Genomic DNA, 115,343 nt, shown 5'->3' with positions numbered 1-115,343 from the left:
AACAATCGCACCGCGCTTTGCTGCTTCTGGCGCTAATTGTTTTGATACAGATCCACCAGCACTAAATAGTGCGATATCTACTCCTTCAAAACTTTCAGGAGTTGCCTCTTGAACTGTAAATTCTTCGCCTTTAAATACAAGTTTCTTACCTGCAGATCGTTTAGATGAAAGTAACGTTAACTTCCCGATTGGAAATTCTCGTTTCTCTAAAGTATTTAACATTTGTTCACCAACTGCGCCGGTTGCTCCAACTACAGCGACATGAAAAGTTTTTTGCTTTTCCATCACTATGCCCCTTTCTAGATACCAATCCTTCTATAACTTAGAATTAGAAGGAGTATAGAATACCCCTTCTAATCTTAATAACGTTAATTTTATCATATTCTACAGTAAGAATGATGGTTTCATCAAAAATTGTCCGTTTTTTTTCGTTTTTTAATTCATATATCTGAATTTTTCTACGACAACCGGTTGCAATTGCTTACCTTGCAGCGCTTCTAATACTGTATCTTCCAGTAACTCCATACGAGCTACCATCGAGTTTGGTTTTTTCTCTGGTGCATCTTGACCGAATGGGACGAAATAGATGTTTTTTGTCGCCATTAGGCGCATCAGATTTACTCCATTAAGTCCTAAAGCATCATTCGTCGAAACAGCCAATACGACAGGCTTGCCATTTCTTAGCGTCGCTTTCGCTGCCATTAATACCGGAGAGTCTGTCATTGCATTTGCAAATTTACTCATAGAATTTCCTGTTAATGGTGCAATTACCATACAATCTAGTGGGATTTTAGGTCCTAATGGTTCCGCACCAACGATTGAATTAATCGCTTTAAATCCTGTTACTTCTTCAATCTTTTTAATCCACTCTGCTCCCTCACCAAATCTCGTATTTGTTGATTGAACAGTGTAAGAAACAATGGGACGTACTTCTGCTCCCTCAGCAATTAATTTTTCTAAATGAGGCATTACTTCTTCGTACGTACAATGTGAACCCGTAAAACCAAATCCTATTCTTTTCCCTTTTAAATTCATTCCCCATTCTCCTTTCTTGCTATTACTTCTTCTGCCAGTAACTGAGAAAGAACGTTCGCTAAAATTTGTCCTGCTGTTTTTGGTGCAACAATACCGGGTAATCCTGGTGCTAATAGCGCTTTGACTCCTCTTTTTTCCGCATATCTAAAGTCGGTACCGCCTGGTTTAGAAGCTAAATCAATTACTAACGTATGAGCTGGCATTTTTGAAATGACATTCGCTGTCACAACGAGATGCGGAATTGTATTAATGACAATATCGATAGTCCCTACTTCTTTCTCAATGTCCTGCATATGAAAAGGAGAAAACATCATTTCTGTAATACGTGCAATATGTTCCGATCGTCTTGCTCCAACTTTGACATGGGCTCCTAATGATTGAAACGCTCTGGCAACACTCATCCCTGTTCTACCAAACCCTAAAACCATTACATTGGAACCATGAATTGTATAGTCGGTATGTTGAATTACCATCATTAATGTACCTTCTACAGTTGGAATAGAATTGTAGATTGCCACATCATCACGATCAAATAATTTAATAAGTTTGCGGTTTGTAGTAGATACGAGATTTTCCAAGTAAGGCGTACCAATACCTGAATATATAGTAAAATGTTCTGGTGTATTTTCAATTTGTTCTTTCGTTATAGAAACTTTTTCGTTTGAAAAAATAGTATCTACTTCTCCCTTGGCATTTGTACCTGCAACTGGCAAAATAATTGCATCTAAAGAAGTGAAATCTAAATTTTGTATACTTTCTTTTGCTGCCCCTGTGAAGCCATGATCTAACTGATCAAACCCTATCAATGAAAGTTTCGCATCCAATTCAACTAGCTTACGGATTACTTCTAGCTGTCTTGCATCTCCTCCTATGACAGCAATATGCATCTCAGTCAACATTCCCTAATTCACCTTCTTTTTCTTTCATTTATAAGAAAAGTGCCTACTTTTTCTTTTTCCTCCACATCATATGTAATGTACGAGTTTTAGGTGATTGAAAAACAAAAAGCACCCATCATTTATCCCGCTATTTGTATGCAGGAAGGCCCCCACCTCAAAATTCGATATATGAGAGAACTTTATGCTGGATTTTGATTTCCAGGAAAACATCGATTCATGCATGCTTTTACTCAGTGTAAAATGAACAAAAAAAGATGACCAAAATGGCCATCTTTCACTTCGAATTTAGACGATCTGTAATATCACAAAGGATCATATCATGCCCGACTTTCTTAATTTGGCTCCACGCTACTCTTACTTCTTGTGGTTCCTTTTTAAAACCTCCCCATTTCCCAGCAGGTATGATAAGAGCCTCTATTTGACCATCCTTCTCATCAATCTCTAAATCCACATAACCTAAAACTCCCATTTTTTCTGCTCTTTCTAGATTTACAATCTCTTTACCACTTAATTCACTTAATCGCATATACTCTCCCCCTACCGAAATTATTCATTTAAGTTATCCATAATTAGTACCTATTCTGTATATCCCCAAAAAATAACCGTATCTCATTTAAAAGAGATACGGTTATTTTTACATCATACAAAGCAATTATAGTTTTATTCCTTTTGGAAGTTTTCCATCTGGACTAATTAATGCTGCAGAGAATTCATCTGTAAACATGTTACGAATTAGCTCATCTACATTTTCTTTTGTTACAGTGTTTACACTTTCAATAATCTCATCAAGTGAACGATGCTTACGAAGTAGCAATTCATTTTTACCATTACGGCTCATGCGACTATTTGTACTTTCTAAACTTAACATTAAGTTTCCTTTTAATTGCTCTTTACTATTAACAAGCTCTTTTTCTGTAATACCTGTATTTTTCAATGTTTCTAGTGTTTCTTGCATTGTTTCATACAGTGTATCTAATTGTTGGCTACCTGTTCCACCATACAGTGTTAACATACCTGTATCTTCATAAGAAGAATGGTAAGAAAATACTGAGTAGGCTAACCCGCGTTGCTCACGTACTTCTTGGAATAAACGACTACTCATACTGCCGCCTAAAACGTTATTTAATACAATTAAGTTATAAATATCTTCGTGTCCCATTTGTAAGCCTTTATATCCTAAACATAAATGAGCTTGTTCTGTTTCCTTTTTACGTGCTACCTTATTAAAATGGAAAATTGGGCTATGTACTTGTTCACGGTTTGTTGTTCCTTCGTAACTACCGAAATATTGCTCTACCGTTTGTAAGAAGGCTTCATCAATATTTCCTGCAACTGAAACAACTACATTTTCAGGTGTGTAATGATCTTTTATATATTGGCGTAGCGTATCACCTGTAAACGTATTAAGCGTTTCTTCTGTTCCTAAAATAGGATATCCAAGCGGATGCGTTTCATATGTTGCTTTCGTTAACATATCATGCACAATATCATCTGGAGCATCTTCGTACATTTTAATTTCTTCACATACGACATTCTTTTCTTTTTTCAGTTCTTCCTCATCAAATGTTGAATTAAAGAACATATCTGCTAATACATCTAAAGCATATTTAGCATGCTCATCTAGCACTTTTGCATAGTAACAAGTATATTCTTTTGAAGTAAAAGCATTCACTTGCCCACCAATGCTATCAAATGATTCTGCAATTTCGCGTGCACTACGTGTTTCCGTCCCTTTAAAGAACATATGCTCTAAAAAGTGAGAAATCCCGTTATTTTTTTCATTTTCATTTCTTGATCCCGCATGGATCCAAATACCAATCGCAACCGATCTTACAGTTGGTATATTCTCCATAACTATTCTTACACCATTTTTACAAGTATATTTTTTAATCAAAAACTTTCCTCCTACTGCCAGTTTCTCTAAATAAATGCTATTATTTAATGATAACAAGTTTAAGGATGAATGTCATGCAAATGTATTTAATCCACACGTTTTTCATCCAGTAATTCTGTTATATTCCCTACTTTATATCCTTGTTCCTTCAATTTTGTAATCATTGTATCTAATGCTTCTGATGTAGATGACGTAGGATGCATTAATACGATAGCACCTGGATGTATTTTTCTCATTACTCTCTGCAATAGTACATCTGGCTCTGGTCGCTTCCAATCGATTGTATCGACAGTCCACATAATCGTTCCCATTTGGTAATCATCTGCAATTTTCACGACTTCATCCCGAAAACTTCCACTCGGCGGTGCAAACCATCTCACCTTTTGATTCGTAGCTGCTTCGATCATCCGATTTGTTTTTTGTAACTGATCTCGTATTTCATCAGACGATAGCGTTTTCATATTCGGATGTGTGTAAGAATGATTTCCGACTTCTTGCTTTGCATCGACAATCATTTTTGCGAATCGCAAATTTTCTTTCACCCAACGTCCTTCCAAAAAGAACGTCGCCTTCACATCATGTTTTTTCAATATCTCTAATATACGAGGCAAATACTCGTTTCCCCATGCCACATTGATTGTTAATCCTACCATTTTTTTATTTGGATGTCCCCTATAAATTGGTGCTGGTGCTAAATCTTCTAAGTGGACACTCGGTGATACTTCCTTGAATTCAAGATGTTTTTGATTAAATCCCTTTAGTTTCTTCATATTATTATAGGATGCTTCAATATCAACTTGTCTCCCATTATATCCCGGTGTTGCTTTCCATATCTTATCAATCATCGCATTTTGAGGTGCAATCTCATATTGTTTTGCATGCTTTTGAATTTCTTCATACAAGTTATCTTGTGCAAAAACGGAATAAGAGCCTACACTAATATATAAAAAGAATATACATATGTATGCCAATATACGAGCTTTCATATAAACCCTCCCATTAACTATATAAAAACATTTTTCTTCTTATCTTTGTTAATTTGAGCGTTATAATGAAAACTATACCTATACTGACATAAAAATATATATAAATCATATTTTTTACATAACAAAAAAGCCAGTTAAACTGGCTTTTACTTATTGCTGCTCTTGTTTGTTTTCTTCTTTAGCAGCTTCTTTTTCTTGCTCTTCTTTTAGCAATACTTTTCTAGATAGATTCACACGACCTTGCTTGTCAATCTCGATAACTTTAACTGTAATCACATCACCGATTTTCACAACGTCTTCTACTTTACCTACACGCTCTAGTGCAAGTTCAGAAATGTGAACTAATCCATCTTTACCGCTGAATAATTCAACGAAAGCACCGAATTTCTCAACACGTTTCACTTTTCCTTCGTAGATTTCACCTACTTGTACTTCGCGAACGATATCTTCGATAATTTTCTTAGCTTTGTCATTCATTTCTTGATTTATTGAAGAAATGAATACTGTACCATCTTGCTCGATGTCAATTTTAACGCCAGTTTCTTCAATAATTTTATTGATTTGTTTACCGCTCGGTCCGATAACGTCACGGATTTTATCTGGATTAATTGTCATTGTAATAATCTTTGGAGCGTACGCTGATAATTCAGTACGTGGCTCTCCAATAACAGATAACATATGATTTAGAATGTGCACACGACCAACTTTCGCTTGTTGTAATGCCTCTTCTAAAATTTCACGAGATAGACCATCGATTTTAATGTCCATTTGTAGTGCAGTTACACCTTGCGCTGTACCTGCTACTTTAAAGTCCATATCACCTAGATGATCTTCCATACCTTGAATATCAGATAAAATTGTGTAATGCTCACCAGTTTTAACTAGACCCATTGCAATACCTGCAACTGGAGCTTTAAGTGGAACACCAGCATCCATCATTGCTAAAGTACTACCACAAATACTTGCTTGTGAAGTAGAACCATTTGATTCTAAAACTTCAGATACAAGACGTACTGTATATGGGAAATCTTTTTCAGATGGAATTACAGGCTCAAGAGCACGTTCTCCTAGTGCACCGTGACCAATTTCACGACGACCTGGTCCACGCATCGGTCTTGTTTCACCAACACTAAATGATGGGAAATTGTAATGGTGCATAAAGCGTTTTGATTCTTCCACACCAAGACCATCTAAAATTTGCACATCGCCTAATGCACCTAATGTACAAATACTTAATGCTTGTGTTTGTCCACGAGTGAATAGACCAGAACCGTGAGTACGAGATAAAATGCCAACCTCTGATGCTAATGGACGAATTTCGTCACCTTTACGGCCATCTGGGCGGATTTTTTCAACTGTAATAAGACGACGTACTTCTTCTTTTACAATTTTATATAAAATCTCACTTACTTGTCCTAATGTATCAGCGTCAGCTTCCTGCGCTTCGTAATGCTCAATTACACGCTTTTTCACTTCATTAATTGCATTTTCACGTGCATGTTTCTCATGTACTTGAATTGCAGAATGCATATCCTTCTCAGCCATTTCACGTACAGCTTGGTTAAGATCAGCGTCAACTTCATAAAGTTTCACTTCTGATTTCTCTTTACCTACAGCTTGTACAATCTCTTCTTGGAATGCAATTAGACGTTTAATTTCGTCATGACCAAACATAATTGCTTCTAACATTGTTTCTTCAGGCACTTGATCTGCTCCTGCTTCAACCATGTTAATTGCATCTTTCGTACCAGCTACAACAAGGTGAATATCACTTTGTTCTTGCTGTTCTACCGTTGGGTTGATAACGAATTCGCCGTTAATACGACCAACTGTTGCACCCGCGATTGGACCTTCAAATGGAATATCTGAAATCGATAACGCTAATGAAGAACCAAGCATTGCTGCCATTTCAGAAGAACAATCTTGATCAACACTCATTACAATGCTGACAACTTGTACTTCGTTACGGAAACCATCTGCGAAAAGTGGACGAATTGGACGGTCGATTAAACGACTTGCCAAAATTGCTTTTTCACTTGGACGACCTTCACGTTTAATGAAACCGCCAGGAATTTTTCCGACTGCATATAAACGCTCTTCATAGTTTACTGTAAGTGGGAAGAAATCTACATTTTTTGCTTCTTTTGATGCAGTTGCTGTAGATAGAACCGCTGTATCGCCATATCTTACTAATACTGCTCCGTTTGCTTGCTTCGCAAGCTGACCTGTTTCAACTGTTAGCTGACGACCAGCTAAATCTATCGAGAAGACTTGCTTTTCTTGACTCATTTAAGTACCCCTCTCAATTTAAAGTATTCAATTCTTCTATGTAAATGGATAGTATATCACAATATTCTACCTCTAGTATTACCGAAAATGAAGTAAGCTATAAAGAGTAGAAGATATATTTTTACCTAACAAAAAAGCGGGAATATTCCCGCTTCTTTGACTATCGACGTAAGCCAAGCTTTGTGATTAATTCACGGTAACGTGTGATATCGCTATTACGAAGGTAAGTTAGTAAGTTACGACGTTTACCAACCATCTTTAATAGACCACGACGTGAATGATGATCTTTCTTGTGAGTACGTAAGTGCTCGTTTAGAGTGTTAATTTGCTCCGTTAGGACAGCAATTTGAACCTCTGGAGAACCAGTATCAGTCTCATGAGTTCTAAATTGTGCAATGATTTCATTTTTACGCTCTTGTGTTAAAGCCATCCTATTTCACCTCCTATTAATTAAACCCCCAATTACCTAGCAAGCGTCGGTGAGTCGCAATGCCAAGCAATGGTTGTCATAAAGTACATAACATAGAATACTACTTTTCATTTGAAAAAGCAAGTATATTCTTTTCGTTCGCAAAATATTCTTGTGCTGTTTTCTTATCTTTTGCGATTTGTTCAACTAACTCATCAATGCCATTGAATTTCTTCTCTTCTCTTATACGCATATGCCACTCTACCGTAACATTTTGATCATATATGTCGTTGTTAAATTCAAATAAATGCACCTCAATAGATAATTGACGCTCATCTTCTTTAAACGTTGGTTTATATCCAATATTACATACACCGTCGTACCATTCACCGTGAACTTTTAATCTCACTGCATAAACACCTACAGGTGGTAATAGATACTCATCACTTAAACCTACATTAGCTGTCGGAAAACCAATTTGACGTCCACGTTTATCACCGTGTACAACCGTTCCCCCTACTGTATATGCTCTACCTAAAATAGATGGAATTTGTTCCATTTCGCCATTTCGAATTAATTTTCGTAATGCTGTAGAACTTACTTTCTCTTCTTGAAATTCAACTTTTTCAATCACAGTCTGTGTAAACTCCCCTCTTGCATGAAATGGTAAAGTCTCCATCTTTCCTTTTCCTAAACGTCCATATGAATAATCAAATCCTGCTACTACATGCTTTACATTTAAACCAATAATATAATCATCTACAAATTGTTGTGGCAATAAGCCTGCAAATGATTCTTCAAATTTAACAACATATAATATATCGATACCTAGGTTTTCGACTATTTTTTCTTTATCACACATTGGTGTAATATACTCGGCATGCGCTTCTTTTTTACCTAAAACAACAGATGGATGCGGGTAAAATGTCATAACTGCACTTTTATATCCTCGTTCATCCGCTATTTTTTTCGCAGTTCGAATCACACATTGATGCCCTAAATGAATGCCATCAAAAAATCCCAATGCCATTACAGTAGGTGGCAATTCTAATTTATTTTGTTCATGTGGATGAGTTAAATGAATAAGTTTCACGCTTGAATTCACCTTTTTCTGTAATAATCCTTCCAATAATTCATTATAGCTTTAGTTCTTGATTATTCACAAGTACTTTCATCGGCTTTAGCATACCAGGGTGTTTTGGATGGTGCTCATAAATTGCAAGACAGCGATCATTTTTATCAAACACTGTTATAAATGGCGCTGTTATTTGCAATTCATTTTTTAAAAACATACCATTCTTTATTTTCTCTGCTTGCTTTTCATCTACAACCATTTTCGGGAACTTACTTAATGCTTCATCAATTGAAATGAAGATAGACTCTACTGTTCCATTTTGCACGTTTTCTTCAATTTCTTCAAATGATATGCAATCTTCTAATATAAATTCACCAGAAGCCGTTCTTACAAGGTGAGACATATGTGATGGAAAACCAAGTTTTTCACCAATCATTACTGCTAGCGTTCTTACATATGTTCCTTTACTACACGTTACACGGAAACGGAATGAAATATTTTCTCCTTCAAATACTTCTCTATCGTCTAATAATACAAATTCATGAATTGTAATTGTACGAACTGGACGTTCAACCTCTTGTCCTGCTCTTGCATATTCATATAATTTTTTTCCGTTAACTTTTACAGCCGAAAACATCGGAGGCATTTGCTCAATCGTACCTGTTAATGCCGCAAGAACCTCTTCCACTTCCTTACGAGTAATAACACGATCTATATGTTTCGTTTCCACAACTTCACCAGAAGCATCTTCAGTTGTTGTTGAAAAACCTAATGTCACTTCGCCTTCATATGTTTTCGTTTCACTTGTTAAAAATTGTGCAATTTTCGTTGCTCGTCCAACACAAATAGGTAATACTCCTGTTACATCTGGATCTAATGTTCCTGTATGACCAATTCGTTTCTCACGCAATATCTTTCTTAGTTTAAATACACAATCATGTGATGTCATGCCTTTTGGTTTATGTAATAATACTACACCTTCCATATATGTTCACCTCATCATATTTCTTTCATAATAAATATCCAAAACTTATTTTGCATTGAAAAAATGGATAGACAATTGTCTATCCATTATTCTTCACGTTTACCTTCTTTATTAATTTCATGTAAAAGTGTATCAATTCGATGACCGTACCCAATAGACTCATCAAATTCAAAGGAAATTTCTGGTGTTTTACGAAGACGAATACGTTGGCCAATTTCTGAACGAATGAAGCCTTTTGCCTTCGCTAAACCTTTTAATGTACTTTCTTTCTGTTCTTCGTCACCTAAAACAGAAATATATACTGTAGCAATTTGTAAATCTCCACTCACTTGTACATCTGTTACTGTAACAAATCCAACACGTGGATCTTTAATTTTACGACTGATAATGTCGCCTAATTCTTTTTTCATTTGCTCGCCTACACGGTTTGCACGTAATTTCATAACTCTTCACCTCATTCAGTACCATTCCAATTGTGTTATCGTACGTTCAATTTCAGGAAATGAATCGATGTACTCAAGTACACGATTCATTTCTTTTTCACAAATAACACGATTTGAGGATACGGAAACAATTGCAATTTCTGTACGTTGCCATACATCTTGATGCCCTACTTCTGAAACAGCAACGTTATAACGTTGCTTCACACGAGTTAGCACCCTTTGCAAAATTGCTCGTTTCTCTTTTAAAGAATGCACATCGTAAATCATACACTCGAATGAGAGTGAAGCGATAATCATCGCTTCACTTCTTCCATAATGTACGCTTCAATGATGTCCCCTTCTTTAAGATCATTATATCTCTCAATTGTAATACCACACTCATAGTTTTGTGCAACTTCTTTTACGTCGTCTTTGAAACGTTTTAACGTATCAAGTTGACCTTCGAAAATTACTATACCATCACGGATAATACGAACGCCACTATCACGTGTAATTTTACCGTCTATTACGTAACAACCTGCGATTGTTCCCACTTTTGTTACCTTGAATGTTTGACGAACTTCCGCTTGACCGATTACTTTTTCTTCGAATTCTGGATCAAGCATACCTTGCATTGCTAATTCAATTTCTTCGATTACTTTATAGATAATGCGGTGTAAGCGAACATCAACGTTCTCTAATTCAGCTGTACGCTTCGCGTTCACATCTGGACGTACGTTAAATCCAATTACAATTGCATTAGATGCAGAAGCTAAAATAATATCAGATTCTGTAATCGCACCTACACCAGTGTGAATGATTTTAACTTTTACGCCTTCAACATCAATTTTACGAAGTGATGCTGCCATCGCTTCAACAGAACCTTGTACATCTGCTTTTACAATTAAGTTGATTTCTTTTACATCGCTCTCTTGGATTTGTTGGAATAAATCTTCAAGGCTTAATTTAGATTTCTCACCACGTTGTGCAACTAACGCTTCTTGTGCACGTGATTCACCGATTTGACGAGCTTTCTTCTCATCAGCGAATGCCATGAAACGATCTCCAGCCTGTGGTACTTCATTTAAACCTGTAATTTCAACAGGAGTTGATGGACCAGCAACTTTTACACGACGACCAATATCACTTACCATTGCACGAACACGTCCGAATGAAGTTCCAACAACAATTGGATCTCCAACTCGAAGTGTACCGTTTTGAACAAGTAACGTCGCGATAGTTCCTTTACCTTTATCAAGTTGTGCTTCAATTACAGTACCAGTTGCATAGCGATTTGGATTTGCTTTATATTCTTCTACTTCACTTACAAGAAGAATCATTTCTAGTAAGTTGTCAATTCCTTCACCTTGAATTGCAGAAATTGGTACGAAGATTGTATCTCCACCCCATGCTTCTGGAACTAATTCATATTCTGTTAATTCTTGCATTACGCGATCAGGATTTGCCGCTGGTTTATCCATTTTATTCACAGCAACAATAATTGGTACTCCCGCTGCTTTCGCATGGCTAATCGCTTCAACTGTTTGTGGCATAACGCCGTCATCAGCTGCAACAACAAGGATTGTAATATCCGTTACTTGCGCACCACGAGCACGCATCGTTGTAAATGCCGCGTGACCAGGTGTATCTAAGAATGTAATCTTCTTATCATTTACTTCAACTTGGTATGCACCAATATGCTGAGTAATTCCACCTGCTTCGCCTGCAGTTACTTTTGAGTTACGGATAGAGTCAAGTAATGTTGTTTTACCATGGTCAACGTGTCCCATGATTGTAACTACAGCTGGACGTTCTTTTAAGTTCTCTTCATCATCTTGCTCATCGATGAATGTTTCAAATTCAGTTTCACTTACAACTACTTCTTCTTCTACTTCAATACCGTAATCAGTAGCAATTAACTCAATTGTATCTTTATCTAAATCTTGGTTAATTGTTGCCATAATTCCAAGCATGAAGAGCTTCTTAATAATTTCAGATGGCTCTTTGCTTAATTTTTTAGCAAGCTCGCCTACAGTAAGGCTTCCAGAGAAAGTAATTTTATCTGGTGTTTCTACTATTTGCGTTTGTTGTCTTCCAGCAAAGTTATCCTGACGTTTGTCTTCATTTCCTTTGCCTTTTTTCTTTTTCTTATTGCTGTTCTTTTTACTACGAACAACTTTTTCTTCTACTTCAAACTCATCTGCAACAGAAGGTTTTTCAGTTTGGTATTCATTATCTAATTTGTTTACTACTTCATCTTCTAACATTGTCATATGATTCGAAACCTCGATATTCATCTCTTTAAGTTTTGTCATAAGATCTTTACTTGAGATATTATTTTTTTTTGCATATTCATGTACTCGAATTTTACTCATACCTTCACCCCCGGTAATTTGTATCGAGCATGCTACGTAGCTTTTTCGCAAAGCCTTCATCTAACACAGCTACAACGACTCGCTCGTCTCTCCCAATCGCATGCCCTAATTGTTGTCGATTTTCGACTTTTTTCATTGGTACATTGTAGTACGTCGTTTTATCAGTGATACGTTTAGTAGTGTTCGCTGACGCATCTTCAGAAAGCAATACGAGCTTTGCTTTACCACTTCGTACTTCTTTTAAAACGAGTTCTTCACCCGAAATGATTTTTCGAGCGCGATTTGCTAGTCCTAAAAACGATTTCCAATCGGACACTTATTTCGACTCCTTCTCAACAAGCTCGAGAAGCTCTTCGTACAGAGAACTGTCGATTTTCGCTTTTAGATGATGTTCCAAAATGTTTTTCTTTTGGGCTTGCATAATGCATTCTTTATCTTTTGACAAATATGCACCTCGTCCTGATTTTTTTCCAGATAAATCAATAGACACTTCGCCTTCTTTGGAACGAACAATGCGAACGAGCTCTCGTTTTGATTTCATCTCTTGCGTCGCAATACATTTTCGTAACGGAACTTTTCGATTGCTCATACTCATCACCTCTATTCGATTTCGTCTTCAACTGAATCGAATCCGAATGCGATTACGCTATCTTCTTCTGTCACAATTCCAAGTTGTTTCGCATCAGACTCACTTTTAATATCAATTTTCCAACCTGTTAATTTAGCTGCAAGACGCGCATTTTGTCCACGCTTACCAATTGCTAATGACAGCTGGTGGTCTGGAACAACAACAGTTGTTGCTTTTTCATCTTCATCTACAAGTACTTTAACAACTTGTGATGGGCTTAAAGCATTTGCAACATATTCAACTGGATCATTTGACCAGCGAACGATGTCAATCTTTTCACCTTTTAGTTCATCTACAACGCGTTGTACACGTTGTCCTTTCGGTCCTACACAAGAACCCACTGGATCAACATCAATGTTTTCTGCATGCACAGAGATTTTAGAACGATCTCCTGCTTCGCGCGCTACAGAGCGGATTTCTACAGTTCCATCATAAATTTCTGGAACTTCCATTTCGAATAAACGTTTTAAAAGACCAGGATGTGTACGTGATACGTAAATTTGTGGTCCTTTTGTTGTCTTTTCTACTTTTGTAATAAATACGCGAATACGATCATGTGGCTTATATTGCTCATTCGGCATTTGCTCACTCACAGGTAATAAAGCTTCTACTTTGCCTAAGCTTACGTAGATGAAACGAGCATCTTGGCGTTGTACAATACCAACCATAATGTCTTCTTCACGATCACTAAATTCTGAGTAAATAACACCACGTTCTGCTTCACGAACTCGTTGTGTTACAACTTGTTTTGCAGTTTGCGCTGCAATACGACCAAAATCTTTTGGCGTTACTTCAATTTCTAGTACGTCGCCATCTTGGTAGTTTGGATTAATTTGTCTTGCCTCTTCTACAGAGATTTCAAGACGTGGATCAAACACATTATCAACAACGTCCTTACGTGCTAAAACTTGGATTGTTCCCACTTCTGGGTTAAAGCTCACACGAACGTTTTGTGCTTGGTTAAAATTGCGTTTATAAGCAGAGATTAATGCTGCTTCAATCGCATCAATAATAATATCTTTGCTAATTCCTTTTTCTGACTCTAATACGAGCAAGGCATCTAACAACTCAGTGCTCATGAAGATCCCCCTTCTAACTAAAACGTAACAGCAAGTCGCGCATTTGCAACTTTGTCCATTGAAATTTGGATTTCTTTTTTACGTGTTTTAATTGTTAATAATAGTGTAATTGTAGTACCATCGTAGGAAAGTAGCTTTCCTTCAAACATCTTTTCACCATCAATCGGCTCATATGTTTTAATTGCCACTTGTTTTCCTACCGCTTGCTGGAAGTCTTTCTCTTTCTTTAATGGGCGTTCCGCTCCAGGAGATGATACATCCAAAAAGTAAAGATGAGGAATTGGATCCTCTTTATCTAAAGCTTCGCTTAAACGTTCACTTACCGCACCGCATTCTTCAATGTCGACTCCCTTTTCAGAATCGATGAATACGCGTAAGAACCAGTCTTGTCCTTCTTTCACATACTCTACATCTACAAGTTCAAGATTTAACTCTTCAACGATTGGCTGTGCAAATGCTTCTACAACTTCTGTGACTTTCTTATCCATAAACAGCCTCCTTCCTGCCGCCATGTACCATTTACAAGAAAAGACCCCGTCCACAGAACGGTCTATCTTATTCTTTCTCGTTAGCTAACAAAAGCCCCTGCCGGTTAAGCAGGGAATATCTGTCTTAGTATTACCAAATTTAAGAAGTAAAACTTGTAACAAAATATGTATATACGACAGAAATTTCTTACCTCTCTACATCAATAAAATGTAGATAGTAACACGAAAGAGTGGGTTTCCCCACTCTTTTTTTCACACAATATACATGACATGGTTATCTCGGTTAATAGTATACCATAGCAAATATTGATTTGCAAAGACTTTTCCTACCTATTAGAACAGGGATAACTGGTTTTGATCCGGCAAATCTCCTAAACAACCTTGACTATCTAAATACTCAATAATTGTTTTCGAAACCTTACTGCGCTGCTGCAAGTCTTCTTTTGATAAGAAGTCTCCATTTTTGCGCGCTTCTACAATGCTTAAAGCTGCGTTTGTACCAAGACCAGGCACGGCATTAAATGGCGGTATTAATGAGTCTCCATCAATAATAAAGTCTGTTGCATGAGAGCGATACAAATCAACCTTTTGGAATGAGTATCCACGCTCACACATTTCAAGTGTCATTTCTAGTACCGTTAATAAACTCTTCTCTTTCGGCGCTGCATCCAAACCTTTTTGCACAATTTCATCAATTCTTACACGTATAGATGCTGAACCTTTCGCCATTGCCTCCACGTCAAAGTCATCTGCACGAACCGTAAAGTATGCCGCATAGAACAGAAGCGCGAAATGCACTTTAAAGTATGCGATACGTACGGCCATAAGTACGTAAGCAGCCGCATGGGCTTTAGGGAACATGTACTTGATTTTCTTACATGAATCAATATACCAACCTGGGACGTTATTACTTTTCATGTCCTCTTCCCATTCTTCTGGTACACCTTTACCTTTACGTACCGATTCCATGATTTTGAAGGCTAATGATGGATCTAAACCTTGATAGATTAAATAAACCATGATGTCATCACGACAACCGATAACTTCACTCAGCGTACATGTACCGTTATAAATTAACTCGTTTGCATTACCAAGCCATACGTCCGTACCATGTGATAATCCAGAAATTTGGACTAACTCTGAGAATGTCGTAGGTTTCGTCTCTTCTAACATCTGCCTTACGAATTTCGTACCAAACTCCGGTATACCAAGTGTACCTGTTTTACAGTTAATTTGTTCTTCCGTTACACCTAACGATTCTGGTCCGGAGAAAATTTTCATTACTTCTGGATCGTCCGTTGGGATTGTTTTCGGATCAATACCACTTAAATCTTGTAACATGCGAATAACAGTCGGATCATCGTGTCCTAGTATATCAAGTTTCAATAAATTATCATGAATCGAGTGGAAATCAAAGTGTGTTGTTCTCCACTCAGCTCCTATTGAATCTGCTGGAAACTGTATTGGTGAAAAATCAAAGATGTCCATGTAATCTGGCACAACGATAATACCACCTGGATGCTGTCCAGTTGTACGTTTTACACCTGTACATCCTGCTACTAAGCGGTCAATCTCTGCATTTCGAATCGTTAAATTATGATCATTTGCATAACCTTTTACATATCCATAAGCAGTTTTTTCCGCAACTGTACCAATCGTCCCAGCACGATATACATAATCTTCACCGAACAGTACTTTCGTATAGTTATGGGCACGTGGTTGGTATTCCCCGGAGAAGTTCAAATCGATATCGGGTACCTTATCTCCTTTAAATCCAAGGAACGTTTCGAACGGAATATCATGTCCGTCTTTCACATACGGAATATTACATGCCGGACATTCTTTGTCTGGTAAGTCGAAACCAGAACCTACCGAACCGTCATTAAAGAACTCGGATTGCTTACAATTCGGACATACATAATGTGGTGGTAATGGATTTACTTCTGTAATTTCCATCATCGTTGCAACGAATGATGAACCTACCGATCCACGCGAACCTACTAGATAACCGTCTACTAATGATTTTTTTACGAGTTTATGTGAAATTAAATAAATTACGGCAAATCCATGCCCAATAATACTTTTCAATTCTTTTTCTAAACGCGCTTCTACAATTTCAGGTAACTCTTCACCATAAATGCTACGGGCCATTTTATAACTCATATCACGTGTTTCATCATCCGCACCTTCAATTTTCGGTGTATATAGATCATCTTTTACTGGATGAACATCGCCAATTAATGATGCAACCTTTTGCGTATTCGTTACAACAATTTCTTTCGCTGTATCTTCACCTAAAAATGAGAAACACTCTAGCATTTCATCCGTTGTACGAAAATGTACAGGCGGTAATGAATGTCGGTTTAACGGGTTTGCTCCGCCCTGTGAACTAACTAAAATTTTACGATACATTGCATCTTCTGGATCTAAGTAATGCACGTTCCCTGTAGCGACAACTGGTTTATCTAACGTCTCACCTAATTTTACTAAGTTAGAGATAATTGTTTTTAATTGCCCCTCATCTCGAACAAGTTCACGCTCTACTAAATGACGCAACACCTCTGGAGGCATTACTTCAATGTAATCATAGAACTGTGCAATTTCTTCTACCTCTTCAGGAGCTTTTTGCATCATCGCCTCAAACACTTCACCTTTATCACAAGCCGTTCCTACTAAAATTCCTTCACGATATTTTTTTAATAGTGATCTCGGTACACGTGGTACACGGTAAAAGTAATTCAGGTGAGAATATGAAACAAGTTTATATAAATTTTTCAATCCAACATCTGATGTAGCAAGTAATGTCATATGACTTGGACGTCCGCGCTTATACGCATCTCCTTGTCCCATGCTATCGTTTAATTGATCATGGTATTCAAATCCTTTTTCAATTACATCTTTTAACATTTTCACTAGTAAATATCCCGTTGCTTCTGTATCATAAATCGCACGGTGATGCTGCGTTAATTCAATATCAAGCTTTTTACACATCGTATTTAATCGATGATTTTTCATTTCCGGGAATAAGAATCGTGCAAGTTCTAACGTATCAATAACTGGGTTATTCGTTTTTTCTAGTCCAGCCTTTTTAAAACCTACGTTAATAAAGCCCATATCAAAGCTCGCGTTATGGGCAACAAGTGTATGGTCGCCCATCCATTCTTCAAACTTTTTAAACACTTCGTCTACTTCTGGTGCATCCGTTAACATATCATCTGTAATACCCGTTAATTCAATAATCGTCGCTGATAATGGTTGATGTGGATTTGCGAAAGATTCAAAGCGATCAATGATTTCGCCACCCTTTACTTTTACGGCAGCCAACTCAATGACTGTATCGTATACAGCTGATAAACCTGTCGTCTCAACGTCGAAAACAACATACGTTTCCTCTGCAAGTAAACGATGCGCTTCGTTATACGCTATTGGTACACCGTCATTAACTAAATTCGCTTCTACACCGTATATAACTTTAACTCCAGCCTTTTTCCCCGCAGAATATGCTTCCGGGAACGACTGAGCCACAGCATGGTCTGTAATCGCAATAGCCTCATGTCCCCATTTACCTGCTTGGGCAACAAGTCTAGAAACAGGAGTAACAGCATCCATTTGGCTCATCGGAGTATGAAGATGAAGTTCTACTCGTTTTTCACCTTCTGGCGCTTTATCTTTACGAGACGGTCCTGTTATTTCATTAATATCATTTGCAATCATTACTAAATCTCGAACGAATGTATCATTTTGGACAGAACCACGAGCCTTCACCCACATTCCTTTTTTCAAGGATTGTAGCATTGGAATATCTTCTTTATCACGTGAGAACATTTTAATCATAATAGAATCTGTATAATCCGTTATTTTTAAAGTTAATAACGTACGCCCACTACGAAGCTCTTTTGTCTCCACATGGAAGACATATCCTTGAACCGTTTTTCTTCTTTCTTCATCTTGAATTTCTCGCATCGGTGTAATCTCTTCATCTGGCTTAATAAGATAGCCGAGTGTGATCGGTCCTTCATGCACAACGCTGCTTTCTTCAGCTTGCTTCTTCGCCATTTCTTCCATAGCTTGTATAACACGCTCACGGTCTTCTTGCTGCGTTTGCTCACGAAACTTTTGCATTTCTTCTGTATTTTGCTGTATATGTGTGTCTAACTGGAAACGCGGGAATCCAAAAGCTTCGTATTGATCCCCTACTGGTTTCGCAACGTTTTTCTTTAAAGCAGTAGATTCTAGATCATTATTCACATTTATTAGCAACTTCACTCCATTCACCTGTGGAAGCTGTTTCTTTAAGTAAGCAAACATAGGTGAAAATGTAATTCGTTCCGTACAAAGCGGCCAATACGCCCTCACTTCTTCTTCTGTAAATTGTTTATTCTCTGTTTCTAATGCAAATGTTGTGCTTGCAATATGAGAAAATGATTGCTTAATCTTTGTTTCTAGCAATTCATATAATTCTGTAGGCAAAATACGTGGCACTTGTAAATCAAAATGCCAACTTTTATTCGTTTTATCGATAACGAGCCTTTCAATACCACCGCCTTGTAAATATTGATTTATAAGGTCGTCTGGTATTTGCAACTGCTGGAGCAAAATTTGAAATCGCTCTTGTTGTTCATTTGTTAAAGACATAAGCACTCTCCTTCCATTTGCTATTATAAATTGAAACGTACTACAAAGAAAGATTTCTCCCTTCTTCTTTTACAAAATACGTTTACAAAGAAAGAGAAGGTACCTCATTACGAGGTACCTCTTCTTATTTTAAAATATTAGCAATATATGTTTGAAGTTCTTCTACTTTTACTTCTTCAGACTCGCCTGTAGCACGTACTTTCACTTCTACAATACCTTCGTCTGCTTTTTTACCAACTGTAACGCGAACTGGAAGGCCGAATAAATCTGCATCTGCAAATTTAACACCTGCACGTTCTGCACGATCATCTAGTAATACTTCATATCCTTGCTCTTGTAATGAGTTATAGATGTTTTCACCCATTTCACGTTGTGCATCAGATTTCATATTTACTGGAATTACATGCACATGGAACGGTGCAACAGCTTTCGGCCAAACTAAACCGTTCTCATCGTTAAACTGCTCTGCAATTGCTGCCACTGTACGAGATACACCAATGCCGTAACAACCCATAATAAGTGGTTGTGTTTTTCCATTTTCATCTAGGAATGTTGCGTTCATTGCTTCACTATAACGAGTTCCTAATTTGAATACATGACCAACTTCAATTCCACGTGCGAAAAGAATTGTTCCGTTTCCGTCTGGAGATTGGTCTCCTTCTTGAATGAAGCGTAAATCTGTATATTGACTTACTTTAAAGTCACGTTCTGGATTTACATTTACATAATGGAATCCTTCTTCGTTCGCTCCTGAACATCCGTTAACAATTGATGCTACAGCGTGATCAGCAATAATTTCGATATCATCTGCTACACCAATCGGTCCTAATGAACCAACTTCACAATTTAATAATTCTTTTACTTCTTCATGAGAAGCAAGCTCAACAACTGAAGCGCCGTATACATTTTTCACTTTCACATCGTTTACTTCGTGATCACCACGAACAAGTACAACTACTAATTTCTCATCTACTTTAAATACCATAGACTTAATGCACTTGTCAGCTGCAATGTTTAAGAATGTAGATACTTCTTCAATTGCTTTTTGGTCTGGTGTCGCTACTTTTTCAAGTGCTTTCTCTTCTTCGTCACTCTTCGTATACGTAGCTACAACAGGAGCCATTTCGATGTTCGCTGCATAATTAGATGTATCAGAGTATGCAATTGTATCTTCACCAACATCAGATAATACCATAAATTCATGTGTATCTTTTCCGCCCATTGCTCCAGAATCAGCAATAACCGCACGGAAATTCAAACCACAACGAGCAAAAATGTTAGAGTATGCTTTGTATAAGCGATCGTATACTTCATCTAAGCTCTCTTGTGTAGCATGGAAAGAGTATGCATCTTTCATTAGAAACTCTCTTCCACGTAATAAACCGAAACGAGGTCTTTGCTCATCACGGAATTTTGTTTGAATTTGGTATAATGTTAACGGCAATTTTTTATATGATTTCACTTCATCACGCACAAGATCCGTAATTACTTCCTCATGTGTCGCCCCTAATGCGAATTCACGAGCGTTACGATCTTTCATACGCATTAATTCAGATCCGTAAGAATACCAACGACCTGACTCTTGCCATAATTCTGCAGCTTGCATTGCTGGCATTAATAATTCTACCGCGCCTGCGCGTTCCATTTCTTCTCGCACGATTCGTTCTACTTTGTGTAGTACTTTTAATCCAAATGGTAGAAAACTATAAATACCAGAAGCATTTTGACGCATAAAACCTGCGCGAAGTAATAACTGATGACTCTTAATCTCCGCATCAGCTGGAACTTCACGTAATGTAGGACTGAATACCATACTTTGTTTCATTTATTCGCACCTCTTCATTTTACTCTTACACGCAGTAAAACCCCTCACCTCGAGTTAGGTGAGGGATTTTATTCTACGGGCTTTATTTCATTATAAGTTTCACTTTATTTTACAAGAAAAACTTACGAATGTCATTCCAAGTTACAACTAACATAAGTAACATTAATAATGCAAAACCAATAAAGTGAACCATTCCTTCTTTTTGACGGTCAATTGGTTTCCCGCGCAATGCTTCAATTAAGAAGAAGAACAAACGTCCACCGTCTAAAGCTGGAACTGGTAATAAATTAAATAAACCAAGGTTAATACTTAATACTGCTGCTAAACTTAATACACGCGTAAATCCATAATCTACAACTTGATCTGTTAGATTATAAATTCCTACTGGACCTGACAACTCATTAATAGAAAATTGACCAGTTACTAATTTCACAAGAGACTCAAAAATTAGTTTCGTCCATTGGTATGTTTGTTCAAAACCTGATTTAATAGAACCCATTACTGTTTTCTCTACTGGAGAGTAAACACCAATTCTACCAACTTCTTCTTTACCTTCTTTATCGAGCGTTGGCGTTACTTTCACATTAAATTGTTCACTATCACGCTTTACTTGTAATGTAATCTCTTTATTCGGGTTTTCACGTACAATGGTAACAACATCTTTCCATGTGCTTGTGTTTTTCCCATCAATTGCTTGAATTGTATCATTTTCTTTTAATCCAGCTTGCTCTGCAGCACTATTCTCCATTACTTTTCCGACCATTGGCTTGTCAATAGGAACCCCTTGTACAAATCCAAGAATCACAAAAATAACAAAAGCTAAAATGAAGTTCATTGCAGGACCCGCAAAGATCGTTAAAGCACGTTGACCCAATTTCTTAGAGCCAAACTGCCTATTATACGGAGCAATTTGAATTTCTTCACCAGCAGTAATGATACGAGCCTTTTCATTCACTCGGAATGTTTGCAACTCTTCCTCATACTCTTCATAGCCCGAAATTGTTAGATTATGTTCTAAATCAGCTTGTTCGACTTCAATGACACGAACATTTGGATACTTTTCATATCCATCAAAAACTAATTTTGCAACTTCGTCTTTTTCATTTAATACAAGGCCAACCTTTTTCCCTGGCTTTAACTCCACTGTGTCTGCATCCTCGCCAGCCATTCTTACATAGCCACCAAGAGGCAGTAATCGAATCGTATACACCGTTTCATTCTTTTCAAATGAGAATATTTTCGGACCAAAACCAATCGCAAACTCGCGGCATAAAATACCTGCTCTTTTTGCGAAATATAGATGCCCTAGCTCATGGAAAAATACGAGTGCACCGAAAATTAATATAAAGGCAATCGCTGTATTCAATTCCATAACCACCTTTGCTAAATTTGTTCCATCACAAACCGTCTTGTGGCTGCATCAATTTCCAGAATTTCCTCTAGGCTCGGACGTGCAATGACATTGTGATGGTTCATTGCTTTTTCAATGAGGTCTTCCACTGTTAAGAAACCAATTCTCTTTTGTAAAAAAGCTTCAACAGCTACTTCATTCGCTGCATTCATTACAGCCGGCATACTTCCACCTGCTTTTCCAGCTTCATACGCAAAACGCAGGCAGCGGAAACGTTCTTGGTTCATTTTCTCAAAATGCAATGTGCCGATTTCCCATAAATTTAACTGCTTTGTGTCAGAAAGCGGTAATCGATCAGGATATGTAAGCGCGTATTGAATTGGTACTCGCATATCAGGTGAGCCAAGCTGTGCCATCACACTACGATCTTCAAATTCAACCATAGAATGAATAATACTTTCTTTATGTAAAACAACATCGATTTGCTCATAAGGGATACCAAAAAGCCAATGTGCTTCAATTACTTCTAGTCCCTTATTCATCATTGTAGCAGAATCAATTGTAATTTTCGAACCCATTGACCAGTTTGGATGTCGAAGCGCATCTTCTACGGTCACATGATGCAATTCATCTCTCGTTTTATCACGAAAACTTCCACCAGAAGCCGTAATAATTAATCGAGAAATTCTTTTTTCATTTTCACCATTCAAGCATTGAAAAATAGCTGAATGTTCACTATCTACTGGAAGTAACGAAACATTATGTTTTCGCGCTGCTTCCATTACAAGATGCCCTGCAGTCACTAACGTTTCTTTGTTTGCAATTCCAATTGTTTTTTTCGCCTCAATTGCACGTAGTGTTGGTAACAACCCTACGCTACCTACAACAGCGTTTACTACAATCTCCGCATCTGGATGTAATGCTACTTCTAAAAGTCCTTCACTACCATATACAATTTTTGTATTACCAGAAACAGCTTGTAGTTTTAGAACATCTTCCTCTCTTTGCACAGAGACGATTTGCGGAGAAAATTCTTGAATTACCTTTACTGCGTAGTCAATATTTTTCCCTACAGAAAAAGCAACGAGACGGAATTGGTCTGGGTGCGAGCGTAATACATCTATAGTTTGTGTACCAATTGATCCGCTTGCACCTAATAAACTAATGTTTTTCATTACTCCAACCCCTCGTTCATTCATTAATTATATTGTAATAAGAAGTAGAGAATTGGTAAAACGAATAACCAACTATCTGTTCGATCTAATATACCACCATGGCCAGGTAAAATTGTACCTGAATCTTTTACACCATAATGACGTTTAAATGCGGATTGTACTAAATCACCAATTTGTCCAAAAATAGAAATGATAATTGTCAACACAATTAAAATTCCTACATTAGCCTCAACTGGGAAGAAAATATTGTAAACAAGTGCCACAACAATTCCACAAACGATGCCGCCTAATGAGCCTTCAATCGTTTTATTCGGACTAATTTCTGGCCATAATTTTCTTTTTCCTAATGCTTTTCCTATGAAATATGCGCCTGAATCAGTAGCCCATATAACAAATAATGCGCAAAACACATATTTAATTCCTAATATTCTCGTTTCATTCAAATATAGGAATCCCATTGCAACATATGTTGTTGCCATTAGTAAAAATGAAGCATTGTCAAAAGTAAATGTATTCTTAGAAAGGACTGTATATGATAAAAGTAATAAAACAATCACAAATGTGATTTCTAATTTACCTAATCCAATCCAAGTAAACAGTTCTGATGCACTACTTGGAATTAAAATAACCCATAATAATACTGCAGCTAAAACTGTTGGTACTGAAATAAGCGTAAGCTTATTCATACGAATTAATTCATATAAACCTATAGAAGCCAGTGCATACACTAAAACCGTAAAAGGCACGCCACCGTAAATTACGATGGGAATGAATAGCGCGGCAGCAACGACTCCAGTAATAATTCTCTGTTTCACTACCAAACCCTCTCTTTCTACACGCCTCCGAATCTGCGCCCTCTATGTTGAAAGTCTGTGATCGCATTTAGCAGATGTTCTTCCGTAAAGTCTGGCCAATACACATCTGTAAACCAAAATTCCGAATATGCAATTTGCCATAACATGAAATTACTAATACGTAACTCTCCACTTGTACGGATCAACAACTCAGGATCAGGTAACGAGCTCGTCATTAAGTAGGAAGAAAGCATTTCTTCACTTACATCTTCAATACGAACCTTTCCTTCCTCACTATCTTTCATCATATGTTGCACAGCAGAAACGATTTCATCTCGACTTCCATAGTTTAACGCGAAATTAAGAATTAATCCCGTATTCTCTTTCGTATCTTCCATGGCCTTCTCCATCGCTCTGCGTGTATGCGTAGGAAGACGATCTTGTTGCCCTATTACTCGGACTTGTACGTTCTCTTCAATCAATTCTGGTAAAAATGTACCTAGAAATTCTTCTGGAAGTCTCATTAAATAGTCAACTTCCTTTTTCGGTCTTTTCCAGTTCTCAGTTGAAAAAGCATAAAGAGTTAATACTTTCACATTAAGTTTGCTTGCAAATTTTGTGATTTTCTTTACAACTTGCATGCCTTCATGATGTCCCGCAATACGAGGCATCGCTCTCCTCTTTGCCCATCTTCCATTACCATCCATAATAATGGCAATATGTTCTGGGATATATCCTTTTTTCACTTCTTCAACGAGATGATCAAACGATGCGACCTTTTTACTTTTAAAAAAAGGAAAGTTTTTAAACATCATTCATACCCTCCAGCAAGCAGACATATGCCTAAAAGTGTAAAAAGACCCCCTTAAGAAGAGGGTCATATTTGCGAAAGTATCGCTATTACACTTCCATGATTTCTTTTTCTTTGTTTTTTGCGATTTCGTCAACTTTTGCAATATATTTATCTGTTTCTTTTTGGATATCTTCAGTATATCCTCTTAAATCATCTTCTGTAATATCGCCAGCTTTTTCAAGCTTCTTAAGATCATCATTACCGTCACGACGTACGTTACGAACAGCAACTTTTGCTTCTTCAGCATATTTTTTCACAACTTTTACAAGATCACGACGACGCTCTTCTGTTAATGCAGGGAATGCAATACGAATTACAGTTCCATCATTAGAAGGATTTAAGCCTAAATCTGCTTTTAAGATTGCTTTTTCAATATCACCGATAGAAGTTTTATCATAAGGTTGAATTACAAGTAAACGTGCTTCTGGAACTGTAATGTTCGCTAATTGCACAACAGGTGTTGGTGCACCATAGTAATCAACTTGTACCTTATCTAATACAGACGAGCTTGCACGACCTGCGCGAACTGTTGCTAATTCACGAGAGTAAGCAGCAACTGCTTTTTCCATTTTTTCATTTGAAGACTTCAATACTTGTTGTCCCATATTTATTTCCCCCTTACAACTGTTCCAATATTTTCGCCTAAAACGGCACGTTTAATGTTACCTTTTTCCATAACCGAGAATACAATTAATGGAATATCATTGTCCATACATAAAGAAGAAGCTGTTGAATCCATTACACCTAAACCTTCTTTTAATACATCTAAGTAAGTAAGTGTTTCGTATTTCGTAGCTGTTGGATCAAGAGATGGATCTGCATTATATACGCCATCTACATTGTTTTTCGCCATTAAGATAACGTCTGCTTCGATTTCCGCTGCACGTAATGCTGCCGTTGTATCTGTAGAGAAATATGGGTTACCTGTACCTGCTGCAAAGATAACAACACGTTTCTTCTCTAAGTGACGAACTGCTTTACGACGAATGTAAGGCTCTGCTACTTGACGCATTTCGATTGAAGTTTGAACGCGAGTTTGAATTCCAATGTTCTCTAAGCTATCTTGAAGAGCTAATGAGTTCATAACTGTTGCTAACATACCCATGTAATCTGCTCCAGCACGATCCATTCCCATTTCACTTCCGATTTTTCCACGCCAAATGTTTCCGCCACCAACAACAACAGCAACTTCTACATCAAGTTCTGCAATTTCTTTCACTTGTTCCGCAACTGATTTTATAACAGATGGGTTAATTCCAAATCCTTGTTCCCCAGCTAACGCTTCTCCGCTTAGCTTTAATACGACACGATTATATTTCGGTTTACTCATAATGAACCTCCAATTGCTTACATCTTTATTTTAAAAAAGGGAACACAATGTGTTCCCTAATCTTTATTAGTTGCTACCTTTTACTTGGTTCATTACTTCTTCAGCAAAGTTGTCTTCGCGTTTTTCGATACCTTCACCAACAGCGTAGCGAACGAATCCTTTTAATGTTCCGCCTTTAGACTCAACGAACTGACGAACTTTCATATCAGGGTTTTTAACGAATGCTTGGTCAAGTAAGCAAATCTCTTCGAAGAATTTACCTAGACGGCCTTCAACCATTTTTGCAACGATTTTTTCAGGCTTGCCTTCGTTTAAAGCTTGTTGTGTTAATACTTGACGCTCATGCTCAACTTCTTCAGCAGTTACAGCATCGCGGTCGATGTATTTAGGGTTAACTGCTGCGATGTGCATTGCTACATCTTTAGCAGCAGCTTCGTCAGTAGAACCTTCAAGAACTGTTAATACACCAATACGTCCACCCATGTGTAGGTAAGCGCCGAATGCATCAGCATCAGTTTTTGATACGATTTCGAAACGACGAAGTGTAAGTTTTTCACCAATTTTAGCGATTGCTTCATTGATGTGCTCTTCTACTGTTTTGCCGCCTTCGATTGTTTGAGCCATAGCTTCTTCAATGTTAGCTGGTTTGTTAGCTAATAAGTGAGCAGCTAATTCTTTAATTAACGCTTGGAAACCTTCGTTTTTCGCAACGAAATCAGTTTCAGAGTTTAATTCTAAGATTAAACCTTCGTTACCGTTTGTTTCGATGAAAGTTAAACCTTCAGCAGCGATGCGGTCTGCTTTTTTAGCAGCTTTTGCAATGCCTTTTTCACGTAAGAAGTCAATTGCTTTCTCCATGTCGCCATTAGTTTCAGTTAAAGCTTTTTTGCAGTCCATCATACCTGCGCCTGTTTTTTCACGAAGTTCTTTTACCATTTGTGCAGTGATTGCCATATTTTTCATCCTCCTAAAATATGTATTTATACCTTTTATAAAGGTGTTTATACCTTAAAAAAGGTGATAAAAGGCCGAACCCCTTATCACCTTTCCAAATTTGTTACGCAGTAACAGTTTCTTCACCTTGTTTTGCTTCAAGGATCGCGTCTGCCATTTTAGATGTAAGAAGTTTTACAGCACGAATTGCATCATCGTTTGCTGGGATAACGTGATCGATTTCGTCTGGATCACAGTTTGTATCAACGATACCGATGATTGGAATGTGTAATTTGCGTGCTTCAGCAACTGCAATACGCTCTTTACGAGGGTCTACTACGAATAATGCACTTGGAAGACCTTTCATATCTTTAATACCGCCTAAGAATTTCTCAAGACGCTCTAACTCTTTTTTAAGTTGAACAACTTCTTTCTTAGGAAGTACTTCGAAAGTACCATCTTCTTGCATTCTTTCGATGTCTTTAAGACGCTTGATACGCTTTTGGATTGTTTGGAAGTTTGTTAAAGTTCCACCTAACCAACGTTGGTTAACGAAGTACATACCAGCACGAGTTGCTTCTTCTTTAATAGCTTCTTGTGCTTGTTTTTTAGTACCTACGAATAAGATGTCTCCACCTTCAGCAGCGATGTCACGCATCGTTCTGTAAGCTTCCTCAACTTTTTTCACAGTTTTTTGTAAGTCGATGATGTAGATACCGTTACGCTCTGTGAAAATGTAACGCTTCATTTTTGGGTTCCAACGACGAGTTTGATGTCCGAAATGAACACCAGCTTCAAGCAATTGCTTCATAGAAATTACTGACATAATATAGTTCCTCCTAAATGGTTTTTGATATCCTCCGTTTACTTCATCTCTAAGCGAAACTACAAACGTAGCACCAACACTTAAATCAGTAAACGTGTGTACTTTGTACTGACACCACTGCTTACTATATCATACTGAAATATTACAATCAAGTCGAAAATGCGAACAATGTAAAACTTTCTTTATTCACACTCGAATTCTAGTATTACCAACCTGTATTTCTTTTAAGCAAAAAAGTGAAATTCAAATAATAGTTTCTAAAAAACATGATTATGGCGCTGTTCACAAACAACATCAACCTCTTATATACAAAAAACTCTCCTCAAGAGAGGAGAGTTTTTATAAATTAGTTTGTTTTTAATTTAGCAAGTTCTTGTAGAAACTTGTCGTTTAGCACTTTAATGTATGTTCCTTTCATACCTAAAGAGCGCGACTCAATAACACCAGCACTTTCTAATTTACGTAGTGCATTTACGATTACAGAACGAGTAATTCCTACGCGATCAGCAATTTTACTTGCAACAAGTAATCCTTCTGTTCCATTTAATTCTTCGAAGATATGCTCGATTGCTTCTAACTCACTGTAAGACAATGAACTAATCGCCATTTGAACAACAGCTTTACTACGTGCTTCCTCTTCAATTTCTTCTGCTTTTTCACGTAAGATTTCCATACCTACTACAGTTGAACTGTATTCAGCAAGGATTAAATCATCGTCTAAGAACTCTTGACCAAGACGAGCTAACACTAATGTGCCTAGACGCTCACCGCCACCAACGATTGGTACGATTGTAGTTAAACCTTGACCGAATAATTCTCTATTTTCTACCGGGAATGCTGTGTAAGCACTGTTTACATCTAAGTTAGAAGATGTTTCTGTAATGTTGAATAAGCTTTGTGTGTATTCTTCCGGGAATTGACGCTCTGCAAGCATTTGTTTCATACGCTCATTCTCAATTTGTTGGTGAATTGCATAACCTAGTAATTTACCACGACGGCTTACTACGAATACGTTCGCTTCGATTACTTCACACATTGTGTCAGACATTTCTCTAAAGTTTACAGGCTTTCCTGCTGCGCTCTGTAATAACGCATTTAATTTTCTTGTTTTTGCTAATAATTCCATTTCAAAAGTTCCTCCTACATGTTACTCACATATTTTTTCATCACTTGGAAACTAGGGCGAGTCACCTGATGACACAATTACAAAATAAACTGGCTCACATCTTTATTTTTAGCAATCGTTGCTAATTTCTCCTCAACGTATTGAGGTGTTATCGTTATTTTCTCTAACGTAATTTCAGATGCTTCAAACGATAAATCTTCAAGGAGCTTCTCCATAATCGTATGAAGTCTTCTTGCTCCAATATTATCTGTATCCTGATTAACTTGATAAGCAATCTCAGCAATCTTACGAATAGCTTCGTCTGAAAATTCAATTTCTATACCTTCAGTCGCTAATAAAGCCATATATTGTTTAATTAACGCATTGTCAGGCTCGATTAATATTTTAACAAAATCATCTGTAGATAATTTTGTTAATTCTACTCGAATCGGAAATCTCCCTTGCAGTTCCGGAATTAAATCCGACGGTTTAGACATATGAAACGCTCCAGCTGCAACGAATAAAATATAATCCGTTTTTACTGATCCGTATTTTGTCGCAACATTCGACCCTTCTACAATTGGTAAAATGTCACGTTGCACACCTTCACGTGATACATCTACGCTATTCGACTGCTTACCAGCAATTTTGTCAATTTCATCGATAAAAATAATCCCGAGCTGTTCAGCACGATAAACAGCCTCTTGTGTAACTTCATCCATATCAATTAAGCGCTGTGCTTCCTCATTTGTCAAGAGTTTTCTTGCTTCTTTCACAGAAAGTTTACGTTTTTTTGTTTTTTTCGGCATAAAACTTCCTAATGCATCTTGGAAATTCATTCCCATTTGTTCCATGCCAGTTCCTTGTAACATATCGAACATGGAAGACTGTTGCTCAGTCACTTCAATCGATACAATCTCATCTTCAAGAAGTCCTGCAGCAAGCTTTCTTTCTACATCTTGACGTTTCTTTTCAATTTCAACATCTTCCTGTTCATCAGATGTTTGATTCGAATTTTGAGCACCGCCAAATAGCATTTCTAATGGGTTTTTAAATCCAGATTGTTTCTCCTGACTCGGCACTAAAATTTCAACAAGACGTTGGTTCGCTTGCTCTTCTGCTTTGTCTTGTACTTTAATTACCATTTCTTCTTTCACGATACGAACTGACGTTTCTACAAGGTCACGTACCATCGATTCTACATCTCTACCTACATATCCAACTTCTGTAAACTTCGTAGCTTCAACCTTAATAAAAGGTGCTCCAACGAGTTTTGCCATTCGTCGTGCGACCTCCGTTTTACCAACACCTGTCGGTCCAATCATTAAAATATTTTTAGGTGCAATTTCATCACGTAGATTTTCAGCTAATTTACTTCGGCGGTAACGATTTCTTAAAGCTACAGCAACCGCTTTCTTCGCATCTTTTTGACCGATAATGTATTGATCTAATTTTTCCACAATTTGACGCGGAGTAAAATGTAAATGCATATAAAATGCCTCCCTTACGATTCTACAATTCTTCCACAATTATATTGTGGTTTGTATAAACACAAATATCGCCAGCAATGTCTAAACTCGCTTTCGCAATTTGCTTCGCTGTTAAATGTTCACTTGCATATTGCTTTAAAGCACGACCTGCAGAAAGCGCATAATTCCCGCCAGATCCAATTGCTAAAATACCATCATCTGGTTCAATCACTTCTCCTGTACCTGAAACAAGAAGCATAGTTGTTTTATCCATGACAATGAGCATCGCTTCTAGCTGACGTAACATTTTGTCGCCACGCCATTGTTTTGCCATCTCAACTGCAGCACGCTGCAAGTTCCCATTGTACTCTTCTAATTTCCCTTCAAACATTTCAAAAAGAGTAAATGCGTCAGCAACGGAACCTGCAAAACCAGCTAAAACTTTCCCTTGGAAAAGTTTACGGACTTTACGAGCTGTATGTTTCATTACAACCGCATTTCCCATTGTCACCTGGCCATCTCCAGCCATTGCACATTCTCCATTATGATGAACTGCAAATATCGTTGTAGCGTGGAAATTCCCCATAGAAAAAACTCCTTTATATGTTTTTATAGCTTTAAAAGCAATTTATGCCCGTGGGTGATGCTTCATGTAGACAGAACGCAATCTTTCTTTAGAGACATGCGTATAAATTTGTGTCGTCGACAAATTCTCATGACCGAGTAGCTCCTGTACAGTACGTAAATCTGCCCCTTCATCTAACATGTGTGTAGCAAATGTATGCCTTAACATATGGGGACTTATCCGCATTGTCAGTGAAGCCTTCTTAATGAGTTCATTTAATACATAACGTACCCCTCGACTTGTCAGCGGCGTGCCTTTCGCATTTAAAAATACCATATGAGAGTGTTCTTCAGTTTTTTGAGCTAACTGTTTTCTCCCGTTCTCTATATAAGTAATTAAAGCATCGTGTGCATAACTCCCGAACGGAATATATCTTTGTTTTTTTCCTTTTCCCATTACTAAAATTGTTCCCACCGCGAAGTCAATATCGGTAAGTTGTAAATTGACACATTCACTCACACGGATCCCAGTCGCATACATCAACTCTAATAAAGCTTGATTCCTTTGACCTAGCGGCGTTTCCGTGTCAGAAACTTCAAATAATTCCTCTAATTCTTCAGCATATAAAAACTTTGGGATTGACAATTCTTTTTTGGGGAGTGACGCAAGTGCAAACGGATTATCTTTCCGATAACCTTCACGCATCAAAAAACGATATAAACTTCGTAAGCTTGATACTTTTCTTGCGACAGATTTACGGGCTAACTTTTCATCATGCAACGTCGTTAAGTACAAACGAACATCCGCGTATGTAATATCTAAAAAAGAGGATATGCCTTCTCGCTCCATAAATTGCACAAAATGTTCTAAATCATTTTGATAACTTGCAATTGTATATTTTGAATAATTTCTTTCAATTTGTAAATATCCAACGAATAATTGTAACAATTTCTTCACATTCACACAATTCACCTCAATAAAGGCTACTAAATCGTATCACAACTTAGTAGCCTTTGCAAGAAATTTAACTAAATATTTACAAAATTTTGAATCGTTTCTAAAGCGCGTGTTGCATAGGCTTCATTACGTTCTGCTTTCCTTTTAATTTTCTTCTCTAACGGTGCAAACAGACCGAAGTTTGCATTCATTGGTTGGAAGTTTTTCGCGTTTGTCGCAGTAATATAATTCGCCATACTTCCCATTGCAGTTACAGGCGGTAATACAACTGGCTCTTCACCTTTCACAAGTCGAGCAGCATTAATACCTGCTAGTAATCCTGACGCCGCCGATTCAACATATCCCTCTACTCCAGTCATTTGACCAGCGAAGAATAAATCATCACGTTGTTTATATTGATATGTTGGACGAAGCAAGTTAGGTGAATTAATAAACGTATTGCGATGCATTACACCATAACGTACAATCTCTGCGTTTTCCAGCCCTGGAATCAACTGTAACACTTCTTTTTGTGGTCCCCACTTTAAATGCGTTTGGAAACCTACGATATTGTATAGCGTTCCCGCTGCATCATCTTGACGTAACTGAACGACAGCATATGGTGTTTTCCCTGTTTTCGGATCTTCTAGTCCAACAGGTTTCATCGGTCCAAATACTAGTGTCTGTCTTCCTCTACTTGCCATAACTTCTACCGGCATACAACCTTCAAAGAAAATTTCTTTTTCAAATTCTTTTAAAGGTACTGTTTCAGCAGCGATTAAAGCCTCGTAAAAACGGTCAAATTCCTCTTCTGTCATCGGGCAGTTTAAATATGCCGCTTCACCTTTATCATAACGAGATTTTAAATACACTTTATTCATATCAATGCTGTCTTTCTCAACAATCGGTGCTGCAGCATCATAGAAATAAAAATAGTCTTCACCTGTTAATTCTTTTAATTGCGCAGCAAGATCAGGAGATGTAAGTGGACCTGTCGCGATAACAGTAGGCCCTTCTGGAATTTCAGTGATTTCTTCATTCATCACAGTTACATTCGGATGGTTTTTCACATATTCCGTTACTTTTGCCGCAAATTCATGACGATCTACAGCTAAAGCCCCTCCTGCTGGTACAGAGCACTCATCAGCTGCACGAATAATAACAGAATCCATTAAGCGCATTTCTTCTTTAATAACACCAACAGCGTTAGTTAACGTGTTCGCTCGAAGCGAGTTACTACATACTAACTCTGCAAATTTATCTGTGTGATGAGCTGGTGTTTGCCTTACCGGTCTCATTTCGTATAATCTTACTTGGACACCACGTTTTGCAATTTGGTAAGCTGCTTCACTTCCTGCAAGACCTGCGCCAATGACGTTTACTACTTGTGTTGTCATATATATATCACCTTTCCTTTTCTTCCCGAAAAAAATGTGAGCAGTTACGCTCACATTTGTTGTTCTTCTTCATAATCACACGAAATACATTGTACTTGCACGCCTTTTTTCAACTTCTTCTCTACAAGCATACCTTCGCACTTCGGACATTTACGGCCAATCGGCTTATCCCAAGATACAAAGTCACATTCTGGATACGTACCGCACCCATAGAAAAGACGTTTCTTTTTATTACTACGACGTTCAATAATTTGACCTTTATCACATTTCGGACAAGTAACACCGATTTCTTTCACAATCGGTTTTGTATTACGACAATCCGGGAAATTCGAGCAAGCCATAAATTTCCCGTATTTACCCATTTTAAAGACCATTGGGTGATCACATAATTCACAGTCTTCCCCAGCTGGTTCATCTTTAATTTCCACTTCACGCATTTCTTTTTCCGCTTTTTCTAAACGCGGTTCAAAGCCTACGTAGAAATCATCAACAATTTTTACCCAATTCGCATTTCCTTCTTCTACTTCATCAAGACTTTGCTCCATGTTAGCAGTAAATTCAATGTTAATAATTTCTGGGAAAAACTCTAAAATAAGTTCAATTACTATTTCACCAAGTTCAGTTGGAACGAAGCGTTTATTATCCAAACCTACGTATCCACGTTTTTGAATCGTTTCAAGTGTCGGTACGTAAGTCGACGGTCTCCCAATTCCAAGCTCTTCAAGTGTTCTTACTAGACGAGCCTCTGTATAGCGCGGCGGAGGTTGTGTAAAGTGTTGTTTCGGTTCTAAATCCTTAGAAAATACTGTTTCCCCTACTTCTAAAGGTGGTAACATCTTATCCTTTTCTTCAGCCCCGTCATCTTTCGATTCTACATACACTTTCATAAACCCTGGGAACTTTACAACTGATCCACTTGCACGGAACTGAACATTATTATTAATGAGTCTCGCTGTCACAGTATCCATTATAGCAGACGCCATTTGACTTGCAACAAATCGCTCCCAAATCAATTTATACAACCTAAGTTGGTCACGACCTAAGAAACTCTTTAGTTCCTCTGGCTTTCTCATTACAGAAGTAGGACGAATCGCCTCATGCGCATCTTGTGCATTTGATTTTTTCGTTTCTTTCTTCTTTTCTGTTCCTGTTCCTATGTATTCCGTACCATACGCCTCAGTAATGTAAGTACGAGCCTCTGTTTGAGCCGTTTCTGAGATACGAGTTGAATCGGTTCTCATATACGTAATAAGACCTACAGTTCCTTGTTTTCCAAGATCAATTCCTTCATACAGTTGCTGCGCAAGCATCATTGTTTTCTTTGCTCGCATGTTTAACTTACGCGCTGCCTCTTGTTGCAAGGAAGATGTTGTAAATGGTAATGCAGGATTACGTTTTCGCTCTTTTCGCGTTACATTTTCAACTGAAAACGCATTTTCTTTCAACTGTTCAATTATTTCATTCACTTGCGTTTCATTCGTTAATTGAACTTTTTCTCCATCTACACCGTAAAAGCTTGCTTCAAATGTGTCTTTCCCTTTTACAAATTCTGTCTTAATTGTCCAGAATTCTTCAGGTTCAAAGCTTTGAATTTCTCTTTCACGTTCGATAATTAAACGAACTGCTACAGATTGTACGCGTCCTGCACTTAATCCTTTTTTTACTTTCTTCCATAATAAAGGACTAATATTGTAACCAACAAGACGATCTAGTATACGTCTTGCTTGTTGTGCATCTACTAAATCCATATTAATCGCACGAGGATGTTTAAATGATTCTTTTATTGCATCTTTTGTAATCTCATTAAACACAACTCGACAATCTGATTCAACGTCCACATTTAACGTATTTGCTAAATGCCAAGCAATTGCTTCCCCTTCGCGGTCTGGATCGGCCGCGAGATAGACTTTCTTTGCTTTTTTTGCCGCTGATTTTAAGTCTTTTAAGACGGGACCTTTACCACGAATGGTAATATATTTCGGGGTGAAGTTGTTCTTTACTTCTATCCCCATTTGGCTTTTAGGTAAATCGCGAACGTGTCCCATAGACGCGACAACTTTGTATTTTTTCCCTAAATATTTCTCAATGGTCTTCGCCTTAGAAGGCGACTCCACGATTACGAGGTAATCTGACATGCTAGTGCCTCCTTAAGAGGTGGATTCAAGTCTTCATTAATCTTATTGATTTCTCTTGTTTTTGTCAATCAAGAATGAATATACCATACAGCGCCTATCTACCATTTGTCAATAATTGTTTAATAAAAACATAAAAATATAAGGTTAATTTAACATCTCTTCTAGGATATCTTCTGCATTTCTTACTAGTTTCGCTCCTTGTTGAATTAGATGATTCGTTCCTGATGCACTCTCTATAAATATAGGTCCAGGAAGTGCAAATACCTCTCTATTTTGCTCTAAAGCAAGGTCCGCAGTAATAAGTGTTCCACTTCTTGATTTCGCTTCTACAACTAAAACCCCTTTACTTATACCACTAATAATTCGGTTCCTTTTTGGAAAATACCATTTTTTCGGTGCATAGTGTGGAGGATACTCTGTTAATAACAATATATATTCATTCCACGCCTCATATAAATATCGATTCTCTTTTGGATATATATACGATAATCCATGTCCTAGTATCGCAATAGTTGGGCAATGTAGTCTTACTGTAATCTCATGAGACATCGTATCTATCCCTCTTGCAAAACCACTTACAATAAGCCATCCTCTTTCTAATAATGGGTGTAAAATAAATTCTAAACTCTCCTGTCCATATAAAGTCGGTTCTCTCGTTCCAACAACCGCTAATTTATTCGATTTATTGAGAAAATCCTTCTTTCCTTTTCCATATAACACAAAGGGGGGATCTTGTATTTCACGTAAAAGTTGTGGATAATCTTCATCCCATATAGTCATATAAAAGATTCGATTTTTCTTTAAATAAGATATATATTGTGGGAGACTTGAACTTTGAAGAAAATTTACTAATTCTGAAGATTTTTGCGAGGATATTCCAGTATAATATTCAATTTGTTTTGCATTAAAAGCGTATATCCCTTTCAATTCTGGATCGACATATAATATTCTTTCCATCACCTTCCAATGATCTGCTAGCAAGTAATGAAGATGTAATAATCGTTCTCTTTTCATCTCAAATCTCCTTACCCATAATTTTTATTATGTAAACAATAATTGTGTAAAAAGACACCTTCAAGCAAGAAGGTGTCTTTCAAAAGATTAATAGTTTTTACAAGTCTCAAATAGACCTTTTTCTTTTAAGACAGAGATTAGTGTTTCACCCATAACCGCTGGAGTTTCCGCTACTTTAATACCACAAGCTTCCATTGTTTTAATCTTTTCTGCAGCAGTTCCTTTACCCCCAGAAATGATTGCCCCAGCATGACCCATACGTTTGCCTTCAGGCGCAGTTTGACCACCAATGAAGCCTACAACAGGTTTTGTCATATTAGCTTTTACCCATTCAGCTGCTTCTTCTTCCGCTGTACCACCGATTTCACCAATCATAATTACAGCATGTGTTTCTTCATCTTCATTAAATGCTTTTAACGCATCAATAAAGTCTGTACCGTTAACAGGGTCCCCGCCGATACCTACAGCAGTAGATTGGCCAATACCTTCTTGTGTTAACTGATGTACAGCCTCATACGTTAATGTACCAGAGCGAGATACGATACCTACATGGCCTTTTTTATGAATGTATCCTGGCATAATACCGATTTTACATTCATCAGGCGTAATAACACCCGGGCAGTTTGGTCCAAGTAAACGTGTATGTTTACCCGCCATATATCTCTTTACGTTTACCATATCTAATACAGGAATTCCTTCAGTAATACATACTACTAAATCAATTTCTGCATCAACTGCTTCCATAATTGCATCAGCCGCAAAAGCGGGTGGAACGTATACAACTGAAGCGTTTGCGCCTGTTGCCTTCACTGCATCTTCTACTGTATCAAATACTGGTACACCTTCAATATCAGTACCACCTTTACCTGGTGTTACACCACCGACAATTTTCGTACCGTATTCAATCATTTGCTTTGTGTGGAATAACCCTTGAGAACCTGTAATACCTTGAACAATAACTTTTGTATCTTTATTAACTAATACGCTCATTTTTCTCCCCCGCTTTCTATTAGCCCACTAGTGAAACAATTTTTTGTGCACCGTCTGCCATAGATTCTGCTGCAACAATATTTAAGCCAGACTCATTTAAAATTTTCTTACCTAACTCTACGTTTGTACCTTCAAGACGTACAACTAAAGGCAACTCAAGGCCAACTTGCTTTGTCGCTTCAATAACACCTTCTGCGATAACATCGCACTTCATGATGCCACCAAAAATGTTAACGAAGATACCTTTTACATTTTTGTCAGAAAGGATAATTTTGAATGCTTCTGTAACTTTTTCAGCTGTCGCACCGCCACCAACATCTAAGAAGTTAGCTGGATCACCATGGTAATGTTTAATGATATCCATTGTAGCCATCGCTAAACCTGCACCATTAACCATACAACCGATATTTCCATCTAAAGGAATGTAGTTTAAGTCATATTTAGAAGCTTCAATTTCTTTTGCATCTTCTTCTTCAAGATCGCGAAGTTCTAAAATGTCTTTATGGCGATATAATGCATTAGAATCAAAGTTTAATTTCGCATCTAATGCCATAACTTTACCGTCACCTGTTGTAACAAGTGGATTAATCTCAGCGATAGAGCAATCTTTTTCGATAAACGCACGGTATAAGCCCATCATAAACTTCACAGCTTGTCCTACAAGCTCTTTTGGAATATTGATGTTAAATGCGATTCGGCGCGCTTGGAAGCCTTGTAAGCCTACTGCTGGATCAATATATTCTTTAAAGATTTTTTCAGGTGTTTTTTCTGCTACTTCCTCAATTTCTGTTCCGCCTTCTTCAGACGCCATTAAAACAACTTGAGAAGTTGCACGATCTAACACAAGACCTACATAATATTCTTTTTTAATATCGCAACCTTCTTCGATAAGTAAGCGTTTTACTTCCTTACCTTCAGGACCTGTTTGATGTGTCACAAGTGTAGTTCCTAAAATGCTCTCTGCATATGTACGAACTTCATCTAAATTTTTTGCAACTTTTACTCCGCCAGCTTTGCCGCGTCCACCAGCGTGAATTTGTGCTTTTACTACACATACATCCGTTCCTAATTCTTTCGCTGCTTCTACAGCTTCTTCTACTGTAAATGCAACCTTCCCGTTCGGAACGCTAACCCCATAGCTTCTAAGGACTGCCTTACCTTGGTACTCATGGATATTCATGGTCCCATCCTCCCCTGTTTTCCTGTTTTACTCGAAAAGTTTTTTAATGTTTAAAAAACATTACATTGCCATTGTATAAGATGATTGGCACGCTGTCTACAATAAAGTGTCAGAAAACTGAAATCGCTTTATTCTTTTTTGAAAATAGTAATGTTTATATGTCAAAATAAAAAATAAGCTGCAAAAATACAGCTTATTTTTGAATCATATCTTTAATTGGTGCAAACGATTTCCGATGTTCTTCTAATACTCCATGCACTTCAATCGCTTCTAAATGTTGTTTCGTGCCATATCCCATATGTTGTTCAAATCCATATGCAGGATACTTTTCTCCAAGCTCTTTCATCATACGATCTCTCGTTACTTTCGCAATAATAGATGCAGCTGAAATAGAAATACTTTTCGCATCACCTTTAATGATGGATGTTTGCGGAATTTGTGTAGGAAGTTTCATCGCATCAATTAATAGATGTTCTGGTGTACAGGATAAATTCGCAACAGCATCTAACATCGCTTGTTTCGTCGCTTGATAAATATTTATTTCATCAATAACTTGTGGTGATACAATTCCAACTCCAATCGCAATTGCTTGTGCTTTGATTTCATCATAAAAACGCTCTCGCTTTACCTCACTTAGCTTTTTCGAATCATTTAACCCTGGAATATAAAAATCTTCCGGGAGGACAACAGCCGCCGTCACAACAGGCCCAGCTAGTGGTCCACGACCTACTTCATCTATACCTGCAATATATGCGAGGCCTTTTTCACGTAACGCATTTTCATACTTAGACATTTCTAGAAATTTTTCTTTTTCCTTTTGTGCTAACTCTTTTTGTTTATACCACCTCAAAATGAGTTTTTGTACCCCTTTTCGCTCATCCTTCATTAATACTTGAAAGCGGTCGTCCTCTTCACTCATAATTTCTTGCAGTAAATATTCCGCTTCTTGAATCGTCACTTTTTGCATTTATGCCACTCCCTGTATATACAAAAAAGAAAAGACGTACAAACGCACGTCTTATACTTCTTCTACTTTTTCTGCATCTTCTGTCTGCTCTGCAAACTCTTCTGGTGTTTCAAACGTCATTTTTCCAAGTTTGCCACCACGAAGCTCACGAAGTACAAGTTCAGATGTTTTATCATAATCAATCATTCCGCCGCCCATTAAGCAACCTCTGTTTTTTCCAATCGCATCAAATAACTCTACAATCTCTTCTGGAATGTCATTTAAATTATAGCGCTCTTTCAAACGTTCCGGATAATGTTTCTCCATAAAACGTAACGCATAAATAGCTACATCTTGCAGATTTAAAATAGAATCTTTAATTGCACCCGTTGTCGCTAAACGAAGACCCACTAATTGATCTTCAAATTTAGGCCATAAAATACCGGGTGTATCCAATAATTCCATTTCCTTCCCAACTTTAATCCATTGCTGAGCTGTTGTCACACCAGGACGATCTCCTGTTTTAGCAATATTTTTCTTCGCCAATTTATTAATCAACGTGGATTTACCAACATTCGGTATACCTACAATTAATGCACGAATCGCTCTTGGTCTAATACCTTTTGCAACCATTTTATCAAATTTTTCTTTCACCAACACTTTACAAGCTGCTGCAATTTCCTTCATACCTTGTCCAGCTTGTGCGTTAATTGAAATTGCCATATGGCCTTTTTCTTTAAAATATGCGATCCATTGCTTCGTTAAATGATCATCTGCCATATCCGCTTTATTTAAAACAACAAGCCTCGGTTTATGTGTAATAATCTCATCGATCATTGGATTTCGAGAAGATAAAGGTAATCGAGCATCTACAAGCTCAATTACAACATCAATTAACTTTAATTTTTCTGTTACTTGGCGTCTAGCCTTTGCCATATGTCCCGGGAACCATTGAATTACCATGCTGCCACCTTCTTTTTCTTTTATTTCACAATACGTGCATCTTTTAACGGCCAATATAGTATATTTGCTTTTCCAATTACTTGGTCCATTGAAATTGTACCAATTGAACGACTATCTTTACTAAAACGACGATTATCGCCTAAAACAAATAATTGACCTTCTGGAACAGTTTTCTTCCCTGTCATTTCTTCAAGAGTAAAATCATATGTAAGCGGTCCGTCAGCAATTTGTTTTTTCTGCTTGTCTAAATACGGCTCCTCATAAGGCTTTCCGTTAACATATAGTTTATCATTACGATACTCTATTTCATCGCCTGGCAGGCCGATAATGCGTTTAATATAATCTTTATCTTCCGTTGCCCGGAATACAATAATATCAAATCGTTTCGGATCTCCTATGTGATAACCAATTTTATTGACAATCATTCGATCGCGATCATGTAAAGTAGACGCCATCGATACCCCATCTACGAGAATTGGCGCAAAGAAAAACTGTCTAATAACACCCGCTAATACAACAGCAATTAAAATTGCCTTGATCCATTCCCAAAGTGAACTCTTTTCTTTCTTCATGCATTTCCCCTCCACGATTATGTAAGCTGCTCGTATTATATCAAAATTTTATATAGATTGGAAAAAGGGAGCTTGTGCATTTACAAGCTCCCATACATGTCTTATCGAATTTCTTTAATACGTGCTTTTTTACCGCGAAGGTTACGTAAGTAGTATAACTTAGCACGACGTACTTTACCACGGCGAAGTACTTCGATTTTCGCGATTCTTGGCGTGTGAACTGGGAATGTACGCTCAACACCTACACCGTAAGAAATCTTACGAACTGTGAATGTTTCACTGATTCCGCCACCACGACGTTTGATTACAACACCTTCGAAAAGCTGAATTCTTTCACGAGTTCCCTCAACTACTTTTACGTGTACACGTAAAGTGTCTCCAGGACGGAATGAAGGAAGGTCAGTTTTTAATTGGCCTTTTGTAATTTCTGCGATTAATTGTTGCATATTAAATTCTCTCCTTTAAACAGATGCTCTTATAAAGTCTAAATAAATTACAGCGGAACATCGTTAATACGGCTACTGATTTCAGCAGCACAAGTGTTATAATAGCATATTGCTAGAACTGTTGCAATAGCAAATATATCAAGTCCTTATTTGCCTTCTTTAATCTGTTCTAACCATTTCTCTTCTTGCTTAGACAACTCTCGTTCTTCCAATAAATCCGGTCTACGCGTGTACGTACGACGTAGTGATTCTTTATGTCGCCATTCATCAATATTTTTATGATTTCCCGACATTAATACATCCGGCACCTTCATACCACGAAAATCAGCTGGACGTGTATAATGAGGATGCTCTAATAAACCTGTACTAAACGAATCCTCGACTTGCGAAGCATGATTCCCTAGTACTCCTGGCAGGAGACGTACAACACTATCAGTAATAACCATAGAAGCTAACTCTCCACCGGTTAATACATAGTCACCAATAGAAATTTCATCTGTTACGAGATGTTCACGAATTCGTTCGTCATATCCTTCATAATGCCCACATACAAAGATTAAATGTTCTTCCTCTGCAAGCTCTTCCGCTTTCTTCTGAGTGAATCTTTCACCCTGCGGACACATTAAGACAACTCTCGGCTTACGCTCTGTCTCTTTTGTTAAATCTTCTACAGCATCAAAAATAGGCTGAGGGGTCAATACCATCCCAGCGCCACCGCCATACGGATAATCATCTACGCTATTATGCTTACTCGTTGTATAATCGCGGAAATTGACAACACGAAGCTCTACCGCTTCTTTTTCTTGTGCTTTCTTTAAAATTGAAGATCCAAACACACCTGTAAACATATCTGGAAACAATGTTAAAATGTCAATTTTCATTATAGCAACCCTTCCATTACATGAATGGTTACTAATTTATTCTCAATGTTAACTTGAAGTACAACATCATCAATATAGGGAATTAACAGATCTTGACCTTTTGGACGTTTAATTACCCAAACATCATTCGCACCAGGTGATAAGATTTCTTTGATCGTTCCTAATGCCTCTCCCTCTTCTGTTACAACGTTACAACCAATAATTTCATGATAGTAGTATTCACCTTCAGCTAGTTCACCTAACTGCTCTTCTGGTACTTTTATTAAAGAACCTTTAAATTTCTCTACTTCATCTACATTTTTGTATCCTTCAAATGTTAATAAATCAAATGTCTTATGTTGACGATGAGAAGTTACTTTCACCGGAAGGTAATCTGTACTTTTCTCATTCGATATGTATAAAGTGTTTCCTACTTTATATCGCTCTTCCGGAAAATCAGTACGAGAAATCACACGAATTTCTCCTCTTACGCCATGAGTATTTACAATTTTTCCTACATTAAACCATTTTGTCATAAATAGTATGTCACCCCTGGTTTCCATATAAATTAAGCATCTCCATTTCACATATGGAACATGCAATTTCTCTTTAAATGTTAAAAAAGGGAGAGGATATAACTCCTCGCCCTTTTTACGTTTATTGAATTTCCAGTGTTACTTTTTCATCATTATGATGTCCCACTGAATACAAGAGCATTCGAATTGCTTTCGCAACTGTCCCTTGCTTTCCAATGACTTTTCCAACATCCTCAGGATGTACAGTTAATCGATACTTTATCTCTCCGTTGTAAAGTTCCTGTGTAACTTTTACATCTTCAGGATGATCGACAAGAGGCTTGACAATCGTCTCGACTAACTTCTTCATAGTCATTGCCTCAATTACTTACCTTGTTTAGATAAGTGGAATTTCTCCATGATACCTTGGTTAGAGAATAAGTTACGAACTGTATCAGATGGTTTAGCACCATTTCCTAACCATTTTAATGCTGCTTCTTCGTTGATCTTAACTTCAGCTGGTTGAGCAACCGGATTGTAAGTACCGATTTCCTCAATGAAACGTCCGTCACGAGGAGAACGAGAATCTGCAACAACTACACGATAGAAAGGAGTTTTTTTAGCTCCCATACGTTTTAAACGAATTTTAACTGCCATTTATAAAGCACCTCCGAATTTATTTCACACAGATAATTATATTAGCAAAAAGACTATTGCTTTGTAAAGTATTTTTTCTTAACAGAGCCATCTTTTTTTCCTTACATGAATGGAAACTTCAATCCACCTAGTCCCTTTTTCTTACCTTTTTGCATTCCCGTCATCGTCTTCATCATTTTTTTCATATCATCAAATTGCTTGATTAGACGATTGATTTCTTGTACCGTTGTACCGCTACCTTTGGCAATGCGCTTTTTGCGACTAGCATTGATTATTTCCGGTTGTTCTCGCTCTAATTTAGTCATAGAACGAATAATCGCCTCAATATGCCCAATTTGTTTTTCATCAACTTGTGCATTTTTCAGCCCTTTAATTTTATTTGCACCAGGAAGCATTCCTAACAATTCGTCAAGCGGTCCAAGTTGACGTACTTGTCCAAGTTGTTCTAGGAAATCGTCAAGCGTAAACGAAAGCGTACGCATTTTTTGCTCAAGTTCTTTTGCTTTCTCTTCATCAACTGTAGCTTGCGCTTTTTCAATTAATGTTAAGACGTCTCCCATCCCTAAAATACGGGATGCCATACGTTCTGGATGGAACGCTTCAATTGCATCTAGTTTTTCACCCATACCAGCAAATTTAATAGGTGTGTTTGTTACAGCCTTAATAGATAATGCCGCACCACCGCGCGTATCACCATCTAATTTCGTTAATACAACACCAGTTAAACCTAACTGCTCATGGAAACTTTGTGCTACATTTACCGCGTCTTGTCCCGTCATCGCATCGACAACTAGGAAAATTTCATCCGGTTTCGCAACTTCTTTCACTTTCGCTAATTCATCCATTAGTTCTTCATCAATATGCAGACGACCTGCTGTATCAATTAAAACATAATCGTGATGATCTTCTTTTGCTTTTGCAATCGCTTGTTTCGCAATTTCAACTGGACTAACTTGATCTCCTAAAGAGAAAACAGGCATGTCCAATTGCTTCCCTAATGTTTCAAGCTGTTTAATCGCTGCTGGACGGTAAATATCCGCTGCAACAAGCATTGGTTTACGATTATGCTTTTTACGCAGTAAATTCGCAAGTTTACCTGTTGTTGTCGTTTTACCTGCACCTTGCAGACCAACCATCATTATAACAGTCGGTGGCTTATTAGCAACAGCAATTTTACTTTGCTCTCCGCCCATAAGTTCTGTAAGTTCTTCCTGTACAACTTTAATTACTTGTTGTCCAGGTGTCAAACTTTTCATTACATCTTGTCCGACAGCACGTTCAGACACACGCTTTACAAAATCTTTTACTACTTTAAAGTTAACGTCCGCTTCTAAAAGAGCTAGACGAACTTCTCTCATCATTTCTTTCACATCGGCTTCAGAAACTTTTCCTTTGCCGCGGATTTTTTGCATTGTCTGTTGAAGTCGGTCGGCTAATCCTTCAAATGCCATATTGCCGCCCTCCTAATCTAATTTTTCGATAGCTTCAACAACTTGTTTCATTTCTTCATTCACATGCTCTTCTTCGCTGATTAGCTGTTTTAGCTTTGCAACAAGTCGCTGTCGCTCTTGAAACTTTTGAAGTAATACTAATTTATCTTCATATTCTTCAAGCATCGCTTCAGTCCGTTTAATGTTATCATACACGGCTTGGCGACTTACATCAAATTCTTCCGCAATTTCACCAAGAGATAAATCATCTAGATAATAAAGCGACATATAACTTCTCTGTTTTTGCGTTAACAACGATTGATAAAAATCAAATAAATAGTTCATTCTCGTTGTTTTTTCGAGCATGTTGGATCATCCTTTGTTAAGTGATTTCCCTTTACATCAATTAGTTTACATGGAGTACAAAAGAGTGTCAAGTTTTTTTCTTAACATCACATATTTTTATAGAAAAAGAAGCGGGAAATACCGCTTCTTTCACTTATACTTCTTCTGTTTCTACTAAGTTCGCAAATAAACCATACACATATTGTTCGGGATCAAACTGTTGCAGATCATCCATTTGCTCCCCTAATCCAACAAATTTCACCGGTACGTCCATTTCGTTTCGAATCGCTAATACAATACCACCTTTAGCAGTACCATCTAACTTCGTTAAAACAATACCAGTAACATTCGTTGCTTCACGGAATGTTTTCGCTTGACTTAAACCGTTTTGTCCTGTTGTAGCATCAATTACAAGTAATACCTCATGAGGAGCTCCTGGTACTTCGCGCTCAATTACACGCTTTACTTTCTCTAACTCTTTCATTAAGTTCACTTTATTTTGTAAACGTCCTGCTGTATCACATAGTAATACGTCTACTTTACGTGCTTTTGCAGCTTGTACAGCATCATACATAACCGCTGCTGGATCAGACCCTGATCCTTGTTTAATCACTTCTACACCAACGCGATCGCCCCATACTTCTAATTGTTCAATCGCTCCAGCACGGAATGTATCTCCTGCCGCCAATAGGACAGATTTACCTTCCGATTTAAATTTATGTGCTAGTTTACCAATTGTCGTCGTTTTTCCTACACCGTTAACACCGACAAATAAAACAACTGTTAATTGATCCTCTTGCATATTAATTTCGTTACTAAAGTCACTGTCACCTTTGTAAATTCCTACTAACTTTTCTGAAATAACAGCTTGTACTTCTTTTGGATCTTGAATGTTACGACGTTGCACTTCTTCTTTCAATTGATCAATCAATTCCATTACTGTCGAAACGCCAACATCCGCACCGATTAAGATTTCTTCTAATTCTTCGAAAAAATCTTCATCTACTTTACGGTAACGAAACACTAAATCATTTACTTTATCTGCAAACGAATTTCTCGTTTTTTCTAATCCGTTTTTAAACTTCTCTGTTACCGTATCTGTTTGTTTTGAAATTTTTTCTTTTAACTTTTTAAAAAAGCTCATACTGTCCCATCCTTCCTATTTGCTTGCAACTAGTTCTTCTCCATCATCTAAACGAACCGAAACAAGTTTAGATACCCCTGACTCTTGCATTGTTACACCGTACAATACGTCAGACTCTTCCATTGTACCTTTTCTATGTGTAATTACAATAAACTGTGTCTCATCACTAAATTTCTTTAAATACTGGGCAAAACGGGCAACATTGGCCTCATCAAGAGCCGCCTCTACCTCATCTAGTACACAGAATGGGACTGGGCGCACTTTTAAAATACCAAATAACAGCGCAATTGCTGTTAAAGCACGCTCTCCACCTGACAATAAACCTAAGTTTTGCAGTTTCTTCCCTGGTGGTTGCGCTACAATATCAATACCCGTATTTAATAAGTCTTCTGGATTCGTCATGACTAAATCCGCTCTACCGCCTCCAAATAATTCAGAGAATACCGATTGAAACTCCATTCGAATTCCTTCAAACGTAGTAGAAAAGCGTTTTTTCATTTCTTCATCCATTTCAGTAATTAGTTGGTGCAATGTCGCTTTCGCTTCTTCTAGGTCATCTTTTTGCTCTAATAAGAATGTATGACGCTCTGCTACACGCTCATACTCTTCAATTGCTCCTATGTTTACTGTTCCTAGCTCTTCGATGGATAGTTTAATTAGTTTCACCTTTTTACGTGCATCCTCAGCAGGCATCGTCATTGTATACTTCAGTTTTGCTGCTTCAAATGAAATCGTATATGTTTCACGTAAATGTTGTAATCTATTTTCTAATTCTACATCAAGTCGGTTTATTTTTACTTCTTGATCTTTCAACATCTCAAGAATGTATTTATGTTTACCTGTTGTTTCTTTCAGATTACGCTCTAAATGTTCTACTCTCTCTTGTAAAGATACACGTTGTTCACGACGAGAGCGAATTAACTCTGAAGTTTGATTACGATCATATGCTTTCTTCTCAATCATATTCGTAATTTGTTCTTCACCACTTGAATTCGATGTCATTTCTTGTTTTAAGAATGCTAAATCCTCTTTCGTTTTGACAAGCGTTGCATCCGTTTCTTCTTTTTCCTTCGTCAATCGTTCAACTTTTTCTTTCTGATTAGATAAGCGTTGTTGCTTTTCAGCCGCCAACACTTTTAATTCAGTCATTTCTTTTTGAACTTTCTCTTTCGAAGAATGCTGCTCACTTTTTTGTTTTGTTAAAGCTGCGATTTTGCTATCTAATTCTGTAATCTCTGCTTGAAGAGTCGCTAAAATCTTTTCTAGCTCTTCTTTACGCCCTTGTATTTTCACTTGGTCTTGTAAGAAGCCTTCAATCTCTAAATCGTAAATAGATAAGCGATCATTAATACGGTGTTCTTCTAATTCTAAACGATTAATTTCTTCTCTTAATTTCTGCTCATCTATACGCTCTGCTTCTACACTTTGCCTTAGTTCGCGTATTTGCACTTCTTTTTCTTGAATCTCTTGTTTTACGGCTTTAACAAAGTTCTCTAACTTCGTTGTTTTTTCTTCCATATCAGTTAACTTTTTCGTCCACTCTTCTAGTTCACGTTGACGTCCTAATAAAGAAGATTTCGCCTGTTTTACCGCTCCACCTGTCATAGAACCACCAGGGTTCACTACATCACCTTCGATTGTTACAATGCGATAACGATATTGCAGTTGTTTCGCCAACTCATTTGCACCACGTAAATCTTTTGCAACAATAACAGTACCTAATAAATTTGAAACTACACTTTCATATTTATTGTTATATTGCACAAGTTCTGCCGCCACACCTACAAACGATGGGTGTTGATTTACAATACGTAATTGCTCAAATGATAACGATCTACTTTTAATAACAGCTTGCGGTAAAAACGTTGCTCGTCCATGTTTATTTTGTTTTAAAAACGCAATTGCATTACGAGCATGTTCTTCTTTTTGTACAACAATATGCTGCATCGCTGCACCTAGAGCAATTTCCATTGCAATTTCATATTCTTTCGGTACCGTTAGCAGTTCTGCAACAGCCCCCTCGATACCTTGCAACTTATTTTCTCTAGCTTTTAATACTTCACGTACCCCTTGATAGAAACCGGAGTAGTCTTCTTGCATCTCTTCTAACATTTCTTTTCGAGAACGTGCCTGTTGTACAAATTGATACGCTTGGTACAGTTTTGTTTCATTTTCACTATACTGCGCCTTGCATTTCCCAAGTGCCGCTTCTGTCTTTTGTATATTCGAAAGGATACCAGCTACCTTTCCTTTCACTTGTTCATAACTTTCCACAAGTTTCGTCTTTTTCGCTGTAATTTCCATACGTATTTCTACATATTTCGCATTTTCTTCATCAAGGCGTTCATTTTTAGAGTTTTGTTGTTTAGATTGTTCTTCAATCATAGATAATTCATTACGATGACTAGCTTGTTGATTTAAAAGTTCAATATAGTCACCTTTTAAATTCTCAATTTGTTCCTCTAAATTGTCAGCAAAAGTTGCAAGTAATCGCTCATTATCATGCAATTTTGTCTCCAAATCTTTCACTTGATTTACAAATTGCATCAACACTTCTGTACTTGATTCAATTTCACCATCATAACTTGTAGCTTTCTCTGTCAATTCAACAATTAACTGTTCGAGTTGCGCACAATGCGTCGTTGCATTTTGCTTTCTCTCTTTTAATAGCTCACGCTGTCCCTCTAACTTTTCTAGTTCTTTACTAGAAAGAAGAAGTACTTCTTGTAAGGAATCTACAGACTCATCTACCGCTTGTAATTGTCCTCGTAATTCCTCAAGCTCTTCTTCACCTTTTTGTAAATCCGTTGACATTTTAGCTGCTTCGTTTTTATTATGCCCAAACTGATTTCGAAGCGCTTCCCATTTCTCATGTAATTCTTCAATTTCATGTACAATAAGCGCCGCTTCTACTTTCTCTAATTCTTCTTTTTTCTCGAGATAATCTTTCGCAATACAAGCTTGTCTTTCTAAAGGTTCTACTTGGCTACTTAATTCGTGAATTATATCTTGTACACGATTTAAGTTTTCTTGTGTGTCTGCTAATTTTCCTTCAGCTTTCTTTTTACGAAGTTTGTATTTCAGTACTCCCGCAGCTTCTTCAAATACACCACGACGTTCTTCTGATTTACTACTTAAAATCTCTTCAACTTTACCCTGGCTAATAATCGAAAAAGCTTCTCTTCCCATACCAGAGTCCATAAATAAATCAATAATATCTTTCAATCTACATGATTGTTTATTAATATAAAAATCACTATCACCAGAACGAGATACACGACGTGTTACACACACCTCATTATATTCAATCGGTAAACGTTGATCTTCATTATTTAAAGTTATTGTTACTTCAGCAACATTAACTGCTCTTCTCGTATCACTGCCTGCAAAAATAATATCTTCCATTTTTGCACCACGTAATGATTTTGCAGATTGTTCACCAAGTACCCAGCGAATGGCATCAGTAATATTACTTTTCCCGCTTCCATTAGGTCCTACTACAGACGTTACACCTGGGACAAAATCAACAGATACACGCTCAGCAAAAGACTTAAATCCTGCTATTTCTAATCTTTTTAAAAACACGAAAGGCCTTCCTCCTATTCTCCATTACTATAAATGTTGTTTATACAAAAACAAGCTATTATACGGATTCACTTTCCTTTCATTTACAAATGAAAGGAAAGTTTCATTCTATACACAAGGAATCCCCCTCATTCAAAGGGGGATTCCTTATCGTTGCTCTTTTAACTTTTTCAACGCTTCTGCAGCAGCTTGTTGCTCTGCTTCTTTTTTCGACTTGCCACTACCAAGACCTAAAGCCACGTTATTTAACGTAACACGTGACACAAATTCTCGATTGTGGGCCGGTCCTTTTTCTTGCAAAATTTGATACTCAATATTGCCACTACCATCACGCTGAATCAACTCTTGTAATTGACTCTTATAATCCATCACATGAGAAAAAGCACCTTCATTAATTTTAGGGTATACAATTTCTTTTAAGAATCCCCATACTGTTTCTAGCCCTTGATCAAGATAAAGGGCACCAATAAACGCTTCAAAGACATCCGCTAATAAAGCTGGTCGTTCACGTCCACCTGTCATTTCCTCACCTTTTCCTAATAAAACAAGGCTACCAAATGACAACTCATTTGCAAAACGAACAAGAGATGGTTCACATACAATAGCTGCACGTAGTTTTGTTAACTCTCCTTCGCTCATTGTCGGATATTTTTGAAACAGATACTGCGATACAGTAAGTTCCAATACTGCATCTCCAAGAAATTCGAGACGCTCATTGTCTTCATGCGGTTTTTTTCGATGCTCATTCACATACGATGAATGCGTAAATGCTTGAGTCAATAATTTTTCATCTGTAAACGTAATACCTATCTTTTCTTGAAATACTTTAAACGCTTCACGATATTTTGTTTCGTATTTTTTTTCTCTATATTTTCGGTACGGCATAGGTCCCTCCAGATATAAGCCGAGAAGCCCCGCTAAAAAACGGGACTTCATTCAAGCATTATAGATGACTCTCTATGTAAGTCACAGCATCGCCAACAGTAGCAATCTTTTCAGCATCTTCATCAGAAATTTCCATTTCGAATTCGTCTTCTAATTGCATTACAAGTTCTACTACATCTAGGGAGTCTGCTCCTAAATCTTCCTTGAAGCTTGCAGCTGGTACTACTTCAGTCTCTTCTACTCCTAAACGATCAACGATGATTTTTGTTACACGCTCTAAAACATCTGCCATTCTATTCACCTCCCCTCAAATATTATATTAAATATTATCCAAAAAAACTAGCTGAAATCGATTCTTTTATTACATTACCATACCGCCATCAACATTTAACGTTTGACCTGTAATATATTTGCTTTGATCAGAAGCAAAAAACGTTACAGCATTTGCGATATCTTGTGCTTCACCAAACTGAGCTGCTGGAATTAATTTTAACATCTCAGCTTTTATATTTTCATCCAATACATCTGTCATATCTGTCGCAATAAACCCAGGAGCAAGTGCATTTACAGTAATATTACGGCTCGCTAACTCTTTTGCTGATGTTTTTGTTAATCCAATTACACCCGCTTTAGCAGCAACATAGTTTGCTTGTCCTGGATTACCTGTTACTCCAACAACAGAAGCGATATTAATAATACGTCCATGACGTTGACGCATCATATATCGAGATACTGCCTTCGTACATAAGAATACACCTTTTAGGTTTGTATTAATAACTGTATCCCATTCTTCTTCTTTCATACGCATTAATAAATTATCTTTCGTTACACCTGCATTATTTACAAGAATATCAACTTGTCCAAATACATCTACAGTTTGTTTCACCATATTTGTAACGTCTTCAGCATTTGCAACATCTGCTCTTACTGCAATTGCATCCGAACCTAATTTCTTTATTTCATCAACTACTTCATTTGCCTTTTGCTCATTACCAGCATAATTTACTACAACATTTGCCCCTTGTTTCGCTAAATCAATCGCAATCGCACGGCCAATTCCACGTGAAGCACCGGTTACTAATGCTACTTTCCCTTTTAACATCAGTTTTCTCCTCTCAAATTTGAAATGGTATCTTTTAATGTCTCTTCATCGTATATCGCATATGCTTTCACTGATGAATCAATCGACTTCATAAGTCCAGCAAGCACTTTCCCAGGTCCAATCTCAATAAATGTGTCCACCCCTTGATTCACCATGTATTCAATGGATGGGTACCATAAGACAGGCGAATAGAGCTGTTCGATTAGCTTTTCTTGAATATGTGCACCACTTGTAATTACGTCTGCTGTTACATTTGCAATAACCGGAATATTCGTATCTTGAATTGTAATTTCATTTAAGACACTTTGGAATTTCTCCGCCGCTGGCTTCATTAACGAAGAGTGGAACGGTCCACTTACCTTAAGCGGAATTGCTCTCTTTGCACCATTTTCTTTCGCTCTTTGAGAAGCAATCTCTACTCCTTGTTTTGTTCCAGAAATCACAATTTGCTTCGTGCTATTCATATTAGCGATTTGTACTGCATATCCTTCACTTGTTACTTCTTCTGTAACTTGTTTCAGCATATGTGGATCAGCACCTAAAATAGCCGCCATTGCACCTTCTCCGCCAGGAACAGCTTCTTCCATATATTCCCCACGTTTCCTTACAGCATATACAGCGTCTTCAAAAGTTAATGCCCCCGCTGCTACAAGAGCGCTATATTCACCTAAACTATGCCCTGCGACAAAGTCTGGTGTAATATCATACTCTTTTAAAGCTGTCAAAATAGCAAAACTCGTTGTTAATAAGGCTGGCTGCGCGTTCGTCGTTAACGTAAGCTTCTCCTGTGGTCCTTCAAAAATCACTTCTGAAAGTGAATCTTGCAACACCTCATCTGCTTTTGCAAACACATTTGCAACCTCTTTATTATTCTCTGCTAACTGTTTACCCATTCCAACTGCCTGTGAACCTTGGCCCGGAAAAAGAAATGCTATTTTTCCCATTTCAAATCCTCCTCTTATTGGAGTGGCTCTTTCTCCATTACGCTTGAAATAGTAGGAATAACTTCTTTCGCTACCATTTCTCTCGTTTGACGAATCGCACTAAATATCGATTGTTCATTGGAAGAACCGTGAGCCTTAATGACAGGGGCTTTCAACCCAAATAATGCCGCTCCTCCATACTCCGAATAATCCATTTTATCTTTTAATACCATAAGTTTTGGCTTTAATACCGCTGCTGCTAATTTGCTCGTAAACGAACTCATTAACTGCTCTTTTAACATAGAGAATAATGCGAGCGCTGTTCCTTCTAATGATTTCAGCGCTACATTCCCCGTAAAACCATCACATACAACAACATCTGCTACACCTTGTAATAAATCTCTTGATTCAACGTTCCCAACGAAATTAATTGGGGCATCCTTAAGCATTGTAAAGACTTGTTTGGAAAGCTCGTTCCCTTTTCCATCCTCTGTTCCAACGTTTAAAAGGCCAACGCGAGGATTTTTAATTCCCCTTACTTTCTCAGCGTATACAGATCCCATTACTGCATATTGATATAAATGAATTGGTTTTGCATCAACGTTTGCTCCAACATCTAACATAACAAAACCTTCTCCATCAACGGTTGGCATTGTAGGGGATAAAGCTGGTCGCTCAATTCCTTCCATACGACCTACAACAAACAATCCTGCCGCCATTAAAGCTCCTGTACTACCAGCTGATATACAAGCATCCGCTACGCCGTCTTTCACTTGCTGCGCTGCTAGTACCATTGAAGCTTGTTTTTTTCGACGAACCGCTCTTACTGGTTCATCTGTCGATTCAATTTTTTCATCTGTATGAAGTATAGTAATTCGTTCTTCACTCGTTAAGTATTGACGAATTTCCTCTTCTTTCCCTACTAACGTAATATGTAAATCAGAGTATTCCTTAATAGCTTTCATTGCTCCTAATACGACCGCCTTTGGAGCATGATCGCCGCCCATTGCATCTATTGCGATTTTCATAAGTTGTTACCTTCCTCACTGTAATTACTAGATCGATACATTTCAAAAGTGCCTGTAAAAACAAGTTCTTCTCCAACGAAGCTACGCACTTTGACAACCGTCCGTCCTTTATCATTCTCTACATCTTCAACGAGCACTTTTGCAACAACACGCTCTCCTAATTTTACAGGACGAATGTATCGAATGGTAGACTTTGCAGTTAAAGCTAATTCTTCATCAATAACCGCAACAGCTAGTGAGTTTGCTTGGGCAAACAAGTGATGCCCACGGGCAATTTGATTTCTTTTAAATACGTGTTCTATCTTCACTTCAAAGATAGAAATCGCGTGTCTATCTAATTCTATATCAATAATTTCTCCGACAACCTCTTCTAACGGTAAAGATTTCACATCTTCTTCATGTTGCTTTGTAGCTACATGTTTAATTCTTTCTCTTAATTCAGGAATAGATAATTCCATACGATCAAGACGTACGGTTTGTATACTCACTTGAAATTTTTCTGCTAAATCTTCATCCGTAATAAAAGGATTCGTTTCTATAGTTTGTTGTAATAATTCTTGTCTTTCTTTTTTACTTCTTCTTTTTTTCATACCGCACCATCCATTTTTATGACTAGGTACTAACAGTAGTATATAATCAATAAAAGTAGAATGCAACAAAAACTTTTGTTGCCTCCCTTTAATCGAGCTTCTCTCCCTGGAACACACCTGTCCCGTCAAGATACGTACGCAGCGAAGCATATTGATCATTATGCCAAAATGCTTCTGAATCTACTAGTAACGCCGCATCTTGTCTAGCTGTTTCTAACGCTCGATAATCATGTACCATATCAGCAACCTTAAATTCTGGTAAACCACTTTGCTTACTTCCAAAGAAATCTCCAGGACCTCTTAACTCTAAATCTTTTTCTGACAATACAAATCCATCATTCGTTTCGGTCATAATACGCATTCGTTCTTTTCCCGTTTCCGATTTTGGATCCGCGATTAATAAACAATATGATTGTTCACTACCACGCCCAACACGCCCCCTAAGCTGATGGAGCTGCGATAAACCGAAACGCTCTGCGTCATAAATAACCATTACAGTCGCATTCGGTACGTTCACACCTACTTCAACAACTGTTGTCGACACAAGAATTTGCACTTTATTTTCACTAAATTGTCCCATTATCTCTTCTTTTTCTTGAGATGATAATCTTCCATGCATTAATCCGACTTGACATTTCCCTTGATAATGATGAGTCAGCATACTATGTAAATCGATAGCATTTTGTACATCAAGTTTCTCAGATTCTTCAATAAGGGGACAAATTACATATGCTTGTCTTCCTTTTTTTATCTCCTTCTCCACAAAACCGAGAACACGGTCTAACATATCATGTTTTGCCCAGTATGTTTCAATTACCTTTCTACCAGCTGGCATCTCATCGATTATAGAAACATCCATCTCTCCAAATGCAGTAATTGCTAACGTACGCGGAATTGGGGTCGCCGTCATAAATAATACGTCTGGACTTTCACCTTTCTCCCTTAAAACTCGTCGCTGTGCTACACCAAATCGATGTTGTTCATCAGTAATAACGAGACCTAACCTATGAAAGATAACTTCATCTTGAATTAAAGCATGTGTTCCAACAAGGATATCTATTTCTCCTTGTTCTAATTTCGCCAAAATTTCCCGACGTCTCGCGCCTTTAACAGAACTTGTTAACAATTCAACCTTCATACCAAAATGCGAGAACGTCTCTGCGAGCGATTGATAATGTTGTTCTGCTAAAATTTCTGTAGGAACCATTAAAGCACCTTGATAATGTGCTAATTTTGCTGCATAAAGGCCAATGGCTGCAACAACTGTTTTCCCGGAACCTACATCACCTTGCAACAGACGATTCATCCGATAAGGAGATGTCATATCGTTCATAATTTCATCTACAACCCGGCGTTGCGCGCCAGTTAATGGAAACGGAAGTGCATCGATAAACTCTTGCAATTCTGCTAAAGGGATTTCTTTTTTCGTCCCTTTCGAATTTTCCCTCTCCATTTTCCGTAATGTTTGCATTTTCAGCTGAAATAAGAAAAACTCCTCATATACAAAACGGCGACGTGCTTGTTTCAAATCTTCCTGTCCTGCCGGAAAATGCAACGCCCGAAGCGCTTCATAACGCGGCAATAATTTATATCGACTTAGCAATCCATCAGGTAACACTTCAACTATAGAGTCTCCATACTCCTTAAACGCTTGTGCAATAAAACGGCGCATCTGTTTTACTGTAAGTTTCCCTTTCACTGAGTATACAGGCTCTACTTCTTGTTGACGTACTACTGGTCCAAAATGAAGCTCTGATACCGCAATTGTTTGACGGTGCTGATCCCATTTACCAGTAATCGTTACCGTTTCATCTAAATTTAACTTCTGCTTATAATACGGCCTATTAAAACATACAGCTGTAATTAAATAACGACCGACGAGAACACGAACCGTAAGACGCGACTTCTTCTTCCCATAATATTGTAGCAAAGGAGCACTATGAACTTTCCCCTCAACCGTTACACGTTCATCATGCTTTACTTCAGCAAGATCTTTCATCGCATAATCTTCATAACGGTACGGAAAATGTTCTAATAGATGAGAAACTGTATAAATTCCCATCTCGTGTAGTAATTCAGATGTTTCTCCTCCGATTCCCTTTACATCCGTAACAGGAACTTGTACAACTTCATTCAAGATTCTCACGCTCCTTCACATTATTTTCTTTGATTCATTCCATTCATTATCCATTAACATGATTAGCATCTGTAATCGCTCTCTTTCACCCTATATATTCTATCATAGGCATTCTAAGAGAAACTACTCAAATCCCTCATAAGCAACACGAAAGAAAAGAGCCTCACTTTTAGCAGCAAGGCTCTTTTTTATCTTCAATATGCTAGCCTTTTGAATAAAAACTAGTAATAAACTTCATATTACTACTTCTTATCGATTAGCAAGTAAGTAATCCATTTATTTTCAAAACGAATTTTTTCTTATTCTACAGAGAAGATGAAAGAATACACCGGTTGGTTTCCAGCATGTACTTCTACTTCTGCATCTTCAAAATTCTCTTCTACAAATTCAACTAGCGCAGCTACTTCTTCGTCAGTTGCATCTTCACCTTGTAGAATCGTTACGATTTCAGAATCTTCATCAATAAGTGCTTCTAGTAATTGCTTCGCAGCTCCTACTTTTTCAGCATTTGTTGATACGATTTTTCCATCTGCGATACACATGAAATCATCTTTTTGAATTGCTACACCATCAATTTCCGTATCACGTACAGCATACGTAATTTGACCGGTTTTCACATGAGATAAAGCTTCTTTCATGTTTTCTTCATTCTCTTCTAACGTTCCAACTGGATTAAATGCTAACATTGCAGCCATACCTTGAGGAACTGTTTTTGAACGAATTACAATCACTTCTTGATCCACAACTGATGCCGCTTGTTCTGCTGCCATCACAATATTTCCGTTGTTCGGTAAAATAATGATTTTTTCAGCATTCGCTTCTCCAATCGCCTTCACAATATCCTCTGTACTTGGATTCATCGTTTGGCCACCTTCGATAACTTTCGTCGCGCCAATGCTCTCAAATAAAGTTTTGATACCAGATCCCATAGCTACAGTTACGATCCCGTACGGTTGTTTCTCTTTAGACTGGCTAGTTGGTTCAGGCATCATAGCAGGCTCATCTAATAAAGCAGTATGCTGTTCACGCATATTTTCTACTTTAATTTTAATTAAACTACCATAGCGTTGTCCGTAGTTCATAGGATCTCCAGGATGTTCCGCATGAATATGAACCTTAACAACCTCATCATCTGATACAACAAGTAGTGAATCTCCGTATACACTAATATCTTCACGGAATTTTTGTTCAGAGAAATTATGTTCCTTCATTTTTTCAGGCTCTAATTTCACCATGAATTCCGTACAATATCCATACTTTATATCTTCTGTACTCAATTGGCTTTGTACACTACGGTGATGTTCTGCGCGTACCATGTCATTCATAGATGGTTGGGCAGACACATTAGAAGAAATCGTTTCTCCTTTTAAGTCAGCTAAAAATCCTTCATATACAACAACAAGACCTTTACCACCGCTATCTACAACGCCAACTTGTTTTAATACAGGTAATAAATCTGGCGTACGATTTAACGATGCATTCGCTTCTTTCACAACGTCTTCCATAAACAAAACAAAGTCGCGCTGTTTTTTCGCAACTGTCACTGCATATTTCCCCGTTTCTCTTGCAACCGTTAAAATCGTTCCTTCAATCGGTTTCATAACCGCTTTGTAAGCCGCTTCTACCCCAGCATCTAAAGCTGCAGCAAAATCAACTGTTGTTAATTCTTCTTTTTGTTCAATGGATTTAGAGAAACCACGGAATAACTGAGATAAAATAACACCAGAGTTACCACGAGCTCCCATTAATAATCCTTTGGCTAAACTTACACCAACTTTACCAGCGTGCTGTGAAGGATTTGCTTTCACTTCACGTGCGCCTGAAGTCATGGATAAGTTCATGTTTGTACCGGTATCGCCATCTGGAACTGGAAATACGTTTAATGCATCAACAAGCTGAACATTATTTGTTAAATTATTCGCTCCTTGCATGATCATTTGTGATAAACGTTTCCCATCAATTTTTTGAATTGACACAGATTTTCCTCCTTAATGCACATTACAAGTTTATTACTTTAACTCCTTGTACGTAGATGTTTACAGAATCTACTGCTAGTCCTACAGTTTGATCTAATGTATATTTCACTTTCGTCTGCACGTTATGTGCTACTTCTGAAATTTTCGTACCATAGCTCACAATAATATACATATCAATATGTACTTCATCTTCATCTTTACGAACAATAACACCTCTAGTGAAGTTTTCTTTTCGTAAAATGTCTGTTAAACCATCTTTTAACTGATTTTTTGATGCCATACCTACGATACCGTAGCAATCTACTGCGGCACCTCCAGCAATTGTTGCAATTACATCTGTACTAATATCAATTTGACCATACTTCGTTTTAATTTCAATTGACATCTCGTTTCCCCCTTCATAAATGGTGAAAGTGAGCTAGACTACTTTAGTTACTATCATATAATCTTTTTAAAGAAAATTCCATCGTTCTTTCTTTTCACTCTCATATTTTATGTTTTAAATCACATTTTTTATGATGAGCAAAATAGTCCATTGTTATTATACAACATGTACCACTATAATATGTCAAGCAATTTTTCTTGATTTCAACTTTTCATCATCAACATATAGTGTCAAGTAATTTTTCTTGATTTCTTTTTTCTACGGTGTTGCATTCTCTTTTTAGTTGTGTTAAATTATAGTAGTGTTTTTAGCATCGCAAAAAAGACTAACATTGAAAAATTACGTATGGTAAGGTATCAAGGGAGGGAAATATAAATGGCTCGTGTTTGTGCTATCACTGGAAGAAAAGCTCGTTCTGGTAACTCTCGTTCTCACGCAATGAACGCTACAAAACGTAAATGGGGCGCTAACCTTCAAAAAGTTCGCGTACGCATCGACGGAAAAGTTCAACGTGTTTACGTTTCTGCTAGAGCATTAAAATCTGGCAAAATCGAACGTGTTTAATAATAAAAAAAAGAGCCGCTAGGCTCTTTTTTTACTATGACAATGGAAAAAGCACCGGTAATAGGTGCTTTTTTTAATCTTTTTTGAAGGTATTTAACATGGCACGAACAATTCCACCAAGAAATTTAGGTAACTTAATTGTATAAAATCTCATGGTTTCCCTCCTAATCCCCATTACTCCACTTGTTCACTATATGATGTAAGGAGCAAAATTGTTTCTTCAATCAGTGCTTCTTATCACCATTAATATGCCAGAAGTAAATGAAAAAGTACCTTTTTCCTTAACGAGTTCATTACTAATACAAAGTGTTGATCCCCATTCTATTGTTTTATTAGTTAGAGGATACTTAAAACCAAGTAACGTAATCCCTTCCACTATTTCAGTAACCGGTACAAAAGATACATAAGGGAAATCTTTATTTTCTTCAATTATATGTGTACCTACTTTTTTCACGCTTATTTCATTTTTATTGTCTACAATACACATTTCTATCCCTACTTCTAACCCTTTTAAAAGCATCTGGATATTCGCTAAACCGTGATCCAGCCTTCCGCCAGTAGCACCAAAAATACGAATCAATGTTGGATTTTGTTCTAAGGCCCAGTTAATCGCAATTTCTAAATCTGTTTGATCTTTTTCACGAGGAACAATATGTAAGTCATTTGTTTGCTGTCCCATCCATACTAATTCCTCTTCAGTAACCGAATCGTAATCTCCAAACGCAACAGTTGGAGTAATCCCTCCTTTTAATAAACGATATACACCTCTATCAACTGCAGCCCACACTACTTTCTCATTTTCATATCGAGAAAAATCTGCACAATATTCCGCAGGTCCACCCGCTAAAATATGAATAATCATGTTTCCTTCCCCTTCTATTGTAAAAAGGCAATCTGCCATTCGGTAGATTGCCTTTTTACATATTTTTTCTCTATCCTTTATAAATTAGTGAAAACTTACTACACTAGAAGATTCACTGGGATAAAGACTCGTTCATTCATTATCCACGAATGACACGAATTGCTTCACCGCGATCTTTTTGATTGTATACTGCTGATCCAGCTACAAGTACATTTGCTCCTGCTTCAACACAAAGTCGTGCTGTTTCAGCGTTTACACCACCATCAACTTCAATTTCTACTTCTAGATTGCGCTCTTTAACCATTTCTGCAACTTGTTTAATTTTCGGTAATACAGAATGGATAAATTTCTGTCCACCAAATCCAGGGTTTACTGTCATAAGTAATACCATATCGATATCTTCTAATACATGCTCAATCGTTGAAACTGGCGTATGCGGATTTAATACAACTCCCGCTTTAATGCCATGAGATTTAATTAACTGAATTGTACGATGCAGATGAGGGCATGCCTCTACATGAACAGTAATAATATCCGCTCCCGCTTTTGCGAAAGTCGGGATATAGTTATCAGGATTTTGAATCATTAAATGCACATCTAATGGTAACGATGTAATCGGACGGATTGCTTCTACAATTAATGGTCCAATCGTAATGTTCGGTACGAAATGTCCATCCATTACATCGACGTGAATGTAATCCGCTCCGCCTTTCTCTACATCTTTAATCTCTTCCCCTAATTTTGAAAAATCTGCTGATAAGATCGATGGTGCAATTTTAATCATAACTAATACCTCGGCTTTCTCTCTCTAATTTCTTCTACGAATTGTTTGTAATTCTTATAACGATATTCTGTAATCTTCCCTTCTTCAATCGCTGCCTTCACAGCACATTTCGGTTCAGAAAGATGTGTACACCCTCTAAATTTACAGTATTGGCTCGCTTCTTTCAACTCTGGAAAACAATATGTAAGATCTTCTACTTCTATATCTATGAAATCAAGTGAACTAAAACCAGGTGTATCTGCAACTAGTCCGCTTCCAATCGCAATTAATTCCACGTGTCTTGTCGTATGTTTCCCGCGCCCTAAATGCGAGGAAATATCATTCGTTTTCAGTTCTAACTCTGGACGTAAAACGTTAAGCATAGAAGATTTTCCAACACCAGATTGCCCTGCAACGACAGAAACACAACCTTCTAAGAATGGTTTTAAAATATCAATACTTTCCGATGTATTTATAGAAGTAAATAATACATCATATCCCATCTCACGATAATCATTTGCATAAGATTCAACAGTCTCTCTCATTTTTTCATCCACTAAATCCATCTTACTAATGCAAATAATCGGCTTAATGTTATGATATTCAATCAGCACTAAAAATCGATCTAACAGTCCCGGATTAAAATCTGGTTCTACTGCAGAGAAAACAAGAATTGCTTGATCAACATTAGCAATAGGAGGCCTAACAAGTTCATTTTTTCGATCGAATACTTCAAGCACATATCCTTCACTTGGATTATCAGCTTGAAAGACAACTTGGTCTCCTACCAGTGGTGTAATTTTATTTTTTCTAAACACACCACGCCCGCGACATTGTGTAATCCCTTCTTCATGCTGTACATAATAAAACCCGCTTAGAGCTTTTACAATTTTTCCTTCTGGCATATAATTCTCCTTTATTTTGTATAAAGTGAAGCTGTAATTAATATGGGATGTAATATGGAATGGATTAGAATTCTTTAAATAATGATTTCAAAACCCGTCATATATACAAGGTAATATATTTAATCTACCATCAAATTTAAAATATTATTTATAACAGTATCACTTTTATAGCTTTTTGAATCATATATTTTTGCCTGTTATACAGTCCACTATATGTAGAGAGCATAACAGGCAAGAGTAATACATTCCATCCTCTCTAAAAAGAAAATGGAATTCATTATTATTGAGTTGGATATGGTACTTCTTTGTCGATAATCGTTACACCATCTCGTACAATTTTATAGTGTCCTTTTGTACCTTCTTGAATTACAAATTCTAATGAAATAGTTGCCGACTCTGAAATTGTTCTAGTTTCAATTGGTCTATCCATTTTTTGTTGCATATCTTCTTTATAAATTTCTATCGTTTGCGGTTTTTTCTCACCTATTATAGAAGACTCATACGGAATAGAAATATTATCTACTTTCACAGTTTTCGTTACTTTCGGCTTAGGACCCTCTGAGATGATAATCGTCACTTTATCTCCTTCTTTTAACGGCGTTCCTGGTTTTGGAGATTGCGAAATTACAAGTCCTTTATCAACAGTATCGGAATACTCTCGTTTTATATCTGGAGTTAGTTTTCTCTCATTCAAATAACCATTTACACTATTTTCAGTCCATCCTGAAAAATCACCTGGTCTAATTTGATAAGGACCTTTACTTACCCAAATTTTCAGTTCTTGTTCCGCTTCTACTACCATTTGATCCGGCGTCGGAATTTGCTCAACGATTTCACCTTTTGGTCTATCATTTTCAATATAGTTTATTGTAACTTGTTTATATTTTTCTTCTAATTCAGATCTTATGCTCTCAAAATCTTTTCCTGTGAAATCACTCATCTTACTTTTCTTTTTTCCACCTGATTGATAGATAGTAATTTTAGAGTTTTCTTTCACGACTCTTCCTGCCACAGGGTCTGTTTTTATCACATCACCGGTTTCAACATCATCAGTATATACAATATTAGGTTCCGTAACCTCAAAACCCTTTTCAACTAATGTATTTACTGCTGTCGTATATTTCATACCAGCCACATCAGGAACCTTCACATCTTTTGGAATAAAGAATCCCGGAATAACAGTAAGCGCTAACGTTATTCCAATCGCTAAAAGTAAAAATGTCGTAATTAAAACTTTAAGCCATTTATTACTTCGTTTTTTCTTCTTATTTAAATCAGTTTCTTCTTTTCTTTTCTGTTCATCCACTTTACTTCCTTTTAAAACAATTGTTTCATCAGTTACATTTTCGAATAATTGTTCCTGTTGAATAATCGGAATCGCTTTTGTCGCTTCCATATCTTCCGGTATGTAAAATGGCTGCTCATTTATCCTCTCTGGATATAGCGCAGTTTCAATATCTCGTTTCATCGCATTAGCAGATTGATATCGATGAAACGGATCTTTCGCAGTTGCCTTTAATATAATATTCTCGACACTTTGCGGAATATTTTCATTCCATCTTTTTGGTGACGGAATTTCACTTTGTAAATGTTTTAAAGCTATAGCAACAGCAGATTCGCCAGAAAACGGTTGTCTTCCTGTTAACAATTCAAACATAACAATCCCTAGGGAATAAATATCTGATTGTTTATTTGCTATCCCGCCGCGTGCTTGTTCTGGTGATAAGTAATGCACCGAACCGAGTACCGAATTTGTATGTGTAATTGTTGTTGCACTTGTAGCTGTCGCAATTCCAAAATCTGTTACTTTTATTACTCCATCAGCTCGAATTAAAATATTGTGCGGTTTAATATCACGATGCACAATTTCAAAATGATGGGCGTGTGCCATGGCGGATGTTAACTGCTCCATTATATCAAGAGCTTCTCCTATCGGTAACATCCCTCGCTCAATTATGTATTGCTTCAATGTTTGTCCTGGTACATACTCCATTACAAGATAATATATACCATCTTCTTCTCCGACATCATACATATTCACAATATTTGGATGCGACAACGTTGTAACAGACTGCGCTTCTCGATGGAAACGTTTAATAAACTCTTCGTTATTTGAATAGTCGAGTCTTAATATTTTTACCGCTACATCCCGGCCCAGTATATCATCATGAGCTAAATACACATTGGCCATTCCACCGCCACCTATCATTTTCAGCAGCTTATAACGGTCATTTAAGCGTTTTCCAATCAGCACGTTGCACTTCACCTACTTTCGTTTGTCGAACCCGCATAATCAATAAGAACAAGGGTGATATTATCTTCCCCGCCACGATCATTCGCCAATTGAATGAGACGTTGTCCCTTAGTTTCAAGCTGTTCATTTAACTGTAAAACTTGTTGCATATCAGCGATAGAAACTTTATTAGATAATCCATCAGAGCAAAGAAGTAACTGATCATCTTCCTCAAGCACCAATGTTTTAACATCTAATCCGACTTTTTCTTCTGTTCCTAATGCTCTTAACAAAACATTCTTTTTTGGGTGATATTCTGCGTCTTCTTTTGAAATTTCACCATGTCTCACAAGTTCATTCACAAGTGAGTGATCTTCCGTTACAAGCGAGATTTCCCCTTCTGATACCATATAACAACGACTATCTCCTATATGACCTATTGTCACAAAATTCGGCGTACAAATCGCTATTATAAGTGTTGTTCCCATGCCATTACATTCTACATGTTGCTTGGAGTACTCATATATACGCTCATTAATAATCCCAACACTAGTATGTAACCACTCTTCTACTTTTTTTGGCTCATTCATATTATGCGTTTGCTTCCAATAATCATGGAATAATTGAATGGTCATCGAGCTAGCTACATCACCAGCTCGATGACCTCCCATTCCATCTGCTACTACCGCTAAAATATTTCCATCTAAATTGTGAAAAACTCCTGCACTATCTTCATTATGTTGACGAACTTTTCCTTTATCTGATAGAAACACGGCCTTCATCTCGTCACCTCGTCTCTTCTTTACGCTCCTTCGCACGCAACTGACCGCAGGCTGCATCAATATCATGACCTTGTTCACGGCGAATTGTTACATTCACTCCACGATCTTTTAACGTTTTTTCAAACAAGAAAATTTGTTCACGTGGCGTACGTACATAATCACGTTCAGGTACGTAGTTTACCGGAATTAAGTTCACATGACATTTTACACCTTTTAAGAGTACAGCAAGCTCTTCAGCATGCTCAACTTGGTCATTTTCGCCTCCAAATAGTCCATATTCAAAAGTAATACGACGCCCTGTTCTATTTACATAGTATTTAATAGCTTCCATTAAATCAGGCAGCTTATAAGCACGGTTAATCGGCATTAATTTTGAACGTAATTCTGAGTTTGGAGCATGCAATGAAATCGCAAAATTAATTTGTAAGTCTTCTTCAGCGAACTTATAAATTTTCGGGATAATTCCACTCGTCGAAACTGTCATATGTCTTGCACCAATATGAAGTCCTTTCTCATGGTTAATGATGCGTAAGAATCCCATTAAATTATCGTAGTTATCAAATGGTTCTCCAATTCCCATAACAACAAGAGAACTTACACGTTCTTCTGATTCATCAAGTGCACGCTGCACTTCAACTACTTGTGCTACAATTTCTCCAGCTTCTAGGTTTCGCTTTAAACCGCCAAGCGTCGAAGCACAGAACGTACAACCAATACGACAACCCACTTGCGTTGTTACACAAATGGAATTTCCATACTCATGTCGCATTAATACCGTTTCAATAGAATATCCATCATATAATTGGAATAAGAATTTAATTGTTCCATCGGAAGACGTTTGTTTTACTAACGTGTTTAAAGTAGTAATATCAAAGGAATTCGACAATTTATCACGCAATCCTTTAGAAAGGTTTGACATATCCTCATAATTTTTTACACGTTTTTTATATAACCAATCAAAAATTTGTCCAGCACGGAATTTTGGTTCTCCTTGTTCCTTTAACCAATCTTGCATTTCATGGAGTTGTAAAGAGTAAATTGATGGTTTTTTCGTTTCTAAATTTTTCTTTTGTTTTCTCACAGTCGTTTCCACGATGCTACACCTTCTTCCTTAAACAAGCAATATAAAAGCCATCTGTTGCAAAATAATGCGGTAAAATTTGTACTTGACCTTCATCAATATACTGACTTAACTTTTCTGGCATACGCTCTTTTATCGTAGTATCCCACTCAAATTCAGGATGCTCTTGTAAAAATCGTTCTATTACTTGTTTATTTTCTATTTTCTCAATTGTGCACGTACTATAAACAAGGCGACCACCTTGTTTTAATAACGGTGCTATTTTTTCTAGTATTGCAAGTTGAATCGTCGATAATCTTTCACTATCGCCTTTATCTTTACCTAATTTAATATCAGGCTTACGTCTAATTACACCAAATCCAGAACATGGTGCATCTACTAATATTTTATCAAACGTTTCATTCGCAAAGTGTTCTTGCACTTTTCTAGCATCTAGTGCTTTTGTTTCGACATTTTCTAGACCAAGTCGCTCTGCTTGTTGTTTAATTAAACGTACTTTGTGCGCATGTAAATCAAGAGACATAACTTTACCAGTTCCTTTTAATCGCTCTGCGATGTGCGTTGTTTTTCCGCCCGGAGCAGCACAGCTATCAAGAACTACATCTCCCTCATTCGGTTCTAAAGCGCGTGCTACCAGCATAGAACTTTCATCTTGAATAGAAAGAAAACCTTTTTTGAACGCATCTGTATGCGCTACATTCCCTCTTTCAATTTGAATTGCATCATCTGACAAATCGCCACGCTTCGCTTCTATACCTTCACTAGCCAGCAACTCAATTGCTTCTTCTACTGTTATTTTATCAACATTTACACGTGCTGTTGGTACAGGTGGTAACATGTTCACTTCACACATTTTCTCTGCAGTTTCTAAACCAAATTCTGAAGTCCACTCTTGGACAAGCCAAACTGGATGACTTGTTGCAATTGCCAGACGTTCTACTGGATCCTTGATTTCATCTACAGAAGGTACCCCTTCTCTCTGAATCGAACGTAGTACACCATTTACCATACCAGCAATTCCTTTATGCCCGCGACGCTTTGCAATCTCAACCGCTTCATGAATAGCCGCTCTTTCGGGCACTCTATCTAAATAAATCATTTGATATAAAGATAAGCGAAGCAATACTCTTACCCACGCCTCAACCTTCTTTTTTAAAAAGGGCTGTAAATAATAATCTAATGTGTCACGGCGTTGAATCGTTCCATATACAATTTCAGTTAATAAACCAATATCTTTTCTATCAATTTCATTTTTTTCAATTAGATTATTTAAAAGTAAGTTACTGTATGCACCACTTTTTTCTACTTGAATTAAACCATCAAGAGCTAATTCACGAACATTTTTTCTCATGCATTTTCTCCTAACTTCGTTCCAATTTCAGGTTTTGTACCACGTAAAAATTGCGAACAACTCATACGCTTTTTACCAGAAGGTTGCAATTCAGTAATTTTAACACCTGTTTCATTACCAGTTGCTACAACAAAGCCATCTTCTTCGATCGCAACAATCGTACCAGCTTCAGCCGCTTTCGTTACAGGTACTTTTTCTCCCCACCATACTTTCACAACTTGTCCTGCTAAAGTTGTATAAGCAACTGGCCATGGATTCAATCCGCGAATGTGATTGTATACTTCTTCACCTGTTTTTGTCCAATCAATTTTCTCTTGCTCACGTTTTATATTATATGCAAACGTTACTTCTTCATTTTGTTTAATTGGTTCTAACTTACCTTGAATTAATAAAGGTACTGTTTTGGATAGAAGGTGTGCTCCTGCTTCACTTAACTTATCGAATAACGAGCCTGTCGTTTCACGCTCTTCAATTTCCACTTCTACTTGCGTTAAGATATCACCAGCATCCAATTTTTCTACCATATACATAATTGTAATACCCGTTTTTTCTTTACCTTCCATAATTGCATAATGGATTGGTGCACCACCACGAAGTTCTGGAAGTAAAGAAGCGTGGACATTTATACATCCGTACTTCGGTGCTTCTAAAATTTCATTTGGTACAATCTGACCGAACGCAGCTGTTACAATTAAATCTGGCTCTAATGCCAATACTTTTTCATATTCATCTTTTTCACGAATTCTTAGCGGTTGTAACACTGGAATACCGTGTTTTTCTGCTTCAACTTTAACAGGTGTTGATGTTAATACTTTTTTTCTCCCTACTGGACGATCTGGTTGCGTCACAACACCTATTACATCATAGCCATCTTCAATAAGACGACGAAGCACCGGCACTGAAAAGTCCGGTGTTCCCATAAATACTACTTTTATCATTTAAAAACCGCTCCTTTTAACACCTATTCTAATTCGTTTTCCTCATAGTATCTTGTCACTTTCGATGTAAATAACACACCGTGTAAATGATCGATTTCATGTTGAATTGCACGCGCTAAAAACCCTTCTGCTTCTAGTAAAAACACTTTACCTCGGCGATTTTGTGCACGTACTTTAATATAATCCGCACGTTCCACTTCACCATAAAGTCCCGGGAAGCTTAAACAGCCTTCGGGACCTACTTGTTCACCACGTTTTTCTAATATCGACGGATTGATTAACTCAATCTTTCCAGTATCATCACCGATATCAACTACCGCAACTTGCAAGCTTACACCTACTTGAGGCGCAGCTAAACCGACTCCGTCCGCAATTAACATTGTTTCATGCATATCTTTCAACAATTTCACTAACTTTTTATCAAAGTTAATTACTCTTTCACACGGTGCTTCTAACACTTCATTTGGATGCTTTACTATTTCTAAAACTGCCATATTTCCCTCCGCTACATTAACATTGTTGGATTAAAATCAATTGAGATTTGTAGCTCTTTTTGCATTTCTGCTTGATAATGTTCATTTACCATTTTGAGCACGTTCTTTAAGTTTGGTTCCCGTTTGTATTTTATCATGCATTGATAACGATATCTATCTTTTATCCTTGGAATTGCTGAAGCAACCGGTCCTAACACCATTGTTTGCTCTGTGCAGTGTGACCGTAAATGACCGACAATTTTTTCCGTCACTTGTACTGCCTTTAATAATTCCGGGTGAGATACCGTCACAAGTACAACATAGTAATAAGGTGGATATTGTCTCGTTCGTCTCATCTGCATTTCTTGGTCAAAAAACACATCATATTGTTGGTTCTTTGCTAACTCTATACTGTAATGTTCTGGCGTATACGTTTGAATTATAACTTCCCCTGGTAATTCATGTCTGCCTGCTCGTCCACTTACTTGCGTCAACAACTGATAAGTCTTTTCACTCGCCCGAAAATCTGGTAAGTGAAGCATCGTATCTGCAGTTAAAACTCCGACGAGTGTTACTTTAGGAAAATCTAATCCTTTCGCAATCATTTGCGTTCCAAGTAATATATCTGCTTTTTCTTCCCCGAACGCCTTTAATAATTTTTCATGCATTCCTTTGCGACTTGTCGTATCTACATCCATCCGAATGACTCGTGCTTCTGGAAATAGTTTTGTAATTTCTTCTTCTACCTTTTGTGTACCTGTACCAAAGAAACGAATATATGTACTTTGACAAGCAGGACACGCAGTCGGCATATTCTCTTCGTAACTGCAATAATGACATTTTAAACGATGGTTCATTTTATGATATGTGAGCGAGATATCACAATGCGGACATTGTACAACATACCCGCAATCCCGGCACATAACAAATGTAGAATGACCTCTTCTATTTAAAAAGAGCACCATTTGTTCTTTCTTTTCTAATCGATCTGCTATTTTTTCATGCAGTGCCTTCGAAAACATGGAACGATTCCCGTCACGAAGTTCTTCACGCATATCAACAATTTCTACTGTCGGTAAGGCTTGTTCGTTCATACGCTTTTCCATCGTTAGTAATTCGTACACACCTTTTTTCGCTCTTGCAAACGATTCAAGTGTCGGTGTCGCACTACCAAGAACGATAGGACATTTATGATACTGTCCCCTCCACACAGCTACATCCCTTGCATGATACCTCGGATTATCTTCCTGCTTATAGCTCGATTCATGCTCCTCATCAATAATAATAATCCCTAAATTTTCAAAAGGAGCAAATACAGCTGAACGTGCACCAACTACGACTTTCACTTCTTTTCTTAAAATCTTACGCCATTCATCATATTTTTCTCCAACAGACAGCGCACTATGAAGAACCGCAACTTGCGAGCCAAATCTACCTTTGAAACGATCTACCATCTGAGGTGTTAGTGCAATTTCAGGAACAAGCACAATCGCTTCTTTTCCTTTCTCGAGCACCTCTGCTATAGATTGTAAATATACTTCTGTCTTTCCGCTTCCTGTAACACCATATAGTAAAAATGGATTGTAAGTTTCATTTGCAATTGATGATAAAATTGGTGCAATAACTCGCTCTTGTTCCTCCGTAAGTGGGAATGGTTTCGTTTGTTCAAAATCATCATCGTCATATGGATTCCGATATACTTCCACATACTTTTCTGAGATTAGCCCCTTTTTAACAAGTGCTTTAATTGGAGCATCTGTTATTTGCAACTCTTCTGTTATCACTTTCAACGGCACACTTTTATAATTTTCCACAAAATAATAGAGTACATCTTGTTGTTTTTTACTTTTCAGTTCAAATGCTGCTAATTCTAATTTATCTTCTGGCAACTCCGGTTGAACAACTCTTTGTTTCTTCTTTTGCACTTTATCTTTTACCTGATAAACAACTTCAATCGTACCATTTTTAATTTCTTGTTGAATTGTGCGGTATAGATGCGGCTGCGTCTCAATCGCTTCCCATTCTATCGCCTCTTTATTCTGAAATAAAAACAGTAGTTCAGGCGCTACTTCTTCTTGTTTACGAAGTTGTAGACGCTTTTTATATGTTGCTTTTATCGCTGTTGGAAGCATGACTTGAAAAGCTGAAATCATATAACATAACGTTTCACTTGTAAGCCAATATCCAAGTTTTAATAATTCCTCGTTCAAAACCGGCGTTACATCTAATATTTCATGGATTGTCTTTAACTTCTTGCTTTCTACTTCAGCCGAATCTTTGATCCCAATAATAAAACCTTGCAATTTCCTTGGGCCAAATGGAACTACTACACGCATGCCTGTCTGGACAATATCTTCCCATTTTTTAGGGATAATATAATCAAATGGTCGATCTGTCTGACGTGCAGGTACATCAACAATTACACTTGCAAATTTCATAGACGACCATCTTCTAACATCATTTCAATTTGCTTTAATATTTCACGCGCAACTTCTTTCTTCGTTAAAAGTGGTAACTCGATAATCTCTCCATCTTTTCTATACATTGTTACAATATTCGTATCTGTACCAAATCCAGCTCCTTGCGCTTTTACATCATTCGCAACAATCATATTTGCATTTTTTTCACGCAATTTTCTCGTTGCGTATTCTTCTACATTTGTCGTTTCAGCCGCAAAACCGATAAGTAACTGTTGGTCTTTCTTTTCACCTAACGTTTTTAAAATATCTACTGTTCTCTCTAGTTCAATTACAGCATCACCATTTTTCTTTTTCATTTTATTATCATGAACATATTTCGGGCGATAATCTGCAACTGCTGCTGTTTTAATGACAACATCTACGTTCTGATAATGTTGAAGTACTGCCTCTAACATATCTTGTGCAGATTCCACTTGCACTGTCGTTACATGTACTGGTGGATTTAATGCTGTCGGTCCCGAAACGAGTATGACATCAGCACCTAAGTTCGCTGCCACTTCTGCAAGCGCATATCCCATTTTTCCAGAAGAAAAATTGGTCATAAAACGAACTGGATCAATCTTTTCACGAGTTGGACCAGCAGTTATTAATATCTTTTTTCCTTGCAATGGTTTTTTTTCTGAAAAGGCCTCTTCTAACTCTGCAATAATCGCTTCTGGTTCTTCTAATCTTCCCTTCGCTACATAACCACAAGCTAAAAAACCTTCTCCAGGCTCAATAAATGTATATCCTAACGTTTTTAACGTCATCATATTTTTTTGAACAATTTTATTTTCATACATATGCACATTCATAGCAGGTGCAATCCACACTGGGGCTGTAGTAGCTAACAAAGTAGTTGTAATCATATCATCTGCAATACCGTTAGCTAACTTTCCAATACAATTAGCTGTAGCTGGTGCAACAAGTACAACATCTGCCCAATCTGCTAAATCGATATGAGCAATAACAGCTGAGTCTTTCTCATCGAATGTATCCGTATATACATCATGGCGAGAAAGCGCTTGGAATGTAAGAGGTGTAACAAACTTCATTGCTGACTCACTCATCATTACTTTTACAATAGCACCAGCTTGTGTCAATTTACTCGTTAATGCAGCCCCTTTAAAGACTGCAATGCCTCCTGTTACACATAAAAGTATCTTTTTCCCTTTTAGCATATGGCTCGTCCTCTTTCTTTTTCAAACTTATAATACTGAAACAAAATTCTCAGCTCGTCAGTACCAATATTTCTTTCCTACCGTAAAAAAATAACAACCTACTTGTAAATAGGTTGTTACCGTTACATAGAAAATTATAAAGTCTATGTTTTAATTTGTCGAAAAGAAGGTCTTAATCAATTATTTTGCCTTCACTTGGTACATATTTTAATACTTCTGCATCGATTTCTTCTAATGATTTACCCACACATTTATGAGAAACAGGCTTTTCAATAACACAATTGTCCGCAAGTTGCATTTCACGTGCACGCTTTGCAGCTACTGTTACAAGTGTATATTTAGAATCGATTTTTGTTAATAATGAATCAATTGATGGATTTAACATAATTATAGACCCTCCGTCATTTCTTTATAATATTTTGCTACTCTTTCGCGGCGGCAATGTTCACCAACCACAATTGCTTTAATTCTTTCACAAGCTAATTCAACTTGATCGTTTTCTACAACATAGTCGTAAGCGTCCATCATTTCGATTTCTTCTTTCGCTACCGTTAAACGATTTTCAATAACATCTTCAGTTTCTGTACCACGGCCGACAATACGGTTCTTTAGTTCAGATAAACTTGGGGGTGCTAAGAAAATAAATACACCTTCTGGGAAAGCTTTCTTAACTTGAATTGCTCCTTGCACTTCAATTTCTAAGAATACATCTTTTCCTTCTTGTAATGTTTTTTCAACATAGTCAATCGGTGTTCCGTAATAATTACCTACGAACTCAGCCCACTCAAGTAATTTTTCATTACGAATCATTTCCTCAAATTCTTCTCTCTCTTTAAAGAAATAATCCACACCATCCACTTCACCTTCACGTGGCTTACGTGTCGTTACTGAAATGGAGTACTGAAAACGTGTATCCTCATGACTAAACAGCTCTTTTCGAACCGTTCCTTTACCAACCCCAGAAGGTCCTGAAAGAACGATGAGCAATCCTCTTCTACTTCTCATAAATATGTAAAACCTACCCTTCCTCACTTAAATCTTCTTTATTATTCAAACGATGTGCAATCGTCTCTGGCTGAATTGGACTTAATACAACATGCCCATCATCCATAACAATAACCGCCCTTGTTTTTCTCCCATACGTAGCATCAAGTAAAGCATTATGTTCGCGTGCTTCCTGTACTGTTCGTTTAATAGGAGCTGACTCCGGACTTACAATAGCAATAATTCGATGAGCAGATACAATATTTCCGTATCCAATATTTAAAAACCGCATGGCCATAGTTTGCGCCTCCTAGTAAGTCTATCCGATTTCTCCACCACGTATAACTTTATATATTTTTTGAAAGCTACTCAATATTTTGTACTTGTTCACGAATTTTTTCAAGGTTATTTTTCATTTCTACAACATATTTTGAAATTGTTAAGTCATTTGCCTTAGAACCAATTGTATTAATTTCTCTATGCATCTCTTGCACGATGAAATCCATTTTTCTTCCAACAGGTTCTTCAATCTGCAGTGTTTCACGAAATTGCTCTAAATGACTTTGCAAACGAACTAACTCTTCGTGAATATCACAACGTTCTGCAAAGATTGCGACTTCTGTTAACAATCTTTGTTCATCTAGATCTTGATTATGTAATTCTTTTAAGCGATTTTCTAATCGTTCACGATATTTTTGTGTAACAATCGGTGCATGCGGAATAACTGCATTTACACAATTGTGAATCTCTTGTAAACGATACGCTATATCTTTATGTAATCGTTCTCCTTCGCCATCTCTCATCGTTTTTAACATATGAGCAGCTTGGCGAACAGCCTCATATAAACTGTTCTCAAATTGTTCATTTACATTTTCAGCTTCTTCAATCGCTGTTACTTCTGGCATTGCCATTAATTGCCCGAGTGTAATAGAATCTTGTAATTGAAATTTTCCTTTTATATCTTCCATAATCGATTGGTACTGCTCAAGAAGCGACCAATTCACACTTAATTTTCTTTCAACAAGCCCTTCACCCGTTATACTAATAGACACTTCAATGCGTCCACGTCGAACTTGCTGTGCAATTATTTTACGAATTTTGTCTTCAAATACCATCATTTGCTTCGGAAGTCGAATACTCATCTCTAGAAAACGGTGGTTCACTGATTTCATTTCTACTGTAATTTGAAAAGTACCATTTTCCACTTTCGACCTTCCAAATCCTGTCATACTACAAATCATTTTTATCACATCCAAGCCATGAAATAACTCAATGAAAAAGGTAATAGAGACAAGGCTCTACTACCTTCTGTAAATTATATCACATTTTCATATCATTGACTATTTCAAGTTTAATCCCTTCTTATATAATACTGGCTTTTCTTTCTTCCCCTTTTTCCCTGTTAATAAAGAACCTACTAATAAGAAGGTCGGAATTGATGACAAACCTCCAATTAACAACCAATCTCTTGCTTGTATTGGCATCGTGCTAAAAATCGGTTGTAACGGTGGGTAATATATAACGACGAGCATGAGTAGTAATGAAATGATAACCGCCCCTACTAAATACACATTTCCAAATGGATTGCGGTGAAAAACAGAATGCTCACTTCGGCAATCAAATACATGAATAAGCTGAGCAAGTACCAACGTTGCGAATGCTACAGTTTGTGCATATTTCAGTTCATTTGGATGTTGATTATATGCAATAATAAACGCCACTAACGTCACTGCTCCAATTAGAAAGCCACGGCTTAAAATTTTCCATGCAAGCCCTCTAGCAAATACCCCTTCTTTCGGATGACGCGGCGTTCTCTTCATCACGTCTCCTTCAGCCTTATCCAAACCTAGTGCCATCGCCGGTAAACCGTCAGTAACTAAGTTCACCCATAAAATTTGGATTGGAACCATCGGCAGCGGCAATGCAAGTAACATCGCAAATAACATGACTAAAATTTCTCCTACGTTCGATGCTAATAAATAACGAATAAACTTACGTATATTCTCGTATATATTTCTACCTTCTTTAATTGCTGATTTAATCGTAGCAAAATTATCGTCCAGCAAGACAAGAGATGATGCTTCTTTCGCAACGTCTGTCCCTGTAATTCCCATCGCAATCCCAATATCCGCTGTTTTTATAGCTGGAGCATCGTTCACCCCATCACCTGTCATCGCTACTATATGTCCTTTATTTTGCAAAGCCTTAACAATTTTCAATTTATGTTCTGGTGATACACGAGCAAATACATACGTATCTTCTACAACATTTTCTAGTTCTTCTACATCCATATTTGCGAGTTCTACTCCTTCAACAACGCGTCCACCTTGTGGTAAAACCCCTAATTGTTCCGCAATCGCCATTGCTGTCACTTTATGATCACCTGTAATCATCACTGTTCGAATACCAGCTTCTCTGCACTCTTTTACAGCCTGCTCTACTTCTGGTCTTGGTGGATCAATCATACCTTGTATCCCAACTAACATAAAATCCTTTTCAACGTCTCTTTCATGTTCGGTAGAATCTGTTACTTTTAATGGTTTAAATGCAACTGCAATTGTTCGCAGCGCTTGACTACCTAAACTATGAATAGCCGCCTGTACTTCTTTTCTATACAATTCACTTATTGGTTGCTGCTTATCTCCCCATAAAATCGTTTGACTCATTTGCAGAAGGACATCTGGTGCTCCCTTCGTAACGACAAACTTTTTCCCTTCTCTATCTCGTACAATCACACTCATCATTTTTCGAGTTGAATCAAACGGAAATTCACGAATGATTTCAAATTTCCCTTTCAGTGCCTCACGCGTTATCCCCGCTTTCATTGCTGCAGCTACAAGCGCCCCCTCTGTTGGATCTCCATCTAATACATACGCCTTTTTCTTTTGAATAATATTTGCATTGTTACATAGTGAACCAAATGTGAGTAGTTGATATAGTGCTTTCGTCTTAGCTGGATCAACTTCTTTTTCACCTTTCAGAAAGGATCCATTAGGTTCATACCCTTGACCTGTCACTTTCCACAACTCTCCACCTGACCACATATGTGTTACCATCATTTTGTTTTGCGTCATCGTCCCTGTTTTATCAGAGCATATAACAGAAGCACAACCTAACGTTTCTACCGCTGGTAATTTCCTTACAATCGCTCTCTTTTTTATCATACGCTGTACACCAAGCGATAAAGCTACTGTAACAATTGCTGGCAATCCTTCTGGAATAGCAGCAACAGCTAGCGACACGCCAGCTAAAAACATATGATATACTTCATTCCCTTGATACACACCGGCTAATACGACAAGCGCTGTCAAAACAAGAGCCACAATAATTAATATTTTTCCGAGTTGTTCTAATCTTCGTTGCAGTGGTGTTTCCATTTGCTCTGCATTTTGTAACATATTTGCAATTTGGCCCATCGCTGTATTCATACCAGTTGCTACAACGACCCCTGTTCCAGCTCCTCGTGTAATCATCGTACCCATAAAAGCCATATTTTTTTGATCACCAATTGAAACATCTTGCCCTTGCAATGCTTCTACCTTTTTCTGCACCGGTACTGACTCCCCTGTCAAAGCTGATTCTTCGATATATAAACTCGATGCCTCAACAAGACGTACATCAGCTCCAATACGATCGCCACTAGAAAATTTAATAACATCACCTAAAACGAGTGCTTTAGACGGTGCCTTTACCCACTTTCCATTCCGCAGTACAGTAACTTGCGGGGCGGCTAGCTCTTTTAAAGCTTCCAATGACTTTTCAGCCTTTCTTTCTTGGAAAAATCCGAGAATACCGTTGATAATAACAATTGCAACAATCGCAATCGAATCAATGTATTCCCCTAAAAAAGCCGAAACGATTGTTGCACCAAACAAAACAAGTACCATGAAATCTTTAAATTGCGCTAAAAAGACCATTAGTGCAGAAGGCCTTTTTGCTTCATCTAATTCATTTGTACCAAATTTCTTTATTCGCCCTTCTGCTTCTTTCTCTGTAAGTCCAACCTTCACATTCGTATTCGTTCTTTCTTCCACTTCATGTGCGCGCATTCCATACCAGTTCATCCTGCTATCGACCTCCTGATTCCAGACATACTCTATTGAAAGCTTATTCAGCCTCGTCCAAAAAAATGCTATAATTAACTTTTAGTTAGAAAGGAGTGTTTTTATGGCATTCGATGGATTATTTACAAGAGCAATTACACATGAAATTGCAAATTCTCTTTACACGGGGAGAATTTCCAAAATATATCAACCTTCAAAATATGAGATTTTATTACATATTCGAGCAAACGGAAAAAATCAAAAACTGATTCTTTCCGCTCATCCGACATATGCACGTTTACACTTAACAAATCAAAATTACGATTCACCTGCACTTCCGCCAATGTTTTGTATGCTTCTCCGTAAACATCTAGAAGGTGGATTCATTGAAAAAATTGAACAAATTGATTTAGAGCGTATTATTCAAATCACAGTTCGCAGCAGAAATGAAATTGGTGATGAATCGCTAAAAACATTAGTAATTGAAATAATGGGACGACATAGTAACATCATTTTAGTAGACACAAAAACAAACAATATTTTAGATAGCTTAAAACACGTTTCTTTAGCAGTAAACCGACATCGAACTGTATACGCTGGAGCTGAATATGTTGCGCCACCGGCACAACATAAAATTAACCCACTTCAGATTGAAACAAATGAGGAATTTATTAGACCGCTAGACTTTTTATCTGGAAACATGGATAAACAGCTTGTCGGCACCTTTACGGGAATATCGCCGTTATTCGCAAAAGAAGTCGTGAAAAAAGCTGGCATGGTAAATGAAAAAGCATTGGCGGACGCATTTTTCTCCATACAAAAACCATTATTAACTCATACATATTCACCTACGATGACTACTTCAAATGGGAAAGAATTCTTTTATCTTTTCCCTCTTGCACACTTGCAAGGTGAAAACAAGACGTTCTCATCTGTTAGTGAATTGCTAGACCGTTTCTTTTTCGGAAAAGCAGAGCGCGACCGTGTAAAACAACAGGCTCATGATTTAGAACGCTTTATGCAAAACGAAAAAAATAAAAATGAGAAAAAACTCATTAAACTAGAAAAAACATTACAAGATGCCGGAAAAGCAGATAAATATCAACTATTTGGAGAACTACTTACAGCCAATATGTATGCTTTGAAAAAAGGTGATAAAGATATTGAAGTCGTTAACTATTACGATGAAAATGGCGGAACTGTAAAAATCACATTAGATCCTTTAAAAACGCCATCTGACAATGCGCAACGCTATTTCCAAAAGTACCAAAAAGCGAAAAATTCAGTTGTTGTTGTAGAAGAGCAAATCGAAAAAACAAATGAAGAAATTCTTTACTTTGATAGCCTACTTCAACAAATGGAAGCTGCTTCTTCAAAAGATATTGAAGAAATTCGTGAGGAATTAGCTGAAGAAGGTTATATGCGCAATCGTAAAACGAAAAACGCAAAGAAAAAGCCTACTAAACCAGTATTAGATAAATATGTAGCAAGTGATGGCACAGAGATTTTCGTTGGTAAAAACAATAAACAAAATGATTATTTAACAACGAAATTTGCCCGCCGCGATGAAATTTGGCTACATACGAAAGACATACCTGGTTCTCATGTTGTCATTCGTTCTTTAGAGCCTGCTGAAGAAACTTTACTAGAAGCTGCAAAAATTGCTGCCTATTACAGTAAAGCAAAAGAGTCTAGCTCTGTACCTGTTGATTTCACCAAAATACGCCATGTCAAAAAACCGAGTGGTGCAAAACTTGGTTTTGTTACGTACGACAATCAGCAAACCGTATATGTAACACCGGATGTTGATACTGTAATGAAATTAAAAGCTTAAATACAAAAATGCGTTGCTCATAAGCAACGCATTTTTTATATATTTTCAATTTAGTTGCTATATCCATTCAATATTGTCAAAAAAATTGACAGTGTCATTTCACATTTGTATAAATTTTTTTACAGCATATAAATAAAGTGCACGTGTAAATCCAATCAATATTTTTTCATCCCCTGCCATTTATTGAAGCAATCTGGATTTTATGAACAAAAAGTCTCCCACAAATTGCGGGCTATTTTTTCATCTCCCCTAAAATATATGTTTTCCCTACCATCCTTTCTTCAAATATACACTTTGGCACACTATTTGCTTTATTCAATACTATGAATAGGGGGAATTAACATGACTTTAAAAATTAATAAAATCCAAAATCAACTACATAATTACGGAATTGACGGATTACTCATTACCAAAAAAGAAAATCGCCAATATGCAACAGGCTTTACTGGTAGTGCTGGCGTCGTCTTAATCTCTGCGGATACAGCTGTTTTTATAACTGATTTTCGCTATGTAGATCAAGCGAAGTCACAAATAAAAGATGTGGAAATCATTATGCATAAAGGAAATTTAGAAAAAGAAATTGCAAATCAAGTATCGAAATTAAACATTCAAAAACTAGGAATTGAAGAAAACAACATAACATTGCAACAATATAAAAACTTACAAAAATACGTACATGCGGAAATGGTTCAAGTGTGCGAAATCATCGAAAATATTCGTATTATTAAAGACACTCCTGAAATAGAAACAATGAAAATCGCTGCTAATATCGCTGACGAAGCATTTCACCACATCCTTACGTTTCTAAAACCAGGACTAAGTGAAAATGATGTACGAGATGAGTTAGAATTTTTCATGCGAAAAAAAGGGGCTACATCCTCATCATTCCAAATTATTGTAGCTTCTGGCGTTCGTTCTTCTCTTCCTCATGGAGTTGCATCAAATAAAATAATTGAACGAGGAGACATCGTCACATTAGATTTCGGTGCACTTTACGACGGATACTGTTCCGATATAACTCGTACTGTAGCGATTGGGGAACCATCGGAAAAATTCAAAAAGATATACAGTGTTGTACTTGAAGCATTAAAACGTGGAACGGAAGCAATTAAACCTGGAGAGACTGCGAAAAGTATCGATGATATAACAAGAGATTACATTACAGAGCATGGATACGGTCAATATTTTGGACACTCCACTGGACATGGTCTTGGGTTAGAAATTCATGAACCACTCCGCCTATCCCAAGAAAGTAAGGCTACTCTAAAAGAAGGTATGGTTGTTACAGTTGAACCAGGTATTTACATACCAAACTGGGGCGGTTGTAGAATTGAAGATGATATCGTCATTACAAAAGATGGCTATGAGGTTATTACAAAATCAAATCGGGAACTAATTGTTATTCCTTGTTAAAATCATGCCCCTTTTTAAAAGGAGTTTTTCTCTACACATAGAATTCTTTCTCTGGATTCATCGTTTAAAGAGGGGGGAAATTTTGTAATCGACAAGATAGATGGTTTACAAGTTGAATTTTCCAAACTTGTTTCCATGATGAATTACGCACGCTATACAACAATGCAAGCGGTGGAAGGTTTAACAATGGAAGAACTTGATTATTTATATGATGAGGAAGCAAATTCAATTGGCATGTTATTACACCATATGGCCGCTATTGAATTTTACTACCAGATTCATACTTTTGAAGACCGTGAACCAACGGAAGTTGAATTGGAACGTTGGTTACCTGCTATTGAGTTAGGAGATCTTGGCCGCGAGAAAATAAAAGGAAACTCGATAGAATTTTACATAAACACATTACAAGAAGTACGTTCCAAAACGATCGAGACTTTTCAATCGTTACCTGATGAATGGTTATTTAAAACGACAGACTTTTGGTATGATAAACCAGCCAACAACTACTTTAAATGGTTTCATGTTTTTGAAGATGAAATCAATCATCGTGGACAAATTCGTTTAATTAAAAAAATGCAAAAAGCTCATTCAGTAAAGTAAGAAAATGCCACCGAATAAGGTGGCATTTTCTTTTATTCATTAACGAATAACTTTTCGTTTACTTTTTTAGCGACTACCGCTATCGAAATTAAAATGCATATTAAATATAGCAATTTCACAATAAATACCCCCCCTTGAAACATTACAATACCATCTATTATTTCATTTCCTTTCAATAACAAAAACGGAATCGTGCTAATTATAATGACGAACTCGATGCTGAAAACAATTTTCTTTTTTCGACTACATGCTTTCCACTCATCCCAGCGATACATAGAAGCAAAAATCAATACTCCTATACATAATATAACTGGTACCCATTCACTTTTAAGAAATTGCCCTGAAATAACTGATAATAGTAAACAAACGAGCACACCATAATACCCTATTTTCTCTCTCATTCGTACTCCTCCCCCATTCTACTTTGCCTTTAATATGTAACTTGCTATGCTTATAACAATTCTTAGAAAAATAACAACTACAATTACAATATAAAGACCTTTTGCAGAAGACATCCATTCTTGAAAAATAGACATTTTCGCCATCTGTTTCTGCCCTTCTATTAAAATAAACCCTATGAAAAATGAGCAAACAACAATGATACCTATCATAATCCCAATACTTTTCTTGCTATATTGTTTTATATCATCCCAGTTATATAACAGAACAAAAACAAATCCGAAAACTGGTAAGATACTTATCCATTCATTGTTTGTAAACAGATTTAAAATGATTAATAGACTACAAGATATGATGAATCCCCAAAATCCAATTTTTTTGCGCATAAACCCTCCTTAAATTCCATTTTTAGGATTAATTGTATTGTAACATCCATTTTCTCTCCTTACCATTACAGTACATGAAATTTCATTTTTTCTTTTTCCTAAACTCACATACTTTCACTGCTTTCATACAATAAACTACACGAATGCCTAAAGGATGTGAATGTTATGGGAGTTGAATTAACGCTGTTGCACGCTCTCTATATTCTTTGTTTACTCACTATTATTACCTTTTTTATTCTCCGAAAAGATACGACTATTATTTGTATCGTTTTTATCTTTTTATTAGCATTAACCGCTACAAGCTCTATCCCTCTTGCTATTAGCGGTATTTTTCAAAGTTTCATTTACGCCATCACTGAGCTATTACCAACTATATTAATCATCTCCATTATCGTATCCATGAGCAATCTACTCGTTCATACCGGCATAAATGATACGATGATTTCACCATTTACAAAGATGATTCGTACACCTACCCTCGCCTACTGGATTATCGGCCTTTTAATGATGACAATTTCTTTCTTCTTTTGGCCTTCTCCAGCTGTCGCCTTAATGGGAGCTATTTTATTACCGATCGCTGTACGCGTCGGTCTTCCGCCAATTGGAGTGGCAATTGCTATGAACTTATTCGGTCATGGGATTGCTTTATCCGGCGACTTCGTTATACAAGGCGCACCAAAATTAACCGCAGACGCTGCTGGTCTTCCTGTTTCTAGCGTTGTTTCTGCCAGTGTTCCGCTCGTAATTGTTATGGGCATTGTGACAACTTCCGTCGCATTTTTCTTCTTACGAAAAGAATTTCATACAGGACTATCCTTGCAAGATTCCTCTTCATCAACTGAACCGTCTAAAACTACTATTTTATTATCTCCTCACATAAAGAAATGGCTCGCCATATGTATCCCTATCATATATACCCTTGATATTCTTTGTATGATTCAATTTAAACTACAAGGAAGCGATGCAACTGCACTTATCGGTGGAACGACTGTTATTATGATTATCATTATTTCTCTCATCGCCTACAAAGGAAATGGATTAAATAAAACGACCGATTATTTCATAGAAGGGCTTCAATTTGGATTTAAAATTTTCGGACCTGTTATTCCAATTGCTGCACTTTTTTATTTAGGAGATAGCGGCTTTGTGAAAATTATCGGGGACTATTTACCGAAAGGTTCCCACGGAATCATTAACGACTTAGGAATCGCCTTATCTCAAACTGTTCCTTTAAATCAATATGTATCGGCAGGGACATTAACTATTGTTGGTGTCATTACCGGCTTAGATGGATCTGGTTTTTCAGGTATATCACTTGCTGGTTCAATTGCAAATCTTTTCGGCACAGCACTCGGTCATGGAACAGCTACATTAACAGCACTCGGGCAAATTGCAGCAATATGGACCGGGGGCGGGACGTTAATCCCTTGGGCGCTTATTCCTGCTGCTGCCATTTGCAAGGTAGATCCATTTGAACTTGCACGCCGAAACTTTTTACCAGTTGTGATTGGCTTAATTGTCACCACGATCGTTGCGATGTTTATTCTATAACGTAGGCAAGTATTCTCTTTCTTACGTTTTTTCTTGTAAAATTCATCATGAATTACTCGTTTTCAAGAGGGATTCGTTATTACTTAGCGAAGTTATATTAGGAGAGTATTTATTTCAAAACGTTTACGAGAACAGATTACTGCAATTAGAAAAGGGGACATACCTATGAATGAATTGATTTTCGTCTTATTAATTTGTCCATTACTTATCTTTATCGTTTCTGTTATCGGAACACGTAGAACGAAAACGTATTACGTAATGCCGGTTGTAACGTTTGCTAGTTTTTTAATAATAGGTGTTATCGCCTTTACTCCAAAATTTTTCTTTTGGGTTGGCATGTATAGCATCTTCTCATTTATCGTTTCTTACATGACGCTCTTGTTTGTGAGAGGATATGAGGTTGTGGAAAACGCTAAATAGCTATTAACGAGGAGATTGTCATATGATTTTCTTTGATGTCGATGGAACTTTACTTGATTATGAGGCCGCTGAAAGAAATGGTATTATAGATTTCTTTCAAGTATATAGTACTATTTTTTCAGGTAATGAATTAGAGGCCACGAAAGTCTGGCATGAATTATCCGAAGAATATTTCAACAAATTTTTATCCAAGGAATTATCTTTTCAAGAACAACAAGGGATGCGAATATACCATTTATTTAAAACATATGGAATAAACTTATCACCCGAGGAGTCTCAGCACAGATTCAATCAATATATAGAACTATATAAGAACAACTGGGCCGCGTTTGAAGATGTACACTATACATTACAGACCTTAAAGCAAGAAGGGCACTCATTAGGTATCATTAGTAATGGTGACTATGAACAACAAGTCGAAAAATTAACTGCTCAAAACATTCTACAATATTTCAATTACATATCTACTTCTAGTGAAATTGGTGTATCGAAACCAGACCCTGAAATTTTTCAAAGAACTGTATTACAATTGAATCTTGAAATGAAAGATTGCTATTATATTGGTGATCGATTAGAAACAGATGCAATTAGTAGTACAGCAGCTGGAATGCAAGGGATATGGTTAAATCGGGATAACTTGCAACTCAAATGTGATGTTCCTACTATCTGTTCGTTACATGAAATTATAACAATGATATAAAAAGACGACCACGTTCCCCCGCGGTCGTCTTTTTTCGTGTTACGCTGTGATCCAAGCTTCATTAGCTGGATTTTTACGCCACTCTTGTAATTTTTTCGTTTCAGCTTGTCCGATCATACCTTTTTCTGCTGCAACTTCAGTTAATGCACTGTAATCACTTAAAGAATATGATGCTACGTTCGCTGCTTCTAGTTTTTCTTTTCCTGCTTCAAGCTCGTATGTGAAGATTGATACGATTCCTAATACTTCACAGCCAGCTTCGCGAAGTGCTTCTACACATGTAATTGCACTACCGCCAGTTGAAATTAAGTCTTCTACTACTACTACTTTTTGACCTTTTTCAGCTTTTCCTTCGATTTGGTTCCCTTTACCGTGACCTTTTGCTTTACTACGTACGTAGCACATTGGTAAATCCATACGATCGCTTACCCATGCAGCGTGCGCAATACCAGCTGTTGCTGTTCCTGCAATAACTTCTACAGTTGGGAAGTGCTCTTTAATTAACTCTTCTAATCCAGCTGCAATCGCTTGACGTACTTTTGGATAGGATAAAGTTAAACGGTTATCACAATAAATTGGTGATTTCATACCTGAAGACCATGTGAATGGATCATTCGGTTGTAAAAATACTGCTCCAATTTCTAATAAATGCGATGCGATTTCTTTTTTCATACTGTTACACCTTCCCACTGTTGTTTTACTGTTTTATACGCTTCAAGCGGATTTTCTGCTTTTGTAATACTACGTCCAACTACGATGTAGCTTGAGCCAAGTTCCCTCGCACGTTTCGGTGTTGCTACGCGCACCTGATCATTTACATCATCGCTTGCAAGACGAATCCCCGGTGTTACTGTTACAAATTCATTTCCGCATACTTCACGTAATTTTGGAACTTCAAGCGTTGAGCAAACAACGCCATCCAGTCCACTTTCTTTCGTTAATTTTGCATAATGAGCAACCGCTTCTTCTAACGTTTTCTCAATGCCGATCTCTTTTTTCATCATAGCTTCCGAAGTGCTTGTTAGTTGTGTAACTGCAATACAAATCGGTCTCTCTTTTCCTTCTTGCTTACCTTCCTCTAATCCCTCAATCGCAGCTTTCATCATACTGCTTCCCCCAGCAGCATGAACATTTACCATATCAACATCTAGACTAGCTAGGCTACGCATAGCGCTTTTTACCGTATTTGGAATATCATGAAGTTTTAAATCTAGAAAGATCTTATGCCCTTTTTCTTTTAAGTACGTAATAATCGCAGGGCCTTCTTTGTAAAATAACTCCATACCAACTTTGACAAATAACTCTTCCCCTTCAAAGTGGCGCAAGAATTGTTCTACATCTTGTTTCCCCGGAAAATCTAGTGCAACGATTAACGACTGTGACATGTTTGCTTCCAGCTCCTTCCTTGACATTCCGAAATGTGATCAAATCCTAATTCATCTAGTAATGCTGGTAACTCTTTAATAATTGTCGGACATACGAACGGATCGATAAAGTTCGCTGTACCAACTGCAACTGCGCTTGCGCCAGCGTAGAAGAATTCAATTACATCTTCCGCTGTTTCAATACCACCCATTCCGATAATTGGAATGTTAACCGCTTGGCTTACTTCATGTACCATACGAATTGCTACTGGCTTAATCGCAGGACCTGATAATCCGCCTGTACGGTTTGCTAAAATTGGTTTAGCTGTTTTTAAATCTAGACGCATACCAAGCAATGTATTAATCATCGTTAAACCATCTGCACCTGCATTTTCAATCGCTTTTGCAATTTCCACAATGTTTGCCACGTTCGGTGACAACTTCACATATACAGGTACTTCAGAAACCTCTTTTACTCGCTTCGTTAAATCAGCAGCAATTTCAGGATTTGTACCAAAGGCGATACCACCTGTTTTTACGTTCGGACAAGAAATGTTTAATTCTAGCGCATGGACATTAGGCGCTTTAGAAATTTCCTTTGCAACCGCCACGTAATCCTCAGCTTGTGAGCCTGCAACGTTCGCAATGATTGGAAGATCAAATTGTTCGAGAAAAGGTAATTCAGAATTCATTACTTTTTCTAATCCTGGGTTTTGAAGTCCGATTGCATTTAACATGCCGCCCGGTGTTTCAGCAACACGAGGCGTCGGATTTCCATAGCGTGGTTGTTCTGTCGTCGCTTTGATCATGATTGATCCTAGTACACTTAAATCGTAAAACTGTGCATATTCACGACCAAATCCAAAGCATCCAGATGCCGGTATAATTGGATTTTTTAATGATAATCCTGGTAATTCAACTTGCAATCTGTTCATAGTACAACCTCCCCGATTGGAAATACTGGTCCGTCGCTACACACCTTCTTGTAAGAATGTCCACTTGGATCTTCTTGTAAGTGGCATACACATGCGAAACAAGCTCCAATACCACAGCCCATACGTTCTTCTAATGAAATATAGGCTTTTTTCTCTTTGTAACGTCCTTCTAATGCACGAAGCATCGCTAACGGACCACATGAATAAAGAATATCAAAGTCAATTCCGTAATTATCAATTACATCTGTGACAAATCCTTTTGTACCGTGTGTACCGTCTACTGTCGCAACGTACGTATCACCAAGTTCTGCAAATTTTTCTTCATAGAAAACAACATCTTTCGTTTGAAAACCTAAGATGTGAATTACGCGTACACCTTTTGCAACGAGGCGCTGTGATAATTCATAAAGTGGTGGTACACCAATTCCCCCGCCTACTAGTAAAGCTGTTTGACCAGCTTCTGCTTCTTCTACAGGAAAACCGTGTCCTAATGGTCCTAGTACGTCTACCATTTCACCTTGTTTTCTAGTTGCTAATGTTTTTGTCCCTTGTCCTTCTGCACGATATAGCATTGTAAATTCGTTCTTCTCTTGATCTACATTACAAATACTAATCGGGCGGCGCAGAAGGGGCGCAATGCCCTCTGCTACCTTAATGTGCACAAACTGCCCTGGTTCGTTCATTTGCTGTACTAAAGTTCCTTGAAGCACTAATTCGTAAATGTTTTTTGCGATTTCTTTTTGATTAACGACGATCATATTTTGCTTTTGCATCATGCATGTACCACCTCGTGACGCTTTGTTTGCGTAATTTCTTTCATTGAATGAGCTGAGAATGTCATAGATTCTAATACTCGTAAGATTGCTCTCGTTGTATCAAGTGATGTTAAGCAAGCCACACCATTTTCTACTGATTCACGGCGAATGCGGAAACCATCACGCGCTGGTTGTTTGCCTTTTGTTAATGTATTGATTACAAACTGTGCTTTTCCTTGACGGATAATATCAAGTAAGTTGTATTCTTCAGAATCAATTTTATTAACAACTTGCACTGGAATGTTTTGCTCTGCTAACGATTGTGCTGTTCCAGCTGTTGCTAATAAGTTATAGCCGATTTCGTGGAAACGTTTTGCAATTTCCATTGCTTCTTCTTTATCTTTATCCGCTACAGTGATGATTACTGATCCGTGCGTTGGGATGTTAATTCCTGAAGCAACTAACCCTTTGTATAATGCTTTTTCAAGTGTTAAGTCTTTCCCCATTACTTCCCCTGTTGATTTCATTTCAGGTCCTAATGTTGTATCAACCGAACGTAGCTTCGCAAATGAGAATACCGGTGCTTTTACATACACTTCTTTCTCTTCTGGGTGATAACCAGTTCCATATCCTTGTTCTACAAGATCTTGACCTAAAATAACTTTCGTTGCAACATTCGCCATCGGTACGCCTGTAATTTTACTTAAGAATGGTACTGTACGGCTCGCACGTGGATTTACTTCAATTACATACACTTCATCTTTGAATACTACAAACTGAATGTTTAGTAATCCAACAATGTTTAAACCTTTTCCAAGTGCAATTGTATGCTCAATAATTTGTTCTTTCAGTTTTGCAGATAAGCTTTGTGGTGGATATACTCCGATTGAGTCACCAGAGTGAACTCCAGCGCGTTCAATATGTTCCATAATACCTGGAATGAATACATTCTCACCGTCTGAAATTGCATCTACTTCAATTTCTTTACCAACCATGTATCGGTCGATTAATACTGGGTGATCAGCGTGAACTTTAACCGCATTTTTCATGTAGTGCAGCAGTTCTTCTTGACGATATACGATTTCCATCGCACGTCCACCTAGTACGTAAGATGGTCTTACTAATACTGGATAACCAATTTTGTCAGCGATTGCTACCGCTTGCTCTACAGTCGTTGCCGTTTTACCAACTGGTTGCGGGATACCAAGCTGTGTTAGAGCTGCCTCAAACTTATCACGATCTTCTGCACGGTCTAAATCTTCAAGTGATGTTCCTAAGATTTTCACACCATGAGCCTCTAATTTAGCAGCTAAGTTAATTGCCGTTTGTCCACCGAATTGGACGATAACACCTTCTGGCTTTTCTAAATCGATAATGTGCATTACATCTTCGATTGTTAATGGTTCAAAGTATAATTTATCAGAAATACTGAAGTCTGTTGAAACTGTTTCTGGATTGTTATTAACAATGATTGCCTCATAGCCAGCTTCTTTAATTGCCCATACAGAGTGAACTGTTGCGTAGTCAAACTCAACCCCTTGACCGATACGGATTGGACCAGACCCTAGTACAACAACACTCTTACGATCTGTTCTAACCGATTCATTCTCGTCACCATATGTGCTGTAGTAGTATGGTGTTGCAGATTCAAACTCTGCCGCACAAGTATCTACCATTTTATAAACAGGAGTGATATTGCTTTCTTTACGCATATCGTAAATTTCACGCTCTGTTTTGTTCCAAGCTGCTGCAATGTAGTGATCGCTGAAGCCCATTTCTTTCGCAGTTTGTAGTACTTCCATATTTCCTACATTCGCTTTTACTTCACGTTCCATATTTACGATGTTTTCAACTTTTTGTAAGAAGAAGAAGTCCATTTCACACCAATCGTTAATTTCTTCTTTCGTTACACCTTGACGAATTGCTTCTGCTACAATAAACAGTCGCTCATCATCAGCTTTTATAATACGTTTTTTCATTGTTTCTTTATCAAGTTCTTTTAAATGCTCTAATTCTAAGTGATAAACACCAAGTTCTAAAGAACGAACCGCTTTTAATAATGACTGTTCTAAGTTACGTCCGATTGACATAACTTCACCAGTTGCCTTCATTTGCGTACCAAGTGTTCTGTTTGCTGATTCAAACTTATCAAATGGCCAGCGTGGTATTTTTGAAACAACATAGTCTAATGCTGGCTCGAAGCAAGCGTATGTTTTTTGTGTTACTGGGTTTATAATTTCATCTAACGTTAAGCCTACTGCAATTTTCGCTGCTAATTTCGCAATTGGATAACCAGTTGCTTTAGATGCTAGTGCAGATGAACGACTTACACGTGGGTTTACTTCGATTACATAGTACTGGAAGCTATGTGGATCCAGTGCAAGCTGAACGTTACATCCACCTTCAATTCCTAATGCACGAATAATTCGTAATGAAGTGTTCCGTAACATTTGATACTCACGGTCACTTAACGTTTGGCTCGGCGCTACAACGATAGAATCACCTGTATGAACCCCAACTGGATCGATATTTTCCATATTACATACTACAATCGCATTATCATTCGAGTCACGCATTACTTCATATTCAATTTCCTTACAGCCAGCAATACTTTTCTCTAATAAACATTGTGTCACTGGACTATGTTTTAAACCACCTGATACAATTTCAATTAATTCTTCTTCATTACTACAGATTCCGCCACCTGTTCCACCCATTGTAAATGCTGGGCGAACAATAACTGGATAACCAATTTCTTTTACAAATTCATGTGCTTCTTCTAGCGTATGAATAATGGTACTAGATGGAATTGGTTCATTTAATTCCTGCATTAATGTACGGAATAAATCACGATCTTCTGCTTGCTCAATTGCTGATAATTTTGTTCCTAAAATTTCAACTCCACATTCTTCAAGTATGCCTGATTTCGCAAGTTCGACAGCCATATTTAAACCTGTTTGACCACCTAATGTTGGCAGGATTGCATCTGGACGTTCTTTACGAATGATACGGCTTACGAATTCTAGTGTTAATGGTTCTATATATACTTTATCTGCTGTTGCAGTATCTGTCATAATTGTTGCTGGGTTAGAGTTAACAAGGATTACTTTGTAACCTTCTTCTCTAAGAGATTGACAAGCTTGTGTACCAGAGTAATCAAACTCTGCTGCTTGCCCAATTACAATTGGTCCTGATCCGATTACTAAAATTGTGTTAATGTCTAGGCGTTTTGGCATAACTCTTCCCCTTCTTTCTTGAAGTTTTCAATCATTTCTAAGAAATCTTCGAATAAATCATTTGCATCTTCTGGTCCTGCTGAAGCTTCTGGATGATACTGTACTGTAAATGCTGGGAACTTCGTATGACGAAGACCTTCTACTGTTCCATCATTTAAAGCGACATGTGTAATTTCAAGTTCTGTATTTTTAACTGATTCTTCTTCTACTGCATAACCATGGTTTTGAGATGTAATTGCTACTTTTCCAGTTGCAAGATGTTTTACTGGATGGTTTAAACCACGGTGACCAAATTTTAACTTACTTGTATTCGCACCAGATGCTAGAGCGAATAGTTGATGTCCTAAGCAAATTCCGAATAAAGGAACTTTACCGATAATGTCTTTTAACATTTCAATCGCTTCTGGTACATCTTTTGGATCTCCAGGTCCGTTACTTAACATGATTCCATCTGGGCTAAGGCGTAAAATCTCTTCTGCTGTTGTATTGTAAGGTACTACAATTACATCGCAGTCACGTTTATTTAATTCTCGTAAAATACCATGTTTCATTCCAAAGTCTACAAGTACAACGCGATGTCCACGGCCTGGGCTTGGGTATGGATCTTTCGTTGATACGCGTTTCACGTGATCTGTAAATACTGTCGCTTTTAATTGGCTCACGATGTATTCTACATCTGCATCCATGTTACATAGACGTCCACGTAATGTACCGTATTGACGAATTTTTCTCGTTAATTTTCTTGTATCAATTCCTGCTAAGCCTGGGATGTTTCTTTCTTTTAAGTAATCATTTAACGAAATTTCATTACGGAAGTTTGATGGGTGATCACAAATTTCGTTTACGATTAAACCATTTACAGATGGGTGAATCGATTCAAAATCGTCACGGTTAATGCCGTAGTTTCCGATTAATGGGTACGTGAATGTTACGATTTGACCGCAATATGATGGATCAGATAATGTTTCTTGATATCCAGTCATTCCTGTTGTGAATACAACCTCACCTGACTTTTCAATTGCTCCTCCGAAACCTTTTCCAATTAATACTGTTCCATCTTCTAAGATAAGTTGTCTTTTCATACTAATGCACTCTCCTTTTGCCATGCGATCTTACCACCAACGATTGTCATTACCGGCCATCCTTGGCATTTCCAACCTGCGAATGGTGTATTTTTTCCTTTTGATAGGAATGTTGCTGGGTCAATCTCTTCTTCTTGTTCTAAATCAATGATTGTAATATCAGCTGTTCTACCTTCTTTCAGGCGACCTGCTTCTAAACCAAATGTATCAGCTGGCTTTTCTGTTAAGAATTGAATTAACTGCTCTAGTGTAATGATTCCTTTTTTCACAAGGTTTGTGTAAAGAAGTGGGAATGCTGTTTCAAAACCAGTAATTCCGAATGGTGCTCTTTCAATTCCTTGTGCTTTCTCTTCTGCTGTATGCGGTGCATGATCTGTTGCGATCATATCGATCGTGCCATCTAATAAACCTTCAATTAGTGCTGCGTGATCTTCTTTTCCACGAAGCGGTGGGTTCATTTTAAAGTTAGGATCAGCTGATGGGATATCATCTTCACATAACACTAGGTGATGAGGTGTTACCTCTGCAGTTACTTTAATTCCAGCGCGTTTCGCATCACGAATTACACGTACTGATCCTTTTGTACTTACGTGACATACGTGATAGTGACAATCTGCCGCTTCAGCAAGCAGTATATCCCTTGCAATATGTACAGATTCACATACTGATGGGATACCGTTTAATCCGTGTTTCTCAGAAAACTTCCCTTCATGTACACAACCTTTATTAATAAGAGTATTCTCTTCACAGTGCGCAACTACTGCCATATTTAATTTCGCTGCACGCTTCATAGCAGCTAACATCATGCTAGCATCTTGTACGCCTACACCGTCATCTGTGAAAGCAAATGCTCCAAGTTCTTTTAACGTTTCGAAATCTGTCATTTCAGAACCCGCTTGACGTACTGTAATTGCTCCATATGGTAGTACGTTGACATGCGCTTTTTCTTTAATACGATTTTGCAAGTCTTCCATATGTTCTCTGCAATCTGGTACTGGGCGTGTATTTGGCATTGCACAAATTGTAGTGAATCCACCTTTTGCCGCTGCTAGTGTACCTGTTTCAATTGTTTCTTTATGTTCACCACCTGGTTCACGAAGGTGTACGTGTACATCTACTAATCCAGGTGCGATTAACTTTCCGTTCACATCGATTACTTCAGCATTATCTGCCGTAATATTTTCTGCTACCTTAGCGATTTTACCGTCTTGTACGAGAAGATCCGTTGCTACGATTTTTCCTTCTTCATTCATATAACGACCATTTTTAAACAAATAATTCATGTTTCATTCCTCCTAATACATTTGGTAAGGCGCGTTTTAGTACAGCCATTCTTACGTAAACTCCATTTTCCATTTGTTTAAATATGCGTGAACGCTCACACTCAACAAGTTCACTTGCAATTTCAACATCACGGTTTACAGGAGCTGGATGCATAATAATGCTTCCTTCTTTCATACGATTTTCTCTTTCCACTGTTAATCCGTGGTTCTCATGATACTCTTTCATAATGTCTGTTTCATAATGATCATGACGCTCATGTTGTACACGAAGTAACATCATTACATCCACTTCTGGAACAAGTTCATCTAATGGTTTGTATGTTCCAAATGTGTTGTCTTCATCTTTCCACTCTTCTGGACTTGCAAAGTAAATTGTTGCACCCAGCTTCGTTAATGCTTCTGCATTAGAACGTGCTACTCGGCTATGACGAACATCTCCTACTATTGCAATCTTCAAACCTTCAAATCTTCCAAACTCTTGTTTAATTGTAAGAAGGTCGAGTAGGCACTGTGTTGGGTGGTTTCCACATCCATCTCCAGCGTTTAAGATTGGAATATTCACCTGTTCTTTTAGTTCATCGAAGTAGCGATCTTGCTCGTGACGGATGACCACTGCTTTTGTTCCGATTGATTCTAGTGTTCTTATCGTATCGTATAAAGTTTCTCCTTTTTGTACGCTAGATGCATCAGCTGAAAAGTTTAAAACATCAAGTCCTAATCTCTTCTCAGCAACTTCAAAGCTAAATCTCGTTCTCGTACTATTCTCAAAGAACAAGTTCGCAACAAAAGTTTGCTCTGTCGTTTTGCTCTCTTTCCCATTCGCGAAATCTTCTGCGTCTTTTAGGATTTCTGAAATTTCCACTTCCGATAATTCGCTCATCGTTAACAAATGGCTCATCGTCATCCCTCATCTTTCTGGTTTTTATGTTACCACTTTTGTATTTTTATAACAACCTTTGCATAAAAATACCCTAGTCATGTGAGACTAGGGTGCAAGAAAGAAGCCACCCTTTCCAGTCTCACAGGACTGAATTAAAAGGTTATTATTATGAAGCAATCTGCTTAGATTGGTTTATTTGTTTTGTTTCCGGTAGTAGTAGATTTAACAGCACACCTACAATTGCTGCTAGTGCCATTCCTTCTACTTGGAATGATTCCCCTACGTGAAGTACCGCTCCACCAATACCGATTACTAGTATTACTGATGCAATCATTAAGTTTCGTTTGTCACTTAAATCTGTTTTATCGTCTACCATCATGCGTAATCCGCTTGATGCGATTACACCGAATAGTAAGATTGATACACCACCCATAACTGGTGTTGGGATCGAATGAATCAGTGCAGAAATCTTACCGATAAATCCGAACATGATTGCGAATACTGCTGAACCGATGAATAAGTATACACTGTACGCTCTCGTAATTGCTAGCACACCGATGTTTTCACCATACGTTGTATTCGGTGGCCCACCGATTAGTGATGCGATTAATGTTGCTATCCCATCACCGAAGATTGAACGGTGTAAACCTGGTTTTTCAATTAAATCTCTTTTAATAACATTTCCTAGTACAATTTGATGTCCGATATGTTCTGAAATTGTTACTAGTGCAACTGGTACCATCAAGAGTACAATCTTCCATGAAAACTCTGGTGTGTATGTTACAAATGGTACTGTGAAATCTGGTACAACAAACCATTTCGCCTCAGCTACCGGCTTTAAGTCTACTAGCCCTTGGAAGTAAGCGAAGATATATCCGCCGATAATGCCAAGTAACACTGGTATGATACTGAAAAATCCTCTTCCGAATATCGAGCATATAATTGTAATTGCTAATGTTACTAATGCTACTGAAAAGTGTGTAAAGCTATATTTGCCATCCGCACCGTTCATCGCCATGTTCACTGCTGTATGTGCTAAAGCTAGACCGATTACCATTACTACTGGACCAACTACGATTGGCGGAAGTAATTTCATAATCCACTCTGATCCTGATTTCTTAATTCCGAGTGAGATTAAGATGTACACAAGTCCTGCTAGCAAACCACCGAGCATTGCTGCTCCAGGTCCCCCTGCTGTTTTCGCTGTAATAATCGGTGCGATAAAGGCGAATGATGATCCTAGGTAGGCCGGTACTTGACCTTTCGTTATAAGAAGAAACGCTAACGTTCCTAATCCACTTGATATTAATGCTACTGACGGATTCAATCCTGTTAAAAACGGAACAAGCACTGTTGATCCAAACATCGCGAACAAATGTTGTATACTTAAAAATAACCATTTTCCCGGTTTCGGTACTTCATTAACATCTAACACTGGCTTTTGTTCCATTGTTACATCCTCCTTCAGTTTAATTCTTTGCAATAAAAAAACTCTTTGTGCCTGTGCACAAAGAGTCCTACACTTTCGTATGCCAAATTTGACATATGAAAGCCAAGACCCTTTGGCAGCCTCACAGGACTACATTTAAAAGGGCTTTACTTATCGTATATGCTTACTCGATCTTGTTGATCTGTCTCTTGCAAATCAACTTCGATACGCTCTTCACTTGATGTTGGAATGTTCTTTCCTACATAATCAGCGCGAATTGGTAGTTCACGATGACCTCTATCAACAAGAACTGCTAGTTGGATTTGTGATGGTCTACCTAAATCCATAAGAGCATCCATTGCTGCTCGAACTGTTCTGCCTGTATATAATACATCATCCACAAGGATAACTTTTTTCTTCGTAATATCTACAGGGATATCAGAACCTTTTACAAGTGGTTCTTCATTTTTCGATTGTAGCGTTAGATCATCACGGTATAACGTAATATCTAACTCTCCAACTTCTATTTCTTTTCCTTCAATTTGACCAATTCGTTCTGCCAAACGTTGTGCAATAAAAATTCCACGAGTTTTAATTCCGACAAGAACACAATTATCGACACCTTTATTTCGTTCCACGATTTCATGACTAATTCGTGTTAAAGCGCGGCGAATCATTTGGTCATCTAAAACGACAGCTTTCTCTTGCATGCTCTACACCTCCAAGCTTTTTTTCTTGCGTGAGAGTAATGGTATAAAAAAAGTCCTCTCAGCGTGTGCGAGAGGACTTTTGAAAAAAGGGTACAGCATACCCTAAGTATTTCAAACCGTTACCTTCTCAACCTCACGGGGCTGTGTTAAAGGATCATTATTTAACTGTTGTCAGTATCTCAGTTTTCTTATGATTTGTCAATACTATTTCCGTAAAATATTTAATGCATCTTCAAACACTTCTGGAATCGGTGCCTCAAACTGAATATATTCACCAGTACGAGGGTGGTCAAATCCTAAAATACCTGCATGAAGTGCTTGTCCATTCATGTCTAATGTTTTCTTTGGTCCATACTTTGGATCTCCTGCAAGTGGATAGCCAATATATTTCATATGAACACGAATTTGGTGCGTGCGTCCTGTTTCTAAGCGACATTCTACAAGTGTGAAATCTTTGAAACGCTCTAACACTTGGAAGTGAGTAACAGCGTTCTTACCGTTTTCATCAACTGTCATACTTTGACGCTCTTTCTTATCGCGACCAATCGGAGCATCAATCGTTCCCTTATCATGCGGGATAACACCGTGTACAATCGCTTTGTAACGTCTTGTTACTGTTTTTGCTACAAGTTGATTTACAAGTGATTCGTGTGCCATATCATTTTTAGCAACCATTAATAGGCCAGATGTATCCTTATCAATACGATGCACGATACCAGGACGCATTACACCGTTAATGCCTGATAAATCTGTACAATGATGCATAAGACCATTTACAAGTGTACCACTTGTATGACCTGGTGCTGGATGTACAACCATACCACGTGGCTTATTTACAACAAGCACATCTGCATCTTCATAATAAATTTCTAAGTTCATATCTTCTGCTTGAATATCTAACGCTTCTGGCTCAGGAATCGTTACTGTAATTTCATCATTTTCTTTAACTTTATAATTTACTTTTACCGATTTCCCATTAACTGTTACAACGTCATCTTTAATCCATTGCTGTACTTGTGAACGTGACCATTCACTGTTTATTTCTGCAACGAATTTATCAATTCGCTCATTTTTTTGCTCTTCTGCAACTGTTACTTGTACTACTTCACTCATTCAATTACTCCTTCGCTTTCTTGCCTTCTAATAATGTTTGAATAATAATTAATACAACACCAATACATAATGCTGAATCAGCTATATTAAATACTGGATAGTTGTACGAGAAAATATACACGTGAATGAAATCCACTACTTCTTGTCTAAATACACGATCAATAAAGTTACCAATTGCTCCGCCTAATATTAGACCTAATGAAATTCCTAGAAGCTTGTCTGTTTTTGCATATTTTTTCATATAAAATACGATAAATACTACAAAAATGACTGTAATAATGTAGAAGAACCACATTTTATTTTCTAAAATCCCCCAGGCAGCTCCTCTATTTCGATGTGATGTTATGTATAATACATTATCGATAATCGGAATGCTCGTACCCAATTCCATGTTTTTTACAATTAGCCATTTCGATATTTGATCGATGGCAATGACGAATAACGCTATTACATAATATATCATTTTCATTTCCCCCACAAAGACAGTGTACCTCAAAATTTTAGCATAGCTGCAACCTTTTCACAATGAACCTTTATAGAAGAATAAAATAAATTAAAAAAAGGTAATATAATATCGTTGTGCACATTCATACATTTACTTTTTCATAGAAAAATTCATGGATAGTACGGGCAGTCGGCATCGTTTTCATTTGTTTTACCGAAATTACTCTCCCTGTTTCTTCACAAATACCATACATATCTATTTCCATTTTAAATAATGCACGTTCTACATCTTTTAAATCCTCTTTTATATCATGTAATAGCAGTTTTTTCTTTATCTCTTCCTTAATTTCATATCCAAGCTCTTCGCTAAACTCTGTATCATATTTGTGCATGACCTCTTTAGCTAGTCTCTCTTGCAATTCTTTTCTCATCAATTGCAATTCTTCTTTTATTTCCATATACATTTCATTCACGTGTACATTCCTCCCAGCTGCAATGTACGATTAGTGTGTCCGAAATTTATATGCTTACCTCTCACACATTTTTCCTTCATAGGAAAGAGAGTGAAAGTTATTTCGATATACCATCAACATAAAAATGACTGCACTTTACGTGCAGTCATTTTTATTATTTTACATAATTTTCTTTAACAACTGTTGCACAACGCTCACATAATGTTTCATGTTCAGCATCTTTACCAATTGTTTCTGAAACTACCCAACAACGTTCACATGTTTCACCAGTTGCTTGAGCAACAACAACCGCTGTATGTTCATACTTAGGCGCATCTGCTGGCGCTTCTTCCATCAGACCACCAAGCTTATACTCAGAAACGATGAATAATTGCTTTAAGTCTTCGCTAATAGACTCTAGCATAGCTTTCATTTCTGCAGTTGGATATAACGTAATGCTTGCATTTAATGACTTACCGATTACTTTTTCATTACGTGCTACTTCTAACGCTTTTAATACGTCATCACGTAATGTCATGAATGCATCCCATTTTGTTTTCAATGCTTCCGCACCATCTAATTGTACAGCTTCTGGCATATCAGTTAATTGTACGCTTTCTTCTGTTACACCTGGAACATATGGCCATACTTCGTCAGCTGTATGCGGTAAGATTGGTGTTACAAGTTTTGTCAATGCAACAAGAACATCATATAATACCGTTTGAATTGCACGACGATCTTCATGGTTTGCACCTTCAATGTATAAAATGTCTTTTGCAAAGTCTAAGTAGAATGAACTTAAATCAATTGTACAGAAGTTATGAATTGCATGATATACAGCAGCGAAGTCGTATGTTTCATATGCTTCTTTTACTTTTGTAATTAAGTCATTTAATTTCACTAACATGTAACGATCTACTTCACGAAGTTCAGCTACCGCTACTGTATTTTCACTTGGCTTAAAGTCATCTAAGTTTCCTAATAAGAAACGGAATGTGTTACGGATCTTACGATACACTTCTGCTACTTGTTTTAAAATATCATCTGAAATACGTACATCAGATTGATAGTCAACAGAAGATACCCATAAGCGTAAAATGTCCCCGCCTAATTGATCCATAATTTTCTTCGGTACGACGATGTTTCCAATCGACTTACTCATTTTACGTCCTTCACCATCTAATACGAAACCATGGCTTAGTACGCCTTTATATGGAGCTTTACCTGTTACAGCAACTGCTGTTGATAATGAAGAGTTAAACCAACCACGATATTGGTCAGATCCTTCTAAATATAAATCAGCTGGACGTTGTAAGTCTTCGCGCTCTTCTAATACCGCTTGGTGAGAAGAACCTGAGTCGAACCATACATCCATGATGTCTGTTTCTTTACGGAATTCACCATTTGGGCTACCTGGATGTGTAAATCCTTCTGGTAATAGATCTTTCGCTTCACGCTCGAACCATACGTTAGAACCGTGTTCACGGAATAAATCTGCTACATGGTTAATTGTTTCATCTGTAATAATTGGATCACCATTCTCAGCATAGAATACAGGAATTGGCACACCCCATGCACGCTGACGAGAAATACACCAGTCACCACGGTCACGAACCATGTTATGAAGACGAGTTTCGCCCCATGCTGGTACCCATTTTGTTTCCGCAACAGCTTCTAATAACTCTTTACGGAATGCTTCAATAGATGCAAACCACTGAGCTGTCGCACGGAAAATAATTGGTTTTTTCGTTCTCCAATCATGTGGGTATGAATGCGTAATGAATGTTAGTTTCAGTAACGCGCCTACTTCTTCTAATTTTTCTGTAATTGGCTTGTTAGCTTTATCATAGAATAGGCCTTCAAATCCAGGTGCTTCCTCTGTTAATACACCTTTATCATCAACTGGGCAAAGTACTTCTAATCCATATTTTTTACCAACAACGAAGTCATCTTCCCCGTGTCCTGGTGCTGTATGAACACACCCTGTACCTGCATCTGTTGTTACGTGATCTCCTAGCATAACTAATGAATCACGATCGTAGAATGGATGTTTTGCAACTGTATACTCAAGTTCGCTACCTTTTACAGTTTTCACGACTTCAGCATTTTCCCACTCTAATGTTTTTGCAACTGTCTCAAATAGTTCAGAAGCAATAATATACTTTTCATCATTTACTTTTACAATGCTGTATTCAAGTTCTGGGTGAACAGAAATACCTAAGTTTGCAGGTAACGTCCAAGGTGTTGTTGTCCAGATAATGAATTTCTCATCACCTTCTAATACGTTCTTTCCATCTTTAACAGGGAATGCTACGTAAATAGATGCTGATTTTTTATCTTGGTATTCAATTTCAGCTTCTGCTAAAGCTGATTCACTCGTTGGAGACCAGTAAACTGGTTTTTGCCCTTTATAGATATAACCTTTTTTCGCCATATCACCAAACACTTTAATTTGTTGTGCTTCATAAGCTGGCTCTAAAGTAATATATGGGTTATCCCAATCAGCACGTACACCTAAACGCTTAAATTGTTCACGTTGACGTTCTACTTGTTCATATGCATACTCTGCACATAACTTACGGAACTCAGCAACTGTCATTTCTTTACGCTTTACACCTTTATTTGTTAAAGCTTGCTCAATTGGTAAACCGTGCGTATCCCAACCTGGAACATATGGTGCACAGTAACCAGTCATTGATTTATAACGAACAATAAAGTCTTTTAATACTTTATTTAATGCATGTCCCATATGAATGTCACCATTTGCATATGGAGGTCCATCATGCAGTACGAATAAAGGACGACCTTTTGTATGTTCTTGTACCTTTTCATAAATATTCATTTCAGCCCACTGTTCTTGCATTGCAGGCTCACGTTTTGGTAAATTCCCACGCATTGGGAACTCTGTTTTTGGCATTAGTAATGTATTTTTGTACTCCATGCTCAATTCCTCCTTACATGTATAAAAGAAAGACTTAAAAAACGGAATAAAAAAGAGACTTTCTCATCCCAAAAAGGGACGAGAAAGTCTCCCGCGGTACCACCCTAGTAGATCCTATACGTATGTATACAATCCTCTTTATATTCTTAACGCGAATATACGCCTACGCTTACTCTATTTGTTCAGCGCGGAACTCCAGGGTGATATTCCCATTATCTCCTTATCCTGAGCTTACACCGTCCTCAGTTCGCTATATAAGGTATGAAAAAGGTACTTATCCCTATCTTCGTTTTTCTTAATCAATATGTTGTTTAAAATTATATGTAATAATGAGAAAAACGTCAAGCTTACACTGTTTCTTCTTTTTTCAACAGCTCATCTACTTCGTCTTCTAACTCAATTAATTTATCCCAATCATCGTTGTTTAACATTTCAAGCTGTGTTTCTAATAACATACGGAAACGAGTGCGGAATACTTTCGCTTGTTTCTTCAGCTCTTCAATATCAAAAGCAACCTTTCTTGATTTTACTAATGCTTCGTTAATAATACGGTCTGCATTCTTTTCCGCTTCACGTACGATTAATTTTGCTTCTTTTTGTGCATTACGTTTTACTTCTTCCGCCGCTTCTTGTGCAACAACGATAGATTTGTTTAACGTATCTTCAATATTAGAAAAATGATCTAACTTTCCTTCTAATTGCGCAACTTTTTCTTCTAAAGCTTTCTTCTCACGAATGACTAATTCATAATCTTTGATAATTTGATCAAGAAACTCATTTACTTGATCCTCATCATAGCCACGGAATCCGCGACCAAATTCTTTGTTATGAATATCTAATGGTGTTAACGGCACAACGCCACCTCCAAGTAGTTATCTAAATTTCCTCTTTCAATTATATCTTTTCTTCGACAAAATAGGAGGATTTCCTTCTAAAAAACCAATCATTTTAGTATACCATACAAAATTCTCCATTTGTCGCGCTTTGTTCTACCTTCTACAGAAAACAATTTACTTCGTCCATATCCTCTCACTGAAAAAACATCTCCTGGATAACATTCATAAGAGGTTTGCTCCACTGTTTTCCAATTCACTTTTACTAGTCCATTTTTTATGAAAGGTTGTACTTTCTGTCTGGATATATGTAACATTTCAGCTAACATAACATCTAAACGAAGTGAAGAAACCGTTCCAGATTTCTCTCCCCACGTTTCTTGCATCTGTAGAATTTTTTCTCCTTGCACTGATGATAAGGAGACTTTCACTTTCCCTATCGATTGTAAGTTCATCTCAATATAAGATACAACTTCTTTCGCGACTACAATTTGGGCACGATTTTCTTGAAGCAAAATATCTCCACATTTTTCTCTCGTTAAACCAAGAGACATAAATGTACCTAATATTTGCCTATGTTCTAGCGTATAAAACTTGGAAGGATAGTCAATTTCTAATACCTCTACTTGAAATTCCTCTTCATTTACTACTAGATAGTCCGGATAAATGAGTGCTCTTTTACGCTCTGCATGAGGCGTTGCACCATCAAACTGTACAGCAACATCCCCTTGTCCTATTACCATATTGACAATTTGTTGTTGTCTTGGATCAAGGAAATCTGTTAGTTTCACTTGATGGTACTCCGCTGCTCGCTTCCACTCTAACACCTTATCCACAAAGACCTCTTCATCGGGTCTGAAATGTTCATAGATGCTCATGTATTTAACCTCTTACTATAAGAAATAGCGGAATATACTTACTAAACCATTCGTAGCAAGCTTTAACGCAAAAATCGCAACGAGTGGAGAGATATCAATCATACCAAGCGGCGGAATAAATCTGCGAAATGGTTCTAAATACGGTTCACAAATACGCGCAAGAAAATCTCCGAAAGTTGATTCCTTTGCACCCGGGAACCATGATAGGAGAATGTAAATAATAAGTGCCCACGAGTAAATCTCGATAGCAGTAATTAAAACGTTTAAAACTGTTACCATGGCGTATTACCACCTCTTTATATTTGTGTCTTCTTCTTCACCGAATAACTCTGAAATTGCACCAACAATATCTACATTTTCAGGCGTACACATAAATGTTTTCGGTCCTATTTTTTGAATGTCCCCGCCTATAGCGTATACAGTACCACTTAAAAAGTCAACGATACGTACAGCTTGATCAGTAGACATTCGTTGTAAATTAATCACAACAGCTCGTCTACCTTTTAAATGGTCCGCAATCCCTTGCGCTTCCGAATATGTGCGTGGTTCTAATAAAACAACTTTTGAAGATTGCTTTGCTGTTTCAATGCTCACAACATTTTGTTTCGGTTGCGCTTTTGGAAACGTAACATCTTGTTGTTCTGGCGGATCTTGCTGCTTCTTCATGTCTGTTTGCTCCTTTTCATAACTATATTGAGCTGCTTCTTTTTCTTCCGGTGTATCAAAAAAGAAGTACTTTACTTTTGACCAACTCATAATAAGATTCTCCTTCCTTTTACGCTTTTCCTACTAAAATCGTCCCCAAACGAATATATGTAGCACCTTCTTCAATCGCAATCGTGTAATCATTAGACATTCCCATTGATAATTCTTTACATGGCGCATGTAATAATTCTAGCTCCTGCACCTCTGTTTGTAGCATACGTAACTCCTTAAAACAGCGTCTGATTTCTTCCTCTTCTTCTGTAAACGGAGCCATTGTCATTAGTCCCACCACTTCAATCTTATCCAATTCTTGCAAACTTTGAATAAAAGAAATGGTTTCTTCTATTGCCAACCCTTGCTTTGATTCTTCAGATGATGTTTTCACTTGAATAAAACATTTCACTTTCTTATCCGCACGTTTTTGAATTTCTTTTGCAAGTGAAAGACGATCTAACGAATGTAAATAATCGATTTCATTAATGATTTCTTTTACTTTTCTCGTTTGTAATGATCCAATAAAATGCCAATTCACTTTTGAACCGAAATGCTCGTACTTCTGTAAGAAACCTTCATTTCTATTTTCACCTAAATCGATAATTCCAGCTTCAATGACTTCGTTTGTTTTTTCAATTCCTACCGTTTTTGTAACCGCAACGAGTTTAATATCTTGCAACGAACGTCCCGCTCGTGCGCAAGATTGTTTAATTGCTTCGTTTACAGTTGTTAAATTTTTTTGTACTGTCACTTGCTTTCTTCCTCCTTAAAACCTATGAAACTCAACATTCTCCCCGTCTTACCCTGATCACGACGATGAGAGAAAAATAGTTGTTCTTCACAGCTTGTACAAAGAGATGACATTACAATATTCTCTTCTTTTATGCCTGCTTGTACACATAATATACGATTAATTTCTTTTAAATTAATTGCATACTGCCCATCAGAAATTTTTTTATAAGGGACAGAACCGTTTACTACTTGTTCTGCCGCTGTTAACACTCGATCATCAACAACGTAACAACAAGATCCAATTGCTGGTCCAATTGCAACATGAATTTCATCACTTGAAATCCCTTCTGCATTCCATTTTTGAATCATTTCTTTTGCAATCTCTTTTACAGTCCCTTTCCATCCAGCATGTGCAAGTCCTATCATACCATGTGATGGTGCATAAAAATAGAGTGGAACACAATCCGCGTAACAAGATGTTAGAAGAACATCATTATTAGTCGTATAAATGCCATCTGTTTTTGAAATGCCGTCTTCATATGAATAGACGCCGCTTCCTTTTTCCTGTTGTCCTACTTTTTCAACATGATGATCATGAACTTGTTCAGAGCAAATCCAGTTTTCTAATGGTTTTTGTAACTTATTAGCTAAAATGCGTCTGTTTTCATGAACGTTCTCCACGATATCATTCACATGTAATCCTAAATTCATCGCATGAAAGGAGCCGGTACTTATCCCACCATCTTTTGTCGTAAATCCAGCAGTAATGTTTCCAAGTTCTTTCCACGCTTGTAAATACAGTATACCGTCCACATATTTAAATGGTTCTCTCATAAAGATGCTCCTTTTAATTAAAATAACAGAAAAAAGCATGGTACTTCCTGTCTATTTTACCATACTTTTATTTTTTCATAATCCTAACAGAAAAAAAAGAGGAATTTGTAATATTCTTTATGAAATTGTCGGTGTTTGTATTGATTCTGTTACAGAATTAACAGGATTTACTCTAACAAGTATGACATCTTCCCCAATTTTCATAATTTCCTCCCAAGGAATTACAATTTCTACATCTTTCCCAAAAATCCCTAACATACGTGCCTGTTTGGAAATGATAATAGATTTAATCTTCCCTGTGTTCATATCGATTTCGATATCTCCAATATTTCCAAGCCTTTTTCCATCTGACACATTTATTATGTCTTTCATCTGCAACTCCGAAATTCGTATCACTTTCATCCCCTCCCTTATATATGACGAATAAAAAAATACTGTTTCTCAAATTAACAGGAAGCACCCTCTACTAATTCCATACTATTTTCATTATATGAACACAGCTACCCTACTATGAGCGTAAACAAACTATATGACATATAAAAAGGTCTCACCATAAATGGTGAAACCTTATCCTTGAATCGTCTTATTCATTTGTTTAATAGCTGATTTCTCTAAACGTGACACTTGTGCTTGAGAAATCCCAATTTCTTCTGCAACTTCCATTTGCGTTTTTCCTTGGAAGAAACGTTTTCGAATAATCATTTTCTCACGATCATTTAAACGCTTCATTCCTTCTTTTAGTGCTAATTCTTCAACCCACTGCTCGTCCTTTTGTTTTTCATCACTTAACTGATCCATAACAAAGATAGGATCTCCTCCATCGTTATAAATCGGCTCAAATAATGAAACTGGATCTTGAATCGCATCTAAAGCAAAAACAATTTCTTCATGAGTCACTTCAAGCACTTTTGCAATATCCATTGCTGTTGGTTCTTTTGAATTTTCTGCAATCAACTTTTCTCTTACTTGTAACGCTTTATACGCAATATCTCGTAATGAGCGAGATACGCGAATTGGATTGTTATCACGCAAATATCTGCGTATTTCCCCAATAATCATCGGCACAGCATACGTTGAAAATTTTACATTTTGGCCTAAATCAAAGTTATCAATGGATTTCATAAGTCCAATGCAACCAACTTGAAATAAATCGTCAACATATTCTCCTCTGTTATTAAATCTTTGGATGACGCTCAGTACAAGACGTAAGTTTCCATTCACTAATTTCTCTCTTGCGCTTATCTCTCCACTTTGCATTTCACGAAATAATTTACGCATTTCATCATTTTTTAGTACGGGAAGTTTAGCTGTATCAACACCGCAAATTTCTACTTTGTTTCTCGTCAAAGTGTTCCCTCCTATCGGGAGTTGCTGTACAGTGTAAAGTATTTCCTTTGAAGGGGATTTTATGCATGCGGTTTTCTCTTCATTTTTCATTTTAGTTTTCTCTCCTCATACAACTAAAGAGAATAAGACCAGCCTAGATAACGGCTGGTCTTATTCTTTACACCATTTTATTAAATTCTTTTCGTAATCTTTTTATGATTCTTTTTTCTAAACGTGAAATGTATGACTGTGAAATCCCAAGCATATCCGCCACATCTTTTTGCGTCTTTTCCTCTCCTCCAGCAAGCCCAAATCGAAGTTCCATAATTTGTTTTTCACGATCATTTAATTGATGTAATGCTTTCATTAGAAGATGACGATCAACAGTAGCTTCTAAATCTTTTGTAATAATATCATCGTCTGTACCTAATACATCAGATAACAAAAGTTCATTCCCATCCCAATCAATGTTAAGCGGTTCATCAAAAGAAACTTCTGAACGATTTTTGTTATTTCGGCGCAAATGCATTAAAATTTCATTTTCTATACAACGTGAGGCATATGTTGCTAATTTTATTTTCTTTTCTGGATTAAATGTATTGACTGCTTTAATAAGACCAATTGTTCCTATACTAATTAAATCTTCAATATTTATCCCTGTATTTTCAAACTTTCTTGCTATATATACAACTAGCCGTAAGTTGCGTTCAATTAGTAATGATCTTGCTGCCTGATCGCCTTTTGGCAATTTATTCAAAAGAACTTCCTCTTCTTCTTTCGTTAACGGCGGTGGCAACGCTTCACTTCCACCAATATAATAAATTTCATCGGTCTTAATTCCTAATTTCAACAATACTTTATACCAAAGATATACTAAATAAAATTTTAATTTCATCATATTATCCCGCCTCCCATTATTAAGCAATTACCATTTTTTGTGAAATTAACATTTTCGGATGCACAATACATTGATACTCTCCATTGGTTGACAACTGTTGTGTATTTAATCCAATCAATACTTTGTTCACGGCAATAGAACTACCTTCATGATAAATTTGCACACTGTCTGGCTTAATTGCCCATAAAAATTGATTCTCTACTCCTACTGCTCGGAAAGGAATTAAACGTAATTTTGTCGCCCACCCAGAATCATTTTCTGGTATTTGAGGAATCTCTGTTTTGGAATAAATTTGTTCTGTTAACCAAGCTGGTAAGCAATGTTCTAATGATGAAATATGCATAATCATAACGGGTGTTTTCGTTAACGGGTCGTAAAGTTGGTTCCCACTATCAATTAAACCTGCGAGTTCTAGTTCCTCTTCAGCTAATTGAATTTTCAATTTCACAATTTGATCATAGTGTATTTTTGTAACCTCTACGCTTTCAATACGCTTTTTAGAAAAATAATAAATTACCGGAAAACCAAAAACAACAAACAACCAGCTAATTGGATCACCGTAAGAAATTGATTGAGATTGGACCAATCCACTTACCATTTCATTCGTTTGCAAAAAGAAATGAGTGCCAATTAACCCTCCGCCAACCATAAAGGTGACAAAGTAAAAAGTAAAAACAGTTTGTGTATAATTTCTAAACGTTGTAAACCCAAATGCTGTATACACAATAAGTAACGAGTACAGTAGTTTCATAATTGGATGTGTCATCATAGAAGCAAAAGGAGTAAAGGCAAAAATAACAATGGTTGAACCTATAAATGCGCCTAACACAAGCCTCCATCTTTTGATCTTCTTTTTTAACACGGTGGCTGATAATAAAAGTAAAAGAAAATCAATGCAGGCGTTTAACAACCAAACAACGTCGGCGTAAACAACCAAACAATTCACCTCTTTATTTAAGTTGAGACTAGTATAATGCATATCCAATAGGAAAGTGTGTCAATTTGCGGAGGTGTTTTTTTGTTATTTTGTGATTTCTAGACATAATCTGTCGTTAAAAAATAAAAGTATATTTTTCATAGAATCATATACTGTTCTACTTACATATAAATGATTTCCTGCAACTTAAAAATTAAGATATATAAAATAAAAAAAGACCTGCTTAGCAGATCTTTTCCCTATATAAAACAAAAAAGGAGCATAAAAGCTCCTTTTCTTTTATCGTCTACGACGATTACGTAAGAATGCTGGAATATCGATATCATCTGAATCTGAATGACGTTCATGTACAACCGGCTCTTCACGCTTCATTTCACGTTTTACTTCACGTTGTTTTGAAGGTTGAGCTACTGGCTGTTGCTGTTGTTGCGTGTGATTCGCATTTGGACGGATAATTGGTTTTGGTGGTTGAGTTGCAATGCTATCATCAAAACCAGTTGCAATTACAGTTACAACGATATCATCTTTTAATCCTTCATTAATAACCGAACCGAAAATCATATTTACTTCTGGATCTGAAGCTGAAGCTACAATGTCTGCCGCTTCTTGTACTTCATATAAGCTTAAGTTAGCTCCACCCGTAATATTCATGATAACACCTTGAGCTCCATCAATAGATGTTTCTAATAACGGACTAGAAATCGCTTTTTTCGCAGCTTCAGCAGCACGATTTTCTCCATTACCAGAACCAATACCCATTAAAGCAGAACCTCTATTAGACATAATTGTCTTTACGTCTGCGAAGTCTAAGTTAATTAAACCTGGTGTTGCAATTAAATCAGAAATACCTTGAACACCTTGACGTAATACGTTATCTGCTTCACGGAACGCTTCTAACATTGGCGTATTTTTATCAACAATCTCTAATAAGCGATCGTTTGGAATTACAATAAGTGTATCTACATTTTCTTTAAATGCCGCAATACCAGATGCTGCTTGTGTTGCACGCTTACGTCCTTCAAATGTAAATGGACGTGTTACAACACCAACTGTTAATGCACCTAATTCTTTTGCAACTTGAGCAACAACTGGAGCTGCACCAGTTCCAGTTCCGCCGCCCATACCAGCAGTTACGAAGACCATATCTGCACCACGAAGTGCTTCTTGGATCTGTTCTTTACTTTCTTCTGCAGCTTTTTTCCCTACTTCAGGGTTTGCACCTGCACCAAGTCCACGTGTTAATTTTCCACCAATTTGCATTTTTGTTTCAGCTTTTGATAGATTTAATGCTTGTGCATCAGTATTCACAGCGATAAAGTCTACACCTTGTACACCGTGTTCAATCATACGGTTTACAGCATTGTTTCCGCCACCGCCGACACCGATAACTTTTATATTCGCTAATTGATCTTGAGTAGTATCAAACTCTAACATGTCGAAATCCCCCTAGAACCTCATTTTTCGTGTCCAATTTTAATCCCATAAATAACGGAATACACGTTTTACTTTTGACATCATACGGTCATCATTTTGATTATTATTGTTTTGATTACGAGTTTTTTGTTTCGCAGGTTGCTGTTGTACCGGCGTTGGTGCTGGAGCTGGTACTGGTTCAAAATGCTCTTGCTTTTCCTGCACATTTTTCCCACGTAATTTAGCTTTTTGATAAGAATGTTTAATTAATCCCACTCCACTTGTATATTGGGGCTCACGCACACCAATATAATCAGGAGTTGCTATACGAACATTTTCATGTAAAATATCATATGCAAGATCAAGGACACCTGGCATAGAAGCAATTCCACCAGTTAGCACATAACCAGAAGCTACTTGCTTTACTCCTAGCTTACGCACTTCATCTTGAACAAACATTAAAATTTCCTCTACACGAGCCTCTATTATATCCGATAATTCCAACTGAGAATATTGTTCTGTTTGATCGCTTCCCATAATAGGAACCGTAAACATCTCTTCTTCAGATGCTGTATCATAAAAAGCATGTCCATATTTCAACTTAATTTGATCTGCATTTTCTGTTGAAGTTTTCAACCCAATCGCAATATCCTTCGTTATATGGTCTCCACCTAATGGTAATACGCTCGTCGCTTGTAACTCTCCATCTTTAAAAATAGATAAAGTTGTAGATCCTCCCCCCATATCAACAAGGGCTACTCCTCTATTTTTTTCATCTGAAGATATAGCAACTGTTGCAGCCGCTAAAGGTTGAAGACAAATATCAACAATTTCAAGACCTGCTTTTTCTACACAACGAAGTAGATTATGTAGTAAAGTTCTCGAGCCTGTAATAAGTGTACCTTCCATTTCTAATCTTACACCGATCATCCCGCGTGGATCGTTAATCTCGTCAAGACCGTCTACGATGAACTGTCGAGGTACCACATCAATAAACTCACGTTCTGGAGCAATTGACACAACTTGTGCTGCATCTAGAACGCGTAAGACATCTTCATTCCCGATTTCACGATCTTCATTTGAAACAGCGACTACTCCGTGACAAGGAAGTAGCTGTACCTGGTTTGCATTGACACCTACTACAACTTGCTCAATGTGGATCCCCACCATGCGCTCAGCTTGTTCAATTGCTTTTTTAATTGATCGAACAGTCTCGTCTATATCAACTATCGATCCCTTCTTTAAACCATTTGATTTTACATTTCCAACACCAATAATGTTTAAGCTGTCATTAACCATTTCACCAATGATGACTTTAACATTGGATGTACCGATGTCAAGACTAACATATATTTCATTGCTGTTCATTCTTTGGCACCTCCTTCTTTATTTATACCATACAACTCAATATATGGAACAACAATCGCAACTTTACTATTTATAAGAAAAATATTCAACGTCTTTATACGTTTCCCTTTTTTAACCCTATATTTTTCTTATTTTTATTTAACATTCATTTAAGAATATCGCAGTAAACTGTGAATATCTGCTTATCTTGAAATAATTCTATTTCAAGTGTAAAGATTACCGCCAAGTATAAGTCTACACTAAGATGTACTCATAGAAAAGTGAAACTTGTACCAATCCTAGTATGAATCTAAGAATTTTTACATCTTTTTCATCAAATGAACCATTCTAGTAAATTTAGACGCATCAAGCAGAACGTTCGTTTTGTTTTTTCTACGATAACGCAGTGAAAACTATCGTTCTATTCTTTTTTTTCTTCCGCTTCTAATTCTTTCGTATATGCCCCTACTTCTAAGTCAATTAATACCTTTTTTCCTGGCTCAATTGTTTTTAAAATAAGCGGATAGGTTTCCATACGTTTTGCGAAATTTTGAATCGTAGTACTCACTTCATACCCTTCATTCATATATAAAGTAAGATGGTCTTCATTCGCATTCGTCGGTGAATAACGAATTTCAGAAATAGACCTTAAAATAGTTGGTGTTAATTTTTCAAGCTCAGCAATTAACTCCTTCATTTTCTCCTCTTTAAAAGGTTCAAAAATTGGCGCTGCAACAGGAAGTTTTCCGTTCGGGAGGACATCAAGTGTTTTCCCGTTCTCTAATAGCGGTTGTAATTTCCCATCTTTGTTTATATAACCAATCGTTAAATATTCTTCAATATGAACATCAATTTTATTTGGAAAACGTTTTTTTACATTTACTGCTTTAATTTCTTTTCGTTTCGTTAGGTTTTCTTCTGCTTTATGTGCTGTCACTCGGAAATAACTTGTATCATACGTCACACCTGATTCCTTCATCACTTGCTCATCTGTCATATAATGATTTCCAAACACACTTATCTTTTTAATATTGCTAAGCGGAGACCGAAAATAAATTAAAAAGAGCACTAATAAAAATAAAATTGATATGTATAAAATCAACCGATGATTAACATTTTTTTTGTTTTTTTTCTGCTGATTTTTTAACTTTGGTACACGATCCTGTAGTTTAATCACTTTACTATTTTTCATGTACGATCCCCCTACGTAACATAAAGAACGGCATGTTCCTCATGCCGTTCTTATCTTCTTATTATAACATAAATGATAATGAGCGGAACGAATAACCGTTATCTTCCAATGATTTCTACTTCTGTATGCATTTCTACGCTAAATTTATCCTTGATTGTTTGTTTTATTAATGCAATTAAAGATAAGACATCTTGGGCGCTGGCTCCCCCAGTATTAATAATAAAATTCCCATGCATTTCAGAAATTTGAGCTCCACCTATTTGATAACCACGAAGCCCGGCCTTTTCTATTAAATCTCCTGCAAAGTATGGAATTGGATTCCGAAATACACTTCCTGCACAAGGATGATTCCATGGCTGTGTTTCACGGCGGTAATCTTTATTCTTTTGCATGAGACTTACGATTCCCTCACGCTCTCCTATCTGTAATTGAAACTCAGCTTCCAAAACAATACCAGGACGTTTCGTTTGTAATATAGATGTACGATAGGAAAACTCCATTTCTCCATGCGTTAACCAGTCAATTGTTCCGTTTTCAAACAAAATAAGAGCTTTTGATAATATGTGTGCTATATCCGATTTATGTGCTCCTGCATTCATATACACTGCACCACCAACACTTCCTGGAATACCACTTGCAAACTCCAGACCGGCTAACCCTTGACGACTCAGTAAAGTTGACAATTTAATAAGGGGATACCCACCACCAACTCTTACTCTATGTTTTTCGACTTCTAAATGGTCTAATCCTTCTCCTAAACGAATAACGACACCTTCTATACCTAGATCAGATACAAGAAGGTTCGAACCGCGACCAATTACAGTCCACTTTGTTTTATATTTTTTTACTAACTGCAAAGTTTTTTCAATACCGGCAATATGCTTTGGCACAATTAAAATATCAGCTGGTCCACCTATTTTCATAGTGGTATAACGCGCTAACGGTTCATTCACTAACACGCGACCAACATTTGCTTCTATAAGCTCATTTACTAATTGCTCCATAAACAATCTCCCCCATACTAAGTATCCTTATTACAGTAGTATGCAGGGCGTTCACCTAACGTTATTTTTTTACAAGCTTATTCATTACTTCATACAGCTTATTTGCTGCATCTGGAATACCTAATTGTGTAGCAGCTAGCTTCATATTTTGTAATGTTTGTGCATCTAATAAAATCTCATCAATATCACGAATAAGCGTTTCAGCTGTTAAATCTTTTTCAAGCAACATTTTTGCTGCCCCTTTATCGACAACAGAACGTGCATTTTTTTCCTGATGGTTATTTGTTACGTAAGGACTCGGAATTAACACACTTGGCTTTCCTAATGCGGTTAATTCTGCAAGTGTTGTTGCCCCAGCTCTTGAAACAACAAGATCTACCCCTGTAAGTACCTCTGGCATATTATGAATGAAAGGTTTAATAATCACATTATTCGGATTCCCTTTTTGCTTCACTGCTTCCATTACTTTGTCATAATGAACTTCACCTGTTACATACAATATTTCGTAACTTTTATTTCCAAACTGTTCAATTGCTTCTACGAAAGCATCGTTAATCGGTCTAGCCCCACGGCTTCCCCCAAAAATAAGTACGGATTTTTTAGGAAGAGATAAACCTACTGAACGTTTTCCTTTCATTCCATTCTGATCCATTACTTCTGATGCTCGTGGATTTCCTGTCATGACAACTTTTGACTGTGGAAAATGTTCTGCAGCCGCTTCAAAACACACCGCAACTTTATCAACATAGCGACTTAAAAATTTATTCGTTACACCAGGTACACTATTTTGTTCATGTACAATAGTTGGAATACCTAATTTTGCCGCAGCATACACAACTGGTCCACATACATATCCACCCGTTCCAATCACAATATCCGGATTAAAACGACGAATATATCGTTTACTATCTTGTACACCCTTTAGGAAACGCATCACCGTTTTCACGTTATCTAACGATATTTTACGCTTAAATCCACTTATAACAATCGATTGAAACGGTATACCTGCTTTTGGAACGATTGTGCTCTCTAATCCATTCTCCGTACCAATATATAAAAACCTTGCTTCCGGATTTAACTTTTTTATTTCTCTTATTAAAGCAAGAGCCGGATAAATATGACCTCCAGTGCCCCCACC

Annotated in this window: 112 protein-coding genes and 1 other annotated feature (2 of these 113 running past the window's edge); of the genes, 7 read left to right on the top strand and 105 right to left on the bottom strand. The window is 37.2% G+C overall.

What is annotated here, in order from left to right; translation table 11 throughout:
- From asd to V7S50_RS02565, 57 genes are all read right to left on the bottom strand, one after another.
- On the bottom strand, positions 1-285 hold the beginning of the coding sequence (gene asd, locus V7S50_RS02845) for an aspartate-semialdehyde dehydrogenase (RefSeq protein WP_063221066.1). 762 nt of this gene lie to the left of the window's left edge; only the first 285 of its 1,047 coding nucleotides appear in the window; it begins with the start codon at positions 283-285; the stop codon falls past the left edge of the window.
- Positions 286-435: 150 nt separating this feature from the next.
- The gene (gene dpaB / locus V7S50_RS02840; protein WP_098555003.1) at positions 436-1,035 is read right to left on the bottom strand and encodes a dipicolinate synthase subunit B; all 600 of its coding nucleotides are present in this window, start codon (positions 1,033-1,035) and stop codon (positions 436-438) included.
- Positions 1,032-1,934 carry a dipicolinic acid synthetase subunit A gene (gene dpaA, locus V7S50_RS02835; RefSeq protein ID WP_063221113.1) on the bottom strand — a complete coding sequence of 301 codons (903 nt, stop codon included), beginning with the start codon at positions 1,932-1,934 and terminating at the stop codon, positions 1,032-1,034. Before dpaA ends, dpaB begins: the two co-directional genes overlap by 4 nt.
- Before the next feature lie 274 nt (positions 1,935-2,208).
- Entirely contained in the window at positions 2,209-2,460 is a 252-nt protein-coding gene (locus V7S50_RS02830; protein ID WP_063221114.1) for a YlmC/YmxH family sporulation protein, read from the bottom strand.
- Between the two features lie 126 nt (positions 2,461-2,586).
- A complete protein-coding gene (locus V7S50_RS02825) occupies positions 2,587-3,828 on the bottom strand; it encodes a M16 family metallopeptidase (RefSeq protein ID WP_063221115.1) in 1,242 nt (413 codons plus the stop codon).
- Between the two features lie 86 nt (positions 3,829-3,914).
- Complete coding sequence (locus tag V7S50_RS02820) at positions 3,915-4,814, bottom strand: polysaccharide deacetylase family protein (RefSeq protein WP_063221116.1); 900 nt, start codon at positions 4,812-4,814, stop codon at positions 3,915-3,917.
- A gap of 150 nt (positions 4,815-4,964) precedes the next feature.
- Positions 4,965-7,103: a polyribonucleotide nucleotidyltransferase gene (pnp, locus tag V7S50_RS02815; RefSeq protein WP_063221117.1), complete on the bottom strand. Its 2,139-nt coding sequence runs from the start codon at positions 7,101-7,103 to the stop codon at positions 4,965-4,967.
- A 160-nt stretch (positions 7,104-7,263) separates the two neighbouring features.
- On the bottom strand, positions 7,264-7,533 hold the full coding sequence (gene rpsO / locus V7S50_RS02810) for a 30S ribosomal protein S15 (RefSeq protein WP_001229392.1): 270 nt from the start codon (positions 7,531-7,533) through the stop codon (positions 7,264-7,266).
- A 100-nt stretch (positions 7,534-7,633) separates the two neighbouring features.
- Complete coding sequence (ribF, locus tag V7S50_RS02805) at positions 7,634-8,605, bottom strand: bifunctional riboflavin kinase/FAD synthetase (RefSeq protein WP_242252009.1); 972 nt, start codon at positions 8,603-8,605, stop codon at positions 7,634-7,636.
- 43 nt (positions 8,606-8,648) lie between these two features.
- On the bottom strand, positions 8,649-9,572 hold the full coding sequence (truB, locus tag V7S50_RS02800) for a tRNA pseudouridine(55) synthase TruB (protein WP_242252011.1): 924 nt from the start codon (positions 9,570-9,572) through the stop codon (positions 8,649-8,651).
- 86 nt (positions 9,573-9,658) lie between these two features.
- Entirely contained in the window at positions 9,659-10,015 is a 357-nt protein-coding gene (gene rbfA / locus V7S50_RS02795; RefSeq protein ID WP_000776443.1) for a 30S ribosome-binding factor RbfA, read from the bottom strand.
- A 15-nt stretch (positions 10,016-10,030) separates the two neighbouring features.
- On the bottom strand, positions 10,031-10,312 hold the full coding sequence (locus V7S50_RS02790; protein ID WP_000582364.1) for a DUF503 domain-containing protein: 282 nt from the start codon (positions 10,310-10,312) through the stop codon (positions 10,031-10,033).
- Positions 10,309-12,369, bottom strand: coding sequence for a translation initiation factor IF-2 (infB, locus tag V7S50_RS02785; RefSeq protein WP_063221120.1), 2,061 nt, complete (start codon positions 12,367-12,369; stop codon positions 10,309-10,311). The genes V7S50_RS02790 and infB overlap by 4 nt, the downstream gene beginning before the upstream one ends.
- A 4-nt stretch (positions 12,370-12,373) precedes the next feature.
- Positions 12,374-12,685 carry a YlxQ family RNA-binding protein gene (locus V7S50_RS02780; RefSeq protein ID WP_001286522.1) on the bottom strand — a complete coding sequence of 104 codons (312 nt, stop codon included), beginning with the start codon at positions 12,683-12,685 and terminating at the stop codon, positions 12,374-12,376.
- Entirely contained in the window at positions 12,686-12,958 is a 273-nt protein-coding gene (gene rnpM, locus V7S50_RS02775; protein WP_000071125.1) for an RNase P modulator RnpM, read from the bottom strand.
- Between the two features lie 11 nt (positions 12,959-12,969).
- Positions 12,970-14,076: a transcription termination factor NusA gene (gene nusA / locus V7S50_RS02770; RefSeq protein WP_000102598.1), complete on the bottom strand. Its 1,107-nt coding sequence runs from the start codon at positions 14,074-14,076 to the stop codon at positions 12,970-12,972.
- 17 nt (positions 14,077-14,093) lie between these two features.
- The gene (gene rimP / locus V7S50_RS02765) at positions 14,094-14,564 is read right to left on the bottom strand and encodes a ribosome maturation factor RimP (protein WP_000359096.1); all 471 of its coding nucleotides are present in this window, start codon (positions 14,562-14,564) and stop codon (positions 14,094-14,096) included.
- Between the two features lie 333 nt (positions 14,565-14,897).
- The gene (locus tag V7S50_RS02760) at positions 14,898-19,199 is read right to left on the bottom strand and encodes a PolC-type DNA polymerase III (RefSeq protein WP_242252012.1); all 4,302 of its coding nucleotides are present in this window, start codon (positions 19,197-19,199) and stop codon (positions 14,898-14,900) included.
- Positions 19,200-19,323: 124 nt separating this feature from the next.
- Positions 19,324-21,024, bottom strand: coding sequence for a proline--tRNA ligase (locus V7S50_RS02755; RefSeq protein WP_242252013.1), 1,701 nt, complete (start codon positions 21,022-21,024; stop codon positions 19,324-19,326).
- A 109-nt stretch (positions 21,025-21,133) separates the two neighbouring features.
- Positions 21,134-22,390: an RIP metalloprotease RseP gene (gene rseP / locus V7S50_RS02750; RefSeq protein WP_063221123.1), complete on the bottom strand. Its 1,257-nt coding sequence runs from the start codon at positions 22,388-22,390 to the stop codon at positions 21,134-21,136.
- Between the two features lie 17 nt (positions 22,391-22,407).
- Complete coding sequence (gene dxr / locus V7S50_RS02745) at positions 22,408-23,550, bottom strand: 1-deoxy-D-xylulose-5-phosphate reductoisomerase (protein ID WP_063221124.1); 1,143 nt, start codon at positions 23,548-23,550, stop codon at positions 22,408-22,410.
- Positions 23,551-23,573: 23 nt separating this feature from the next.
- A complete protein-coding gene (gene cdsA / locus V7S50_RS02740; protein WP_060631981.1) occupies positions 23,574-24,365 on the bottom strand; it encodes a phosphatidate cytidylyltransferase in 792 nt (263 codons plus the stop codon).
- Between the two features lie 17 nt (positions 24,366-24,382).
- Positions 24,383-25,159, bottom strand: a complete 777-nt coding sequence (uppS, locus tag V7S50_RS02735) for an isoprenyl transferase (protein WP_060631982.1) — start codon at positions 25,157-25,159, stop codon at positions 24,383-24,385.
- Between the two features lie 85 nt (positions 25,160-25,244).
- Positions 25,245-25,802 carry a ribosome recycling factor gene (gene frr / locus V7S50_RS02730; RefSeq protein WP_000531504.1) on the bottom strand — a complete coding sequence of 186 codons (558 nt, stop codon included), beginning with the start codon at positions 25,800-25,802 and terminating at the stop codon, positions 25,245-25,247.
- A 2-nt stretch (positions 25,803-25,804) separates the two neighbouring features.
- A complete protein-coding gene (gene pyrH, locus V7S50_RS02725) occupies positions 25,805-26,527 on the bottom strand; it encodes a UMP kinase (RefSeq protein WP_000042667.1) in 723 nt (240 codons plus the stop codon).
- Positions 26,528-26,593: 66 nt separating this feature from the next.
- Positions 26,594-27,481 carry a translation elongation factor Ts gene (gene tsf / locus V7S50_RS02720; protein ID WP_001018584.1) on the bottom strand — a complete coding sequence of 296 codons (888 nt, stop codon included), beginning with the start codon at positions 27,479-27,481 and terminating at the stop codon, positions 26,594-26,596.
- 103 nt (positions 27,482-27,584) lie between these two features.
- Entirely contained in the window at positions 27,585-28,286 is a 702-nt protein-coding gene (rpsB, locus tag V7S50_RS02715; protein ID WP_000111485.1) for a 30S ribosomal protein S2, read from the bottom strand.
- Between the two features lie 346 nt (positions 28,287-28,632).
- Positions 28,633-29,412: a GTP-sensing pleiotropic transcriptional regulator CodY gene (gene codY / locus V7S50_RS02710; protein WP_000421290.1), complete on the bottom strand. Its 780-nt coding sequence runs from the start codon at positions 29,410-29,412 to the stop codon at positions 28,633-28,635.
- 77 nt (positions 29,413-29,489) lie between these two features.
- Complete coding sequence (hslU, locus tag V7S50_RS02705; RefSeq protein WP_242252015.1) at positions 29,490-30,881, bottom strand: ATP-dependent protease ATPase subunit HslU; 1,392 nt, start codon at positions 30,879-30,881, stop codon at positions 29,490-29,492.
- Between the two features lie 22 nt (positions 30,882-30,903).
- Entirely contained in the window at positions 30,904-31,446 is a 543-nt protein-coding gene (gene hslV, locus V7S50_RS02700; RefSeq protein ID WP_000526271.1) for an ATP-dependent protease proteolytic subunit HslV, read from the bottom strand.
- Positions 31,447-31,488: 42 nt separating this feature from the next.
- Positions 31,489-32,388 (bottom strand): tyrosine recombinase XerC, encoded by a 900-nt coding sequence (gene xerC, locus V7S50_RS02695; RefSeq protein WP_063221128.1) that lies wholly within the window; start codon positions 32,386-32,388, stop codon positions 31,489-31,491.
- Positions 32,389-32,453: 65 nt separating this feature from the next.
- Positions 32,454-33,758 carry an FADH(2)-oxidizing methylenetetrahydrofolate--tRNA-(uracil(54)-C(5))-methyltransferase TrmFO gene (gene trmFO, locus V7S50_RS02690; protein WP_060631987.1) on the bottom strand — a complete coding sequence of 435 codons (1,305 nt, stop codon included), beginning with the start codon at positions 33,756-33,758 and terminating at the stop codon, positions 32,454-32,456.
- A gap of 50 nt (positions 33,759-33,808) precedes the next feature.
- Complete coding sequence (gene topA, locus V7S50_RS02685; RefSeq protein WP_060631988.1) at positions 33,809-35,893, bottom strand: type I DNA topoisomerase; 2,085 nt, start codon at positions 35,891-35,893, stop codon at positions 33,809-33,811.
- A 144-nt stretch (positions 35,894-36,037) separates the two neighbouring features.
- Positions 36,038-36,907 carry a DNA-processing protein DprA gene (dprA, locus tag V7S50_RS02680; RefSeq protein ID WP_063221129.1) on the bottom strand — a complete coding sequence of 290 codons (870 nt, stop codon included), beginning with the start codon at positions 36,905-36,907 and terminating at the stop codon, positions 36,038-36,040.
- A gap of 87 nt (positions 36,908-36,994) precedes the next feature.
- Entirely contained in the window at positions 36,995-37,897 is a 903-nt protein-coding gene (gene sucD / locus V7S50_RS02675; protein WP_000115179.1) for a succinate--CoA ligase subunit alpha, read from the bottom strand.
- 19 nt (positions 37,898-37,916) lie between these two features.
- On the bottom strand, positions 37,917-39,077 hold the full coding sequence (gene sucC / locus V7S50_RS02670; RefSeq protein WP_001020788.1) for an ADP-forming succinate--CoA ligase subunit beta: 1,161 nt from the start codon (positions 39,075-39,077) through the stop codon (positions 37,917-37,919).
- A gap of 193 nt (positions 39,078-39,270) precedes the next feature.
- Positions 39,271-40,044, bottom strand: a complete 774-nt coding sequence (locus V7S50_RS02665) for a ribonuclease HII (RefSeq protein ID WP_242252016.1) — start codon at positions 40,042-40,044, stop codon at positions 39,271-39,273.
- Between the two features lie 51 nt (positions 40,045-40,095).
- Entirely contained in the window at positions 40,096-40,986 is an 891-nt protein-coding gene (gene ylqF, locus V7S50_RS02660) for a ribosome biogenesis GTPase YlqF (protein ID WP_063221131.1), read from the bottom strand.
- Between the two features lie 20 nt (positions 40,987-41,006).
- A complete protein-coding gene (gene lepB, locus V7S50_RS02655; protein ID WP_060631992.1) occupies positions 41,007-41,558 on the bottom strand; it encodes a signal peptidase I in 552 nt (183 codons plus the stop codon).
- A gap of 101 nt (positions 41,559-41,659) precedes the next feature.
- Positions 41,660-42,004, bottom strand: a complete 345-nt coding sequence (rplS, locus tag V7S50_RS02650) for a 50S ribosomal protein L19 (RefSeq protein ID WP_001186516.1) — start codon at positions 42,002-42,004, stop codon at positions 41,660-41,662.
- A gap of 146 nt (positions 42,005-42,150) precedes the next feature.
- A complete protein-coding gene (gene trmD / locus V7S50_RS02645; protein ID WP_242252017.1) occupies positions 42,151-42,885 on the bottom strand; it encodes a tRNA (guanosine(37)-N1)-methyltransferase TrmD in 735 nt (244 codons plus the stop codon).
- Entirely contained in the window at positions 42,885-43,400 is a 516-nt protein-coding gene (gene rimM, locus V7S50_RS02640; protein ID WP_242252018.1) for a ribosome maturation factor RimM, read from the bottom strand. The genes trmD and rimM overlap by 1 nt, the downstream gene beginning before the upstream one ends.
- Positions 43,401-43,521: 121 nt before the next feature.
- Entirely contained in the window at positions 43,522-43,749 is a 228-nt protein-coding gene (locus tag V7S50_RS02635; protein WP_060631995.1) for a KH domain-containing protein, read from the bottom strand.
- 14 nt (positions 43,750-43,763) lie between these two features.
- Positions 43,764-44,036 carry a 30S ribosomal protein S16 gene (gene rpsP / locus V7S50_RS02630; protein WP_000268750.1) on the bottom strand — a complete coding sequence of 91 codons (273 nt, stop codon included), beginning with the start codon at positions 44,034-44,036 and terminating at the stop codon, positions 43,764-43,766.
- Positions 44,037-44,137: 101 nt separating this feature from the next.
- Entirely contained in the window at positions 44,138-45,487 is a 1,350-nt protein-coding gene (gene ffh / locus V7S50_RS02625) for a signal recognition particle protein (RefSeq protein ID WP_000863460.1), read from the bottom strand.
- Positions 45,488-45,499: 12 nt separating this feature from the next.
- Entirely contained in the window at positions 45,500-45,832 is a 333-nt protein-coding gene (locus V7S50_RS02620; protein WP_000891061.1) for a putative DNA-binding protein, read from the bottom strand.
- 133 nt (positions 45,833-45,965) lie between these two features.
- Positions 45,966-46,955, bottom strand: coding sequence for a signal recognition particle-docking protein FtsY (ftsY, locus tag V7S50_RS02615; protein ID WP_063221134.1), 990 nt, complete (start codon positions 46,953-46,955; stop codon positions 45,966-45,968).
- Positions 46,956-46,970: 15 nt separating this feature from the next.
- Positions 46,971-50,540 (bottom strand): chromosome segregation protein SMC, encoded by a 3,570-nt coding sequence (smc, locus tag V7S50_RS02610; protein ID WP_242252019.1) that lies wholly within the window; start codon positions 50,538-50,540, stop codon positions 46,971-46,973.
- Positions 50,541-50,687: 147 nt separating this feature from the next.
- Entirely contained in the window at positions 50,688-51,425 is a 738-nt protein-coding gene (rncS, locus tag V7S50_RS02605) for a ribonuclease III (protein ID WP_060631998.1), read from the bottom strand.
- A gap of 58 nt (positions 51,426-51,483) precedes the next feature.
- Complete coding sequence (acpP, locus tag V7S50_RS02600) at positions 51,484-51,717, bottom strand: acyl carrier protein (protein WP_000786062.1); 234 nt, start codon at positions 51,715-51,717, stop codon at positions 51,484-51,486.
- A gap of 69 nt (positions 51,718-51,786) precedes the next feature.
- Entirely contained in the window at positions 51,787-52,527 is a 741-nt protein-coding gene (gene fabG / locus V7S50_RS02595) for a 3-oxoacyl-[acyl-carrier-protein] reductase (protein ID WP_063221136.1), read from the bottom strand.
- Positions 52,527-53,471, bottom strand: a complete 945-nt coding sequence (gene fabD / locus V7S50_RS02590; RefSeq protein ID WP_242252020.1) for an ACP S-malonyltransferase — start codon at positions 53,469-53,471, stop codon at positions 52,527-52,529. The genes fabG and fabD overlap by 1 nt, the downstream gene beginning before the upstream one ends.
- Positions 53,472-53,485: 14 nt before the next feature.
- On the bottom strand, positions 53,486-54,478 hold the full coding sequence (plsX, locus tag V7S50_RS02585; protein ID WP_063221138.1) for a phosphate acyltransferase PlsX: 993 nt from the start codon (positions 54,476-54,478) through the stop codon (positions 53,486-53,488).
- Complete coding sequence (fapR, locus tag V7S50_RS02580; RefSeq protein ID WP_242252297.1) at positions 54,475-55,068, bottom strand: transcription factor FapR; 594 nt, start codon at positions 55,066-55,068, stop codon at positions 54,475-54,477. Before fapR ends, plsX begins: the two co-directional genes overlap by 4 nt.
- Before the next feature lie 88 nt (positions 55,069-55,156).
- Complete coding sequence (gene recG, locus V7S50_RS02575; RefSeq protein ID WP_063221139.1) at positions 55,157-57,205, bottom strand: ATP-dependent DNA helicase RecG; 2,049 nt, start codon at positions 57,203-57,205, stop codon at positions 55,157-55,159.
- Positions 57,206-57,504: 299 nt separating this feature from the next.
- Entirely contained in the window at positions 57,505-59,181 is a 1,677-nt protein-coding gene (locus V7S50_RS02570; protein WP_242252021.1) for a DAK2 domain-containing protein, read from the bottom strand.
- Between the two features lie 22 nt (positions 59,182-59,203).
- Positions 59,204-59,566 carry an Asp23/Gls24 family envelope stress response protein gene (locus V7S50_RS02565; RefSeq protein ID WP_000021109.1) on the bottom strand — a complete coding sequence of 121 codons (363 nt, stop codon included), beginning with the start codon at positions 59,564-59,566 and terminating at the stop codon, positions 59,204-59,206.
- 375 nt (positions 59,567-59,941) lie between these two features.
- On the opposite strand from V7S50_RS02565, the gene rpmB reads away from it, so the two are divergent.
- Positions 59,942-60,130 carry a 50S ribosomal protein L28 gene (gene rpmB / locus V7S50_RS02560; RefSeq protein ID WP_000124776.1) on the top strand — a complete coding sequence of 63 codons (189 nt, stop codon included), beginning with the start codon at positions 59,942-59,944 and terminating at the stop codon, positions 60,128-60,130.
- A 73-nt stretch (positions 60,131-60,203) separates the two neighbouring features.
- On the opposite strand, the gene spoVM is transcribed toward rpmB, so the two are convergent.
- The 17 genes from spoVM to V7S50_RS02475 form a co-directional block, all read right to left on the bottom strand.
- Entirely contained in the window at positions 60,204-60,284 is an 81-nt protein-coding gene (gene spoVM / locus V7S50_RS02555; protein WP_001213599.1) for a stage V sporulation protein SpoVM, read from the bottom strand.
- A gap of 66 nt (positions 60,285-60,350) precedes the next feature.
- A complete protein-coding gene (locus V7S50_RS02550; protein ID WP_142332664.1) occupies positions 60,351-61,031 on the bottom strand; it encodes a thiamine diphosphokinase in 681 nt (226 codons plus the stop codon).
- Positions 61,032-61,131: 100 nt separating this feature from the next.
- The gene (rpe, locus tag V7S50_RS02545) at positions 61,132-61,776 is read right to left on the bottom strand and encodes a ribulose-phosphate 3-epimerase (protein WP_060632004.1); all 645 of its coding nucleotides are present in this window, start codon (positions 61,774-61,776) and stop codon (positions 61,132-61,134) included.
- A gap of 2 nt (positions 61,777-61,778) precedes the next feature.
- Positions 61,779-62,660, bottom strand: a complete 882-nt coding sequence (rsgA, locus tag V7S50_RS02540; RefSeq protein WP_063221142.1) for a ribosome small subunit-dependent GTPase A — start codon at positions 62,658-62,660, stop codon at positions 61,779-61,781.
- A gap of 280 nt (positions 62,661-62,940) precedes the next feature.
- Positions 62,941-64,914, bottom strand: coding sequence for a serine/threonine protein kinase PrkC (prkC, locus tag V7S50_RS02535; protein ID WP_242252022.1), 1,974 nt, complete (start codon positions 64,912-64,914; stop codon positions 62,941-62,943).
- An 8-nt stretch (positions 64,915-64,922) separates the two neighbouring features.
- Positions 64,923-65,675 carry a Stp1/IreP family PP2C-type Ser/Thr phosphatase gene (locus V7S50_RS02530; protein WP_000648696.1) on the bottom strand — a complete coding sequence of 251 codons (753 nt, stop codon included), beginning with the start codon at positions 65,673-65,675 and terminating at the stop codon, positions 64,923-64,925.
- A gap of 4 nt (positions 65,676-65,679) precedes the next feature.
- Complete coding sequence (rlmN, locus tag V7S50_RS02525) at positions 65,680-66,768, bottom strand: 23S rRNA (adenine(2503)-C(2))-methyltransferase RlmN (RefSeq protein WP_063221144.1); 1,089 nt, start codon at positions 66,766-66,768, stop codon at positions 65,680-65,682.
- 4 nt (positions 66,769-66,772) lie between these two features.
- On the bottom strand, positions 66,773-68,107 hold the full coding sequence (gene rsmB, locus V7S50_RS02520; RefSeq protein WP_242252025.1) for a 16S rRNA (cytosine(967)-C(5))-methyltransferase RsmB: 1,335 nt from the start codon (positions 68,105-68,107) through the stop codon (positions 66,773-66,775).
- Positions 68,104-69,045 (bottom strand): methionyl-tRNA formyltransferase, encoded by a 942-nt coding sequence (gene fmt / locus V7S50_RS02515; protein WP_336375960.1) that lies wholly within the window; start codon positions 69,043-69,045, stop codon positions 68,104-68,106. Before fmt ends, rsmB begins: the two co-directional genes overlap by 4 nt.
- A 23-nt stretch (positions 69,046-69,068) precedes the next feature.
- The gene (def, locus tag V7S50_RS02510; protein ID WP_060632009.1) at positions 69,069-69,539 is read right to left on the bottom strand and encodes a peptide deformylase; all 471 of its coding nucleotides are present in this window, start codon (positions 69,537-69,539) and stop codon (positions 69,069-69,071) included.
- A gap of 11 nt (positions 69,540-69,550) precedes the next feature.
- Positions 69,551-71,956, bottom strand: a complete 2,406-nt coding sequence (gene priA, locus V7S50_RS02505; RefSeq protein ID WP_063221147.1) for a primosomal protein N' — start codon at positions 71,954-71,956, stop codon at positions 69,551-69,553.
- Positions 71,953-73,158 (bottom strand): bifunctional phosphopantothenoylcysteine decarboxylase/phosphopantothenate--cysteine ligase CoaBC, encoded by a 1,206-nt coding sequence (gene coaBC / locus V7S50_RS02500; protein WP_242252027.1) that lies wholly within the window; start codon positions 73,156-73,158, stop codon positions 71,953-71,955. The genes priA and coaBC overlap by 4 nt, the downstream gene beginning before the upstream one ends.
- Positions 73,159-73,330: 172 nt before the next feature.
- Positions 73,331-73,543 (bottom strand): DNA-directed RNA polymerase subunit omega, encoded by a 213-nt coding sequence (gene rpoZ / locus V7S50_RS02495; RefSeq protein ID WP_060632012.1) that lies wholly within the window; start codon positions 73,541-73,543, stop codon positions 73,331-73,333.
- 2 nt (positions 73,544-73,545) lie between these two features.
- The gene (gene gmk / locus V7S50_RS02490) at positions 73,546-74,163 is read right to left on the bottom strand and encodes a guanylate kinase (RefSeq protein ID WP_001257740.1); all 618 of its coding nucleotides are present in this window, start codon (positions 74,161-74,163) and stop codon (positions 73,546-73,548) included.
- A 13-nt stretch (positions 74,164-74,176) separates the two neighbouring features.
- On the bottom strand, positions 74,177-74,440 hold the full coding sequence (remA, locus tag V7S50_RS02485; RefSeq protein WP_001251456.1) for an extracellular matrix/biofilm regulator RemA: 264 nt from the start codon (positions 74,438-74,440) through the stop codon (positions 74,177-74,179).
- A 67-nt stretch (positions 74,441-74,507) separates the two neighbouring features.
- Positions 74,508-75,383, bottom strand: coding sequence for a YicC/YloC family endoribonuclease (locus V7S50_RS02480; RefSeq protein WP_098555016.1), 876 nt, complete (start codon positions 75,381-75,383; stop codon positions 74,508-74,510).
- Between the two features lie 99 nt (positions 75,384-75,482).
- Positions 75,483-78,206: a calcium-translocating P-type ATPase, SERCA-type gene (locus tag V7S50_RS02475; protein ID WP_063221151.1), complete on the bottom strand. Its 2,724-nt coding sequence runs from the start codon at positions 78,204-78,206 to the stop codon at positions 75,483-75,485.
- 103 nt (positions 78,207-78,309) lie between these two features.
- On the opposite strand from V7S50_RS02475, the gene V7S50_RS02470 reads away from it, so the two are divergent.
- The 3 genes from V7S50_RS02470 (at position 78,310) to V7S50_RS02460 (ending at position 82,032) form a co-directional block, all read left to right on the top strand.
- Positions 78,310-80,019 carry an Rqc2 family fibronectin-binding protein gene (locus tag V7S50_RS02470; RefSeq protein WP_242252028.1) on the top strand — a complete coding sequence of 570 codons (1,710 nt, stop codon included), beginning with the start codon at positions 78,310-78,312 and terminating at the stop codon, positions 80,017-80,019.
- 342 nt (positions 80,020-80,361) lie between these two features.
- A complete protein-coding gene (locus tag V7S50_RS02465; RefSeq protein ID WP_242252029.1) occupies positions 80,362-81,432 on the top strand; it encodes a M24 family metallopeptidase in 1,071 nt (356 codons plus the stop codon).
- A gap of 135 nt (positions 81,433-81,567) precedes the next feature.
- Complete coding sequence (locus tag V7S50_RS02460; protein ID WP_242252030.1) at positions 81,568-82,032, top strand: DinB family protein; 465 nt, start codon at positions 81,568-81,570, stop codon at positions 82,030-82,032.
- A 32-nt stretch (positions 82,033-82,064) separates the two neighbouring features.
- On the opposite strand, the gene V7S50_RS02455 is transcribed toward V7S50_RS02460, so the two are convergent.
- A complete protein-coding gene (locus tag V7S50_RS02455) occupies positions 82,065-82,433 on the bottom strand; it encodes a YoqO family protein (protein WP_242252031.1) in 369 nt (122 codons plus the stop codon).
- An 18-nt stretch (positions 82,434-82,451) separates the two neighbouring features.
- A complete protein-coding gene (locus V7S50_RS02450; RefSeq protein ID WP_242252032.1) occupies positions 82,452-82,817 on the bottom strand; it encodes a YoqO family protein in 366 nt (121 codons plus the stop codon).
- A gap of 165 nt (positions 82,818-82,982) precedes the next feature.
- Between V7S50_RS02450 and V7S50_RS02445 the strand changes: the two genes are divergently transcribed.
- The 3 genes from V7S50_RS02445 (at position 82,983) to V7S50_RS02435 (ending at position 85,488) form a co-directional block, all read left to right on the top strand.
- Positions 82,983-84,368: a hypothetical protein gene (locus V7S50_RS02445; protein ID WP_242252033.1), complete on the top strand. Its 1,386-nt coding sequence runs from the start codon at positions 82,983-82,985 to the stop codon at positions 84,366-84,368.
- A 165-nt stretch (positions 84,369-84,533) separates the two neighbouring features.
- The gene (locus V7S50_RS02440; RefSeq protein WP_242252034.1) at positions 84,534-84,788 is read left to right on the top strand and encodes a YbeF family protein; all 255 of its coding nucleotides are present in this window, start codon (positions 84,534-84,536) and stop codon (positions 84,786-84,788) included.
- A gap of 22 nt (positions 84,789-84,810) precedes the next feature.
- Positions 84,811-85,488: an HAD family hydrolase gene (locus tag V7S50_RS02435; protein WP_242252036.1), complete on the top strand. Its 678-nt coding sequence runs from the start codon at positions 84,811-84,813 to the stop codon at positions 85,486-85,488.
- Positions 85,489-85,527: 39 nt separating this feature from the next.
- Here the strand turns inward: V7S50_RS02435 and pyrE are convergent, their stop codons facing one another.
- From pyrE to murG, 29 genes are all read right to left on the bottom strand, one after another.
- Positions 85,528-86,160: an orotate phosphoribosyltransferase gene (pyrE, locus tag V7S50_RS02430; RefSeq protein WP_000711449.1), complete on the bottom strand. Its 633-nt coding sequence runs from the start codon at positions 86,158-86,160 to the stop codon at positions 85,528-85,530.
- Positions 86,157-86,873 carry an orotidine-5'-phosphate decarboxylase gene (pyrF, locus tag V7S50_RS02425; RefSeq protein ID WP_000083496.1) on the bottom strand — a complete coding sequence of 239 codons (717 nt, stop codon included), beginning with the start codon at positions 86,871-86,873 and terminating at the stop codon, positions 86,157-86,159. Before pyrF ends, pyrE begins: the two co-directional genes overlap by 4 nt.
- Positions 86,858-87,787 carry a dihydroorotate oxidase B catalytic subunit gene (pyrD, locus tag V7S50_RS02420; protein ID WP_242252037.1) on the bottom strand — a complete coding sequence of 310 codons (930 nt, stop codon included), beginning with the start codon at positions 87,785-87,787 and terminating at the stop codon, positions 86,858-86,860. The genes pyrF and pyrD overlap by 16 nt, the downstream gene beginning before the upstream one ends.
- Positions 87,784-88,563, bottom strand: coding sequence for a dihydroorotate oxidase B electron transfer subunit (gene pyrK, locus V7S50_RS02415; protein ID WP_000983359.1), 780 nt, complete (start codon positions 88,561-88,563; stop codon positions 87,784-87,786). Before pyrK ends, pyrD begins: the two co-directional genes overlap by 4 nt.
- Positions 88,560-91,778, bottom strand: coding sequence for a carbamoyl-phosphate synthase large subunit (carB, locus tag V7S50_RS02410; protein WP_063221163.1), 3,219 nt, complete (start codon positions 91,776-91,778; stop codon positions 88,560-88,562). Before carB ends, pyrK begins: the two co-directional genes overlap by 4 nt.
- Positions 91,763-92,860 carry a carbamoyl phosphate synthase small subunit gene (locus V7S50_RS02405; RefSeq protein WP_242252038.1) on the bottom strand — a complete coding sequence of 366 codons (1,098 nt, stop codon included), beginning with the start codon at positions 92,858-92,860 and terminating at the stop codon, positions 91,763-91,765. The genes carB and V7S50_RS02405 overlap by 16 nt, the downstream gene beginning before the upstream one ends.
- Positions 92,857-94,143 carry a dihydroorotase gene (pyrC, locus tag V7S50_RS02400; RefSeq protein ID WP_242252039.1) on the bottom strand — a complete coding sequence of 429 codons (1,287 nt, stop codon included), beginning with the start codon at positions 94,141-94,143 and terminating at the stop codon, positions 92,857-92,859. The genes V7S50_RS02405 and pyrC overlap by 4 nt, the downstream gene beginning before the upstream one ends.
- Positions 94,127-95,041: an aspartate carbamoyltransferase gene (pyrB, locus tag V7S50_RS02395; protein WP_242252040.1), complete on the bottom strand. Its 915-nt coding sequence runs from the start codon at positions 95,039-95,041 to the stop codon at positions 94,127-94,129. Before pyrB ends, pyrC begins: the two co-directional genes overlap by 17 nt.
- Before the next feature lie 148 nt (positions 95,042-95,189).
- Complete coding sequence (gene uraA, locus V7S50_RS02390) at positions 95,190-96,473, bottom strand: uracil permease (RefSeq protein WP_242252041.1); 1,284 nt, start codon at positions 96,471-96,473, stop codon at positions 95,190-95,192.
- A gap of 146 nt (positions 96,474-96,619) precedes the next feature.
- Positions 96,620-97,162 (bottom strand): bifunctional pyrimidine operon transcriptional regulator/uracil phosphoribosyltransferase, encoded by a 543-nt coding sequence (gene pyrR, locus V7S50_RS02385; RefSeq protein WP_242252042.1) that lies wholly within the window; start codon positions 97,160-97,162, stop codon positions 96,620-96,622.
- 204 nt (positions 97,163-97,366) lie between these two features.
- Positions 97,367-98,275 (bottom strand): RluA family pseudouridine synthase, encoded by a 909-nt coding sequence (locus V7S50_RS02380; RefSeq protein WP_063221165.1) that lies wholly within the window; start codon positions 98,273-98,275, stop codon positions 97,367-97,369.
- 4 nt (positions 98,276-98,279) lie between these two features.
- Complete coding sequence (gene lspA / locus V7S50_RS02375; RefSeq protein ID WP_063221166.1) at positions 98,280-98,738, bottom strand: lipoprotein signal peptidase LspA; 459 nt, start codon at positions 98,736-98,738, stop codon at positions 98,280-98,282.
- 124 nt (positions 98,739-98,862) lie between these two features.
- On the bottom strand, positions 98,863-99,192 hold the full coding sequence (locus tag V7S50_RS02370) for a molecular chaperone DnaK (RefSeq protein ID WP_001004659.1): 330 nt from the start codon (positions 99,190-99,192) through the stop codon (positions 98,863-98,865).
- Positions 99,193-99,346: 154 nt separating this feature from the next.
- Positions 99,347-102,112, bottom strand: a complete 2,766-nt coding sequence (gene ileS2 / locus V7S50_RS02365; RefSeq protein ID WP_060632027.1) for an isoleucine--tRNA ligase — start codon at positions 102,110-102,112, stop codon at positions 99,347-99,349.
- Between the two features lie 71 nt (positions 102,113-102,183).
- Positions 102,184-102,408, bottom strand: a binding site (T-box leader).
- A gap of 51 nt (positions 102,409-102,459) precedes the next feature.
- Complete coding sequence (gene divIVA / locus V7S50_RS02360) at positions 102,460-102,966, bottom strand: septum site-determining protein DivIVA (protein WP_001131611.1); 507 nt, start codon at positions 102,964-102,966, stop codon at positions 102,460-102,462.
- 89 nt (positions 102,967-103,055) lie between these two features.
- Positions 103,056-103,823 carry a YlmH family RNA-binding protein gene (locus V7S50_RS02355; RefSeq protein WP_098555024.1) on the bottom strand — a complete coding sequence of 256 codons (768 nt, stop codon included), beginning with the start codon at positions 103,821-103,823 and terminating at the stop codon, positions 103,056-103,058.
- Positions 103,824-103,838: 15 nt separating this feature from the next.
- The gene (locus V7S50_RS02350; RefSeq protein WP_060632029.1) at positions 103,839-104,102 is read right to left on the bottom strand and encodes a YggT family protein; all 264 of its coding nucleotides are present in this window, start codon (positions 104,100-104,102) and stop codon (positions 103,839-103,841) included.
- Positions 104,103-104,108: 6 nt separating this feature from the next.
- Positions 104,109-104,579 carry a cell division protein SepF gene (locus tag V7S50_RS02345; RefSeq protein ID WP_000119136.1) on the bottom strand — a complete coding sequence of 157 codons (471 nt, stop codon included), beginning with the start codon at positions 104,577-104,579 and terminating at the stop codon, positions 104,109-104,111.
- 19 nt (positions 104,580-104,598) lie between these two features.
- Positions 104,599-105,273 carry a YggS family pyridoxal phosphate-dependent enzyme gene (locus V7S50_RS02340; RefSeq protein ID WP_063221169.1) on the bottom strand — a complete coding sequence of 225 codons (675 nt, stop codon included), beginning with the start codon at positions 105,271-105,273 and terminating at the stop codon, positions 104,599-104,601.
- The gene (pgeF, locus tag V7S50_RS02335; RefSeq protein ID WP_063221170.1) at positions 105,270-106,088 is read right to left on the bottom strand and encodes a peptidoglycan editing factor PgeF; all 819 of its coding nucleotides are present in this window, start codon (positions 106,086-106,088) and stop codon (positions 105,270-105,272) included. Before pgeF ends, V7S50_RS02340 begins: the two co-directional genes overlap by 4 nt.
- Positions 106,089-106,205: 117 nt before the next feature.
- Positions 106,206-106,490, bottom strand: a complete 285-nt coding sequence (locus V7S50_RS02330) for a YlmC/YmxH family sporulation protein (RefSeq protein WP_097950731.1) — start codon at positions 106,488-106,490, stop codon at positions 106,206-106,208.
- A 165-nt stretch (positions 106,491-106,655) separates the two neighbouring features.
- A complete protein-coding gene (gene sigG / locus V7S50_RS02325) occupies positions 106,656-107,435 on the bottom strand; it encodes an RNA polymerase sporulation sigma factor SigG (RefSeq protein ID WP_000197753.1) in 780 nt (259 codons plus the stop codon).
- Positions 107,436-107,592: 157 nt separating this feature from the next.
- Positions 107,593-108,312, bottom strand: coding sequence for an RNA polymerase sporulation sigma factor SigE (gene sigE / locus V7S50_RS02320; protein ID WP_000976948.1), 720 nt, complete (start codon positions 108,310-108,312; stop codon positions 107,593-107,595).
- 19 nt (positions 108,313-108,331) lie between these two features.
- Positions 108,332-109,249 carry a sigma-E processing peptidase SpoIIGA gene (spoIIGA, locus tag V7S50_RS02315; protein WP_242252043.1) on the bottom strand — a complete coding sequence of 306 codons (918 nt, stop codon included), beginning with the start codon at positions 109,247-109,249 and terminating at the stop codon, positions 108,332-108,334.
- Positions 109,250-109,528: 279 nt separating this feature from the next.
- Positions 109,529-110,683, bottom strand: a complete 1,155-nt coding sequence (gene ftsZ / locus V7S50_RS02310; protein ID WP_000888984.1) for a cell division protein FtsZ — start codon at positions 110,681-110,683, stop codon at positions 109,529-109,531.
- A gap of 39 nt (positions 110,684-110,722) precedes the next feature.
- Entirely contained in the window at positions 110,723-112,030 is a 1,308-nt protein-coding gene (gene ftsA / locus V7S50_RS02305) for a cell division protein FtsA (RefSeq protein WP_001087553.1), read from the bottom strand.
- 400 nt (positions 112,031-112,430) lie between these two features.
- The gene (gene divIB, locus V7S50_RS02300; protein WP_063221172.1) at positions 112,431-113,201 is read right to left on the bottom strand and encodes a cell division protein DivIB; all 771 of its coding nucleotides are present in this window, start codon (positions 113,199-113,201) and stop codon (positions 112,431-112,433) included.
- A gap of 98 nt (positions 113,202-113,299) precedes the next feature.
- Positions 113,300-114,205 (bottom strand): UDP-N-acetylmuramate dehydrogenase, encoded by a 906-nt coding sequence (gene murB, locus V7S50_RS02295; RefSeq protein ID WP_098555027.1) that lies wholly within the window; start codon positions 114,203-114,205, stop codon positions 113,300-113,302.
- Positions 114,206-114,266: 61 nt separating this feature from the next.
- Positions 114,267-115,343: the 3' portion of an undecaprenyldiphospho-muramoylpentapeptide beta-N-acetylglucosaminyltransferase gene (gene murG / locus V7S50_RS02290; protein ID WP_016086554.1), read on the bottom strand. 18 nt of this gene lie beyond the right edge of the window; only the last 1,077 of its 1,095 coding nucleotides appear in the window; the start codon falls outside the window, past its right edge; the stop codon is at positions 114,267-114,269.

This window comes from Bacillus sp. CCNWLW194, assembly GCF_037120585.1.
Taxonomy (GTDB): domain Bacteria; phylum Bacillota; class Bacilli; order Bacillales; family Bacillaceae_G; genus Bacillus_A; species Bacillus_A basilensis.
This window is presented reverse-complemented; position numbering and strand designations above follow the sequence as displayed.

What these genes read in the sequence shown, in the direction of transcription:
- dpaB (WP_098555003.1), bottom strand. Translation starts at nt 1,035, where the DNA reads ATGAATTTAAAAGGGAAAAGAATAGGATTTGGTTTTACGGGTTCACAT.
- dpaA (WP_063221113.1), bottom strand. Translation starts at nt 1,934, where the DNA reads ATGTTGACTGAGATGCATATTGCTGTCATAGGAGGAGATGCAAGACAG.
- V7S50_RS02830 (WP_063221114.1), bottom strand. Translation starts at nt 2,460, where the DNA reads ATGCGATTAAGTGAATTAAGTGGTAAAGAGATTGTAAATCTAGAAAGA.
- V7S50_RS02820 (WP_063221116.1), bottom strand. Translation starts at nt 4,814, where the DNA reads ATGAAAGCTCGTATATTGGCATACATATGTATATTCTTTTTATATATT.
- pnp (WP_063221117.1), bottom strand. Translation starts at nt 7,103, where the DNA reads ATGAGTCAAGAAAAGCAAGTCTTCTCGATAGATTTAGCTGGTCGTCAG.
- rpsO (WP_001229392.1), bottom strand. Translation starts at nt 7,533, where the DNA reads ATGGCTTTAACACAAGAGCGTAAAAATGAAATCATTGCACAATTTAGA.
- truB (WP_242252011.1), bottom strand. Translation starts at nt 9,572, where the DNA reads ATGGAAGGTGTAGTATTATTACATAAACCAAAAGGCATGACATCACAT.
- rbfA (WP_000776443.1), bottom strand. Translation starts at nt 10,015, where the DNA reads ATGAAATTACGTGCAAACCGTGTAGGCGAGCAAATGAAAAAAGAATTA.
- V7S50_RS02790 (WP_000582364.1), bottom strand. Translation starts at nt 10,312, where the DNA reads ATGATTATCGCTTCACTCTCATTCGAGTGTATGATTTACGATGTGCAT.
- infB (WP_063221120.1), bottom strand. Translation starts at nt 12,369, where the DNA reads ATGAGTAAAATTCGAGTACATGAATATGCAAAAAAAAATAATATCTCA.
- rnpM (WP_000071125.1), bottom strand. Translation starts at nt 12,958, where the DNA reads ATGAGCAATCGAAAAGTTCCGTTACGAAAATGTATTGCGACGCAAGAG.
- nusA (WP_000102598.1), bottom strand. Translation starts at nt 14,076, where the DNA reads ATGAGCACTGAGTTGTTAGATGCCTTGCTCGTATTAGAGTCAGAAAAA.
- rimP (WP_000359096.1), bottom strand. Translation starts at nt 14,564, where the DNA reads ATGGATAAGAAAGTCACAGAAGTTGTAGAAGCATTTGCACAGCCAATC.
- V7S50_RS02760 (WP_242252012.1), bottom strand. Translation starts at nt 19,199, where the DNA reads ATGTCTTTAACAAATGAACAACAAGAGCGATTTCAAATTTTGCTCCAG.
- V7S50_RS02755 (WP_242252013.1), bottom strand. Translation starts at nt 21,024, where the DNA reads ATGAAACAAAGTATGGTATTCAGTCCTACATTACGTGAAGTTCCAGCT.
- dxr (WP_063221124.1), bottom strand. Translation starts at nt 23,550, where the DNA reads ATGAAAAACATTAGTTTATTAGGTGCAAGCGGATCAATTGGTACACAA.
- uppS (WP_060631982.1), bottom strand. Translation starts at nt 25,159, where the DNA reads ATGATGTTTAAAAACTTTCCTTTTTTTAAAAGTAAAAAGGTCGCATCG.
- frr (WP_000531504.1), bottom strand. Translation starts at nt 25,802, where the DNA reads ATGGGACAACAAGTATTGAAGTCTTCAAATGAAAAAATGGAAAAAGCA.
- pyrH (WP_000042667.1), bottom strand. Translation starts at nt 26,527, where the DNA reads ATGAGTAAACCGAAATATAATCGTGTCGTATTAAAGCTAAGCGGAGAA.
- tsf (WP_001018584.1), bottom strand. Translation starts at nt 27,481, where the DNA reads ATGGCAATCACTGCACAAATGGTAAAAGAACTTCGTGAAAAAACAGGC.
- rpsB (WP_000111485.1), bottom strand. Translation starts at nt 28,286, where the DNA reads ATGTCAGTAATTTCTATGAAGCAATTGCTTGAAGCTGGTGTTCATTTC.
- codY (WP_000421290.1), bottom strand. Translation starts at nt 29,412, where the DNA reads ATGGAATTATTAGCAAAAACAAGAAAATTAAATGCGTTATTACAGAGC.
- hslU (WP_242252015.1), bottom strand. Translation starts at nt 30,881, where the DNA reads ATGCATTTACATTTTACTCCGCGTCAAATTGTGGAAAAATTAGATCAA.
- hslV (WP_000526271.1), bottom strand. Translation starts at nt 31,446, where the DNA reads ATGGGGAATTTCCACGCTACAACGATATTTGCAGTTCATCATAATGGA.
- trmFO (WP_060631987.1), bottom strand. Translation starts at nt 33,758, where the DNA reads ATGACAACACAAGTAGTAAACGTCATTGGCGCAGGTCTTGCAGGAAGT.
- topA (WP_060631988.1), bottom strand. Translation starts at nt 35,893, where the DNA reads ATGTCAGATTACCTCGTAATCGTGGAGTCGCCTTCTAAGGCGAAGACC.
- dprA (WP_063221129.1), bottom strand. Translation starts at nt 36,907, where the DNA reads ATGAAAAGAGAACGATTATTACATCTTCATTACTTGCTAGCAGATCAT.
- sucD (WP_000115179.1), bottom strand. Translation starts at nt 37,897, where the DNA reads ATGAGCGTATTAGTTAATAAAGATACAAAAGTTATTGTTCAAGGTATT.
- sucC (WP_001020788.1), bottom strand. Translation starts at nt 39,077, where the DNA reads ATGAATATCCATGAGTACCAAGGTAAGGCAGTCCTTAGAAGCTATGGG.
- V7S50_RS02665 (WP_242252016.1), bottom strand. Translation starts at nt 40,044, where the DNA reads ATGCAAAAAGTGACGATTCAAGAAGCGGAATATTTACTGCAAGAAATT.
- ylqF (WP_063221131.1), bottom strand. Translation starts at nt 40,986, where the DNA reads ATGGTAATTCAATGGTTCCCGGGACATATGGCAAAGGCTAGACGCCAA.
- lepB (WP_060631992.1), bottom strand. Translation starts at nt 41,558, where the DNA reads ATGAAGAAAGAAAAGAGTTCACTTTGGGAATGGATCAAGGCAATTTTA.
- rplS (WP_001186516.1), bottom strand. Translation starts at nt 42,004, where the DNA reads ATGCAACAATTAATCGCAGAAATTACAAAAGGCCAATTAAAAACTGAC.
- trmD (WP_242252017.1), bottom strand. Translation starts at nt 42,885, where the DNA reads ATGAAAATTGACATTTTAACATTGTTTCCAGATATGTTTACAGGTGTG.
- rimM (WP_242252018.1), bottom strand. Translation starts at nt 43,400, where the DNA reads ATGACAAAATGGTTTAATGTAGGAAAAATTGTAAATACTCATGGCGTA.
- V7S50_RS02635 (WP_060631995.1), bottom strand. Translation starts at nt 43,749, where the DNA reads ATGAAGAAGTTAGTCGAGACGATTGTCAAGCCTCTTGTCGATCATCCT.
- rpsP (WP_000268750.1), bottom strand. Translation starts at nt 44,036, where the DNA reads ATGGCAGTTAAAATTCGTTTAAAACGTATGGGAGCTAAAAAAACTCCT.
- ffh (WP_000863460.1), bottom strand. Translation starts at nt 45,487, where the DNA reads ATGGCATTTGAAGGATTAGCCGACCGACTTCAACAGACAATGCAAAAA.
- V7S50_RS02620 (WP_000891061.1), bottom strand. Translation starts at nt 45,832, where the DNA reads ATGCTCGAAAAAACAACGAGAATGAACTATTTATTTGATTTTTATCAA.
- ftsY (WP_063221134.1), bottom strand. Translation starts at nt 46,955, where the DNA reads ATGAGCTTTTTTAAAAAGTTAAAAGAAAAAATTTCAAAACAAACAGAT.
- rncS (WP_060631998.1), bottom strand. Translation starts at nt 51,425, where the DNA reads ATGCCGTACCGAAAATATAGAGAAAAAAAATACGAAACAAAATATCGT.
- acpP (WP_000786062.1), bottom strand. Translation starts at nt 51,717, where the DNA reads ATGGCAGATGTTTTAGAGCGTGTAACAAAAATCATCGTTGATCGTTTA.
- fabG (WP_063221136.1), bottom strand. Translation starts at nt 52,527, where the DNA reads ATGTTAAAAGGGAAAGTAGCATTAGTAACCGGTGCTTCACGTGGAATT.
- fabD (WP_242252020.1), bottom strand. Translation starts at nt 53,471, where the DNA reads ATGGGAAAAATAGCATTTCTTTTTCCGGGCCAAGGTTCACAGGCAGTT.
- plsX (WP_063221138.1), bottom strand. Translation starts at nt 54,478, where the DNA reads ATGAAAATCGCAATAGATGCAATGGGCGGCGATCATGCTCCAAAGGCG.
- fapR (WP_242252297.1), bottom strand. Translation starts at nt 55,068, where the DNA reads ATGAAAAAAAGAAGAAGTAAAAAAGAAAGACAAGAATTATTACAACAA.
- V7S50_RS02565 (WP_000021109.1), bottom strand. Translation starts at nt 59,566, where the DNA reads ATGTCAATTGAAATTAAAACGAAGTATGGTCAAATTGATATTAGTACA.
- rpmB (WP_000124776.1), top strand. Translation starts at nt 59,942, where the DNA reads ATGGCTCGTGTTTGTGCTATCACTGGAAGAAAAGCTCGTTCTGGTAAC.
- spoVM (WP_001213599.1), bottom strand. Translation starts at nt 60,284, where the DNA reads ATGAGATTTTATACAATTAAGTTACCTAAATTTCTTGGTGGAATTGTT.
- V7S50_RS02550 (WP_142332664.1), bottom strand. Translation starts at nt 61,031, where the DNA reads ATGGCAGATTGCCTTTTTACAATAGAAGGGGAAGGAAACATGATTATT.
- rpe (WP_060632004.1), bottom strand. Translation starts at nt 61,776, where the DNA reads ATGATTAAAATTGCACCATCGATCTTATCAGCAGATTTTTCAAAATTA.
- rsgA (WP_063221142.1), bottom strand. Translation starts at nt 62,660, where the DNA reads ATGCCAGAAGGAAAAATTGTAAAAGCTCTAAGCGGGTTTTATTATGTA.
- V7S50_RS02530 (WP_000648696.1), bottom strand. Translation starts at nt 65,675, where the DNA reads ATGAAGGCCGTGTTTCTATCAGATAAAGGAAAAGTTCGTCAACATAAT.
- rsmB (WP_242252025.1), bottom strand. Translation starts at nt 68,107, where the DNA reads ATGAGAAAAAATGTTCGTGAATTAGCTCTTGATGGTTTAATTCAAGTA.
- fmt (WP_336375960.1), bottom strand. Translation starts at nt 69,045, where the DNA reads ATGATAAAAGTAGTATTTATGGGAACACCGGACTTTTCAGTGCCGGTG.
- def (WP_060632009.1), bottom strand. Translation starts at nt 69,539, where the DNA reads ATGGCAGTTTTAGAAATAGTAAAGCATCCAAATGAAGTGTTAGAAGCA.
- priA (WP_063221147.1), bottom strand. Translation starts at nt 71,956, where the DNA reads ATGAAATTTGCAAGTGTAATTGTTGATGTACCTGCACGTCAGACAGAT.
- coaBC (WP_242252027.1), bottom strand. Translation starts at nt 73,158, where the DNA reads ATGCTAAAAGGGAAAAAGATACTTTTATGTGTAACAGGAGGCATTGCA.
- rpoZ (WP_060632012.1), bottom strand. Translation starts at nt 73,543, where the DNA reads ATGTTAAATCCATCAATTGATTCATTATTAACAAAAATCGATTCTAAA.
- gmk (WP_001257740.1), bottom strand. Translation starts at nt 74,163, where the DNA reads ATGAGAAGTAGAAGAGGATTGCTCATCGTTCTTTCAGGACCTTCTGGG.
- remA (WP_001251456.1), bottom strand. Translation starts at nt 74,440, where the DNA reads ATGGCCATGCGGTTTTTAAATATTGGATACGGAAATATTGTATCTGCT.
- V7S50_RS02480 (WP_098555016.1), bottom strand. Translation starts at nt 75,383, where the DNA reads ATGATTTGTAGTATGACAGGATTTGGAAGGTCGAAAGTGGAAAATGGT.
- V7S50_RS02475 (WP_063221151.1), bottom strand. Translation starts at nt 78,206, where the DNA reads ATGAACTGGTATGGAATGCGCGCACATGAAGTGGAAGAAAGAACGAAT.
- V7S50_RS02470 (WP_242252028.1), top strand. Translation starts at nt 78,310, where the DNA reads ATGGCATTCGATGGATTATTTACAAGAGCAATTACACATGAAATTGCA.
- V7S50_RS02465 (WP_242252029.1), top strand. Translation starts at nt 80,362, where the DNA reads ATGACTTTAAAAATTAATAAAATCCAAAATCAACTACATAATTACGGA.
- V7S50_RS02460 (WP_242252030.1), top strand. Translation starts at nt 81,568, where the DNA reads ATGATGAATTACGCACGCTATACAACAATGCAAGCGGTGGAAGGTTTA.
- V7S50_RS02455 (WP_242252031.1), bottom strand. Translation starts at nt 82,433, where the DNA reads ATGAGAGAGAAAATAGGGTATTATGGTGTGCTCGTTTGTTTACTATTA.
- V7S50_RS02450 (WP_242252032.1), bottom strand. Translation starts at nt 82,817, where the DNA reads ATGCGCAAAAAAATTGGATTTTGGGGATTCATCATATCTTGTAGTCTA.
- V7S50_RS02445 (WP_242252033.1), top strand. Translation starts at nt 82,983, where the DNA reads ATGGGAGTTGAATTAACGCTGTTGCACGCTCTCTATATTCTTTGTTTA.
- V7S50_RS02440 (WP_242252034.1), top strand. Translation starts at nt 84,534, where the DNA reads ATGAATGAATTGATTTTCGTCTTATTAATTTGTCCATTACTTATCTTT.
- V7S50_RS02435 (WP_242252036.1), top strand. Translation starts at nt 84,811, where the DNA reads ATGATTTTCTTTGATGTCGATGGAACTTTACTTGATTATGAGGCCGCT.
- pyrE (WP_000711449.1), bottom strand. Translation starts at nt 86,160, where the DNA reads ATGAAAAAAGAAATCGCATCGCATTTATTAGAAATTGGAGCAGTATTT.
- pyrF (WP_000083496.1), bottom strand. Translation starts at nt 86,873, where the DNA reads ATGTCACAGTCGTTAATCGTTGCACTAGATTTTCCGGGGAAACAAGAT.
- pyrD (WP_242252037.1), bottom strand. Translation starts at nt 87,787, where the DNA reads ATGAACAGATTGCAAGTTGAATTACCAGGATTATCATTAAAAAATCCA.
- pyrK (WP_000983359.1), bottom strand. Translation starts at nt 88,563, where the DNA reads ATGATGCAAAAGCAAAATATGATCGTCGTTAATCAAAAAGAAATCGCA.
- carB (WP_063221163.1), bottom strand. Translation starts at nt 91,778, where the DNA reads ATGCCAAAACGCCTAGACATTAACACAATTTTAGTAATCGGATCAGGA.
- V7S50_RS02405 (WP_242252038.1), bottom strand. Translation starts at nt 92,860, where the DNA reads ATGAAAAGACAACTTATCTTAGAAGATGGAACAGTATTAATTGGAAAA.
- pyrC (WP_242252039.1), bottom strand. Translation starts at nt 94,143, where the DNA reads ATGAATTATTTGTTTAAAAATGGTCGTTATATGAATGAAGAAGGAAAA.
- pyrB (WP_242252040.1), bottom strand. Translation starts at nt 95,041, where the DNA reads ATGAGCCATTTGTTAACGATGAGCGAATTATCGGAAGTGGAAATTTCA.
- uraA (WP_242252041.1), bottom strand. Translation starts at nt 96,473, where the DNA reads ATGGAACAAAAGCCAGTGTTAGATGTTAATGAAGTACCGAAACCGGGA.
- pyrR (WP_242252042.1), bottom strand. Translation starts at nt 97,162, where the DNA reads ATGCAAGAGAAAGCTGTCGTTTTAGATGACCAAATGATTCGCCGCGCT.
- V7S50_RS02380 (WP_063221165.1), bottom strand. Translation starts at nt 98,275, where the DNA reads ATGAGTGAAGTAGTACAAGTAACAGTTGCAGAAGAGCAAAAAAATGAG.
- lspA (WP_063221166.1), bottom strand. Translation starts at nt 98,738, where the DNA reads ATGATATATTATGTAATAGCGTTATTCGTCATTGCCATCGATCAAATA.
- ileS2 (WP_060632027.1), bottom strand. Translation starts at nt 102,112, where the DNA reads ATGGAGTACAAAAATACATTACTAATGCCAAAAACAGAGTTCCCAATG.
- V7S50_RS02355 (WP_098555024.1), bottom strand. Translation starts at nt 103,823, where the DNA reads ATGAGCATCTATGAACATTTCAGACCCGATGAAGAGGTCTTTGTGGAT.
- V7S50_RS02350 (WP_060632029.1), bottom strand. Translation starts at nt 104,102, where the DNA reads ATGGTAACAGTTTTAAACGTTTTAATTACTGCTATCGAGATTTACTCG.
- V7S50_RS02345 (WP_000119136.1), bottom strand. Translation starts at nt 104,579, where the DNA reads ATGAGTTGGTCAAAAGTAAAGTACTTCTTTTTTGATACACCGGAAGAA.
- pgeF (WP_063221170.1), bottom strand. Translation starts at nt 106,088, where the DNA reads ATGAGAGAACCATTTAAATATGTGGACGGTATACTGTATTTACAAGCG.
- V7S50_RS02330 (WP_097950731.1), bottom strand. Translation starts at nt 106,490, where the DNA reads ATGAAAGTGATACGAATTTCGGAGTTGCAGATGAAAGACATAATAAAT.
- sigE (WP_000976948.1), bottom strand. Translation starts at nt 108,312, where the DNA reads ATGATGAAATTAAAATTTTATTTAGTATATCTTTGGTATAAAGTATTG.
- ftsZ (WP_000888984.1), bottom strand. Translation starts at nt 110,683, where the DNA reads ATGTTAGAGTTTGATACTACTCAAGATCAATTAGCGAATATAAAAGTT.
- ftsA (WP_001087553.1), bottom strand. Translation starts at nt 112,030, where the DNA reads ATGAACAGCAATGAAATATATGTTAGTCTTGACATCGGTACATCCAAT.
- divIB (WP_063221172.1), bottom strand. Translation starts at nt 113,201, where the DNA reads ATGAAAAATAGTAAAGTGATTAAACTACAGGATCGTGTACCAAAGTTA.
- murB (WP_098555027.1), bottom strand. Translation starts at nt 114,205, where the DNA reads ATGGAGCAATTAGTAAATGAGCTTATAGAAGCAAATGTTGGTCGCGTG.